The sequence below is a fragment of the Streptomyces umbrinus genome (genome assembly GCF_030817415.1).
GTDB lineage: Bacteria > Actinomycetota > Actinomycetes > Streptomycetales > Streptomycetaceae > Streptomyces > Streptomyces umbrinus_A.
Genome location: NZ_JAUSZI010000002.1, coordinates 6,757,063 through 6,869,844, shown reverse-complemented (window position 1 = coordinate 6,869,844; position 112,782 = coordinate 6,757,063). Strand labels below are relative to the sequence as shown.

Annotated in this window: 107 protein-coding genes and 3 pseudogenes (2 of these 110 cut by a window edge); 48 read left to right on the top strand and 62 right to left on the bottom strand. The window is 69.6% G+C overall.

Features of this window, described 5'->3' with window-relative positions; all coding sequences use genetic code 11:
- The 12 genes from QF035_RS30355 to QF035_RS30300 form a co-directional block, all read left to right on the top strand.
- Window positions 1-295 carry the end of a hypothetical protein gene (locus QF035_RS30355; RefSeq protein WP_307523684.1) on the top strand. It extends 377 nt beyond the left edge of the window, so the window shows 295 of its 672 coding nt (coding positions 378-672); its start codon lies beyond the left edge, outside the window; its stop codon occupies window positions 293-295.
- Complete coding sequence (locus tag QF035_RS30350; protein WP_307523683.1) at window positions 292-1,380, top strand: hypothetical protein; 1,089 nt, start codon at window positions 292-294, stop codon at window positions 1,378-1,380. Before QF035_RS30355 ends, QF035_RS30350 begins: the two co-directional genes overlap by 4 nt.
- A gap of 115 nt (window positions 1,381-1,495) precedes the next feature.
- Window positions 1,496-1,795 (top strand): hypothetical protein, encoded by a 300-nt coding sequence (locus tag QF035_RS30345; RefSeq protein WP_307523682.1) that lies wholly within the window; start codon window positions 1,496-1,498, stop codon window positions 1,793-1,795.
- Window positions 1,796-1,797: 2 nt separating this feature from the next.
- Complete coding sequence (locus QF035_RS30340) at window positions 1,798-3,096, top strand: enoyl-CoA hydratase/isomerase family protein (RefSeq protein WP_307523681.1); 1,299 nt, start codon at window positions 1,798-1,800, stop codon at window positions 3,094-3,096.
- Window positions 3,097-3,173: 77 nt separating this feature from the next.
- Window positions 3,174-4,091 carry a hypothetical protein gene (locus QF035_RS30335; RefSeq protein WP_307523680.1) on the top strand — a complete coding sequence of 306 codons (918 nt, stop codon included), beginning with the start codon at window positions 3,174-3,176 and terminating at the stop codon, window positions 4,089-4,091.
- Between the two features lie 39 nt (window positions 4,092-4,130).
- Window positions 4,131-4,838: a hypothetical protein gene (locus tag QF035_RS30330; RefSeq protein ID WP_307523679.1), complete on the top strand. Its 708-nt coding sequence runs from the start codon at window positions 4,131-4,133 to the stop codon at window positions 4,836-4,838.
- Between the two features lie 124 nt (window positions 4,839-4,962).
- A complete protein-coding gene (locus QF035_RS30325) occupies window positions 4,963-5,544 on the top strand; it encodes a hypothetical protein (RefSeq protein WP_307523678.1) in 582 nt (193 codons plus the stop codon).
- Between the two features lie 46 nt (window positions 5,545-5,590).
- Complete coding sequence (locus QF035_RS30320; protein ID WP_307523677.1) at window positions 5,591-6,205, top strand: hypothetical protein; 615 nt, start codon at window positions 5,591-5,593, stop codon at window positions 6,203-6,205.
- A gap of 82 nt (window positions 6,206-6,287) precedes the next feature.
- A complete protein-coding gene (locus QF035_RS30315; RefSeq protein ID WP_307523676.1) occupies window positions 6,288-6,974 on the top strand; it encodes a hypothetical protein in 687 nt (228 codons plus the stop codon).
- The gene (locus tag QF035_RS30310; protein WP_307523675.1) at window positions 6,971-7,300 is read left to right on the top strand and encodes a hypothetical protein; all 330 of its coding nucleotides are present in this window, start codon (window positions 6,971-6,973) and stop codon (window positions 7,298-7,300) included. The genes QF035_RS30315 and QF035_RS30310 overlap by 4 nt, the downstream gene beginning before the upstream one ends.
- Window positions 7,297-8,685 carry a putative T7SS-secreted protein gene (locus QF035_RS30305; protein ID WP_307523674.1) on the top strand — a complete coding sequence of 463 codons (1,389 nt, stop codon included), beginning with the start codon at window positions 7,297-7,299 and terminating at the stop codon, window positions 8,683-8,685. Before QF035_RS30310 ends, QF035_RS30305 begins: the two co-directional genes overlap by 4 nt.
- 6 nt (window positions 8,686-8,691) lie before the next feature.
- Window positions 8,692-9,300, top strand: a complete 609-nt coding sequence (locus QF035_RS30300) for a hypothetical protein (RefSeq protein ID WP_307523673.1) — start codon at window positions 8,692-8,694, stop codon at window positions 9,298-9,300.
- Here the strand turns inward: QF035_RS30300 and QF035_RS30295 are convergent.
- The 5 genes from QF035_RS30295 to QF035_RS30275 all read right to left on the bottom strand — a co-directional run bounded on the left by QF035_RS30295 (window position 9,283) and on the right by QF035_RS30275 (window position 12,895).
- On the bottom strand, window positions 9,283-9,819 hold the full coding sequence (locus tag QF035_RS30295; protein ID WP_307523672.1) for a hypothetical protein: 537 nt from the start codon (window positions 9,817-9,819) through the stop codon (window positions 9,283-9,285). The two genes, QF035_RS30300 and QF035_RS30295, sit on opposite strands and share 18 nt — an antisense overlap.
- Window positions 9,820-9,942: 123 nt before the next feature.
- Window positions 9,943-10,953: a hypothetical protein gene (locus QF035_RS30290; RefSeq protein ID WP_307523671.1), complete on the bottom strand. Its 1,011-nt coding sequence runs from the start codon at window positions 10,951-10,953 to the stop codon at window positions 9,943-9,945.
- Window positions 10,954-10,991: 38 nt separating this feature from the next.
- Window positions 10,992-11,651 carry a hypothetical protein gene (locus QF035_RS30285; RefSeq protein WP_307523670.1) on the bottom strand — a complete coding sequence of 220 codons (660 nt, stop codon included), beginning with the start codon at window positions 11,649-11,651 and terminating at the stop codon, window positions 10,992-10,994.
- A gap of 228 nt (window positions 11,652-11,879) precedes the next feature.
- The gene (locus tag QF035_RS30280; RefSeq protein ID WP_307523669.1) at window positions 11,880-12,425 is read right to left on the bottom strand and encodes a hypothetical protein; all 546 of its coding nucleotides are present in this window, start codon (window positions 12,423-12,425) and stop codon (window positions 11,880-11,882) included.
- Between the two features lie 164 nt (window positions 12,426-12,589).
- Window positions 12,590-12,895 (bottom strand): WXG100 family type VII secretion target, encoded by a 306-nt coding sequence (locus tag QF035_RS30275; RefSeq protein WP_079053446.1) that lies wholly within the window; start codon window positions 12,893-12,895, stop codon window positions 12,590-12,592.
- 241 nt (window positions 12,896-13,136) lie between these two features.
- Between QF035_RS30275 and QF035_RS30270 the strand changes: the two genes are divergently transcribed.
- Window positions 13,137-17,735: an FtsK/SpoIIIE domain-containing protein gene (locus tag QF035_RS30270; RefSeq protein WP_307523668.1), complete on the top strand. Its 4,599-nt coding sequence runs from the start codon at window positions 13,137-13,139 to the stop codon at window positions 17,733-17,735.
- Between the two features lie 95 nt (window positions 17,736-17,830).
- Here the strand turns inward: QF035_RS30270 and QF035_RS30265 are convergent, their stop codons facing one another.
- Together QF035_RS30265 and QF035_RS30260 are read right to left on the bottom strand one after the other, a co-directional pair.
- Window positions 17,831-19,624, bottom strand: a complete 1,794-nt coding sequence (locus tag QF035_RS30265; RefSeq protein ID WP_307523667.1) for a serine/threonine protein kinase — start codon at window positions 19,622-19,624, stop codon at window positions 17,831-17,833.
- A 140-nt stretch (window positions 19,625-19,764) separates the two neighbouring features.
- A complete protein-coding gene (locus tag QF035_RS30260) occupies window positions 19,765-20,646 on the bottom strand; it encodes a menaquinone biosynthetic enzyme MqnA/MqnD family protein (RefSeq protein ID WP_307523666.1) in 882 nt (293 codons plus the stop codon).
- Between the two features lie 354 nt (window positions 20,647-21,000).
- Here QF035_RS30260 and QF035_RS30255 point away from each other — a divergent pair, with 354 nt between their 5' ends.
- Entirely contained in the window at window positions 21,001-21,204 is a 204-nt protein-coding gene (locus tag QF035_RS30255; protein ID WP_033319512.1) for a cold-shock protein, read from the top strand.
- 153 nt (window positions 21,205-21,357) lie between these two features.
- Here the strand turns inward: QF035_RS30255 and QF035_RS30250 are convergent, their stop codons facing one another.
- The 6 genes from QF035_RS30250 to QF035_RS30225 form a co-directional block, all read right to left on the bottom strand.
- Window positions 21,358-22,170, bottom strand: a complete 813-nt coding sequence (locus QF035_RS30250) for an ABC transporter ATP-binding protein (protein ID WP_307523665.1) — start codon at window positions 22,168-22,170, stop codon at window positions 21,358-21,360.
- Window positions 22,167-23,252: an ABC transporter ATP-binding protein gene (locus tag QF035_RS30245; RefSeq protein WP_307523664.1), complete on the bottom strand. Its 1,086-nt coding sequence runs from the start codon at window positions 23,250-23,252 to the stop codon at window positions 22,167-22,169. Before QF035_RS30245 ends, QF035_RS30250 begins: the two co-directional genes overlap by 4 nt.
- Before the next feature lie 4 nt (window positions 23,253-23,256).
- Window positions 23,257-24,108 carry an ABC transporter permease gene (locus tag QF035_RS30240; RefSeq protein WP_307523663.1) on the bottom strand — a complete coding sequence of 284 codons (852 nt, stop codon included), beginning with the start codon at window positions 24,106-24,108 and terminating at the stop codon, window positions 23,257-23,259.
- Window positions 24,109-24,160: 52 nt separating this feature from the next.
- Window positions 24,161-25,111 (bottom strand): ABC transporter permease, encoded by a 951-nt coding sequence (locus QF035_RS30235; protein ID WP_055616821.1) that lies wholly within the window; start codon window positions 25,109-25,111, stop codon window positions 24,161-24,163.
- 115 nt (window positions 25,112-25,226) lie between these two features.
- Window positions 25,227-26,888, bottom strand: a complete 1,662-nt coding sequence (locus QF035_RS30230) for an ABC transporter substrate-binding protein (protein WP_307523662.1) — start codon at window positions 26,886-26,888, stop codon at window positions 25,227-25,229.
- The gene (locus QF035_RS30225; RefSeq protein WP_307523661.1) at window positions 26,885-28,066 is read right to left on the bottom strand and encodes a C45 family autoproteolytic acyltransferase/hydolase; all 1,182 of its coding nucleotides are present in this window, start codon (window positions 28,064-28,066) and stop codon (window positions 26,885-26,887) included. Before QF035_RS30225 ends, QF035_RS30230 begins: the two co-directional genes overlap by 4 nt.
- A 121-nt stretch (window positions 28,067-28,187) precedes the next feature.
- Here QF035_RS30225 and QF035_RS30220 point away from each other — a divergent pair, with 121 nt between their 5' ends.
- Window positions 28,188-29,093, top strand: a complete 906-nt coding sequence (locus QF035_RS30220; RefSeq protein ID WP_307523660.1) for a MurR/RpiR family transcriptional regulator — start codon at window positions 28,188-28,190, stop codon at window positions 29,091-29,093.
- Window positions 29,094-29,096: 3 nt separating this feature from the next.
- On the opposite strand, the gene QF035_RS30215 is transcribed toward QF035_RS30220, so the two are convergent.
- The 3 genes from QF035_RS30215 to QF035_RS30205 form a co-directional block, all read right to left on the bottom strand.
- Window positions 29,097-29,975: a class I SAM-dependent methyltransferase gene (locus QF035_RS30215; RefSeq protein WP_307523659.1), complete on the bottom strand. Its 879-nt coding sequence runs from the start codon at window positions 29,973-29,975 to the stop codon at window positions 29,097-29,099.
- Window positions 29,976-30,282: 307 nt separating this feature from the next.
- Window positions 30,283-32,184, bottom strand: a complete 1,902-nt coding sequence (locus QF035_RS30210; protein ID WP_307523658.1) for an AMP-dependent synthetase/ligase — start codon at window positions 32,182-32,184, stop codon at window positions 30,283-30,285.
- Between the two features lie 217 nt (window positions 32,185-32,401).
- Window positions 32,402-33,796 (bottom strand): acetyl-CoA C-acetyltransferase, encoded by a 1,395-nt coding sequence (locus tag QF035_RS30205; RefSeq protein WP_307523657.1) that lies wholly within the window; start codon window positions 33,794-33,796, stop codon window positions 32,402-32,404.
- Window positions 33,797-33,881: 85 nt separating this feature from the next.
- Between QF035_RS30205 and QF035_RS30200 the strand changes: the two genes are divergently transcribed.
- Window positions 33,882-35,234 (top strand): 3-oxoacyl-ACP reductase, encoded by a 1,353-nt coding sequence (locus tag QF035_RS30200; protein ID WP_307523656.1) that lies wholly within the window; start codon window positions 33,882-33,884, stop codon window positions 35,232-35,234.
- A gap of 166 nt (window positions 35,235-35,400) precedes the next feature.
- Entirely contained in the window at window positions 35,401-36,249 is an 849-nt protein-coding gene (locus QF035_RS30195) for a MaoC family dehydratase (RefSeq protein ID WP_307531535.1), read from the top strand.
- Between the two features lie 12 nt (window positions 36,250-36,261).
- Here QF035_RS30195 and QF035_RS30190 read toward each other — a convergent pair whose 3' ends face one another.
- The 8 genes from QF035_RS30190 to QF035_RS30155 all read right to left on the bottom strand — a co-directional run bounded on the left by QF035_RS30190 (window position 36,262) and on the right by QF035_RS30155 (window position 43,019).
- Window positions 36,262-36,912 carry a TetR/AcrR family transcriptional regulator gene (locus QF035_RS30190; protein ID WP_307523655.1) on the bottom strand — a complete coding sequence of 217 codons (651 nt, stop codon included), beginning with the start codon at window positions 36,910-36,912 and terminating at the stop codon, window positions 36,262-36,264.
- 51 nt (window positions 36,913-36,963) lie between these two features.
- Window positions 36,964-37,266 carry a DUF4229 domain-containing protein gene (locus tag QF035_RS30185; RefSeq protein WP_307523654.1) on the bottom strand — a complete coding sequence of 101 codons (303 nt, stop codon included), beginning with the start codon at window positions 37,264-37,266 and terminating at the stop codon, window positions 36,964-36,966.
- 119 nt (window positions 37,267-37,385) lie between these two features.
- Window positions 37,386-37,910, bottom strand: coding sequence for a GNAT family N-acetyltransferase (locus tag QF035_RS30180; RefSeq protein WP_307523653.1), 525 nt, complete (start codon window positions 37,908-37,910; stop codon window positions 37,386-37,388).
- A gap of 182 nt (window positions 37,911-38,092) precedes the next feature.
- Window positions 38,093-39,256 carry an aminofutalosine synthase MqnE gene (mqnE, locus tag QF035_RS30175; protein WP_190230997.1) on the bottom strand — a complete coding sequence of 388 codons (1,164 nt, stop codon included), beginning with the start codon at window positions 39,254-39,256 and terminating at the stop codon, window positions 38,093-38,095.
- Window positions 39,257-39,352: 96 nt separating this feature from the next.
- On the bottom strand, window positions 39,353-39,808 hold the full coding sequence (locus QF035_RS30170; RefSeq protein WP_055616806.1) for an Lrp/AsnC family transcriptional regulator: 456 nt from the start codon (window positions 39,806-39,808) through the stop codon (window positions 39,353-39,355).
- A gap of 72 nt (window positions 39,809-39,880) precedes the next feature.
- A complete protein-coding gene (locus QF035_RS30165) occupies window positions 39,881-40,555 on the bottom strand; it encodes a UbiX family flavin prenyltransferase (RefSeq protein WP_307523652.1) in 675 nt (224 codons plus the stop codon).
- Window positions 40,556-40,653: 98 nt separating this feature from the next.
- The gene (gene mqnP / locus QF035_RS30160) at window positions 40,654-41,562 is read right to left on the bottom strand and encodes a menaquinone biosynthesis prenyltransferase MqnP (RefSeq protein WP_307523650.1); all 909 of its coding nucleotides are present in this window, start codon (window positions 41,560-41,562) and stop codon (window positions 40,654-40,656) included.
- Window positions 41,559-43,019: a menaquinone biosynthesis decarboxylase gene (locus QF035_RS30155; protein ID WP_307523649.1), complete on the bottom strand. Its 1,461-nt coding sequence runs from the start codon at window positions 43,017-43,019 to the stop codon at window positions 41,559-41,561. The genes mqnP and QF035_RS30155 overlap by 4 nt, the downstream gene beginning before the upstream one ends.
- A 106-nt stretch (window positions 43,020-43,125) precedes the next feature.
- Here QF035_RS30155 and QF035_RS30150 point away from each other — a divergent pair, with 106 nt between their 5' ends.
- On the top strand, window positions 43,126-43,557 hold the full coding sequence (locus QF035_RS30150) for a PLD nuclease N-terminal domain-containing protein (protein ID WP_307523648.1): 432 nt from the start codon (window positions 43,126-43,128) through the stop codon (window positions 43,555-43,557).
- Window positions 43,558-43,610: 53 nt separating this feature from the next.
- Window positions 43,611-44,507 carry a LysR family transcriptional regulator gene (locus QF035_RS30145; protein WP_307523647.1) on the top strand — a complete coding sequence of 299 codons (897 nt, stop codon included), beginning with the start codon at window positions 43,611-43,613 and terminating at the stop codon, window positions 44,505-44,507.
- Here the strand turns inward: QF035_RS30145 and QF035_RS30140 are convergent.
- From QF035_RS30140 to QF035_RS30125, 4 genes and pseudogenes are all read right to left on the bottom strand, one after another.
- A complete protein-coding gene (locus tag QF035_RS30140; protein WP_307523646.1) occupies window positions 44,410-45,366 on the bottom strand; it encodes a DMT family transporter in 957 nt (318 codons plus the stop codon). The genes QF035_RS30145 and QF035_RS30140 overlap by 98 nt on opposite strands.
- 176 nt (window positions 45,367-45,542) lie before the next feature.
- Complete coding sequence (locus tag QF035_RS30135) at window positions 45,543-45,728, bottom strand: hypothetical protein (protein ID WP_307523645.1); 186 nt, start codon at window positions 45,726-45,728, stop codon at window positions 45,543-45,545.
- A 140-nt stretch (window positions 45,729-45,868) separates the two neighbouring features.
- A complete protein-coding gene (locus tag QF035_RS30130) occupies window positions 45,869-46,060 on the bottom strand; it encodes a DUF397 domain-containing protein (RefSeq protein WP_307523644.1) in 192 nt (63 codons plus the stop codon).
- A gap of 85 nt (window positions 46,061-46,145) precedes the next feature.
- A pseudogene (locus QF035_RS30125) lies at window positions 46,146-46,508 on the bottom strand (Scr1 family TA system antitoxin-like transcriptional regulator); the annotation flags it as partial.
- On the opposite strand from QF035_RS30125, the gene QF035_RS30120 reads away from it, so the two are divergent.
- Entirely contained in the window at window positions 46,443-47,534 is a 1,092-nt protein-coding gene (locus tag QF035_RS30120; protein ID WP_307531533.1) for a sensor histidine kinase, read from the top strand. The pseudogene QF035_RS30125 and the gene QF035_RS30120 overlap by 66 nt on opposite strands.
- 43 nt (window positions 47,535-47,577) lie before the next feature.
- Here the strand turns inward: QF035_RS30120 and QF035_RS30115 are convergent, their stop codons facing one another.
- A complete protein-coding gene (locus QF035_RS30115) occupies window positions 47,578-47,904 on the bottom strand; it encodes an ArsR/SmtB family transcription factor (RefSeq protein ID WP_307523643.1) in 327 nt (108 codons plus the stop codon).
- 108 nt (window positions 47,905-48,012) lie between these two features.
- Between QF035_RS30115 and QF035_RS30110 the strand changes: the two genes are divergently transcribed.
- Window positions 48,013-49,011: a quinone oxidoreductase family protein gene (locus QF035_RS30110; protein WP_307523642.1), complete on the top strand. Its 999-nt coding sequence runs from the start codon at window positions 48,013-48,015 to the stop codon at window positions 49,009-49,011.
- A 12-nt stretch (window positions 49,012-49,023) separates the two neighbouring features.
- Here QF035_RS30110 and QF035_RS55895 read toward each other — a convergent pair whose 3' ends face one another.
- Window positions 49,024-49,779, bottom strand: coding sequence for a GbsR/MarR family transcriptional regulator (locus QF035_RS55895; protein ID WP_373466749.1), 756 nt, complete (start codon window positions 49,777-49,779; stop codon window positions 49,024-49,026).
- Between the two features lie 226 nt (window positions 49,780-50,005).
- Here QF035_RS55895 and QF035_RS30095 point away from each other — a divergent pair, with 226 nt between their 5' ends.
- The 5 genes from QF035_RS30095 (at window position 50,006) to QF035_RS30075 (ending at window position 54,205) form a co-directional block, all read left to right on the top strand.
- Complete coding sequence (locus QF035_RS30095; protein ID WP_307523641.1) at window positions 50,006-50,680, top strand: DUF4097 family beta strand repeat-containing protein; 675 nt, start codon at window positions 50,006-50,008, stop codon at window positions 50,678-50,680.
- A gap of 39 nt (window positions 50,681-50,719) precedes the next feature.
- Window positions 50,720-51,700, top strand: coding sequence for an ATP-binding cassette domain-containing protein (locus tag QF035_RS30090; RefSeq protein WP_307523640.1), 981 nt, complete (start codon window positions 50,720-50,722; stop codon window positions 51,698-51,700).
- Complete coding sequence (locus QF035_RS30085) at window positions 51,697-52,491, top strand: ABC transporter permease (protein ID WP_307523639.1); 795 nt, start codon at window positions 51,697-51,699, stop codon at window positions 52,489-52,491. The genes QF035_RS30090 and QF035_RS30085 overlap by 4 nt, the downstream gene beginning before the upstream one ends.
- Window positions 52,492-52,669: 178 nt before the next feature.
- On the top strand, window positions 52,670-53,155 hold the full coding sequence (locus QF035_RS30080) for a nuclear transport factor 2 family protein (protein ID WP_307523638.1): 486 nt from the start codon (window positions 52,670-52,672) through the stop codon (window positions 53,153-53,155).
- Window positions 53,156-53,212: 57 nt separating this feature from the next.
- The gene (locus QF035_RS30075; RefSeq protein WP_307523637.1) at window positions 53,213-54,205 is read left to right on the top strand and encodes an aldo/keto reductase; all 993 of its coding nucleotides are present in this window, start codon (window positions 53,213-53,215) and stop codon (window positions 54,203-54,205) included.
- A 63-nt stretch (window positions 54,206-54,268) separates the two neighbouring features.
- On the opposite strand, the gene QF035_RS30070 is transcribed toward QF035_RS30075, so the two are convergent.
- Window positions 54,269-55,258 carry a phage baseplate protein gene (locus QF035_RS30070; RefSeq protein WP_307523636.1) on the bottom strand — a complete coding sequence of 330 codons (990 nt, stop codon included), beginning with the start codon at window positions 55,256-55,258 and terminating at the stop codon, window positions 54,269-54,271.
- A 243-nt stretch (window positions 55,259-55,501) separates the two neighbouring features.
- Here QF035_RS30070 and QF035_RS30065 point away from each other — a divergent pair, with 243 nt between their 5' ends.
- Window positions 55,502-55,957 carry a GNAT family N-acetyltransferase gene (locus QF035_RS30065; protein ID WP_307523635.1) on the top strand — a complete coding sequence of 152 codons (456 nt, stop codon included), beginning with the start codon at window positions 55,502-55,504 and terminating at the stop codon, window positions 55,955-55,957.
- Between the two features lie 89 nt (window positions 55,958-56,046).
- Window positions 56,047-56,811 (top strand): VOC family protein, encoded by a 765-nt coding sequence (locus QF035_RS30060; RefSeq protein WP_307523634.1) that lies wholly within the window; start codon window positions 56,047-56,049, stop codon window positions 56,809-56,811.
- Between the two features lie 22 nt (window positions 56,812-56,833).
- Here the strand turns inward: QF035_RS30060 and QF035_RS30055 are convergent, their stop codons facing one another.
- On the bottom strand, window positions 56,834-57,352 hold the full coding sequence (locus tag QF035_RS30055) for a YqeB family protein (protein WP_444968456.1): 519 nt from the start codon (window positions 57,350-57,352) through the stop codon (window positions 56,834-56,836).
- A 174-nt stretch (window positions 57,353-57,526) separates the two neighbouring features.
- Between QF035_RS30055 and QF035_RS30050 the strand changes: the two genes are divergently transcribed.
- The 3 genes from QF035_RS30050 (at window position 57,527) to QF035_RS30040 (ending at window position 60,295) form a co-directional block, all read left to right on the top strand.
- Window positions 57,527-57,982 carry a nucleoside deaminase gene (locus tag QF035_RS30050; RefSeq protein ID WP_307523632.1) on the top strand — a complete coding sequence of 152 codons (456 nt, stop codon included), beginning with the start codon at window positions 57,527-57,529 and terminating at the stop codon, window positions 57,980-57,982.
- The gene (locus tag QF035_RS30045) at window positions 57,975-58,985 is read left to right on the top strand and encodes an isopenicillin N synthase family dioxygenase (RefSeq protein WP_307523631.1); all 1,011 of its coding nucleotides are present in this window, start codon (window positions 57,975-57,977) and stop codon (window positions 58,983-58,985) included. Before QF035_RS30050 ends, QF035_RS30045 begins: the two co-directional genes overlap by 8 nt.
- A gap of 206 nt (window positions 58,986-59,191) precedes the next feature.
- On the top strand, window positions 59,192-60,295 hold the full coding sequence (locus QF035_RS30040; RefSeq protein WP_307523630.1) for a hypothetical protein: 1,104 nt from the start codon (window positions 59,192-59,194) through the stop codon (window positions 60,293-60,295).
- 123 nt (window positions 60,296-60,418) lie between these two features.
- Here QF035_RS30040 and QF035_RS30035 read toward each other — a convergent pair whose 3' ends face one another.
- The 9 genes from QF035_RS30035 to hemL form a co-directional block, all read right to left on the bottom strand.
- Window positions 60,419-61,477, bottom strand: a complete 1,059-nt coding sequence (locus QF035_RS30035; RefSeq protein ID WP_307523629.1) for a CU044_5270 family protein — start codon at window positions 61,475-61,477, stop codon at window positions 60,419-60,421.
- The gene (locus QF035_RS30030; protein WP_269650126.1) at window positions 61,474-62,061 is read right to left on the bottom strand and encodes an RNA polymerase sigma factor; all 588 of its coding nucleotides are present in this window, start codon (window positions 62,059-62,061) and stop codon (window positions 61,474-61,476) included. Before QF035_RS30030 ends, QF035_RS30035 begins: the two co-directional genes overlap by 4 nt.
- A gap of 132 nt (window positions 62,062-62,193) precedes the next feature.
- On the bottom strand, window positions 62,194-63,297 hold the full coding sequence (gene ccsB, locus QF035_RS30025; protein ID WP_307523628.1) for a c-type cytochrome biogenesis protein CcsB: 1,104 nt from the start codon (window positions 63,295-63,297) through the stop codon (window positions 62,194-62,196).
- A gap of 186 nt (window positions 63,298-63,483) precedes the next feature.
- The gene (gene resB, locus QF035_RS30020) at window positions 63,484-65,334 is read right to left on the bottom strand and encodes a cytochrome c biogenesis protein ResB (protein ID WP_307523627.1); all 1,851 of its coding nucleotides are present in this window, start codon (window positions 65,332-65,334) and stop codon (window positions 63,484-63,486) included.
- Window positions 65,335-65,337: 3 nt separating this feature from the next.
- Entirely contained in the window at window positions 65,338-66,105 is a 768-nt protein-coding gene (locus QF035_RS30015) for a cytochrome c biogenesis CcdA family protein (RefSeq protein ID WP_307523626.1), read from the bottom strand.
- 6 nt (window positions 66,106-66,111) lie between these two features.
- Window positions 66,112-66,789 carry a TlpA family protein disulfide reductase gene (locus tag QF035_RS30010; protein WP_307523625.1) on the bottom strand — a complete coding sequence of 226 codons (678 nt, stop codon included), beginning with the start codon at window positions 66,787-66,789 and terminating at the stop codon, window positions 66,112-66,114.
- A gap of 101 nt (window positions 66,790-66,890) precedes the next feature.
- Window positions 66,891-68,195: a hypothetical protein gene (locus QF035_RS30005; RefSeq protein WP_307523624.1), complete on the bottom strand. Its 1,305-nt coding sequence runs from the start codon at window positions 68,193-68,195 to the stop codon at window positions 66,891-66,893.
- A 301-nt stretch (window positions 68,196-68,496) separates the two neighbouring features.
- Entirely contained in the window at window positions 68,497-69,171 is a 675-nt protein-coding gene (locus QF035_RS30000) for a histidine phosphatase family protein (RefSeq protein ID WP_307523623.1), read from the bottom strand.
- Complete coding sequence (gene hemL / locus QF035_RS29995; RefSeq protein ID WP_307523622.1) at window positions 69,168-70,541, bottom strand: glutamate-1-semialdehyde 2,1-aminomutase; 1,374 nt, start codon at window positions 70,539-70,541, stop codon at window positions 69,168-69,170. The genes QF035_RS30000 and hemL overlap by 4 nt, the downstream gene beginning before the upstream one ends.
- A gap of 383 nt (window positions 70,542-70,924) precedes the next feature.
- Between hemL and QF035_RS29990 the strand changes: the two genes are divergently transcribed.
- A complete protein-coding gene (locus tag QF035_RS29990) occupies window positions 70,925-71,584 on the top strand; it encodes a hypothetical protein (RefSeq protein WP_206190679.1) in 660 nt (219 codons plus the stop codon).
- Window positions 71,585-71,748: 164 nt separating this feature from the next.
- Here QF035_RS29990 and QF035_RS29985 read toward each other — a convergent pair whose 3' ends face one another.
- Together QF035_RS29985 and QF035_RS29980 are read right to left on the bottom strand one after the other, a co-directional pair.
- Window positions 71,749-72,945: a M20 family metallopeptidase gene (locus QF035_RS29985; protein ID WP_307523621.1), complete on the bottom strand. Its 1,197-nt coding sequence runs from the start codon at window positions 72,943-72,945 to the stop codon at window positions 71,749-71,751.
- Between the two features lie 57 nt (window positions 72,946-73,002).
- Window positions 73,003-74,561 (bottom strand): annotated as a pseudogene (locus QF035_RS29980) (AbgT family transporter).
- A gap of 115 nt (window positions 74,562-74,676) precedes the next feature.
- Here QF035_RS29980 and QF035_RS29975 point away from each other — a divergent pair.
- Window positions 74,677-75,702 (top strand): Lrp/AsnC family transcriptional regulator, encoded by a 1,026-nt coding sequence (locus tag QF035_RS29975; protein WP_307523620.1) that lies wholly within the window; start codon window positions 74,677-74,679, stop codon window positions 75,700-75,702.
- Between the two features lie 91 nt (window positions 75,703-75,793).
- Here the strand turns inward: QF035_RS29975 and QF035_RS29970 are convergent, their stop codons facing one another.
- The gene (locus QF035_RS29970) at window positions 75,794-76,609 is read right to left on the bottom strand and encodes an SAM-dependent methyltransferase (RefSeq protein ID WP_307523619.1); all 816 of its coding nucleotides are present in this window, start codon (window positions 76,607-76,609) and stop codon (window positions 75,794-75,796) included.
- A 233-nt stretch (window positions 76,610-76,842) separates the two neighbouring features.
- Here QF035_RS29970 and QF035_RS29965 point away from each other — a divergent pair, with 233 nt between their 5' ends.
- Entirely contained in the window at window positions 76,843-77,592 is a 750-nt protein-coding gene (locus tag QF035_RS29965; protein WP_307523618.1) for a transglutaminase domain-containing protein, read from the top strand.
- A 236-nt stretch (window positions 77,593-77,828) separates the two neighbouring features.
- On the opposite strand, the gene QF035_RS29960 is transcribed toward QF035_RS29965, so the two are convergent.
- The 3 genes from QF035_RS29960 to QF035_RS29950 all read right to left on the bottom strand — a co-directional run bounded on the left by QF035_RS29960 (window position 77,829) and on the right by QF035_RS29950 (window position 81,665).
- Window positions 77,829-79,139 carry an ABC transporter permease gene (locus QF035_RS29960; protein ID WP_307523617.1) on the bottom strand — a complete coding sequence of 437 codons (1,311 nt, stop codon included), beginning with the start codon at window positions 79,137-79,139 and terminating at the stop codon, window positions 77,829-77,831.
- Between the two features lie 5 nt (window positions 79,140-79,144).
- Window positions 79,145-79,942 carry an ABC transporter ATP-binding protein gene (locus QF035_RS29955; RefSeq protein WP_373466748.1) on the bottom strand — a complete coding sequence of 266 codons (798 nt, stop codon included), beginning with the start codon at window positions 79,940-79,942 and terminating at the stop codon, window positions 79,145-79,147.
- Between the two features lie 382 nt (window positions 79,943-80,324).
- The gene (locus QF035_RS29950) at window positions 80,325-81,665 is read right to left on the bottom strand and encodes an RNA-guided endonuclease InsQ/TnpB family protein (protein WP_307523616.1); all 1,341 of its coding nucleotides are present in this window, start codon (window positions 81,663-81,665) and stop codon (window positions 80,325-80,327) included.
- Between the two features lie 87 nt (window positions 81,666-81,752).
- Here QF035_RS29950 and QF035_RS29945 point away from each other — a divergent pair, with 87 nt between their 5' ends.
- Both QF035_RS29945 and QF035_RS29940 read left to right on the top strand, forming a co-directional pair.
- Window positions 81,753-81,893, top strand: a complete 141-nt coding sequence (locus QF035_RS29945; RefSeq protein WP_307523615.1) for an Arc family DNA-binding protein — start codon at window positions 81,753-81,755, stop codon at window positions 81,891-81,893.
- A 96-nt stretch (window positions 81,894-81,989) separates the two neighbouring features.
- Window positions 81,990-82,277 (top strand): annotated as a pseudogene (locus tag QF035_RS29940) (polyphosphate kinase 2); the annotation flags it as partial.
- Window positions 82,278-82,406: 129 nt separating this feature from the next.
- Here QF035_RS29940 and QF035_RS29935 read toward each other — a convergent pair.
- Together QF035_RS29935 and QF035_RS29930 are read right to left on the bottom strand one after the other, a co-directional pair.
- Complete coding sequence (locus QF035_RS29935; protein WP_307523614.1) at window positions 82,407-83,891, bottom strand: sensor histidine kinase; 1,485 nt, start codon at window positions 83,889-83,891, stop codon at window positions 82,407-82,409.
- The gene (locus QF035_RS29930; RefSeq protein ID WP_307523613.1) at window positions 83,892-84,599 is read right to left on the bottom strand and encodes a response regulator transcription factor; all 708 of its coding nucleotides are present in this window, start codon (window positions 84,597-84,599) and stop codon (window positions 83,892-83,894) included. It abuts the gene before it with no gap.
- Window positions 84,600-84,790: 191 nt separating this feature from the next.
- Between QF035_RS29930 and QF035_RS29925 the strand changes: the two genes are divergently transcribed.
- Window positions 84,791-86,056 carry a glycosyltransferase family 4 protein gene (locus tag QF035_RS29925; RefSeq protein WP_307531527.1) on the top strand — a complete coding sequence of 422 codons (1,266 nt, stop codon included), beginning with the start codon at window positions 84,791-84,793 and terminating at the stop codon, window positions 86,054-86,056.
- A 349-nt stretch (window positions 86,057-86,405) separates the two neighbouring features.
- On the opposite strand, the gene QF035_RS29920 is transcribed toward QF035_RS29925, so the two are convergent.
- Together QF035_RS29920 and QF035_RS29915 are read right to left on the bottom strand one after the other, a co-directional pair.
- Complete coding sequence (locus tag QF035_RS29920; protein ID WP_307523612.1) at window positions 86,406-87,041, bottom strand: FMN reductase; 636 nt, start codon at window positions 87,039-87,041, stop codon at window positions 86,406-86,408.
- Complete coding sequence (locus tag QF035_RS29915) at window positions 87,038-88,150, bottom strand: LLM class flavin-dependent oxidoreductase (RefSeq protein WP_307523611.1); 1,113 nt, start codon at window positions 88,148-88,150, stop codon at window positions 87,038-87,040. The genes QF035_RS29920 and QF035_RS29915 overlap by 4 nt, the downstream gene beginning before the upstream one ends.
- 231 nt (window positions 88,151-88,381) lie before the next feature.
- On the opposite strand from QF035_RS29915, the gene QF035_RS29910 reads away from it, so the two are divergent.
- On the top strand, window positions 88,382-89,233 hold the full coding sequence (locus QF035_RS29910) for a helix-turn-helix domain-containing protein (RefSeq protein WP_307523610.1): 852 nt from the start codon (window positions 88,382-88,384) through the stop codon (window positions 89,231-89,233).
- A 182-nt stretch (window positions 89,234-89,415) separates the two neighbouring features.
- Here QF035_RS29910 and QF035_RS29905 read toward each other — a convergent pair whose 3' ends face one another.
- Both QF035_RS29905 and QF035_RS29900 read right to left on the bottom strand, forming a co-directional pair.
- Entirely contained in the window at window positions 89,416-89,928 is a 513-nt protein-coding gene (locus QF035_RS29905) for a hypothetical protein (RefSeq protein ID WP_307523609.1), read from the bottom strand.
- A 150-nt stretch (window positions 89,929-90,078) separates the two neighbouring features.
- Complete coding sequence (locus QF035_RS29900) at window positions 90,079-90,519, bottom strand: ester cyclase (RefSeq protein WP_307523608.1); 441 nt, start codon at window positions 90,517-90,519, stop codon at window positions 90,079-90,081.
- A gap of 201 nt (window positions 90,520-90,720) precedes the next feature.
- Between QF035_RS29900 and QF035_RS29895 the strand changes: the two genes are divergently transcribed.
- A complete protein-coding gene (locus QF035_RS29895; RefSeq protein WP_307523607.1) occupies window positions 90,721-91,506 on the top strand; it encodes an SDR family NAD(P)-dependent oxidoreductase in 786 nt (261 codons plus the stop codon).
- A complete protein-coding gene (locus QF035_RS29890; protein WP_307523606.1) occupies window positions 91,506-91,694 on the top strand; it encodes a hypothetical protein in 189 nt (62 codons plus the stop codon). Before QF035_RS29895 ends, QF035_RS29890 begins: the two co-directional genes overlap by 1 nt.
- 54 nt (window positions 91,695-91,748) lie before the next feature.
- On the opposite strand, the gene QF035_RS29885 is transcribed toward QF035_RS29890, so the two are convergent.
- Both QF035_RS29885 and QF035_RS29880 read right to left on the bottom strand, forming a co-directional pair.
- A complete protein-coding gene (locus tag QF035_RS29885; RefSeq protein ID WP_307523605.1) occupies window positions 91,749-92,594 on the bottom strand; it encodes a carbohydrate deacetylase in 846 nt (281 codons plus the stop codon).
- A gap of 69 nt (window positions 92,595-92,663) precedes the next feature.
- Entirely contained in the window at window positions 92,664-93,857 is a 1,194-nt protein-coding gene (locus tag QF035_RS29880) for an RtcB family protein (RefSeq protein ID WP_307523604.1), read from the bottom strand.
- A 217-nt stretch (window positions 93,858-94,074) separates the two neighbouring features.
- Between QF035_RS29880 and QF035_RS29875 the strand changes: the two genes are divergently transcribed.
- The 3 genes from QF035_RS29875 to QF035_RS29865 all read left to right on the top strand — a co-directional run bounded on the left by QF035_RS29875 (window position 94,075) and on the right by QF035_RS29865 (window position 97,496).
- Entirely contained in the window at window positions 94,075-94,932 is an 858-nt protein-coding gene (locus tag QF035_RS29875) for a DUF3558 domain-containing protein (RefSeq protein WP_307523603.1), read from the top strand.
- A gap of 148 nt (window positions 94,933-95,080) precedes the next feature.
- Entirely contained in the window at window positions 95,081-95,965 is an 885-nt protein-coding gene (locus QF035_RS29870; RefSeq protein ID WP_307523602.1) for a DUF3558 domain-containing protein, read from the top strand.
- A gap of 178 nt (window positions 95,966-96,143) precedes the next feature.
- Window positions 96,144-97,496 (top strand): DUF2637 domain-containing protein, encoded by a 1,353-nt coding sequence (locus tag QF035_RS29865; protein ID WP_307523601.1) that lies wholly within the window; start codon window positions 96,144-96,146, stop codon window positions 97,494-97,496.
- A gap of 108 nt (window positions 97,497-97,604) precedes the next feature.
- On the opposite strand, the gene lysS is transcribed toward QF035_RS29865, so the two are convergent.
- A complete protein-coding gene (gene lysS, locus QF035_RS29860) occupies window positions 97,605-99,347 on the bottom strand; it encodes a lysine--tRNA ligase (protein ID WP_307523600.1) in 1,743 nt (580 codons plus the stop codon).
- A 352-nt stretch (window positions 99,348-99,699) separates the two neighbouring features.
- Between lysS and argS the strand changes: the two genes are divergently transcribed.
- The 3 genes from argS (at window position 99,700) to QF035_RS29845 (ending at window position 103,723) form a co-directional block, all read left to right on the top strand.
- Entirely contained in the window at window positions 99,700-101,481 is a 1,782-nt protein-coding gene (gene argS / locus QF035_RS29855) for an arginine--tRNA ligase (protein WP_307523599.1), read from the top strand.
- A gap of 415 nt (window positions 101,482-101,896) precedes the next feature.
- On the top strand, window positions 101,897-102,823 hold the full coding sequence (locus QF035_RS29850) for a phosphotransferase family protein (RefSeq protein WP_307523598.1): 927 nt from the start codon (window positions 101,897-101,899) through the stop codon (window positions 102,821-102,823).
- Between the two features lie 102 nt (window positions 102,824-102,925).
- Window positions 102,926-103,723 (top strand): DUF4253 domain-containing protein, encoded by a 798-nt coding sequence (locus QF035_RS29845; protein ID WP_307523597.1) that lies wholly within the window; start codon window positions 102,926-102,928, stop codon window positions 103,721-103,723.
- 66 nt (window positions 103,724-103,789) lie between these two features.
- Here the strand turns inward: QF035_RS29845 and QF035_RS29840 are convergent, their stop codons facing one another.
- Complete coding sequence (locus QF035_RS29840) at window positions 103,790-104,692, bottom strand: SAM-dependent methyltransferase (protein ID WP_307523596.1); 903 nt, start codon at window positions 104,690-104,692, stop codon at window positions 103,790-103,792.
- A gap of 145 nt (window positions 104,693-104,837) precedes the next feature.
- Window positions 104,838-106,253: a helix-turn-helix domain-containing protein gene (locus QF035_RS29835; protein WP_307523595.1), complete on the bottom strand. Its 1,416-nt coding sequence runs from the start codon at window positions 106,251-106,253 to the stop codon at window positions 104,838-104,840.
- Between the two features lie 197 nt (window positions 106,254-106,450).
- On the opposite strand from QF035_RS29835, the gene QF035_RS29830 reads away from it, so the two are divergent.
- Window positions 106,451-107,179, top strand: coding sequence for a DUF4232 domain-containing protein (locus QF035_RS29830; protein ID WP_307523594.1), 729 nt, complete (start codon window positions 106,451-106,453; stop codon window positions 107,177-107,179).
- 9 nt (window positions 107,180-107,188) lie between these two features.
- On the opposite strand, the gene hemB is transcribed toward QF035_RS29830, so the two are convergent.
- Complete coding sequence (hemB, locus tag QF035_RS29825; protein ID WP_307523593.1) at window positions 107,189-108,181, bottom strand: porphobilinogen synthase; 993 nt, start codon at window positions 108,179-108,181, stop codon at window positions 107,189-107,191.
- Window positions 108,182-108,332: 151 nt separating this feature from the next.
- Here hemB and QF035_RS29820 point away from each other — a divergent pair, with 151 nt between their 5' ends.
- A complete protein-coding gene (locus QF035_RS29820; protein WP_307523592.1) occupies window positions 108,333-109,724 on the top strand; it encodes an FAD-binding oxidoreductase in 1,392 nt (463 codons plus the stop codon).
- A 232-nt stretch (window positions 109,725-109,956) separates the two neighbouring features.
- Here QF035_RS29820 and QF035_RS29815 read toward each other — a convergent pair whose 3' ends face one another.
- The 3 genes in view from QF035_RS29815 to QF035_RS29805 are tightly spaced (each overlapping or abutting the next) and all read right to left on the bottom strand, a layout consistent with a single transcriptional unit that may run on beyond the window.
- A complete protein-coding gene (locus QF035_RS29815; protein ID WP_307523591.1) occupies window positions 109,957-111,642 on the bottom strand; it encodes a bifunctional uroporphyrinogen-III C-methyltransferase/uroporphyrinogen-III synthase in 1,686 nt (561 codons plus the stop codon).
- Window positions 111,639-112,598: a hydroxymethylbilane synthase gene (gene hemC, locus QF035_RS29810; protein ID WP_307523590.1), complete on the bottom strand. Its 960-nt coding sequence runs from the start codon at window positions 112,596-112,598 to the stop codon at window positions 111,639-111,641. Before hemC ends, QF035_RS29815 begins: the two co-directional genes overlap by 4 nt.
- A protein-coding gene (locus QF035_RS29805) for a glutamyl-tRNA reductase (RefSeq protein WP_307523589.1) crosses the window boundary here: on the bottom strand, window positions 112,595-112,782 show its final stretch. The gene runs 1,621 nt beyond the window's last position; 188 of the gene's 1,809 nt are visible here — the last part of the coding sequence; its start codon lies off the right edge, out of view; it ends in the stop codon at window positions 112,595-112,597. Before QF035_RS29805 ends, hemC begins: the two co-directional genes overlap by 4 nt.

Sequence of the window (112,782 nt, the reverse complement as noted above, 5' to 3'; positions counted from 1 at the left end):
GAAGGTGCAGATCAACGAATGGATCAAGGGTGGCTGGACCGCCACCGGTACCCGCCGTCACTACGACGCCACTACGCGGTCCGCACCGAACGGCAAATCCGTGGAGGTCGCGTTCTGCGCGGACACCGGAAAGTTCCTCGGCAAAGAGGTCGAGACCGGGAAGGTTTTGGAGGCCAAGCCCAGCATCAAGGACTTCGGCTACTACAAGATCATCATGGTCAAGCTCCCCACGAGTGAGGGGCTGTGGCAGGCGTCCAAGGTGTTCGTCGAGACGGGGGCGGAGAAGTGCCAGTGAACCGATCACCGCGTGCAGCCCTCGGCACCAGCATTACCGCCCTGGCCATCGCGTTCGGCTCTCTCATTCTCACGGCCCCCAACTCCGCAGCAGAACCGGTGGATTACGGCAAGGGCGGCGGCAAGGAAGACACCGGCGGCGGTAGTGACGACACCGGCATCTACGCCGCAGCCCGCATCCAGTACTCCGGCGCCGTCGCCAAGAGCGGCGGCAGCGGAAACGTAGCTTCGTCCGACGTCAACTGGACGCCGCCGCCCTGCTGGTACGCCCCCTACCTCGGCGCCAAGGACTTCAAGAAGAAGATGTCCAAGGACATCGACACCTCGAAGAACACGCCCGGCATGGGCGGCACCGCCGGCTCGGCCATCGGCGAGATGGAGCGCCACTACGAGGACGCCTTCGGCTGGACCGACAACCCCGGCTACAAGGACTACAACGTCGAGAAGGACGGCGAGGGGATGTTCTGGGCCGGCGTCGAGAACCCCGACGAGCCGGACTACCTCAAGCGGAAGTCGTGCACCGACCTGCCCTTCTGGGTCGAGAACGGCGAGGCCCCGCCGCCCCAGTACGAAGAGGCCATCACTCCGGAGATGCTCGCTGCCCTCGCGTACCAGCACATGGAGCTCCCCGACACCGAAGTCACGCTGGCTCCCGAGGCCATCACCAAGGTGAACCTGCCGACTTGGGCCTGGCTCGACGACGCGGCCTTCGACGAGGTCCAGGCGACGGCAGCCATCAACGTCCCCGGTTTCAACATCGAGGCGACCACGACCGCCACTCCCAAGTCGCTGACCCTCGACCCGGGAACCGAGGACGCCACGACCATCCCGGCCAACGGTGAATGCCCCATCGTCGACGGCAGGATCGGCGAGCCCTACGCCAAGGGCAGGGCGCACGAGACACCTCCCTGCGGCATCATCTACGGGCGCTCGTCCAATGGCGGAACCTTCCCGCTCAAGGCCTCCCTCACTTGGGAGATCAGCTGGACCGGCACCGGCCAGGGCGGCCCGGTGGGCCTGCCCGACGGCACTATCGAGGCCGTCCAGGACATCACCGTCCAGGAAGCCCAAGCCGTCAACCGCTGAGCGGAGCAAGGCATTCGCGGCCGGTTCAAACCCCACGGAGCCGGCCGCGGCTCGCGCAGACCACTGCTCTCCCCTCCCCCCACTGACCAACCACTCGCGAAACCCGGACCACAACATGAGTGACCTCCGTCTCGAAGACACCGTCTTCGAAGACCTGAAGAAGACCTTCTCGACGATCAGCGACCGTATGGACACCGCGCGCCGCACGCTCCGTGGCGCCGACGGCTCGGCGGTCGGCCAAAGCCAACTCGTCGAGGAGGTCCACGAATTCGCCGACGACTGGGGCTACGGCATCAAGCAGCTCGGCAAGCACACTCAGGGCGCCGTGAAGATGATCAACAAGATAGGTGAGGAATTCGGCAAGCTCGATCACGATCTCGCCGAATCCCTCAAGACGAAGAAGAAGGGCAAGTAGTCGTGGCCGGCAAACGCCCCGCCTTTCCGAACATAGGCTGGGACCCGACGCCGGGAGACGTCGACGACACCCGGGACCTCGCCAAGAAACTCGGCGGCCTGGCGAGTGACCTCGGCACCACTCTCCGCGAGTTGGAGCGGATCGAGGCCGGTGCCTGGAAGGGCAAGACCGCGGTCGCCTTCACCGAGTACGTCGGCAAGGACGTCACCCCGCTCATCCGCAAGAGTCACGACTCCTTCGACAAGGCCTCGCGCGCCCTGCACCGGTGGGCGAACGAACTCCTCGACTTCCAGGACGAGGCGAACCGGCTGGAGAAGTCGGCCGGGGAGAAGCTGGAAGCCAGGGAGACAGCCCAGCAGAAGGTCGACGCGAAAGGCGACGGCAAGGGCAGCGAGGAACTCGGCAAGGCCTCCGGCGCGGTCGACGAGATCACGGGCAAGGTCCACGACCTTGAGGACCGCTACAAACGGGCCGCCGGCAGCATAAGCAAGGAACTCGACAAGGCCGGCGACATCGCGCCCGACGAGCCCGGTTTCTGGGACAAGCTCACCAAGGGCGTCTCGGACGCATGGGACGCAACCGGGCAGTGGATCAAGGACCACGCCGACATGATCAAGCTGATCGGCGATCTGCTGAGTGATCTGACTGCGGTTCTCGGTCTGCTCGCCATCATCACGCTGCCGTTCCCTCCGCTGGCAGCCATCTTCGGTACCGCTGCGCTCATCGCGAGCGGTCTCGCGTTGGCGGCTCACGGGCTGGCCAAGTGGGGTGGTGCCGATGTGAGCTGGATGCAGATGGGGCTCGACGCGGTGGGGATGATGCCGGGCATCGGCATGTTCAGCAAGGGAATCAAGGTGGCTGGCAAGACCGACGACGTCGCCAGGATCGCCGCGGACGGCAAAGTGGCCGCACTCGGCAAGGGGTTCACACACACCGAACTCGGCAGTTCACGCATCCTGATGGCCTTCGGCGGCGCTTCGAGGGACCTCACGGGTGGGCTCGGAAAGGCCGGCCTGGTGAAAATCGGCGGTATGTCCGAACACGTCTATGAGGTCTCACACGCGACCAGCGGCCTGATGTCGCGTATGGGAGGTCTTGCAAGCGCCGGCTATCACGAGGGCCAGTGGCTCGGTTCCAAGGGTCTGAACCTGATCCCGGGTGTGAACATCAATCCACTGGGAGCCGGAATAGCCATCGACGCCGGAGCCAAGATCTTCCCGAAGATCACGAGCATTCATCAGCACGTAGGAGAAGCCCTCTTCCCAGGAGACCAGTTCGAAAAGTCGGCCTCGGGCAACTGAGTCTCCGGTTCGAATGCCAGAGTGGACCGGAAGGACCACGCCCGATGAGCCACCGCGCAAGGAAGACACCTACAGATATGAAGATCTGGCAGCCTGAACCGGGCGAGACCCTCCTCGCCCGTGCTCCGGTCACGTTCGCCACGGGCGCGGCCATGCGTGTCAGAGGCATGCGCTGGTTCCGCGACACGGAACGCAACGACATCCAGGGTGAGCTGCCGGGCTGGCCCGAGGGTCCCGTCTACGCGGCCCGTTCAACTGGCGGCGCGGTGGGACGGAACACTGTGAAGGGCGCGGCGATGGCTCTGGGCGTCGCCGTGATGGCTGTGCTCAGCTCCGCAGGAGGCAACGTCAGCGGCAGCTCCGGCCCCGATTCCGGCAAGGACACGCCGGACGACCGTACCGACGAGGTCGAGGACTTCCCAGTCATGTGGGCTGCGCCCGGCACGATGGCCCGGACCCTGCCCTGGCAGCTCGATCCCGCCCGGTCCGACGAGAAGCACTACCGCACCCACGGGATTGTCACCGACCGCCGGCTGGTCATCGTCGGCCTCCCCTTCGACAAGAAGAACCTCAAGCTCATCGAAGATGAAGTGCTCTGGCAAGCGCCGCTCTCTGCAATGAGCCGCGTCGAGCCGAAGGACTTCAAGGACGGGGACGACTTCAAAGTCACGTTCACGGACGGCTCTTGGTGCAGGCTCGGCAGCATCCGGCGGCAGAGACTCACGCGGTATCTGGTATCCCCTCTCGACTTGGTCCCTGCGGAGTCGCTGACGCCAATGCAGCGGGATGCAGTTGACGCCTATGTGGCCACAAAAACCGAGACACCGGATGCTGTACCCCCGATCATCACGCGTCGCCCGAGCGGCCACTACCGCGTCGAGGTTCTGCTTCCGAACAGGCTCGATTCCTTCTTCGGTGCTTCCGAAGTGAGCATGATCATGGACTCCGGCGGTAGGGAGCTCAATTCTGCGGACTACCATCCAGAAGATTTCTGACGCCTACCTCTGCACCTGACCGGAACGGCCCTCATTTCCATGACATCCCCCACCGAATCCACAACCCCCCTTCCCCCCACCCCCGCCGCCCAAGAACCCCCACCCATCTGGTTCCTGGCCCCCGAAGGCTTCTTCGCCCTCCCTCTCGCCGCCACACCCGAAGAACGGGCCGAGCGCTCCCAGTCGTTCGTTCGAGAGCTCTACTCACGCGGCGACGAGAACATATGGGAGCCCGCGGCCCCGTACTACGCGGCGATAGCCGAATTGATGGCGGGCACCGGAGTCTCGTACTCGGCGATGGGCCTGTTCTCCACAGCGGAGGAAGGCGGCGAGGAGGAGAGCGGCGAAACAATCAGGCACGAGGGCTCGGCCGGTGTCGCCCAGTGCGCCTTCACCCTCGCGGCCGTCCCGACCGACCAGGCCGGCGACGACACCGACGTCGTCGCTCAGGGCATCATGGCGATCCTCTCCGGCGATGAGTACAACGACGCCCGGTGGCTGGACCTGCCGTGCGGACCCGCCGTGTCGTGCGTGACTCTGCGCGAGTACAAGATCAGGCCGGAGCTGACGGAGAGCGGCGAGCAGGTCGATCTCCTCACCGGGCAGGTCCAGGTCCATGTCCCTTTCCCCACGGGCCCGTTCACCGCGGTCTTCACGCTCTACACAGCGTCCATGGACTACTGGACCGAGTTCTGCGACATGATGGCGGCCGTCCTCCAGACGGTGTCCTTCACGGATCCGGCCTAGGATCCGGAGGCGAGCGCGGGGGCGGACTCGCAGACGAGATCGGACGCGCGGTGACGTACTACGCGGATCGGAATGACGCACTGACCACCTTCTGCCGCGGCCGGAGCCGCATCCGGAGCCACACATGTTGATCGTCGAGACCGATTCCGACCCAGCCGTGTGGTTCCACATGCCCCTGCGTGGCACCGGGGCGGAATTCGCGCAGTGGATGGATCTGCAACTCAAGGCGAGTGCCCTGGTCCACCGGCGCAAGCTCACCTGGCGTGAGAAGCGGCAGACGAAGAATTTCCTGGAGGGCTCGGCCGCCATGCTGCGCGACCGCGTCGAGGCCGACCAGGCGTTCCTTTTCGGCCCGATGCCCCCGCAGGTGTCGCCGCTGGTCCTCTTCACCAAGCAGTTCGCCTGCGACGAGGAACACAGCTCCCTGCACCTGAGCATGCTGGTCGAACCCGATCCCGCGGTCGCCGCTGCCGGCGGGCACGTGGACACGGCCCCGTTCGTCTCGCCCCACCTCGGCGAGGGCCTGCGCTGCGTGCGCAGTTGGACCCGCCCCGACGGTGGCCCGATCATGTCCGTCGCCTACGCCTGGAACGACGCGGCGCGCGATATCGACCTGGTACTCAAGGGTCACTACGACGACCCCGACCTCCTCGAAGCCTCCTTCGACGCCATCGACGACTTCGCGAAAAGCATCTGGATCGCCTGACGAACTCCGCGGACACGCGGACCGGAACGCCCTGGGGGACAAGTAGATGGCAGGGTCAGCCAAGCCAGGTCGGCGGAGGGCAGCCGCGCCTTCGTTGCGGTATGAGCACCGGCCCGGCAAACGGTCGGGAAGCGGGGGCAAGGACAAGGGCTCCGGCAAGGGCGACAAGGCATTCGGCTGTCTCGTCCTCCTGTCCATTTCGGCCCTGTTCGCCTTCCTCGTCCTTTCGGACATGTTCTGGGGAGACGACACCTGGAAATGGTCGGCCGACAGATGGCCGGGCGGCGCGTACGGCTTCGCGGTCTTCCTGGGAGCACTGGTGCCGTGCGTGGCGACGCTCCTCGTTCTGACCGCATCCCGTACGGATTGGAAATCCTGGAAGGCCCACAAGGTCCGATCGTTCGGCTTCACGCTCCTGGCCGTCGTGTGCGGCGCGGCGATGCTGCAGCTCGTGTCGCTGATCTTCAATGCCCAGGACACCGGCAAGTGGGGCCGGGGTCGGGACACTCCCCCCAGTTGGGTCTTCAGCAACTACCCGTGGCTGTGGTCGGTCGGTCTGGTGTCCACCATCGCCACGGCCACTCTGCTGATCACCTTGGCCGTGGCACGCCACAAGCGGACTTCGCCGACCGGTGACGCCGGTGCGCCCAAACCGAATTGACTCTGTTTGCTGCCTCTTGTTGTCTCTCGCGGAGAACTTCGCAGTGGCGAAAACCCGCCCCCCACAGCTAGCGTCGGGCGACATGCGACAGACCGCGCCCGCCGACCGGACCGCCGATGGCAGGACCGATGGCGAGACCGATGGTGAGAACGTCTTTGGCCTGATCACGCCGGAGGACTGGTTTCGTATTCCGCTTCTTCCCGAGGAGCGGCGTGAGGCGTCCGTGAGTGCCCTGATCAAGAGGCAGTTCGCAGGTGTGGACGACCAGCCGGTGCTTCGCCGTCAGGCGGAGGAACAGTTGCTGGGGGCCGCGGAGGCTGGTGTCGAGCAGGGCGGAGTCGTGCTCTACCTGTCGTTCCTGGAAGCGGCCGGTATCCCTCTCTCCGCGTCCCTCCTGATCTCCCGTATCCACCAGCGGTTCGACACCCTCGACGCGGTCTCGGCGCTCAGAGGCAAGGGCGAGGCGGCTCTCGTACGACTGCCGGCGGCCGGGCGGGCTGCCCGTCGGCGACGGTCGGAGCGGACCCGGGAGTCCCGGCGGCTGGGCACCGAGTTCGCGGACACCATCGTGGAGTACTTCGTGCCCGTTCCGGATCGCGACGAAGTGCTGATGCTGACGTTCAGCACCCCGCTGGAGCCCATCGCGGACTCGATGGTGGAGCTCTTCGACGCGGTCGCCGGGACCCTCCGCTGGCAGAAAAAGGCCCAGCCAACTCAAACAAGTCAGGCAGCTCAAGCAGCTCAGGAACCACGGGGGCAACAGGGATGACGGAGGGGCGGCTCAGGGTCTCCACCGAGGATCTGCACACGGCCGGGGTGGGCCTGCGGACGGTGGCCACGGAGTTCGAGGGGCTCGACAAGCTCCTGGACACCTACGACCGGCGAACGGTCGGGCACAAACTGCTGCAGGAGAGGCTGCAGGAGTTCTCCGACGGCTGGAACGACAACCGCGAGAAGATGATCGAGGAGATCAAGGGCCTGGGCGAGGTCGCCAAGACGGCCGGCGAGGCGTACACGCAGATCGACGACGAACTGTACAAGGCGCTCGTCGGCGACAAGAGCGGCAAGAGCAAGACCGGCAAGGACCAGAAGTGACTCGCCCCGCTGACCACCGCTGGGAGGTGCTGGGCGAGAGCGAGGATCCCGTACCGGGTGATGTGTACGACCTCACGGCGCTCGCCAAGCGTTTCACCGCCACCGCGAAGACCATCTCGGACGCCGCCGCCGCGCTGCGCAGGCTCGGCGACCAGAAGAGCTGGGACTCCAAGGCGGGCCGGGAGTTCGCCGAGAAGGCCGACGACACCGCGAAGACCGTGAGCAAGGCGCACGGCCGCTACGAAGAGGCCGGCGCCGCGCTGAAGGAGTACCACACCGAACTCTCGACGATCCAGGGCGAGGCGGACGGGCTGCTGAGGCAGGCCGAGACGAAGACCGGCGATCTCACGACCGCGAAGTCCAAGGCCGACAACCCGCCCAAGGACACCGACAAGGCCGGGCAGAAGACGCTGGACACTGCGGTGACGGATCTGCAGGGCGACCTGGACGATCTGCGCGGCAAGCTCGCCACCCTCAAGGGCCGCCACAACACTGCGGGCAACTCCGCCGCCAAGCGCATCCACGAGATCACCGAGGGCGACGACCTCAACGACTCCTGGCTGGACGACCTGCGCGACACCCTGAACATCGTCGCCGACATCGCGGGTGCCGTCGCCGCCGTCTGCGGGGTGGTGGCGCTCCTTGTCGGCTGGATCCCGATCATCGGGCAGGCGATCGCCGGTGTCCTCGGCACGATCGCGCTGATCGCCACCGCCATCTCGCTCGTCTGCCATCTGCTCCTCGCCATCAACGGCGACGGGTCGTGGGGCGACGTCGCCATGGACGTACTGAGCCTTGCGACCTTCGGCATCGGACGGGTCTTCTCCGCCGGCGCCAAGCTCGCCGCCACAGCCGGCCGCAGCCGCGTCTGGACCGCGGCGGCCCAGTACGTACGCGGGTGGAATCCGGCTCTCAACTCGGCGGCGCGGCGCGCGCTGGTCATCGAGATGGTCGGTACGCGCGCCGGGGCTACCGGGGCGGCCGCCGCGCCCAACGTGGGCCTGGGGGGCGTGTTCAGGGGCCTGGGCACCTCCTTCGTCGACGACCTGGGCACGATCCGGGGCAACTGGAGGGATCTGCTCAAGGTCGGCGACAACGTCTCCGCGGTACGTGACGCCTACCGCGCGGGTGGCGCGCGCGGCCTTGCCAGCATGTACGTGGGACCCGGCATGGTCGACGAGCTCTCCCGGATCAAGAACATCGATCCGGCGGACCTGAGCTTCATCGGCACACCCGACGCCTTCAAGCAGGCCATGACGTACAACTCCTGGGCTCTCGGCGCGACCGGTACGGGGGCCACCACGGACACCAACAGCTTCATCGGGCTCTTCGAGGGCAACGACATCGATGTGACCGGCCCCGACGCCTCGCTGGCAGGGAGGTAGCCGCTGATGAACACCCCGGAGACGGCGGCGGGCGCCGACTGGCAGGAGTGCCGCGTCACGCTGCCCGCCCCGCACAACTGGCTCGTACTCGATCTCACCGCCGAGCGGCCCGAGGAGTGGGCGCGGGCCGCGGCCGACGAGCACTTCTCGGCCGACGACGCCCCCGCCGACTGGCGCGAGGCGTTCGCCGAGGACGTGCTCTGGTACTGGGCCGTCGCCGCCCGGCAGAAGGCGCTCTGCGCGGCGGTCCTCGCGCCTCAGGACGGTGGCGTGGCCGCGTTCTACTGCGTACGGGAACTGGGGGGCGCCCCGGCCGAGTCGCTGCGCCTGGATGTGCTGCGCGCGGAGGCCGAGGCCGCCGAGGGGCCGTTCTTCCGTCCTCCGGAGATCACGGAGGTGGAACTGCCGCTGGGCGCCGCGCTGCGCGTGCACCGGCTGGAGCCCACGGATCCCGAGGCGGACAGCGGCAATGTGCTGGAGGGTGTGGCGCACTACGTGCTGCCGCGCGAGCACCCCACCGCGCTGGAGTGCCGACTTCTCTGGGGCGCTCCGGGGCTGGGCGAGGAGCTGGGAAAGATGGCCGACGAGCTGGCGGACTCAGTCCGACTTGTCTGACTCGCCGTCCTTGTCGAGAGAAGTGCCGAGGGAAGTGCCGGGAGAAGTGCCGCCAGAGCTGGGGAGCAGGTCTCCCACGCCTCCCAGTCCGAACCGTTCCCACGGGACGAAGGCCAGCGGCATCCAGCTGAAGCCGACGACGAAGACGCTCACCAGGGTCGTCGGTCCCTTGGGAAGGATCCAGCCGAGCTGGGCGGCAAGCAGCGAGACGACACCCAGGTAGACGCTGAACACGACAATGGCGAGCGCCTTGAGCAGGGCCTCGCCCGGTCCGAGCCTGGGCTTCTCCTCGGTCCCCCGGACCGCCGCGAAGAGGAGCAGGGGCAGCATCAGACCCAGCAGGCCACCCATGCCGATACCGCCGATGCCCACGGCGTTTCGTCCGTCATCAGGGACCGCCGACGACAGGAACGAGTCGTCGGCCAGGCCGATGGTCAGGGCAACGCCCCCAAAGGCGCCGAGCGTCATGGTCGCCAGGACGAGCAGCAGCCCCGCACCGAATGCGATGTTCCCTGCCATCGACCGCCCGGGACTCTGTGCCCGGGACTCCCCGGCCCCTGATCCAACAGACATGGACTCTCCCATTCCTCACGGGGTCCGGACGAGGATAGCTGGCCGGGGTGGCCACGAGGAGTGGGGCACCTAGCGGTTCACGGACTGGATCTCCTTGACCGTCACGTTCTCCTCGTACGTGGACAGACCGTCCGGCAGCGCGGGCTGCTGCGGCGGGCCGTCCGGGTCGGCGGAGTCGGTCCAGGTCACCTTCCAGGTGATCGACGCCTTGAAGGGGTAGGTGCCCGTGCCGGACGAGCGACGGTAGGTGACGTTGCAGCCCGCGTCCTCGCTGTCGACCGTGTAGCCGTTCTTGCCCTTCGCGAGGTCGTACGTGCAGGTCGCCGGGTCGGCGTCGTCGGTACCGGCCTCCACCTTGAGCGCGACCGGGGTCGCGACGGTGGTCGCGGCCATCTGGACGCCCTTGTAGTTGATGCTCGCGGTCGTCCACACGCGATCGAAGTCGCCCTTGAACTTCACCCGCGTACCGAGGTTCACGATGAGCCGGTCCGCGCGCGGGCTCAGTTCGACGGGCGGCGCGGGCAACTTGGTTGAGTTGAAGGCGAGTTCGGAGAGGGTCTCCGGGGTGAGCTTGTTGGGATCGGGCTGCGGGTCGGCCGGCGGGACCCAGATCTCCCAGTTGTCCGTGGTGACGGGGCAGGCGTCGGTGTACTCGTCGTTGCGAAACTGCACCTGCCACCACAGGCCCTTGTCGTCCTTGCGGTAGCCCTCTTCCTCGCGCTTCCTGGCGTAACTCGCCGCGGGCTCCTGCGCCCCGTCGTACGCGGTCTTGATGAACTCCTCGTACTCCTCGGAGGTGTACATGGGCTCGTACCAGCAGACCGGGGGCTTCCAGTTCGCGTTCGAGGACGTGGTGGTCGAGGTGGGGCCTCCGCCCGAACCGGCCTTGCTCTGGTCGATCCGGATGTGGGCGCCAATGGTGCCGTTGCCGGAGCCGGCGCCGGAGTCCTGGTTCGGCTGGTCGGGCGCGGTGGTTCCCTGGTCTCCGCCGGTGGTCTCACCCGCGTACGCCGGGAAGCCCGTCCCCAGTGCCATGACCAGCCCGGCGGCCACGGCAGTCCGCAGAACGGGACGAACCACGCCCGCCCCTGTACCGGCACTCGTACGTATCCCTGTCCCTATCCCTGCACGCACGACGCGTCCCCCTTCTTCCAGTTCTGCTGCGTCACCTGCCAGTCGCCGCGGGAGTCCTTCTCGACCTGGAGCGTGTAGAGGACGAAATCCTTGTCGCTCGGCTGGGTGCGCTGCACCTTCTCGGTCTTGATCACCTTGTTGTAGGCCTTGCTCTGGTCCTCGCAGTAACGGGCCGCCGCCTTCTTGCCGTTCGCGACGTCGGTGACCTCGAAGTCGAAGTACCGGTAGTCGCCCGTGACGGTCAGCCCGTCCTTCTTGACCGTCGCCACGCGATCGCTCCAGTAGGCGAGGGCGTTCGCCGCGAAGTAGCGGTTCATGTTGGCGGTCCGGCCGTCCCCCTCGGCGAAGGCCTCGATACGGGCCTGCGCCGCGTAAGCCACATCCCGCACGATCGCATCCTTCGCCGCATCCCCGGTCGACTCCTTCTCGACGTCCACCGAGATGTCCGAGGGCAGATCGAAGGCCGGGGCACCTTTCTCGGCGGACGCGGATGCCGACGGCGTCGGAGAACTCGCCCCGCCCCCGCCCGCTCCCGCGATCTTGTCGTTCCCGGAGTCGCCCGAATCGCTGCTGCAACCGGTGAAAGAAAGTGCGGCAGCAGCGAAGAGGCAGGCCACGGCCGTCCGCCGTCGCGTGGTCAGCATGTACGTATCCCAGGGTTGAGTGATCGATTTTTCCGGTGAATGTGCTTCTGAGGAGCGTCAGCAGTGCTGGGCGGTGCTGAAGTGCCGGGTACCGGAACGGACTTGAGGTACCTGAGGGACACAGATAGACACGCGAGGAAGTCGACATCCGGTTCCCGAACGCCAACGCCTCACGGTCACCGGGCAGCCCGACGCCTCGCGGTCAGTGGACAGCCCGATGCCTCACGCTCAGCGGGCAGCCCGGCTCTTCCCCTTGCCCTTCTTGCGCAGCTTCTTCATCCGGGCCCGTTCTCGGGCGGCTTGCGCCTCGGCGCGGGCCCTGCCCACACGGAAGGTGAGCCATCCCACGACGGCCGCCGTCAGCACGCTGGAGATGAGGGCGCTGCCCGAGCCGGGGATGTACTCACAGCCGAGTCTGCTCGACGAGCAGTTCTTGCCGGGCAGCGCCCCGAGTACGTACATGAACGCCCCGAACGTCAGTCCACCGCAGATCGATACGCCTGCCACACGGCCCGCGCGCCGCGGCTTCGAGGCGCCCGGTTCGACCGCCGAGAACCACAGTGCGCCGATCGAGCCCGCCACCATGACCAGCCCGAAGACGGCACCTACCGCCCATGGCCCGCCGGGCCAGTCCAGCACCCACGGGGCGGACTTCCGGACGAACCACTTCCATGTCCCGAGCGCCACGAGGAGCACGGCACCGGCGCCGATGACCGTTGCGGCGATGGTCAGACCGTCCCGCGCCCGGAATCCCTGCCTGCCGTTGTCACTCATGGCACCCCCTGTACCGAACCTGCCGCACCGAACCCGCCGCAGTCACGCGAGCCCCGGAGACAGTCCGGTGCGGTGGGACGCCGAGGCCTCCCACCGCACCGGACCACACCTGCACCGGGCGGCCGCAGCCGCCCAAAAGCGACGAGCGACCCCAAAGGGCAACTTCAGCCCTTGACACCCTTGGCCAGCTCGTCGTCCAGGTCCTGGTACGCCTTCGCGGCGCTGGTCAGGAACTTGGACATGCCGGTCAGGCCCTCGATCGTGTCCTTCGCGCCCTTCTTGAACTCGGTGAAGGAGTCCTCGAAGGCCTGCGAGCCCTTGCGGGTGGTGTAACCGTCCTTGACGAGGCCCTGGATGTAGCGCTCAAGGGCGTCGAGCTTCTCGTCGATCTTGTCCTTGGCGTCGGTCAGCTTGGTAGCCGCCTTGTGCATCTCGTCATAAGTGATATCTGCGTCTTTGCCGCCGGCCATGTGGCGTCCTCCATAACAACTCGACTTGCCGCAGGGCCAACCCCCGTGGCTCCCGTTGCGGATGATGCGATCGTCCGCCGAGTCTGCAGCTTACGCAGGACGCTTGCAGCCGCACACCCCGGATCCTTCAAGAGCCTCCAGGGAACCAGCACATACGCCGTTGCCTGTGGGAAGGGTGGAGCGGATATCGTCACTGGGCAGCAACTGGGCAGCAGGAGAGCAGTCAACGGGGAGGACGATCGTGCGCCTGACTCTGACCGTCGTCGATCCACTGGGCGGCGCCAACGCCGACGTGGTGCTCGACGCGGATCCCGAGTCCTCGGTCGGGGACATCGCGAAAGAGCTGGCCGCACACGTCGGCTACAGCGGCGGGGCACAGATCATCCCCATCGGACACCATGGACAGCACGGACAGCAGACGGGCAGCGGCGGAGCGCCCCTCGCCTATGTCGACGGCCATCCCGTCGACCCGGCCTCCACCATCGGCACCTCACCCCTGCGCGAGGGCGCCGTCGTCAGCCTGCACGACCCCGCCGGCTGCCTGCCGGGCGAGCCGACCGGCCTGGTCGAACTGCGCGTCGCGAGCGGGCCCGCGGCCGGCGCGGTGCACCGGCTCGGCATCGGTCGGTACGACATCGGCAGCGGCCCCGCCTCCTACGTACGGATCGACGATCCCGAGCTTCCCGCCCGCGCGCTGACGTTGTCAGTTGCAACGGACGGAACCTGTCAGGTCGCCATACACGGGAAAGACAGGAAAGAGGGGGACGACAAGGACAACGGCGGCGTCACCCTCGACGGTGAGCCCCTCGACGGCAAGGACTGGCCCCTCGGTGCCCAGGTCGCCGTCGGCAACACCCTTCTCGAACTCGACCGTTACTCCGCGCCCAACGCCGCGTTGAAGTGGTCCGACGACGGGGCCGGGCTCGACTACAACCGGCCGCCCCGGCTCCAGCCGCCCGAGCGCCAGACACGGTTCAAGCTGCCCGCCCCGCCGCGCGACTTCGAGGCCCGGCCGCTGCCCTGGCTGATGGCCCTGACCCCGCTGGTCGGCGCGGTCGTGGCCGTGATGATCTTCGGGCGCTGGTACTACCTGATCATGGCTCTGCTGAGCCCGCTGATCCTCTTCGGCAACTACTTCATGGACAAGAAGCACGGGCGCAAGTCCCATGCGAAGCAGGTCAAGGAGTACAAGGAGCACAAGGAGCGGATCGAGAAGGACGCTCAGGACGCCCTCATAGCCGAGCGGCTCGACCGGCGGCTCGCCGTGCCCGATCCCGCGTCCGTCCTTTCCATGAGCACCGGGCCCCGTACGCGGCTGTGGGAGCGGCGGCGTACCGACGCCGACCATCTCGTCCTCCGGGTCGGCACGGGGCAGCTGCCCTCCGAGGTCGTGCTCGACGACCCGGAGCAGGACGACCACAAGCGCGAGGTCACCTGGAAGATCCAGGACGCCCCGGTGACGCTGCCGCTGCGCGAGCGCGGGGTCGTCGGGATCGCCGGGCCGGGTGACTCGGCCCAGTCCATCGGGCGTTGGATCGTCGCGCAGAGCGCGGTGCTGCACAGCCCGCTCGACGTGCAGTTCTACGTCCTCACCGAGAACAGCGCCCAGACCACCTGGGACTGGGTCCGCTGGCTGCCGCACTCGCGCCCCTCCGGCGCCCAGGACGCCAATGTCCTGATCGGCACGGACGCCGAGACCGTCGGCGCCCGCATCGGCGAACTCACCCAGCTCCTCGACGCCCGCCAGAAGGCCGCCAAGGAGAACGGGCGCCAGACCAACTTCACCGACCCGGATATTGTGGTCATTTGGGATGGTTCGCGGCGGCTTCGGTCCATGCCGGGTGTGGTGCGGCTGCTGCGTGAAGGTCCCGGCGTCAGCATGTACGCGATCTGCCTCGACGCCGAGGAACGGTTCCTGCCAGGCGAGTGCCAGGCCATCGTCATCGCCGAGCCGAAGCCCGAGGAGCACATCACCTCGGTCACGGCGTCCCGGGAACCCGCGGCCCAGGGCAGCGGCTTCCCCTCCTTCCAGGCCTGGCACACCGCCGAGCCCGACGACCGGCAGACCGGCGAGCAGAAGCCGCTCGAACTGCGGCTGCGCGTCGAGCAGACGGGCACGGCCCGGGTCAAGAACGTACGGCCGGACTTCGTGTCGGCGGCCTGGTGCGCCCGGCTGTCCCGGTCCCTCTCCCCCATCCGCGACATCAGCGGCGAGACCGAGGACTCGGCGCTGCCCGGCTCCAGCCGGCTGCTCGACGTGCTCCAGCTCGAGCCGCCGACGAGCGACGCGATCTCCGCCCGCTGGCGCATGGGGGGGCAGTCGACGATGGCGGTCGTCGGTGAGTCGTACGACGGGGCGTTCGGCATCGACATCCGGCGGGACGGGCCGCACGGTCTGATCGCGGGTACGACCGGTTCGGGTAAGTCGGAGCTGCTGCAGACCATCGTGGCAGCGCTGGCCGTGGCGAACACACCCGAGAACATGACGTTCGTACTGGTCGACTACAAGGGTGGCGCGGCCTTCAAGGACTGTGTGAACCTGCCGCACACCGTCGGCATGGTCACCGACCTCGACGCCCACCTCGTCGAGCGGGCCCTGGAGTCGCTCGGCGCCGAACTGCACCGGCGCGAGCACATCCTGGCCGCCGCCGACGCCAAGGACATCGAGGACTACCAGGATCTCGTACGGCGCGATCCCTCGAACCGGCCGCTGCCCCGACTCCTCATCGTCATCGACGAGTTCGCCTCGATGGTGCGTGACCTGCCCGACTTCGTGACGGGTCTGGTCAACATCGCCCAGCGAGGCCGTTCGCTCGGTATCCACCTGCTGCTCGCGACCCAGCGGCCGAGTGGTGTCGTGTCGCCCGAGATCCGGGCCAACACCAACCTCCGTATCGCGCTGCGGGTGACGGACGGCGGCGAGTCGAGCGACGTCATCGACTCGCCCGAGGCCGGGCACATCTCCAAGAGCACGCCGGGCCGCGCGTACGTCCGGCTCGGGCACGCCTCGCTCGTACCGTTCCAGTCGGGACGCGTGGGCGGACGGCGGCCCGGAGCCGCCGACCCGACCGTGCTCGCGCCCTGGGCCGGGCCGCTGGCCTGGGAGGACCTGGGCCGTGCCGCACTGGTCAAGCCCAAGGCCGAGGCGCGCGAGGAGGAGGAGATCACCGACCTGAAGGTGCTCGTGGACGCGATCCGCGACGCCAACGGGGCGCTCGGCATCCCCTCCCAGCACAGCCCCTGGCTACCCGCGCTCTCCGAGACGCTGCTGCTGGACGAGGTCGAGATGCCCGCGGTCGCCGCGCTGTCGGCGGGCAAGCTGCCGCCTGCCCCGTTCGGTGTCGAGGACCTGCCCGCCGACCAGGCCCGCCGCCCGGTCGTCGTCGACTTCTCCTCCTTCGGGCATCTCATCGTGGGCGGCGCTCCGCGCAGTGGCCGTTCGCAGATCCTGCGGACGCTCGCCGGATCGATCGCCCGCACCCACTCCTCGTCGGACGTGCACCTGTACGGCATCGACTGCGGCAACGGCGCCCTCAACGCGCTGACGCGGCTGCCGCACTGCGGTGCCGTCGTCGCACGTAACCAGACGGAGCGGGCCGTACGACTGGTCACGCGCCTCAAGGGTGAGTTGACAAGGCGTCAGGACCTGTTGTCCGACAAGGGGTTCGCCGACATCGGGGAGCAGCGGGCGTCCGTCACCGAGGAGGAGCGGCTGCCGCACATCGTCGTACTGCTCGACCGGTGGGAGGGCTGGCTGCCGACGCTCGGCGAGTACAACCACGGTGAGCTGACGGACGAGTTGCAGACGATGATGCGCGAGGGCGCGAGCGTCGGCATCCACCTCGTCGTCACGGGCGACCGGCAGGTGCTGCTGGGCCGGATGGCCTCGCTCACCGAGGAGAAGTACGGTCTGCGGCTCGCCGACAAGTCCGACTTCTCAATGCTCGGCATCAACGCACGCAAGGTGCCCGAGGAGATTCCGCCCGGGCGCGGCTTCAAGAACGAGACGGCGATCGAGACGCAGTTCGCGCTGCTGTCGGACGACCTGACCGGTCAGGGGCAGGCCGCGGCGCTCGCCACGATCGGCGAGGCTGCCGCGGCTCGGGACGCCGAAGTCCCGCGCGCCCGGCGCCCGTTCCGGGTGGACTCCCTGCCCTCCCGCATCGGTTTCGCGGAGGCCTGGGAGATGCGGGACCCGGCGGTCGCACAGTCGAAGCTGTGGGGTCTGGCAGGCATCGGCGGCGACGACATCATGGCCTTCGGCCCGGACCTCTCGCAGGGCGTGCCGACGTTCGTCGTCGCGGGCCCCGCGAAATCGGGCCGCAGCACGGCACTCCTGAACCTCGCCCGCTCGTACCTCCTCCAGGGCGTACGCCTCGTCATCGCGGCCCCGCGGCCGTCACCCCTCCGTGAACTCGACGGCCAGGACGGCGTGTTGAAGGTCTTCACCGACGACGACATCGAGAGCGACGACTTCAACGAGGCGATCGAGTCGGCGTCCCCGGAGGAGCCGATCGTCGTCGTCGTCGACGACGGCGAGGTCCTGGAGGACGCGGACTGTGAGCGCGAGTTGAAGCGTCTCGTCCAGCGCGGCGCCGACCGCGGCCTCGCGCTCGTCATCGGCGGCGACGAGGAAGAGGTCTGCAGCGGCTTCTCCGGCTGGCAGGTCGAGGCCAAGAAGGGCCGCCGCGGCCTCCTCCTCTCCCCCCAGGACTCCGGCGCCGGCGAACTGATCGGCATCCGCACCACCCGCAGCATGGTCGGCGGCCCGATCAGCCCAGGCAAGGGAATGCTCCACCTGGGCAACGGAGACCCGGTCACGGTGACCGTGCCGCTGTAGTACGGCGGGGGCCGCGGAGGGTTCGTTTGGGCGTCGACGGTCAGAGGCCGCCGACGCCCACGCCGACACCGCCAACCATGCTGCTGCTCAACGGCTCACTCGACCTTCGACATCCGGGCCACCGGATCCCCCGCGTCCGCGTTGTCCGTCTCGTAGCGGAGGTCGTCGCCTGTGGGGATCAGGCGGACCTCGTGGCGGCCGGTCGTGCACTCGGAGGTGGTGGAGGGCTTGGAGATGCTGGTGGCGACGAGTTGTTCGGGGGTGACCTTTTTGAGGATGAGGTCGGTGTCGCAGGTGCCGCCGATGAGGTCGGTCTGGCGGAAGGTGCCGAGCTGGTCGCCCGGCTCGGCCTGGCGGACGGTGACGCGGAACGTGCCCATGGGGAGCTTGCCGTCGAGGGCGAAGCCGTCGCCCTCCCAGGTGCCGAGGTAGGAACTGGGGACGGCAGAGAGGTCGCTGCCGTCCGTGCCGGAGGCGCTCGGGGTGGCCGCGGGCTGGGAGTTGGCCGGGCCGCCCGCGTCGCTCCCGCTGTCGCTGTCGTTGTCCCCGCCCGGCAGCAGGTCGCCCACGAACACACCGCCGATCACCACCGCCGCCAGCGCTCCCGCCACCGCGAGCGCCACCGTGCAACTCAGCTTGCGGCCACGTCCGTTCGCCGTCGGTACGGAGGTCGCGGCCACGCTGACGGACACCTTCCCCGGCGAGGTGTCCGGGCCTGCCGCCGCGTCGCGTGGTTCCGGGACGTGGGTCGGAGGGCCGCCGGACAGATGCGCCTGCGATGCATGCGGTACGTGCGGCGTATGGGGCATGTAGGGCGCGTACGACGGGTCTGGGGGGCCGAACACTCCGGCGGGGGGCGCGGAGTCGGCCGGGGTCGGCGTCGCCCGGGACCCGTCCGCAACCGCCGCTCGGGGACCCTCCGCCTGCGCCGATCCGTTGGAGTCGCCCACCGAAGGACTGCTGAAGCCCACCACCCCCGACGGCGTCACGTCCGCCGCCTCCAGGTTCAGGAGCTGGACCGCGCTGCGGCTGACCTGTTCCACCAGCGGTCCCGGCAGCCATCCCGCCGTCACCAGCCGGGCCGCGCCCTCCGCGGCGAGGCGGGAGGCGAGAGTGGAGGGGGATGGGCGGGCTGCCGGGTCCTTCGAGAGGCAGTCGGCCACCACGTCCCTCAAGTCGCCCGACAGCGCGCCCAGTTCGGGCTCCTCGTGGACCACCTTGTAGAGGAGCGCGGCCGAGGAGTCGCCGGGGAAGGGGGACGAACCCGTCGCCGCGTACGCCAGTACCGCACCCAGCGAGAAGACGTCCGCCGCTCCCGTGACCCCCTTGCCGAGGATCTGCTCGGGAGACATGTAGCCGGGCGAGCCGACGGAGACGCCGGTCGAGGTCAGGGAGGCCGTGCCGTCCGTCGCGCGGGCGATGCCGAAGTCGATGAGGAGGGGGCCGTCGAGGGTCAGCAGGACGTTCGACGGCTTGACATCACGATGGACGAGGTCCAGGCCGTGCACCGCCGACAGCGCCTCGGCGAGTCCCGCGCCGAGGACCCGTACGGAATGCTCCGGGAGCGGGCCCGAGTCGGCGACCGCGGCGGCGAGGGAGGGGCCTGCGGCGTAGGCCGTCGCCACCCACGGGACCGGGGCGTCGGGGCCGGCGTCCAGCACCGGTGCCGTGTATGCGCCGCCCACCCGCCGCGCCGCCTCCACCTCCCGGCGGAAACGGGCCCGGAACTCCTCGTCGAGCGCGAAGTGCGGGTGCACGATCTTGACCGCGACGGTACGGCCGCCCGCGCTGCGGCCCAGATAGACACGGCCCATCCCGCCCGAGCCGAGCCGGCCAAGCAGCCGGTAGGGCCCCACGACGGTGGGTTCATCGACTCCGAGCGGTTGCATGGTGCCCGCACCTCCCCCGTGTTCCATTACCCCGTCCACCCCGTCCCCGCAGGTGCCGCACCGTCCCGCCGCGCAGCCCTGTCCAGCAGGGTAGTGCCGTGCCGTACGCCGGTGACCTCCCTACGGCCGCAGCAGATCCGCTACGGCTGCAGCAGATCCACCTTCACGTCCGCCGCGAACCCTGTCGTCGGCCCCACCCGCCGCGCGAACTCGGTGACCGCTTCCAGCTGCGGGCCCCCGAAGCGGAAGTCGAGGGTCGTGAAGTAGCGCTCCAGGACGCTCTCGTCGAAGGCCTCCCAGCGGGCCGCCTGCTCGGCGACCTTGCCGACCTCGTCCAGGGAGAGGTCCCGGGAGGCGAGGAAGGCCTCGTGGACCTGGCGCGTGAGGACGGGCTCGCGCTCCAGGTACTCGCGGCGGGCCGCCCAGACCGCGAAGACGAACGGCAGACCCGTCCACTCCTTCCACAGCGTGCCCAGGTCGTGCACCTGGAGGCCGTAGCGCGGGCCGTCGAGGAGGTTGGCGCGCAGGGCGGCGTCACCGATCAGGACCGCCGCGTCGGCCTCCTGCATCATCAGGCTGAGGTCGGGCGGGCACGTGTAATAGGACGGCTGGACGCCGTACCGCTCCGCCAGCAGGAGCTGCGCGAGACGTACGGACGTACGGGAGGTCGAGCCGAGGGCGACCCTGGCTCCGTCGAGCTGGTCCAGCGGGACCTGGGAGACGAGTACGCAGGACATCACCGGGCCGTCGCAGCCGACCGCGATGTCGGGGAAGGCGACCAGTTCGTCGGCGTGCCTGAGGAACTCGACGAGGGTGATCGGGCCGATGTCGAGCTCGCCCCGCACGAGCCGCTCGCTGAGCTTCTCCGGGGTGTCCTTGGTGAGCTCGAAGTCGAGCAGCGTGCCCGTTCTCGCGAGCCCCCAGTAGAGGGGCAGGCAGTTCAGGAACTGGATGTGGCCGACGCGCGGCCTGGACGGGCGGGCGTCGGGACGCCCCTCGGGAGACTCGGGAGAATTGTCCACATCGCGAGGCTAGCGCCCATGGGGTACGGTGCAGGCTTCAGGGTCCCGAGTGGTTCCGAAAGGATCTATCCCGCTCCTGTCAACCCCTGTGACGCCAAGTGATACCGCTACGTCAACCCATCGGGCGACCCCGCCAAACTTCCGGGTGACGTGATCTTGCCCTCTATTGCTTTCGGCTGCCCTCGTGGGTACGCTCGTCGCAAGTTGCAGTTTGGTTTCCCTTGCAGTACAGAGCCTGCGGAGCATGTGACCGCGGGCTCTCGTCGTTTTCAGACGAATGCAGTTGTTTACAAGCTTTTGTTTACACCTTGCAGGTTCTGGAGCAGGGCAACCCTTTGGGCCCAAGGAGGGCTTATGGCTACCGGAACCGTGAAGTGGTTCAACGCTGAAAAGGGCTTTGGTTTCATCGCCCAGGAAGGCGGCGGCCCGGACGTCTTCGTCCACTACTCCGCGATCAACGCGAGCGGATTCCGCTCTCTCGAAGAGAACCAGGCGGTTACCTTCGACGTGACCCAGGGTCCGAAGGGCCCGCAGGCGGAGAACGTCACCCCCGTCTGATCCTTCGGCCGAGTCTTGGCTCCATGAGCCCAATACTCTGATCCGGAACCGAGTAGAAGTACCCAAGGAGCCCCTACACCGTCAGGTGTCGGGGCTCCTGCCTTTTCGGACGGCTCCTCTTAGGACTGCTCCTCTTCGGACGGCTCATCCCTTTCAGACACTGAGAGACGCCCGCGCCGCGACCGCGTCCGCCGGGTCCCAGCCGTCGCCCGGTACGGAGGCGAGCAGCAGGCGGGTGTACGGGTCCGACGGCTCGGTCAGTACGCGGGCGGTGGGCCCCTGCTCGACGGTCCGGCCGCCGCGCATCACCAGGACCTCGTCCGTGACGTGCTGCACGACGGCCAGGTCGTGGCTGACGAAGACCAGAGCGACCCCGGTGTCCCGGCGGATGTCGTCCAGGAGTCGCAGGATCTGGGCCTGGATCGACACGTCGAGCGCGGCGACGGCCTCGTCCAGGACGAGGATGCGTGGGTCGACCGCCAGGGCTCGGGCGATCGCCAGTCGTTGGCGTTGGCCGCCGGAGAGGTGGCGGGGGCGGGCCCCGGCCTCCCGCTCGCCCAGGCCGACCTGGTCCAGGAGCGTCGCGGCGAGGGATTCGGGGCGGTCGTGCAGGCGCAGGGCCGAGCGGAGGCACTGGGTCGCGGTGAGTCTGGGGTCCAGGGAGACGTACGGGTCCTGGAAGACCATCTGGATCTCGCGGGCTCGGGTGAGTCTTGCGGTTCGGCGGCGGGGTGTTCGGGGTTCGCGGGGGCGGCCTTCGACTGTGATTGTTCCGGTGTCGGGGGTGGTCAGGCCTACGAGCATGCGGGCGACTGTGGTTTTGCCTGAGCCGGATTCGCCGACGATGCCCAGGGCTCCGCCGGGCTGCAGTGTGAAGGAGACGTCCTCGGCGGCCTTGTGGTGGCCCCCGCCGGGGAGGGGGTAGGTCTTGCCGAGGCCCTTTACCTGCAGCAGGGTGCTTGTCATTTGTGGCTCACCTTGTCCTTTGGCTGACCCGCCGTTGTGCGTTGTGCCCACCCTCCCCCACTCTCGGCTTCGCTCGAGCGGGGGGACCCCCATCGCCCTGCGGAACGCCTGCCCACAACGCGGCGGCAGGCTGCCATGCCGCCCTCTTCCAAAGGCGCCCCGCCTTCCGAAGGTGCCCCGGCTTCCAGTAGCCCCCGCTCTTCCAGGAACACCGGCTCCGGAAGCCACGTATCGCACTCCTCCTCCGCCTCTCCGCACCTCGGGGCGAACGGGCAGCCCGCGAAGGTGTCCGAGAGGGATGGAGGGCGGCCCGGGATCGGGGTCAGGGGTTGGGAATCGCCGAGGGTTGGGGTGCAGGTGAGGAGGCCTCGGGTGTAGGGGTGGGCCGGGGTCGTGAAGAGGGCGCGGGCTGAACGTTCCTCGACTACTCGGCCGGCGTACATGACGTACACGCGGTCGCAGTACGCCGCCGCCAGGTGCAGGTCGTGGGTGATGAAGAGAAGGCCCGCGCCTTGTTCCTCGCGGGCCGTGCGGAGCTGGGCGAGGATCTCGGCCTGGGTGGTGACGTCGAGGGCGCTGGTGGCCTCGTCGGCGAGCAGGAGGCGGGGGCGGGCGGCCAGGGCGCCGGCGATGACGACGCGCTGGAGCATGCCGCCGGAGAGTTCGTGGGGGCGCTGGCGGACCCGCTGCTCGGGGTCGGACAGGCCGACGGCGGCGAGGAGTTCGACGGCCCGTTCCTTCGTGGCGCCGCGTTCGACGAGGAAGTCGCCGATGCGGCGGACCGGGTTGAGGGTGGCGCGCGGGTCCTGGTGGATCATCGCGACGGTGTCGGCGCGGTGGGCGCGCAGGGCTTCGCCGCGCAGGCCCAGTACGTCCGTGCCGTCGACGCGGACCGAGCCGGCGAAGTCGGCGCCCGCGGGCAGCAGGCCAAGGGCCGCCTTCGCGGTGGTCGACTTGCCGGAGCCCGACTCGCCGACCAGGCCGACGACCTCGCCCTCCGCGACGGTCAGGGTGACGGAGTCGAGCAAGGGGCGGGCCGTGCCCGGGACTTGGACCGTGAGGTCCTCTAGCGACAGCAGCATGGGCTCAGTCCTGACTTCCGAGGCGGTCGGCGGCCCAGACGCCGGCCACGTTGACGGACACGACGACCAGGGCGATGGCCGTGCCGGGGACGAGGGCGGGCAGCAGGGCGCCCTGGACGACGGCGGACTGGCCCTCCTGGACCATCAATCCCCAGTCGGAGGAGGGTGGTTGGGCGCCGAAGCCCAGGTAGGAGAGGGTCGCCAGGGACATCACGGCCTCGCCGAAGAGGACGACGAGGTAGCCGAGGACCGAGCGGCCCAGGTTGGGCACCAGGTGCAGGGCGCAGATGCGGGTGCCGCCCATGCCCTGGACGCGGTAGGCGTCGACGTACGGCTTGCGGACCTCGGAGAGGGCGAGCGAGCGGGTGTACCGGGCGACGGTCGGGGTGAAGGCCAGCCCGAGGGCGAGCACGGAGGTCGTGGTCCCGGTGCCGAAGACGGCGATGATCAGGACGGTGAAGAGCAGGCCGGGGAAGGCGTACATCACGTCGGTGATCCGGGAGACGAGGGCGTCGATCCAGCCGCCGTGCCAGGCCGAGAGCACACCGAGGGTGACTCCGAGCACGGCGGCGACCGCGAGGAGCAGGAGCGGTGCGATCAGGCTCGTACGGGCTCCGTGGAGCACCCGGGAGAGCAGGTCCTGGCCGGAGGAGTCGGTGCCGAGGAGGTGGTCCGCGCTGGTGCCGGCGAGGGACGCGGAGAGGTCGATGGCGTCGGGGGCATAGGGCGCGATCAGCGGGGCGAGGGCCGCCGCGAGGACGACCAGGGCGAGGACGGCGGCGGCGATCAGGACGCCGAGGGGGCGTCGGCGGGGGCGGGGGCCGGCCGCCACGGGCCGCAGGGCGAGGGTGGTCATGCGGTGCGCGCCTCCATCGGCCGGGCTGGGGTCGTTGTGGTCGTCGTGGTCGTCATGCGGGGCGCACCTCCTTGACGCGTGGGTCCAGCAGCGGGTGGACGAGGTCGACGGCCGTCGTCACCACGACGTAGCCGGTGACCATCAGCAGCAGGACCGCCTGTGCCACCGGGAAGTCGTGCGCGTTGATCGAGCCGACCAGGAGCGAGCCGATGCCGCTCAGCCCGAAGGCCGTCTCGACGACGACCGTGCCGGCGAGCATGCCCGCCATGACCAGGCCGCACATGGTGACGATGGGGCCGAGCGCGTTGCGCAGGACATGGCGGCGGATGATGTCGCGCTCCGGGACTCCGGAGGCGCGGGCCGCCTCCACGTGGTCGGAGGCGGCGGCGTCCGCCATGGCCTGGCGGGTGACCCGGCTGATGATCGCGAGCGCGCCGAGCGCCAACGACAGGGCGGGCAGCGTCAGATGGTGCAGGGTGCCCGCGATTCCCGTACCGCTGCCGGTCACCGGGAACCAGCCCAGTTGTACGCCGAAGAGCGAGACGAGTGCGATCGCGGCGACGAAGGACGGCACGGAGGCGGCGAGGGTCGTACCGCCGACGACCGCCGAGTCCACCCAGGTCGAGCGGCGCACGGCGGCCAGGATTCCGGCGCCGACGCCGAGGACGACGAAGAGCACAGTGGCGTACGCGACGAGTTGCAGGGTGGTCGGCAGGCGGGCGGAGACCAGGTCGCCGACCTGGTCGCTGTACTGGAAGGAGCGGCCGAGGTCGAGGTGGACGCAGTCCCACAGCCAGCGCCCGTACTGGACGACGAGCGGCTCGTCGAGGTGGTACTGCGCACGGACCGAGGCGAGCCGTTCGGGGGTGAGCTTGTCGCGCCCGCCCGCGAGGAACACGGCCGGGTCGCCGGGCGCCGCGTACACGGCGGCGAAGATGACGAAGGACGCGGCGAACAGAGTGGCCAGCAGACCGGCCAGCCGCCGGGATATACGAGCGAGCATCAGAATTTCTCCAACTGGGCGCAGTCGTCGAGGGCCGGCGCCGACCCGCGCCCCGTCAGGGGCGCGGGGAACTGCGCGACCAGCCACAACGAACCCGCAGCTTGCATTCCGGACTTCACTCGGCGCGCTTGGAACCGAGTTCGGCCGCCCACGGGTAGTACAGGTAGGCCTGTGATGCCGGCGGGCCGGTCAGTTTCGCGTCGAGGAGCAGGATCGTGGGAATCTGTGCGATCGGGATCCAGACCGCCGCGTCCGCGAAGCGCCGCTGCACGTCGATGGCGAGCGAGGCCCGTTCGGTGTCGTCGAGGGTGGCGAGCGCCTTCTTCACGTTCTTGTCGTACGTGGCGTCCTTGAAGCCGACCCAGTTGTTGGAGGAGTCGGACAGGCCGTTGTCGTAGAAGCCCATGGGGTCGGCCTTGGAGATGTACCAGTCGCCCACCAGCAGGTCGATCTCGTCACGGGCCTGCGGGTCGCTGTAGAACTCCTCGAACTGGGACGTCGGTACGGTCTTGATCTGCGCCTTGAGTCCGATGCGCTGGAGTGCGGCGCGTACGGCGTTGGCGGTGACGGTCCGGCCCTGGCTGGCGTCGGTGCCGATGACGAGGGGCGCTCCGGGCGCGCCCGCCTCCTTCACCAGCTTCTTGGCCTCGGCGAGGTCGTCGGCGCTGGGTGACGCGGGGGCCAGTGACGCCAACTGCTTCTGCGCGGACTGGAATTCGGCCTTCTCGTAGCCCCAGGCGCCGGAGCCGACGGGGGTGGCCCAGGGTTCGACGAGGCCGCCGTACCCGGAGTCGGCGATGCCCTTGCGGTCGAGGGAGAGGGAGAGCGCGCGGCGGATCTTCTCGTCCCCCAGGCCGCCGCGGGCGGTCGGGATGAGGACGAGGGAGGCGGTGGACGGCCCGTAGTGCTGGGCGATGTCCTTGTCCTTGAGGAGGGCGGCCGCCGTGTTGGGCGACTCGGCGTACGCGCCGTCCGCCGCGCCGGTCTTGAGCGCGTTCACGAGCGCGCTGTCGGCGGCCCAGCGGAAGACGACCTCGCGGGTCATCGGCTGCTTGCCCCAGTAGTCGTCGTACGCGGCGATGGTGATCGAGTCGCCGGACTTCCAGTTCTTCAGCGCGTACGGTCCGGAGCAGGCGTCCGGCCGGCCAGGGGTGCCGAAGTCCTGGCCGGCCTTCTCGACCTGTTCCTTGTTCCAGACGATTCCGGCGTCTCCGGCGAGGGCCTTGGTGAAGAGGGCGTCGGGGGCCTTGAAGCCGATCGTGATCTCGTCGGCGCCCGTCTTCTTCATCGAGGAGACGTTGCCGAACTCGTCGGACTGTTCCATGTCCGGGTCGGCGTGCCGCTTCAGGGACCACAGGACGTCGTCGGCGGTGAGCTTCGAGCCGTCGTGGAAGGTGACGCCGGAGCGGACGGTGAGGGTGAGGGTCCTGCCGTCGGTGGAGGTCTTCGCCGACGAGGCGAGGAACGGCTTGGTCGTCATGTCGGGCTGGAGCTGGTAGAGCCGCTCGCAGACGTTGGTGAGGACGACGCGGCCTGCGCTGGTGCCCTGGGTGTCGAGGTCGAGCGAGTCGGGCTCGTCCTCCAGGAGCCAGTCGGCCCTGGCGAGCGTGCCCTTGGCGGCCGAGGTGGTGGGGCTCAGCTGCAACTTGGCGGCGTCGGCGGATCCGCCGCCGGTGCCGCTCGTGGTGTCGGCGCCGCTGCAGGCGCCGACGGTGAGGAGGGTCGCTGCGGCGAGGACCGCCGTGGCGCCCCGCCTTCTGTCGCTGTGGGTCGTCATCCGGCATCTCCGTAAGGGCCGTCGTACAGGTTCCAGGGCAGGTGCTGGTAGTCGCGGTCGCAGGGCGTGCCCGCGGTCACGTGGTAGTCGCCGCCGGTCAGGTCGACGCAGGAGGAGACGAGCGTGGTCCAGTGCTGGACCGCGGGCATGCGGCTGTCGGGGTGGGTGCACAGCGACTCGGGAAGGCCGAGGTGGTCCGACATGGCCTGCTTGATCAGCTTGCGGCTCTCGTCGGGGCCGGTGGAGCCGCGCAGGACGCGCAGGCCCTGTTCGGCGCGCGGCACCCGGACCAGGGAGTCCGACGACAGGGGCCGGTAGCCGGCGGCGAGGGCGGCGGGGATGCCCGCCTGGTAGTGGTTGCCGTGCACGAGGAGTCCGTCGGTCGGATGCATCCAGCCGTGCCCGGCCGGGGTGGTCTCCAGGTCGATGGCGTACCCCTCGCGGCAGGTCAGCAGGGCGTTGCTGGCGATGTGCGCGCGGGTGCGGCAGAGCACTTCGAGGGCGTCGGTGATGGTGTGCTGGTCCAGGACCCGGCGTCGTACGACGGTCTGCGGCAGGCCCACCGCGTCGTCGAACCGTCCGCCCAGACCGTTCGCGTTGAGCGCGATCCCCGCCGAGTTGGCGCCCTGGCGGCCGATCTGGCCCGCCTCGACCTGCATGATCAGGGTGGGTTTCGGCGGCTGGACGACGCGGAGCATGACGACCGTGTCGGAGACACCGGCCCGCCAGTCCCAGTTCTGGCCCGCCCAGACCCGGCCGTCGCCGCTGGCCTCTCCGTAGGCGGCGAAGGAGGTGCAGCCCTCGGAGCGTTCCTCGACGGCCACCTCGGCCGGGGTCTCCAGCTCTTGCCGTCCTTCGGCCATCCTGGCGAAGGACCGGTCGTAGATGACCTCGCCGCGGGCGTTGAGGGCGAGCACGTCGAGCAGGTCCACGCCCGCGCCGTCGGCGATCCCCTGCATCTCCTCGACGAGGTCGGGGGCGTAGTCGCGTACGGGGTCCAGCCAGCGGGCGGCTCGTGCGGTCACCTGCTGCCAGGTGAGGCCCGACGAGTGGCCGAACGCCTCCTCGTAGTAGGCGAGCGCGGTGTGCAGCCGGGGGCGGACGGCTTCGCCGTACTGGCGGCCCCGGTTCAGGGGATTGCCGGAGATCTCGATGATGGGGAGGGTGCGGGGTGCCATTCTTCTCCTCGCGGTGGAGAGCTCTCCGCAACCGTCCTGTAACGTTGGTTACGAGATACTCTCCTTTTGGAATGCGTTGCCCAGGAGAGTAACGGCAATCACACCGGAGTCAATACCCGTAATGAATATTTCAGAGGAGTCGGGCGGCGGCGCGGGTCTCGCCCGGCTGCGCGCGACCGTGCGCGAGAAGTGGGATTCGCTGTCCGCCTCCGAGCGGGCCGTGGCGCAGCACCTGGTCACCGCGCCCGTGGAGTCCCTGCTGTTCGCGTCCGCCCAGGAGCTGGGCAGCGCGAGCGGCACCAGCAACGCCAGCGTCGTACGCACCCTCCAGCGCCTCGACTACGCGGGGCTGCCCGCGCTCAAGCGGGAGCTGGCCTCCGACTTCACCTCGTCGGTGGCGCCCGAGGTCCGCCTCCAGCAGCGCATCGCCCATGTGGGCCGAGACCTGGACGGCATCTGGGGCGAGGTCTTCGACGAGGCCCAGGAGCGGATCGAGCACGCCCGGCGGCTCACTCCCGGCGACGCGCTGCGGGACGCGGTCGGCATACTCGCCGAGGCGGCGGAGTCGGGCGAGATCCACTGCTATGGCGTCGCGGCCTCCGAACTGGCCGCCCGCCACCTGGCGTTGGCGCTCGGCCGCATCGGCTGCCGGGCCCGCCACCTCGGCGAGACGGGCTTCGCGCTCGCCGATCCGCTGCTCCGGCTGCGCCAGGGCGACGCGGTGGTCATCTTCCAGCCGGGCCGCGCGCTGGCCGAGCTGACGGTCATCACCGAGCGGGCGCGATCGGTGGGCGCCCGGGTCATCCTCGTCACCGACGAACTCGCCGAGCTGTACGGCCCCAGCGTCGACGCCGTCCTCACCGCCCCGCACACCCCGACGGGCATAACGACGGAGGCCCTCACCGCCCTCGTGGTCGCGGACGCGCTGCTGCTCGCGCTGACGGCTCTCGACGAGACGCGGGCGGTGGAGACGTCCCATCAACTTACGGCGTTGCGAGAGCAGTTGCTGAAAACGAAGCGGAAGTAGCTCTCAGGGCGAGGGAAGATCGGAGGCGCCCATCCCGGTGGTCCCTGCCGTGAGGACGGGCTGGAAGAAGCCGGTCTCCTCGGGGGTGTGCCAGGCGGGTTCCGTGAAGCCGGCGACGGTCGCGAAGCCGGTCAGCTGCCGCTGGGTGAGGGCCCAGTAGGTGGTGCGCCGCACGCGTACATCCCAGTTCTCGCCCTCCTGGCCGCTCGTCGACGATCCCTCCGGCGCTTCCTTCGGCGCTTCTTCCGGTGCTTCCTCCGGTACGAGCTGGAAGTGCTCCAAGTCGTAGCGCTCGCCGTCGTCGTGCCAGTGCCAGAGCTGGAACGTGACGGTTCGCGTGTGGGGTGCGGCCGGGCCGAGCTGGGGCGGGGTCGAGGTGGGGCGGTCGCGGCGGATCTCGTCGTACGGGCGGGTGCTGAGGACGAGCAGGCCGGTGGGGCGCAGGACGCGGCGCATCTCCCTGAGGGCCCGGTGGACGTAGTCCTCCGTGAGGAGGTGGGGGAGGGAGTTGTCGGCGCACACGACGACGTCGAAGCGTGCGTCGGCGAACGGGAGGCTCCTCATGTCCGCCACCGCCATGGACAGTCGGGCCCCTCGCGCGACAGCCTCCCGTGCCGCGCGGGCGACCGCCGCGGGGCTGATGTCGGTGGCGGTGACCCGGTGGCCGTGGCGGGCCAGGGGGATGGCCTGGGTGCCGATTCCGCAGGAGCAGTCGAGGATGTCGAGGGCCTCGACGGCGTGCGGGGTCGCCCGGTGGGTGCGGATGAGCGCGTCCAGGGCGCGGCCCTGGCGGGCCATCGAGGCGTCCCAGTCCGGGAAGATCAGGTGGTAGTCCGGGGCGAGCCGGTCGTAGAAGCCCGCCACCGAGGGGTCCTGCGGCATGCGGCCCAGGGTAGTGACAACCCTGGCCCGGGTTTTCTCGCCCCCGCCGCCCCTACCCTCCCCCACTCTCGGCTTCGCTCGAGCGGGGGGACCCCCATCGTCCCTGACTCAGGGGCTCCGCCCCCGAACCCCCAAAAGACTGCGCAGTTCCCCGCGCCCCTAGGTTTTCAGGGGCGCGGGGAACTGCGCGATCAGCCACATCCGGACCCGCACCCGACAATCGCACCCCACGGGGTCTGGGGCGGAGCCCCAGATGGACGGGAATGGGTAGGGGCGGCGGGGGCGAAGAAAAACCCCGGCCGGGGGCCTACTCCGCGTACAGTTCGTCTATTTCTCGGGCGAACTCTCTCGTCACCACGGCCCGGCGGAGCTTCATCGTCGGGGTCAGGTGACCCGCCGTCTCCGTGAAGTTCAGGGGCAGCACGGTGAAGCGGCGGATGGACTCGGCCCGGGAGACGAGGCGATTGGCGTCGTCCACGGCGCGCTGAAGGACGGCGAGAAGGTCGGGGTCGGTGACCAGCGTGGCGACCGGAACGTCCGACTTGGCGGTCATGCGGCACCAGTGGGCCATGCCCTCGGCATCGAGGGTCAACAGGGCGGCGACGTAGGGACGGTTGTCGCCGACGACCACGCACTGGTTGATGAGCGGATGGGCACGGAGCCAGTCCTCCAGCGGCGCGGGGGCCACGTTCTTGCCGCTGGTGGTGACGAGGATGTCCTTCTTGCGGCCGGTGATCGTGAGGTAGCCGTCGTCGTCCAGTTCACCGATGTCACCGGTGGCGAACCAGCCCTCCTGGTCGGCCGGGACCACCCCGCCCGCCTGCGGGTCCCAGTAGCCGCGGAACACATGCTCCCCGCTGAGCAGGATCTCTCCGTCCTGGGCGATCCGGACACGCGTGCCGGGCAGCGGCCAGCCGACCGTGCCGAGGCGTGGCCGGTGCGGGTAGGTGAGGGTCGTGGCGGCCGTCGACTCGGTCAGGCCGTAGCCCTCGAAGACCTGGATGCCCGCGCCGGCGTAGAAGGAGGCGAGGCGGCGCCCGAGCGGCGAGCCGCCGCAGACCACCTGGCGGACCTTCCCGCCGAGGGCCCCGCGGATACGGCGGTAGACGAGCGGGTCGTAGAGGGCGCGGGCCGCCTTGAGCTTCGTACCCGGCCCCGGGCCCGTGCCGTGCTGCTGGGCCTCCAGTGCCTCGCCGTAGCCGCGGGCAACCCGGGCCGCCCGGTCGAAGGAGGCGGCGCGGCCCATCTTCTCGGCGGTCGCGCGGCCGGTGTTGTAGACCTTCTCCAGCACGTACGGGATGGCCAGGAGGAAGGTCGGGCTGAAGCCGGCGAGATCGGCCAGCAGCTCCTCCGTACGGATGCTCGGCGCATGGCCCAGGCGGACCCGCGCCCGCATACAGGCGATGGCGACCATCCGGCCGAAGACGTGCGAGAGGGGCAGGTAGAGGAGCGTGGACGCCGGGTCCTTGAAGCTGGACTTGAAGACCGGGTGGAGCAGTTGGACGGCGTTGTCGACCTCGGCGAAGAAGTTGGCGTGGGTCAGCGCGCAGCCCTTGGGCCGGCCCGTGGTGCCCGAGGTGTACATGATCGTCGCGAGCGAGTCGGGGCCGAGGACGCCACGGCGTACCGCGACCTCCTGGTCCGGCACGTCACGGCCCAGCTCGGCGAGCCGCTCGGTGTGCCCCTTCTCGAAGATCCACATGTGGCGGACGTCGGGGAGCCGCTCGCGCTCCGGGCCGAGCGCGGCGGCCTGCGCCACATGCTCGACCGCGATCGCCACCGCGCCGGAGTCCTGGAGGATCCAGCGGGTCTGGAAGACGGAAGAGGTCGGGTAGACCGGGACGGTGACGAGCCCGGCCGCCCAGGCCGCGAAGTCCAGCAGCGTCCACTCGTACGTCGTACGCGCCATGATCGCGAGCCGGTCGCCGGGCTGCAGCCCCTCCGCGATCAGCCCCTTGGCGACCGCGAGCACCTCGGCCGCGAACTCGGCGGCCGTGACGTCGGTCCAGCGGCCGTCCGCGCCCTTCCGGCTGAGCACCGGGTCGTCGGGCGCCTCCTCCGCGTTGTCGAAGGGGATGTCCGCGAGCGAGCCGTGCGTCACGGCGTACACCATCGGAGGCACCGAGACCTCACGCACGACCCCGTCGAGCCGCCTGACCTCGGGTTCAGGGATGACGAGCTCGGGATTGTCGGAGGGATCGCGGGACACTGACGGCTCCTAACTCTTGCACTCCCCCCATTACGGACCTGTGAAGTGGCGGGTTCACCTGGGAAAGTGAGGTGCTTCTGTGCGGAAGAGTGAGAGGTTCGTGCACGTTCGGACGCCTGTTCATCTTTTGCCCAACATACCGACGCAACAAGGGCGTTGCCCGCGCATCCGCGGAGTTCGCCCCCTTCAGCCCCTCACGGGCGTTCGAGTCGGCCCCTCACGGGCGTTCCAGGATCGCCGTGACGCCCTGCCCTCCCGCCGCGCAGATCGAGATCAGTCCGCGCCCGGGAGCGTCCCGTTCGGCGAGCAGTTTCGCGAGGGTCGCCACGATCCGCGCCCCGGTGGCCGCGAAGGGGTGGCCGGTCGCGAGCGAGGAGCCCGCCACGTTCAGCCGGTCACGGTCGACCGTGCCGACCCCCCGCTTCTCCCAGGCCGCCAGCGTGGCCAGCACCTGTGAGGCGAACGCCTCGTGCACCTCGACGAAGTCGAAGTCGTCCAGGCCGAGCCCGGCCCGCTCCAGCATGCGCGGCACTGCGTAGGCGGGTGCCATCAACAGCCCGTCCTCGCCACCGGCCACATCGCCGTTCACGAAGTCGACGGCCGCCGTCTCGTACGCCGTCAGATACGCGAGCGGCGTCAGCCCGCGCGCCGACGCCCACTCCTCGCTCGCGAGCAGCACGAGTGCCGCGCCGTCCGTGAGGGGCGTCGAGTTCCCGGCGGTCATGGTCGGGGCCGGGCTGTCGGGACTATCGGGATTGTCTGGGTTGCCTGGGTTGCCTGGGGCCTTCAGCCCGAACACCGGCTTCAGGGTGGCGAGTTTGCCGACCGTCGAGCCGGGCCGGAGGTTCTGGTCGCGGGCCAGCCCCCGGAAGGGCACGACCAGGTCCTCGAAGAAGCCGCGCTCGTACGCCGCCGCCAGCCGCTGATGACTCGCGGCCGCCAACTCGTCCTGCGCCTCCCGGGTCACGCCCCACACGCGCGCGGTGACGGCCGCGTGCTCGCCCATCGAGAGGCCCGTGCGGGGCTCCGCGTTGCGCGGGATGTCCGGGACGAGGTGGCCCGGGCGGATCCGGGCGAGCGCCTTCAGCCGGGCACCCGCCGACTTCGCGCGCCGGACCTCCAGCAGGATGCGCCGCAGCTGGTCGTTGACGCCGAGCGGGGCGTCACTCGCCGTGTCCGCGCCGCCCGCGATCGCCGACTCGGTCTGGCCGAGGGTGATCTTGTTGGCCGCCGCGACGACAGCCTGGAGGCCGGTCCCGCAGGCCTGCTGGATGTCGTACGCGGGGGTGCGGGCGTCCAGCCTCGACCCGAGCACCGTCTCGCGTGCGAGGTTGAAGTCCCGGCTGTGCTTGAGCACGGCCCCGGCGACCAACTCCCCCACCGCGCCCGGCTCTTCGAGCCCGAAGCGGCTGAGGCGTCCGACGTGCTCGACGAGTCCGTCGACCGCCGCGGTCAGCATCTCCTGGTTCGAGGCGGTCGCGTACGGGCCGTCCGAGCGGGCGAAGGGGATACGGGTGCCGCCGACGACCGCGACGCGACGCGGCCGCGTCGTCCGGAGGGGCTCCCCGAAGGGTTCCCGGATGGGTTCCGGCAGGGGTTCAAGGGGGCTCATCTCGACCTGCTCCTCACCGTGACGTAGGCTTACCTCCGGTAACCTTACTCCAGAGTAAGAATACGACCGAGCTGGGAGTTGGACGATGGCCGACCGCTACCTGAGTCTCACCGGCACCGCCCCCGGCCGGTTCCTGACCCGCCGGCTCGGGCTGCCGCAGCCGGTGCGGTTGCGGCGCTGGAGCGCCGAACAGCCGTCGCTGCAAGGGGAGTTGCTGCATCTCACCGCGGGCAAGTCCGACCAGGACCTCGCGCCCGTCCTGGGCCGGTCGGCGCCGCTCTCCGGTGGCGAGGGGCCGCGCTCCGGCGGTGACAGGCCCGTCGCCGTCGTCCTCGACGCCACCGGTGTCCGTGACATCGACGGGCTGGCCGAGGTGCACGCCGCCCTCCACCCCGTCGTACGGTCGGTCGCCGAGAGCGGGCGGGTCGTGGTGCTCGGCGCGCCGCTGGACCCCGCCGACCATCACCAGGCCGCCGTCCAGCAGGCCCTCGAAGGGTTCGTACGGTCCCTCGGCAAGGAGATCGGGCGCGGACGGACGGTGAATCTCGTACGGCTCTCGGATGCGGAGGCCGCCGAGTCGACGTTGCGGTTTCTGCTGTCGCCGAGGTCCGCCTATGTCAGTGGGCAGGTGATCGAGGTCGGCGGCCACGGTGGCGTTGACAGCGGGGGTGGCGGCGGGTCGGCCGGGTCCGAGGATCCGGAGAAGCCCCTTGCCGGGCGTACCGCGCTGGTCACCGGGGCCGCCCGCGGGATCGGTGAGGCCGTCGCCGCGACGCTGGCGCGGGACGGGGCGCTGGTCGTGTGCCTCGACGTGCCCGCCGCCGGAGGCGATCTCGCCACCGTCGCCGAGCGGCTCGGCGGGGTCGCGCTGCCGCTCGACATCACGGCGGACGACGCGGGGGCGCGGATTGCGGACGCGTTGCCCGGCGGGCGGCTCGACGTGCTGGTCCACAACGCGGGGATAACGCGGGACCGGAGGCTGGTCAACATGCCTGCGGAGCGGTGGAGTTCGGTGCTCGACGTCAACCTTGCGAGTGTGCTCCGCACGACCGATGTGCTGCTGTCATGTGGCGCGCTCCGAGCGGGTGGACGTGTGGTCGCCACCGCGTCCATCGCCGGGATCGCGGGGAACGCCGGGCAGACGAACTATGCCGCGTCCAAGGCGGGGGTTGTGGGGCTGGTGCGGTCGCTCGCCCCTCGGGCGCTCTCGGAATACGGGGTGACGGTCAATGCGGTCGCTCCCGGGTTCATCGAGACGAAGATGACTGCGGCTGTTCCTTTGTTCATTCGTGAAGCCGGGCGGCGGATGAACTCGCTTGCGCAGGGTGGGTTGCCGGTTGATGTGGCTGAGACGACGGCTTGGCTCGCGAGCCCTGGAGCGGGGGCTGTGAACGGGCAGGTTGTTCGGGTGTGCGGACAGAGCCTTTTGGGGGCGTGAGGGGTTGGTTTGTTGTCTGCGGGTGCGTTGGGGCTGGTCGCGCCCACGCGGCGGAGCCGCAAATCGACACAGCCCCGCGCCCCTAAAGACCAAAGACCACAAGCAGCCCGCCCCCACTCGAACCGGAAGAAAGGTCAGGTCAGCGATGGACGACGTAGAGGGCTCGATGCGTACCCAAGTTCTCGACGGTTCGCCGCGCCTTTGGCCCTTGCTTGCCCGGGGTGCTTTTCTCTCGCTCTTCAAGCGGGCCCGGGCGGGAGTCACCGCACCCCGGACCCGATTGGTCCTCCCGGGCGTTCGCATCGATCTGGGGAAGCTCGCCGCGTATGAGCGTGCCTGTGGATTCGGGGTGGGGGCGGACGAGTTGCCCATTACCTATCCGCATGTTCTCGGATTTCCGTTGGTCATGCGGCTGATGAGTGAGCGGGCCTTTCCGTTGCCGTTGCTCGGACTGGTGCACACGTCCGTCGGGATCACCCGGCGGACGGCGACGGCGGCGACCGGGGAGTACGAAATTGCCGTGTACGTCGATGAGTTGGTGCCCCATCGGCGCGGGACCGAGGCCGTCGTCGTGACGGAGATGCGGGCGGGGGGCGAGCTCGTGTGGGAGTCGCGGAGTACGTATCTGGCGCGGCACCGCACCTCGGCGGGGAGCGCGGGCGGGCCGACCGCGTCCGAGGAGCGCAAGCCGCTGCCCGTCGTGGCCGAGTGGGCGCTCGCCGGGGACGTGGGGCGGCGGTACGGGGCCGCGTCCGGCGATCGCAACCCGATCCACCTGCACCCCCTCACCGCCCGGCTGTTCGGCTTCCCCCGGGCCATCGCGCACGGCATGTGGACCGTGGCGCGGTGCCTCGCCGAGCACGGAGTGCCTCAAGCGGCCGTCGTCCGGGCGGAGTTCAGGGCGCCGGTGCTTCTGCCGGGGACGGTGTCGTACGGGGCGGAGGGTGCCGCCTTCGAGCTGCGCGGGGCGGGTGGCCAACTGCACCTGTCCGGAGAGGTCCTTCCGGTGCTCTGACGCGCGCCCGCTCTACTGGGCCGACCCGTGCTCCGACCAGGGTCTCCCCTCCATCAGGCCTCCCAGGCCCGCCCAGGCGAAGTTCATCAGGGTCGTGGCGGCCTGCCGGGCTGAGACGCCGGGGGTGGCGTTGGCCCAGGCGGCGAGGGACTCGGCGGCGCCGACGAGGGCTTCCGCGAGGCCGGCGACCTCTCGCTCGGGCAGCGACGGGTCCCGGTGCGCCTCACGGGCGGCCACCACGATCAGCTGCGTGACGAACGCGACGATCTCCTCGCGCATCGCGGCGAACTCCGCGGCGAACGGCTCCCCGTGCGTACGCGCCTGGAGGTGCAGCACGGCCCAGCCGTCCGGGTTCTGCGCGGTGTGCGTGAAGAACGCCCGCAGCCCGTCCCACAGTTGTCGGTCGGCGGGCAGGTCCTGCTGGACACCCGCACGCACGGCCGCGGTCAGGGCGGCCGCCTCACGCCGGATGCACGCGGTGAAGAGGTCTTCCTTGGAGTTCAGGTACAGATAGACCAGCGGCTTGGACACACCCGCCAGATCGGCGATCTCGTCCATCGACGCGGATCGGTATCCCCGCTGCCCGAAGGTCTGCACCGCCGCGTCCAGCATCTGCTGTTCCCGCACGGCACGTGGCATCCGCTTGCTCTTCACTGCACCCATACGAGCAAGAGTACGAGTTGTCCGTGGACAGCCCGGCGGAGTTGCCGGTCGTTACGACGTCTGGCCCTGGGCCCGTGTCACCTCGTCCGCCGCGTCGTCCTCCTGGCTGCGGTTGGCCTCCAGGTTGGACTTGACGCGGTCGACGCGCTCGACGATCTGGATCGAGGCGCGGTCGCGCTCCTTGCGCAGGACGACGAAGCTGATGGGGGCCGAGATCAGCAGGGAGAGCAGGATGATCCACATGCCGTTCGAGTCGCCGAGCCCGCGCGGGGCGATGCCGGAGTAGACGAGGCCCCAGACGACCACGAGGCAGCCCGCCAGGATTCCCAGGCGCATCAGTGTGTAGCGGAGCATCTCAATCCACTCTTCCGTGTCGAACGGCTTCGAAGGGGTCCGAAAGTCCCCGACATTCCCAAAGGGCACCGTCCAGTCAAGCACGCCCGGCACCCGATCTTGCAGGGGGGTGCGGGGAGTCAGGTGAGCGGCAGCAGCATGAAAACGTCGTCGCGGTCGTCGCCGGGCGCGACGCGTATCGCGTCCGGTATGCGGCCGACCTCCTTGTATCCGCACGAGCCGTAGAACCGCTCCAGGCCGTGCCCGCCCCGGCAGGTGAGCCGGATCGCCTCGATGCCGTCGAGGGTGCGGGCCGCGTCCGCGGCGGCGGCCAGCAGGTCCCGGCCGTACCCCTTGCCCTGGTGCTTCGGGTGCACCATCACCGTGTAGAGCCAGACCCAGTGGGTCATCAGCCGGTGGGTGTTGAAGGTGAGGAAGGCGGTCGCGGCCACCTTGCCCTCCTCGTCGAACCCGGCCAGGAGCCGGGCGCGGCCCTCCGCCATCGCCACGAAGTGCTTCACCAGCTCCGGCCGGATCACCTCGCGGTCCACCGGCGCCACGAACCCGACGGCACCTCCCGCGTTGGAGACGTCCGTCCACAGATCGAGAAGACCGTCACGAACCTCGGCGGTCACAGCCGGATCGAGAGCGAAGGTAAGGGCCATGCGGCCAGATTAGCCATTACGCCACGCCGGCCTCAAGCGAGCCCCGACGTCACGTACGTCACCTCACACCGACGCGCCCCGTCTTTCGTCTTCGGGGGCGGTAGCCCTTGCTTTCAGGGGCGCGGGGAACTGCGCGACCAGCCCCCACCGGACCCGCACCCGACCACTCACGCCAAAGAACGTCAGACCCTCATCGGCTGAGGCGACTCGCGACGCCCCGCGTCCGGACCGTCGTACTCGCGAATGATCTCGTAGCGAGTGTTCCGCTCGACCGGACGGAACCCGGCGTCACGGATCAGGTCGAGCAGATCCTCACGAGTCAGCTTGTTCGGCGTGCCGTAGTTGTCCGCGTCATGCGTGATCTTGTACTCGACGACCGACCCGTCCATGTCGTCCGCACCGTGCTGAAGCGCCAGTTGCGCGGTCTGCACACCGTGCATGACCCAGAAGACCTTGACGTGCGGCACGTTGTCGAACAGCAGCCGTGAGACCGCGAAGGTCTTCAACGCCTCCGCACCGGTCGCCATCTGCGTCCGCGCCTGGAGGCGGTTGCGGACCTTGCCGTCCTTCACGTCGACGAAGTCGTGCTGGTAGCGCAGCGGGATGAAGACCTGGAAGCCGCCGGTCTCGTCCTGCAGCTCGCGGAGACGCAGGACGTGGTCGACCCGGTGACGCGGCTCCTCGATGTGCCCGTACAGCATCGTGCACGGGGTCTTGAGACCCTTCTCGTGCGCGAGGCGGTGGATGCGCGACCAGTCCTCCCAGTGGGTGCGGTGGTCGACGATGTGCTGCCGGATCTCCCAGTCGAAGATCTCGGCGCCGCCACCGGTCAGCGACTCCAGACCCGCGTCGATCAGCTCGTCCAGGATCTCGGACGCCGACAGACCGCTGATCGTCTCGAAGTGGTGGATCTCCGTGGCCGTGAAGGCCTTCAGGGAGACGTCCGGGAGCGCCTTCTTCAGTTCGCTGAGCGAGCGCGGGTAGTAGCGCCACGGCAGGTTCGGGTGCAGGCCGTTCACGATGTGCAGCTCGGTGAGGTTCTCGCCCTCCATCGCCTTGGCGAGACGGACGGCCTCCTCGATGCGCATCGTGTACGCGTCCTTCTCGCCCGGCTTGCGCTGGAACGAGCAGTAGGCGCACGACGCGGTGCACACGTTCGTCATGTTGAGGTGGCGGTTGACGTTGAAGTGGACGACGTCGCCGTTCTTCCGCATCCGCACCTCGTGGGCGAGCCCGCCCAGCCAGGCCAGGTCGTCCGACTCGTACAGCGCGATGCCGTCCTCGCGGGTCAGCCGCTCACCGGCCCGGACCTTGTCCTCCAGCTCGCGCTTGAGCCCGACATCCATGCTGCTTCTACCTCTCGTAAGTGACGAACCTTGTCAACCGTACTCCCCCACCCTTCGGGCGGGAGGGGCCCCCATCAGGCACTTCGTGCCTGCGCCCTATTCCTCTTCGGGCAGCTCACCCACCCGGTTCTCCCACTTCGTGGAGAGCACGATGGTCGTACGGGTCCGGGAGACGCCCTTCGTCCCCGACAGCCGCCGGATGGTCTTCTCCAGACCGTCCACGTCGGGCGCCCGCACCTTGAGCATGTAGGAGTCGTCACCGGCGATGAACCAGCAGTCCTCGATCTCGTTGAGGTCCTTGAGCCGGTGCGCCACGTCCTCGTGGTCGGTGGCGTCGGAGAGCGAGATGCCGATGAGGGCGGTGACGCCGAGGCCGAGCGAGGTCGCGTCGACCGTCGCGCGGTAGCCGGTGATGACACCGGCGGCCTCCAGGCGGTTGATGCGGTCGGTGACGCTGGGTCCCGACAGACCGACGAGGCGTCCCAGCTCCGCGTAGGAGGCCCGGCCGTTCTCCCTGAGGGCCTGGATGAGCTGCCTGTCCACCGCGTCCATGCGATCGATAGCCTTCCGCTGAAAAGTTCCTGAAGTGATGCCCTGAAGTGATGCGTGGGTACTGCGCGTTGCTCAGGTCGTGCGTGAGCCGCCGCCGAGTTCGCCCTCCCAGCGGCGGTAGAGCGTGTGCCCGACGCCCGCCGCGTCCAGCACGCGCCCGGCGACGAAGTCCACCAGGTCCTGGATGTGGGTCGCTCCCGCGTAGAACGCAGGGGAGGCCGGCAGTACGGTCGCGCCCGCGTCGTCCAGTGTCACCAGATGCCGCAGGGTCTGCCCGTTCAACGGGGTCTCGCGGACGGCGACGACCAGCCTGCGCCGCTCCTTGAGCGTGACGCTCGCGGCGCGCTGCAACAGGTCCTTAGAGAGGCCGAGCGCGACCCCGGCGACGCACGCGGTGGAGGCGGGCACGATCAGCATGCCCTTCGAGGCGTACGAGCCCGACGACGGCCCCGCCGCCAGGTCCCCCGCGCTCCAGTGCCGTACGTCGTCGACGTCCACCGCGAAGGTGCCGGGCTTGCCGTCGGCCCCCCGGCCGAGCCACTCCCGGAGGTCCTCCTGCCAGTGGCCGTCCCGGAAGCTGATCCCGGTCTCGTCGAGCAGTGTGAGCCGTGAGGCCCGCGAGACGACCAGGTCGACGCTCTCGCCGGCCGCGAGGAGGGCACGCAGCACGGCAGCCGCGTACGGCGTTCCGGACGCGCCGGAGACCCCCACGATCCAAGGCCGACGCTGAGTTTCTCCTGCGTTCACACCCTGAGCCTACCGGCGGGCCGCCCGGAGCTCAGGACCGGCCGTGCTTGCGTCCGGTCCACGGGCCGCGCCGTACTCACACGGCACCCGCACGGCACTCACACGGTCAGACCGCGCACCAGCAGATCGAGCAGCGCGCACGCGAACAGGGCGATGCCGATGAAGCCGTTGACGCTGAAGAAGGCGCGGTTCACCCGGGAGAGGTCGTGCGGTCGGACGATCGAGTGCTCGTACAGGAACGCGCCCGCGACGATCACCAGGCCGATCCAGAAGAAGGTGCCCGCGTCGGTGGCCAGCGCGTACCAGACGAAGAGCGCCGTCGTGAGGGTGTGGCAGACGCGCGCGCCCCAGACGGCCGCCGGGATGCCGAAGCGCGCCGGGACCGACAGGACGCCGATCTCGCGGTCCGTCTTCACGTCCTGGCAGGCGTAGATGAGGTCGAAGCCGCCGATCCAGATGCCGACCGCGAGGCCCAGGATCACCGCGTCCCAGGACCACTCACCGGTGATCGCCAGCCAGCCGCCGATCGGCCCCATCGCCTGCGCGAGACCGAGGATGGCCTGCGGGAAGTTCGTGAACCGCTTGCCGTACGGGTACACGACCATCGGGATGACCGCGATGGGCGCCAGCGCCAGGCACAGCGGGTTGAGCAGGGCCGCGGCGCCGAGGAAGAAGACCAGGGCGACCAGCGCGCCCGTCCACGCGTGCTTCACGCTCATCGCGCCGGTGACCAGCTCGCGATGGGCCGTACGGGGGTTGCGGGCGTCGATCTCCCGGTCGATGATCCGGTTCGCGGCCATGGCGAACGTCCGCAGGCCGACCATCGCGACGGTCACCAGCAGCAGCCGGCCCCAGTGGATGTTCCCGTCCACCGTGAACATCGCCGTCAGCGCCGCGATGTACGCGAAGGGCAGCGCGAAGACGGAGTGCTCGATCATGACGAGGCGCAGGAACGCCTTGGTGCGCCCCGGCCGGGGCTGGGGGATCGCGGCTGATGCACTGCTCACGAGAGTCCGTACTCCTTCCACCGGCGGTCGACCTTCGCCGCCGTCTCCGGGTCGGACAGCACCATGTCGGGCCAGCCGCCGTCCCGTGTGTACCCCTCCTCGGGCCACTTCCTCGTCGCGTCGATGCCCGCCTTGCCGCCCCAGAACTGCTGGTACGAGGAGTGGTCGAGGTGGTCGACCGGCCCCTCTACGACGGTGAGGTCACGGGAGTAGTCCGTGTTCCCCAGCGCGCGCCACGCGACCTCGTGCAGGTCGTGGACGTCGCAGTCGGAGTCGACGACCACGATCAGTTTGGTCAGGGACATCATGTGGGCGCCCCAGACGGCGTGCATCACCTTCTGGGCGTGCTTCGGGTACTTCTTGTCGATCGCGACGATCGCGCAGTTGTGGAAACCGCCGGCCTCGGGGAGGTGGTAGTCCACGATGTCCGGCACGATGATCTTGAGGAGGGGGAGGAAGAACCGCTCCGTCGCCCGGCCCAGCGGACCGTCCTCCGTCGGCGGCCGGCCGACCACGATCGACTGGAGCAGCGGCCGCTTGCGCATCGTCACGCAGTCGATGGTGAGGGCGGGGAAGGGCTCCTGCGGCGTGTAGAACCCGGTGTGGTCGCCGAAGGGTCCTTCCGGGAGCATCTCGCCGGGCTCCAGCCACCCCTCCAGTACGACCTCGGCCTGCGCCGGGACCTGCAGCGGCACGGTCTTGCAGTCGACCATCTCGATCCGCTTGCCCTGGACGAACCCGGCGAAGAGGTACTCGTCGATGTCGCCGGGCAGGGGGGCCGTGGACGCGTACGTCACCGCCGGCGGACAGCCGAAGGCGATCGCGACGGGCAGCCGCTCGCCCTTCCGCGCGGCCACCTGGTAGTGGTTGCGGCTGTCCTTGTGGATCTGCCAGTGCATGCCGATGGTGCGCTTGTCGTGGCGCTGGAGGCGGTAGAGCCCGAGATTGCGGATACCGCTCTCCGGGTCCTTGGTGTGGGTCAGGCCCAGGTTGAAGAAGGACCCGCCGTCCTTGGGCCAGGTGAAGAGGGCCGGCAACCGGTCCAGATCGACCTCGTCGCCCTGCAGCACGACCTCGTGCACCGGCGCGTTGTCGGACTTGATCTTCTTCGGCGGTACGTGGGTCATGGCGCCGAGCTTCCCGAAGGCCTCGCGCACGCCGATGAACCCCTGCGGCAGCTCGGGCCTGAGCAGTCCGCCGATCTTCTCGCTGATCTCCTCGTACGACTTCAGGCCGAGCGACTTGAGGAGCCGGCGGTCCGTCCCGAAGACGTTCATCGCGAGCGGCATCGCCGACCCGCGCACGTTCTCGAAGAGCAGGGCGGGGCCGCCCGCCTTCTGGACGCGGTCGACGATCTCCCCGACCTCCAGATACGGGTCCACCTCGGCCTTGATGCGCTTGAGGTCGCCCTCACGCTCAAGCGCCCGGAGCAGGGAGCGAAGATCGTCGTAAGCCATGCGTTCCAGTATCGGCTACTCGCTACGCTGAACCTGTAACGGGGGCCGCTCACCCGGCCCCGATCTCGCACGCATCTCCACTCTCCACACGCAGGGGGACCGCCGAATGCTTCGGGTGCTGATGATTCTGGTGCCGTTGGGGCTCAGCATCTATGCGTTCATCGACTGCATCACCACCGACGAGAAGGACATCCGCTACATCCCGAAGCCCCTCTGGGCGATCCTCGTGCTGCTGTTCCCGCTCGTCGGCTCCATCTCCTGGCTGATCGTCGGCCACCAGCGCAAGCCGCGCGGCCTCTCCTCCGGCCGGGGCGGCTGGGTCGCGCCCGACGACAACCCGGAGTTCCTGAAGTCCCTCAAGGACGACAGCGGCGAGAACGACAGCGGCAAGGACGACGACCCGGCGGACGCCGTGACGGACGACGAGGCGCACCTCAAGAACTGGGAGGACGACCTCCGCCGCCGCGAGGAGGAGCTGAAGCGCCGCGAGGGCGGTTCGGGCGACGGCCCGGACGACTCCACCCCGCCGAAGCCCTGACGTGGAGTTCTGAGACGCAGTTCTGAGACGCAGTTCTGAGATGGAGCCCTGAGGTGGAGATCCGTCTGCTGGTCACCTTCGAGAAGGTCGCGACCGTGCTGAGCTTCACGCAGGCGGCGGCCGAGCTGAAGTACGCCCAGTCCAGCGTGACCAGCCAGATCCGCGCCCTGGAGTCCTCGCTCGGGGTGCAGCTCTTCGACCGGCTCGGCAGCCGCATCCGGCTGACCGAGGCGGGCGACCGGCTCCTCCCCTACGCCCGGCAGATCATCGAGCTGAGCGAGGAGGCACGGGCGGCGGTCGTCGGTACGGAGGAGCCCTCGGGCACGCTGACGGTCGGCACGATGGAGTCGCTGACGTCCTACCGCCTGTCCCCGCTCCTCGAACTGTTCCACCACCGCTATCCCGGGGTGCGGCTGTCCATGCGTCCGACGCTGGGCGACGAGACCCGGCAGGCGCTGCGGCAGGGCACGTACGACGTGGGTTTCCTGATGGAGCGGGAGACGGAGCACGCGGGTCTTGAGGTCATACCGCTCACGGAGGAGCCGCTGGCGCTGGTGGCGGCCCCCGGCCATTCCCTGGCGGGAGCGGCGGTGACGACCGTGTCGACCGCCGATCTCGTACGCGAGCCGCTGCTGGCCACCGAACCGGGCTGCGCCTACCGGGACCTGTTCGAGGAGGAGCTCAACACCCGGTCCGCGGAGCCGGTCTCGTTCATGGAGTTCGGCACGATCGAGGCGACCAAGCGGGCGGCGGCGGCCGGCCTCGGCATCGCCCTCCTGCCCGCGGTGACGGTGGCGGAGGAGCTTGCCGACGGCCGGCTCGTGGCCCTGCCCTGGGAGCCGCCCTTCACTCTCAGAACTCAGCTGGCGTGGCGGTCCGGGAAGCGGCTTCCGGCGCACGCGCGGCTGTTCGTGGAGCAGGCGCGGAAGCTGGTTGCCGAGCAAGGGTGACCTTCAGGCTCGCGGCCACGATCAGCGGGACGCCGAGTGCCTGGACGAGCCCGATGTGGTGTCCGTACACCGCCCAGTCCGCGACCATCGCCACCGCCGGGTAGGTGAAGGCGAGCACGGCGATCTTGGCGGTCGGCAGCTGGGCGTAGGCGGCGTACATCAGGACGTACATCAGGCCCGTGTGGATGACCCCGAGACCGACCAGCCAGCCCCAGTCGGCGCCCGTGCCGCTCATCGCGCCGAAGTCGGCGAACGGCAGCAGCAGCGGGATTCCGACGACGACCTGGACGAGGGCGATGAGGTGCGGGCGTACGCCCGTGATGCGCTTGGTGACGAGGGTGGAGAGGCCGTAGAGGAGCGCGGCGAGGAGGGCCTGGCCGACGCCCAGGAGGTACGTGCCGTCGCCGCCCGTGAAGTCCGAGGGCCTGACGCCGGAGACGAGGATCAGGCCCACGAAGGCGAGCGCGATCCAGCCGGCCTTCGCGGCGGTGAGGCGTTCGCGGAAGAGGAGGGCGCCGAGCAGCACCACGTAGAACGGCTGCGTGTGGTAGACGACGGTCGCGACCGAGATCGACGTGTTCTCGTACGACTGGAAGAGGAAGACCCAGTTGAAGACGATGAACAGGCCGCCGAGGGCCGCGAGTCCGAGCTTGCGCGGGGTGAGCCCGTGGTCGCGGAAGTAGCCGCGGGCGAGGGCGTACGCGCCGAGTGCCAGGGCGCCGAAGAGGACGCGGAAGAACACGACGTTGAAGGGCGAGGCGCCCGACTCCACGACGAAGATCCCGAGGGTTCCGGAGAGGACCATCGCGGCGGTCAGCTGGGCTGTGCCCTTGCGCTCGGACGTGCTGTCTGTAGCCATGCCCCGAAGCTACGAGCGGCCGCCGGTACGGGTCCACGCCCCACCGGGGCGTCCTCCCGATGGGGCCATCGGTCCGCCCGATGACGTTTCTCGCCCGGGTGCGGGTTGGGTGTGGCTGATCGCGCAGTTCCCCGCGCCCCTATAGGGGCGGGGGGGCGAAAAAGGCCCCCACCCGGTCAACGCCCCGCCGCCAGGCGGTAGAACGCCTGCGTCGTGCGCGGATGCGCCATCTCGTCCAGCAGATGCCGCCACTCGGGATCAGCGGTGGCAGCCGTGTGCGCCTGGTCCCAGGCGTCCAGCAGCGGCCCGAGCTCACTCTCGGGGGCCGCGACGACGGTGGCGGGGGTGGCGGGGTTGTTCATGGCGGTTTCCTTCCGGGCGGAGAGGCTGTGAACCTCCGGGAGCGTCTGGGTACAACCATCCCGCCGCTCGCTCCTCGCCACCATGAAGCGACCTCCCTGAGTGGAGGTGTAGCTAGCCCCACCAGAGGAGTTGACGTCTCCTACCGGACGGCCGCCACGAACGCCGCCCAGGCGCTCCGCTGGATGAGCAGGGTGGGGCCGGTGGGGTTCTTGCTGTCACGGACGGGGACGATGTCGGGGATGCCGGGGGCGATTTCGATGCAGGCTCCGCCGTTGGCGTCGCTGTAGGTGCTCTTGGTCCAAGTCGCCGCGCTCAGCTCGTGCTTGTCCATGCTCCTCGTACCCCTCCATCGCGTCGCTGATCAAAGCGGCGGATTCGCGGGCTGACGGAGAGTCCGCCCTCAGCACATCATAGGTCTGGGCATAGCGCGCATAGACGGCCGGATCATCGTTGAAATGGCCGCGGTCGAGGGCTTCCGCGTAGACCCATTGATGCCCGTCGGGGAGCGGAATCAACGACACGGTGCCGCTGGGCCGGTCGAGTCCGAAGGAACCGGCCGGAGCGACCTGGATGTGGATGTTGGAGTGCCGCGCGACACGCAACAGGTGCGCGCACTGGTCGCGCATGACGGCCGAGCTCCCCATCGCGTTGCGCAGGCAGCTCTCGTCCAGCACGACGGCGTAGAACGGGCCGCCGGGGTCAAGAAAGCGCTGCTGTCGGCTCCCCGGCTCGTCGACGTGCTGCTCGTCGCCCTGGCGGCGCTGGACGTGTGGTGGCAGCTCGACCGGGACACCCCGGTCGAGGTGGTTCTCTCGGTCGCCGCCTGCGCGGCGCTCGCCGTTCGGCGGCGCTTCCCGCTGCCCGTCTTCCTGCTGTCGCTGCCCGCCGCGCTGTTCTCGTCGGTCGTGGTGGCACCCCTGGCCGCCCTCTACACACTGGCCGAACGCAGCCGGGACCGCCGCCTGTTGATGGTCTGCGCCACCGCGTCGGCGGCGGCCTCCGCCATGCCGTGGCCGCTGTCGGAGTACGCGTCGGACGACCGCACCTGGACCTTCGTCAACTTCGTCTACCTGCTGGCGACCGCGGCCGCCCCGGTCTTCCTGGGTCAGTTGGTCCAGGCCCGGCGCGACGCCGCGGTCCGGCTGGTCGAGATCGAGGAGGTACGCGAGCACGAGCGGCTGCTGCACGCCCAGAACATGCTGGCCCGCGAACGGGCCCAGCTGACAAGGGAGATGCACGACGTCGTCTCCCACCAGGTGAGCCTCATCGCCGTACGGGCCGGGGCGTTGCAGGTCGGCGCGCCGGACTCCGGCACTCGCGAGGCAGCCCGGACGATCCGTGAGCTCGGCGTCACGACGCTCGACGAACTGCGGCACATGGTCACGCCGTTGCGGGCCTCAGGCGGCCGTACGACCGAGCTGACCCCGCAGCCGACGCTCGCGGACCTGCGGCAACTGATCGACACGAGCGGTATCGAGGTGAGCCTGGAGGGCGAACTCCCGCCCGGTATCGGGGCCCCGGTCCAGCGCGCGGTCTACCGGAGCGTGCAGGAGGCCCTCACGAACGTACGCAAACACGCGCCCGGCGCGACGGCGACCGTACAGCTGTGGCACCGGGGCGACGAGCTGGGCGTGACCGTAACGAACACTCCGCCGACCCGTTCCACCCTCGAACTGCCCGGCTCACAACAGGGGTTGATCGGTCTGGGCGAACGGGCCGAGAACCTCGACGGCTCCTTCGAGGCGGGCCGGACGGCGGACGGCGGCTACCGGGCCCGACTGCGACTGCCGGCGACGACGGACTGACCGCCCAGCGACCTGGCCGCCCTCGCGCAGGAAGACGTGCGGGTCAGTCCTCGCGCAGGACGAGGGCGAGAAGCCCCGGGAAGCGGGCGTCGAACTCCTCGCGGCGGAGGCGGTTGACGCGCCTGGCCCCCTCGTCGCGCTGCTCCACGAGTCCTGCGCCGCGCAGCACGGAGAAGTGATGGCTGAGGGCCGCCTTGCCGACGGGCACGTCGAAGCTTCCGCAGCTGCGCGTCCAGACGGGGGACCCCGCCAGCTCCCGTACCAGCGCGATGCGTACGGGATCGGAGAGGGCGGCGAGGGCGGTCAGGACCAGGACCTCGTCGGGGTGGGTGTGCTCGGGGGCCGCCCGGTGACTGACGCGCTCCACCATGTCCGCCTTCCCTTGAGCACGGGCGTTTCCGCCTTGCCGAGTGTTCGACGAAAACCATACACTCCGGAGTGTTCGCTTTTCATTGAACAGTCGACGGGGGAGTGTGGCATGCGCGCGGTTCAGGTCCAGGAGTACGGCGGCCCCGAGGTCCTCAGGACGGTGGAGACGGAGGTACCCGAGCCGGGCCCCGGCCAGGTGAGCGTGGACGTGGCGTACACCGGGGTGAACTTCGCGGACCTCAAGGCGCGGGGCGAGGGCTACCGCGTGCCGTCACTGCCGTTCGTCCCCGGCCTTGAGGTCTCCGGCCGGGTCCGGGCGCTCGGCGAGGGCGTGTCGGGTGTCGAGGTCGGCCGGCAGGTGGCGGCCCTCACGAACGGCGGCGCGTACGCGGACGTGGTGGTGGCCGACGCGACGACCGTCTTCCCGTTGCCGTCGGGCGTGGACCTCCGTACGGCCGCCACGCTGCCCACGGTCCTGCCGACCGCGTACGCCCTCGTGCACGCGGTGGGCCGGCTGCAGCCTGGCGAGACGGTTCTCGTGCAGGGCGCGGCGGGCGGAGTCGGCACTGTGGTGGGGCAGTTGGCGAAGGCGGCGGGAGCCTCCGGCGTCTTCGGAGTGGTGTCGGGCGCGGCGAAGGCGAAGTACGCGCTGGACCACGGCTACGACGACGTGTTCGTCACCCCGTCCTCGAACTCCACGGGCTCCGCGGGGTTCGTGGACGAGGTGCGTGCGGCGACGGGCGGGCGGGGCGTCGACCTGGCCCTGGACCCGGTCGGCGGCGAGACCTTCAGGGCGTCCCTCGCCTCCCTGGCCGTCTTCGGGCGCCTGGTGTCGTTCGGCAACGCGAGCTCGGCCGAGCCGTGGCGGGTCGGGCAGCCGGAGCTGTACCCGACCGGCCTGTCGGTCTCCGGCTTCTCCATCCTGACCCTGGCCCAGACAGCGCCGGGCGCTCTGCGGGAGCTGACGGAGAAGGCGTTCGCGGCCGTGGCGGAGGGGGTCGTGTCCCTGCCGGTGACCGCGGAGTTCCCGCTGGAGGAGGCGTCCGAGGCGCACCGGCTGATGGGCGGGCGGACGAGCACGGGGAAGCTGTTGCTGCGGGTCGCGTAACCGGGCTCCCGCTCAGCTTTCAGGCACGGATTCAGGCACGGATTCAGGCACGGTCGACTCGGGTTTCGTGTGGAGGACTTCGCGGGCCTGGTCCGCGGCGCGGATGAGGCTCTCGCTCACGAAGTCGAGGAAGCGGGCGATGTTTTCGAGGCGGGCGGCGGCCGGGGTGTCGGGCCCGAGGATGCCGACGCCCTGCCGTGCGGTCTCGGCGAGCTGGAAGGTGCCGCGGGCGCTGGCCACCATCGACTGGTACCAGACGTCGTCGTCGACCGAATAGCGCTCCCGGCGGTTTTCGTCGCGCTCCCGGCGGACGAGGTCCTGGCTCTCCAGGAACGCGATCGCCTTGGAGATGGACGCCGGGCTGACCTGGAGGCGCTGGACGAGTTCGGACGCGGTGAGGCTGCCCGCGTCACTCGTGAAGAGACAGGCCAGCACCCGGGACATCATCTTGGGCAGGCCCTGCCGCATGAAGACGGTGGTGAACGTCTCCTCGTACTCGCGCACGGCTTCCGCGTCACGCCCGTAGGCCTGCGGAGGCGCCTCCGACCCCCGGGGCTCGGCCTGCCTGCGCCGGTGGGCACGGCGCTCGGTGGCGCGGTGGGCCAGGTCGGGGCGGTAGGCGGTGGGGCCGCCGTTGCGCATCACCTCACGTGTGATCGTCGACGTCGGACGGTCGAGACGCCTGGCGATCTCCGCATAGGCGAGCCCGTCGGCCAGTCCCAGCCCGATCTGCTGGCGTTCCTGCTGGGTGAGTCTGCCTCCCGGCATCGCGGTCCCCTTTCACGCTTGCTTGACGCCTCCAGCATAGCGTTCACGCGCAGCCCAATGCAACGCACGATATGACGGACGTTGCATTAAATCCCAGACGGTTGCAACGATAATTCCACTCTCACCTGCACTGATGCCGATTGAATGCAACAACCTCATTGCGCCATCCATGAACGCAACGTAGCGTTTCGGTTGTCAGAAACAAGCAGCGCAAGAGGAGAACACCATGCAGAAGTTCGACACCCCCGCCGCGATCTCCGCCGTTCTCGACATCCCCGCGGGACGCGTCCGGTTCATCGCCGCCGACCGGGCCGACACCACGGTCGAGGTCCTGCCGGCGAACACCTCGAACAGCCGCGACGTGAAGGCGGCGGAACGGACCGACGTCGCGTACGGCGACGACGGTGTCCTGCGGATCGAGACCTCACCGGCGAAGAACCGGATCCTCGGCCACTCCGGATCCGTCGAGGTGACCGTCCAACTGCCCGTCGGCTCCCGTATCGAGGCGAAGGCGGCCAGCGCCGAGTTCCGGGGAGTCGGACGGCTCGGCGACGTCACCTTCGAGGGCGCGCAGGGCTCGGTCAAGCTCGACGAGACCGCGAGCGCCCGCCTCACCCTCCTCGCGGGCGACGTCGCGGTCGGCCGCCTGGGCGGTCCCGCGGAGATCAGCACCCAGAAGGGCGGCATCCACATCGCCGAGGCCGTGGGCGGCACGGTCGAACTCCGCACGGAGGCCGGCGAGATCTCGGTCGGCGCCGCACGCGGAGTCTCCGCCTCCCTGGACGCCGGCACCACCTACGGCCGGATCAACAACGCACTCAAGAACACCGACGGCGCCGACGCCGCCCTCAACATCCGCGCGACCACGTCCTACGGCGACATCACCGCCCGAAGCCTCTGAGCGACATCACCCTCCGCAGCCTCTGAAGGAGCACTCATCATGACCGACTTGGCCATCGCGGCGAACGGGCTGCGCAAGTCCTACGGCGACAAGACCGTCCTCGACGGCGTCGACGTGGCCGTCCCCGAAGGAACGGTCTTCGCCCTGCTCGGCCCGAACGGCGCAGGCAAGACCACCGCCGTGAAAATCCTGTCCACCCTCGTCTCCGCCGACCCCGGCACCGGCGACATCCGCATCGGCGGCCACGACCTGGCCGCCGACCCCCAGGGGGTGCGGGCCGCGATCGGTGTCACCGGTCAGTTCTCCGCCGTGGACGGCCTGATCACCGGCGAGGAGAACATGCTCCTCATGGCGGACCTGCACCATCTCTCGCGCAGCGAGGGGAGGCGGGTCACCGCCGAACTCCTGGAGCGCTTCGACCTGGTGGAAGCGGCGAAGAAGCCCGCCTCGACCTACTCCGGGGGCATGAAGCGCCGCCTGGACATCGCGATGACCCTGGTCGGCAACCCGCGGATCATCTTCCTCGACGAACCGACCACCGGCCTCGACCCCCGCTCCCGCCACAACATGTGGCAGATCATCCGCGAACTCGTCACGGGCGGCGTGACCGTCTTCCTCACCACCCAGTACCTGGAAGAGGCCGACGAACTCGCCGACCGCATCGCGGTCCTCAACGACGGCAAGATCGCCGCCGAGGGTACCGCCGACGAACTCAAGCGCCTGATCCCCGGCGGACATGTGCGGCTGAGGTTCTCCGACCCCGACACGTACCAGACGGCCGCCGACGCCCTGCGCGAGGCGACTCGGGACGACGAGGCGCTCTCCCTCCAGATCCCCAGCGACGGCAGCCAGCGCGAACTGCGCTCCATCCTCGACTGGCTGGACGCGGCCGGCATCGAAGCCGACGAACTCACCGTGCACACCCCCGACCTCGACGACGTGTTCTTCGCCCTGACCGGTCCGGCCAACGTCCCCAACCAGCCCAACCATTCCGCCCAGACCAAGGAGACTGCCCGATGAGTACCCTCGCCCTCGCCGTCCGCGACTCGAACACGATGCTGCGCCGCAACCTGCTCCACGCCCGACGCTACCCCTCCCTCACCCTGAACCTGCTGCTCACCCCGATCATGCTGCTCCTGCTCTTCGTGTACGTCTTCGGCGACACGATGAGCGCGGGCATAGGCGGTGGCGGCGGTCCGGACCGCTCGGCATACATCGCCTACCTGGTCCCGGGCCTGCTGCTGATGACCATCGGCAGCACGACCATCGGCACCGCGGTGTCCGTCTCCAACGACATGACCGAGGGCATCATCGCCCGCTTCCGCACGATGGCGATCCACCGCCCGTCGGTGCTCATCGGACACGTCGTCGGCAGCGTCCTGCAGTGCGTGATGAGCGTGATCCTCGTCGGGGCGGTCGCGGTGGCCATCGGCTTCCGGTCCACGGATGCGACAGTCTTGGAGTGGCTGGCGGCGTTCGGACTGCTCGTGCTCTTCGCCCTGGCACTCACCTGGATCGCGGTCGGCATGGGCCTGATCAGCCCCAACGCCGAAGCGGCCAGCAACAACGCGATGCCGCTGATCTTCCTGCCCCTCATCTCCAGCGCCTTTGTCCCGGTCGACTCCATGCCGGGCTGGTTCCAGCCGATCGCCGAGTACCAGCCGTTCACGCCGGCCATCGAGACCCTGCGCGGCCTGCTGCTCGGCACCGAGATCGGCCACAACGGATGGCTCGCCCTCGCCTGGTGCCTGGGCCTCGCGGTTCTCGGCTACTTCTGGTCGACCGCGAAGTTCAACAGCGACCCGAAGTAACCGCCGTGACACCGCGGGCCACCTCCCGCACCTCGTCCCGCCCCAGGGCGGCGCACCCCGACACCACGTGGGCGTACGCCGCCCTGTCGGCGTCCTGGGCGAGACCGACGGAGACTGGAGATCCGCTGGAAGCCTGTCGGAAGCTTGTTGGAGACCCGAACGAACGGAGACCGATGCCATGCCGGAAACAGATCCCGATGCCGCCGTGCCGGACACAGCAGCCGTGAACTCCCCCGGCCCCCGCGAGGTCCTGGCCCGCTATCAGCAGGCGATGCTCGACAGTTCCGCGGACGACCTGGCCGACCTCTACGCGGTGGACGCCGTCCACGAGTTCCCGTTCCTCTTCCCCGGCATGCCCGAGCGGTACCAGGGGCGCGAGGAGGTGCGTGCGGGCTACCGGGCGGCCTGGGGTGCGAGCCCGGCGCGACCGCGGGAGATCCGTGACGTCGTCGTGCACGACAGCACCGACCCCGGGGTGATCACCGTCGAGCAGGTCGTCACCGGGACAGTGACCACGACCGGCCGGGCCTTCAGCTTCCCCGGCCTTCTGGTGATCCGGGTCCACGACGGCCTGATCACACATGTCCGCGACTACATGGACGGACTCGGCGTGGCGCACGCCATGGGCCGCCTGCCCGCAGTGGTCACCGCCCTGTCCCAGTAAGTGTGTTGCGGTACATGTGTTGCGTTAAACGGCTCGTGTCGTGGGGAGAGGTTGGTGATGAGAGCCGACGACCTCGTACCACTGGGCCGCACGGGACTTCTGGTCAGCCGTCTCGGGCTGGGACTCGCCTCCCTGGGCGGCCTGTTCGAGCCCGTGCCCGAGCAGCAGGCCGCCGCCACCATCGACACCGCCTGGGAGTTGGGCGTACGACTCTTCGACACGGCTCCCGTGTACGGGTACGGGCGCTCGGAGTCCCGTACGGGCGCGGCCCTCGCCTCGCGGCCCCGTGACGCGTACGTGCTGTGCACCAAGGTGGGGCGCCTCATCGAGCCCGGCGGGCCGGACACCCAGCCGATCTGGGCGGACCCGCCGGCCGGGGTCGGGCCCCGGCTCGACTACTCGTACGCCGGGGTGCTGCGGTCGGTCGAGGAGAGCCTGGCGCGGCTGGGGCTCGACCGGATCGACGTGCTCCACGTCCACGATCCCGACGAGGACTTCGGGGCCGCGGTGGGCGAGGCGTACCGCGCGCTGGCCGATCTGCGGACCGAGGGTGTCATCGGCGCGGTCTCCCTCGGTGTCAACCATGCGCCCGTGGCGGCGCGCTTCCTGCGGGAGGCCGCGGTTCCCGGGCCCGACTGTGTGCTGCTGGCCGGGCGGTACAACCTCCTCGACCAGTCGGGGCTCGACGAGTTGCTGCCGCTGTGTGTCGAGCGGGGGGTGGCTGTCATGGCCGCGGGGGTCTATCAGTCGGGGCTGTTGGCGGATCCGCGGCCGGGTGCTCCGCACGGGTACACGTCGGTTCCGCCTGAACTGGCCGCGCGTATCGGGGAGTTCAGGCGAATCTGCACGGCCTTCGACGTCCCGCCCCTCGCGGCGGCCGTCCAATTCCCCCTCGCCCACCCCGCGGTCACCAACGTGGTCGTCGGCGCCCGCTCACCCGAGGAGGTGACGGGCACCGTGTCCCTCTTCAACCAGCCTGTTCCGGGGGACTTCTGGGCGGCGGTGAAGGGGAGGGGGTTGCTGCGGGAGGGGGCGCCGACGCCCGCGTAGGGAGGGGCGCGCTGAACGCGCTCGTCCTCAAACGCCGGACGGGCTGGGTGGGCGGGACTGCGCTCACCACACGAGCTGGTCCTTGTAGAAGACGCTGGCCTGGCGGACGCCGCCCGTGTTCGACTCGAAGCCGAAGCACAGCCGTGGCTCGGGGGCGAGCCAGATGCCCATGCCCTCGGGTTCGCGGGTGGGCAGCGACTGGCCGGCCGTGGTCTCGAAGGTCTCGACGACGGAGGAGCCGACGTCGTTGAGATCGATGGTCCGAAGGTAGGAAGCGCTGTTGGTACCGCCCTCCAGCAGATACGCGAAGGACCCGTACGCGGCGAACCCCTGGTGGGTGGCGACGGGGTCCGGGAGGGCCCGTTCGACGAGCCTGTTGGCGTCGGCGAGGCGACCGGCGCGCGCATCGCTGAGATTGAAGGCCACAATGCGGCGCTGGGTGCCGTTGGAATAGCGGACCAGCAGACGATTGGTGGACGGGTCGATCACGGGCTGCGGGTTCCTGACCACATCACTGATCGTGGGAGTGCGGTCCTGAATCCGGGAATCGTTCGCCTCGAAGACCGCGCCGTTGATGAATTCGAATCGGCCCATACGAGTGCCGTAGAAGTTTTCGTTGGTGGTGCCCGCCCCCAAGGTCTCCGTCCAGAGATAGACCTTGCCGTTGTACGGCTCTACCGCAACGGACACTCCGTGGCCGAAGCCGTGGAGCGCCATGGAGCCCGTTTCATTGCCCGCAAGGTCGGTCCTGGTGACCCAGATGTCGCCGTAGTATTCGGCGTTGGTGTTCGTGCTGTTGTGCTGGAGGAAGTAGATCTGCTCGTTGACCGAGTCGTAACCGAAGGACTGCAGCACCCAGTTGGCGTGCAGCGATCTCTTCCAGATCGGGTTTCCGCCGGTGCCTCCCAGGACGAATCGCATGGAGACGGGAACGGAGGCACTCGCCGGCGTCGCGCCCAGCACCGTGGCTCCCAGTCCGACGGCTGCGGCGCCACCGGCTTTGAGCAGGGTACGGCGGTTTATGCGGGAGTTGGATTCGTCTAACGCGCTCATGGCACCTCGCTGCAAACGTTGAAGCGGATGGACGGGTATCAGTCGTGCGCGTGGCCGTGGAGCTGACCGGACAATGCAAGATCAGCAACTGGCGGACATCCAATCAGACCGGAGTTTCGGTGCGCCAGTGCGTTTGCCAGAACTTGCCTGGTGGGTGGTCATGCCGCAATCACCGTCAGTTGCTTGTTCACGCTGAACACAACCCGGTTGACGCCTGCCCGCCCGCGGGGATTTCCTGCTGCCATGACTGACCTTCGTATCGAACGTGTCGATGCCACCGAGCCCCTGCTCGAAGACTGGCGGCACGTTCACAACGTGATCGTGCCGCCCGCCGCCATGGACCTCGACGAGGTCCGGGAAAGGGCCGGACGCAATCACCTGGAGGTCGCCTACCTCGGCGATGTCTTCGACGGCGTCCTCGTCGGGTGTACGACGGTGCGGCCCCCCACGGACGACACGGCGACAGCCACCGTGATCGCCCGCGTACTCCCCGGCCACCGCCGCCGAGGACTCGGCGAGCAGCTCTACGTGCGGGCGCTCGCGCAGGCCCGCGAACTCGGCGCCCGGCGGATCGAGACCGTCGTACTGGCCGCCAACACCGAAGGACTGCGGTTCGCGGAACGGCACGGGTTCGTCGAGTTCGACCGGTACACGCTGCCGGGCGAGAGCGCCCTCTGGATCGACCTACGGCTGGCGTGAGTCCTGGTCGGCCGCAGTAGGACGTGATCTGGCCTACACGGCTCCTATCGTCGGGCTCACCGTCTCCGCCCACCGACCAAGGAGCCCCCATGAGCCTCGTCACCGCCATCCAGCCGGACGGTACGCCCACGTGGATCGACCTCCGGGTGCCCGACCTCGATCGCGCGCTGGAGTTCTACAACGCGCTCTTCGGATGGGAGTACGCACCGGACTCCGCGAAGACCGGCCTCGGCACGGTGTGCCTGCTGCGCGGACGCCCCGTCGCGGCCATCGCACAGGCCCCGGCCGACACGAGCACGAGCCCCGACTGGACCATGTACTTCGCGACCGCGGACTGCGACGGCACCGCCAAGCGGATCGCCGACGCGGGCGGCTCCGTGCTCACGCCTCCGACGGACATCGGCGAACACGGACGCGCGGCCCTCGCCGAGGATCCGGTCAGGGCCCGCTTCGGCCTCTGGGAGGCGCGGGCACACCTCGGCTGCGAGCTCGTGAACGAGCCCGACTCGCTCGTACGGAACGACTTGGTCACCCCGGACCCCGAACCGGCCCGGGCCTTCTACACGACCGTGTTCGACTACGCCCTGGACCTCAACAAGACCCTCCCGGACCTCGACTTCACCTTCCTGCGCCGCCCGGACGGCCACGAGATCGGCGGCATCTTCGGCTTCCCGGTCGCCCCCAGGTCCGTCTGGGCGACCACGTTCGAGGTGGCCGACACGGATGCCGTCGTCGGCCGTGCCGTCGCGGCGGGCGGCACCGCCGACACCCCCGAGGACACCCCGTACGGCCGGAGCGCCACCCTCAAGGACCCCTTCGGCGTGGAGTTCTCGGTCATCACCAGGCCCGCCTAGGACCACCGCCCAGGCCCGCTTCTCAGGACCCCAGCGGCGCTCCCCAGTCGTACCCGTGCACGGCGAAGGTCTCGGCGAGGCGGCGCCAGGGCAGGCCGCAGCGCTCCCGGGCCAGCTCGCCGCCGTCCGGGGCGACCAGCACGAGCTGTTTGCCGTCCCGGCACGCCAGGGCGATCTCGTCGTACGTGAACTCCCGGTCCGAGTCCCTGATCGTGAGGACCACACGGCTGTCGGAGATACGGGCCGTCAACGACTCGTACACGGCGATGAACCCGACCAGCACGCCCAGCGCAAGGCCCACGACGACCGCGCCGACGGTGAGCCAGGGTTCGGGCACCGAGGTCAGCAGCCGGGCCGGTCCCTTCATCGGCACCCAGGGCAGCGACAGCCACAGATCGGCCAGGAGCGTGAGCAGCCAGCCGCCCACGCCCCCGCACCCCACGCAGACGAGCATGAGCTGCCAGACGGGCTCCGCGAGTACGGTGGCCTCCCCCGAGCCCGCCACCGTCCGGTCCCGCGGATCCGGGCCGCTCTTCTCCATGTCCACGCTGCTTCTCCCCCGATCGGCGCCGATGGTGCGGCCACCAGTCTGGCGAGCACGGACCCTTCCGGTCGTCGGCCGATGGTCTACGTGCCCGCAACTTTGGTCGCCCACCGGGTACTTTCCGCACGTTGCCCCGGTATACCGGCCGAAGAAAACAGGAAAGTGGAAGGCATGGATCAGGCACAGGCACAGGCGCGCGCATGGCTGGTCACCGCTGTCGAGGAGGCACGCACAGGGCTGGAGGAGGGCGGCATCCCCATCGGGGCCGCGTTGTACGGAGCGGACGGCACCCTGCTGGGGCGCGGGCACAACCGGCGCGTCCAGGACGGCGACCCGTCGATGCACGCGGAGACGGCCGCCTTCCGGAACGCGGGACGGCAGCGTACGTACAAGGGCACGACGATGGTCACCACCCTCTCCCCCTGCTGGTACTGCAGCGGTCTCGTCCGGCAGTTCGGGATCTCGCGGGTCGTCGTCGGGGAGGCCGAGACCTTCCACGGCGGGCACGACTGGCTCGCCCAGCACGGCGTGGAGATCGTGCTCCTTGACGACCCCGAGTGCACCGCCCTGATGCGCGACTTCATCAAGGACCGACCCGAGTTGTGGAATGAGGACATCGGTGAGTGACGCCAGCACAACTAGCCACCCCATCGGCCCCGGCGGCTCCGGCAGTCCCCGTATCCCGACCGTCGATCTGCGGCCCTGGGTCTCCGGCGACCCGGTGGCCCGCGAGGAGATCGCGCGTACGGTCGACGCCGCGCTCCAGACCGCCGGCTTCCTCCTGGTGACCGGCCACGGCGTCGACCCCGCCCTGCGCACGGCCGTCCGCGAGAGCGCCCGCGCGTTCTTCCGGCTGCCCGCCGAGGTGAAGCAGGCGTACGCCGTCAAGGTCGGCGGCCGCGGCTGGCTCGGCCCGGGCGCCGAGGCCAACGCCTATTCGGAGGGCACGGAGACCCCGCCCGACCTCAAGGAGTCCCTGACCTTCGCGACGCGCGAGCCCTTCGACGACCCGGAGATCAACGCGGAGTGGTACGCGCCGAACGTCTGGCCCGCGGAGGCCCCCGGACTCCGGGCGCTGTGCGAGGAGTACCTGGCCCGGATGGCCGAGCTGGAGAACCATCTCCTCGCTCTGCTCGGCGAGGCCCTGGGCCTGGAACTCGACTTCTTCACCAGGCACATGGACCACCCGACCTACGGCTTCAACATCAACTGGTACCCGGGTACTGAGGTCATCGGCGAGCCCGAGGAAGGCCAGTTCCGCATCGGCCCGCACACCGACTTCGGCACGGTCACCATCCTCGACCGCCAGGCGGGCAAGGGCGGTCTGCAGGTCTACACGGACGAGGGCGGCTGGGAGGACGCCCCCTTCGACCCGGAGGCCTTCACCATCAACATCGGTGATCTGATGGCCCGTTGGACGGGAGACCGGTGGCGTTCCGGCCGTCACCGCGTGCTGCCGCCGCCCGCCGACGCCCCCGCCGAGGAGCTGATGTCCCTCGTCTATTTCGGCGAGTGCACACCGGGCACGGTCGTCGAGTCCGTCCCTGCTCCGGTGGGACGGGTGGCCCACGAGCCGGTGGACTCGCACACGTATCTGCGGGCGAAACTGGACTCGATCACGGTGGCCTGACGGCGGCCCCGGGGCTCGCTCCCGCGGAACACGGGCCACGCGCCGCACGACCACCGGTTCCGCGATCACTCTCCGCCAACCGCGGCGACACTTTCGCAAGCTGCCGGACATCATGCGGCCTACTCCGAATCAACTCCCCCTCTCCGTGCTGCTGTTGATACACCTCTCAACAGCACGGAGAACCGGACCGCCCAGGGGGAGATGCGGTGCACAGTGGGCTGCACGGCCGAGGGGCGCTGTTCGACACGGATCCGCCCGGCCTCGTCGCACGGCTTGTCGGCCTGTGCCCGTTCCAGCACGGGCCGACTCCGTTGGAGTACGCGAAGGAGCCGCCGTTCGTGGTGTTCACCGGCGGGCCCGGGCTCGGCAAGAGCGCGGTGCTCGGCGAACTCCGCGCCGCCTACGAGGGACACACGCCCCTCGCGCTGATCGACTGCGAGGACGAGCTGTTCGCGCGGCCTCCGGCGAGGCGGCCCGGCGAGGCCTGGTCGCCCGTGTCGCAAGCCGTCCTGACGATCGCCGAGCAGCTCGCCGAACCGGTCGCCGGCGCCGGGCGGATCGCCTTCCCACGGCTCACGGCAGGGCTGCTGGCGGTCGCCGCGGGCGGCTGGCGCGACCGCGACCTGCCCCGCATCCGCCAGGAGGCCGAGCGGATCCTGCTGCTGAACGACACCGGCTCCCGGGTCGCCGGATTCACCGGCCGCTGGGTCGGCCGGGTGTCGACCAGACTGGTCGACGCACTGTCCGGTACGGGGCTGGTCGTCGAGCCGATCATCGAGGCGACCCTGGAGGTCTTCTCGGAGGGCGTCACACCCACCCACCGCCGGCTGCGGAAGGCGGCCACCTGGTACCGCGACTGCCCGAGAGCGGGCGGCAACCCCAAGCTCGGACTCATCCTGCTCTCCGGGCACTTCAGGGCGGGCGGCGACTCCCGCACCCACGCCGAGCGGTATCTCGTACGGGCCCTGCTGGCCGACCTCGACGACGCCTACACCGGTGCCGTACAGCGCACCCACCGGCCCGGCCGTCCTGTCGTCCTCGTCGACAACGTCCAGGACACGGCCGGTGTCGGGCTCATCGGCTCCGTGCTGCGGGACAGAGCCGACGGCATCGCCGACCGGGTGGCGTTCTTCGCGGGGCTGCGCGGCGACGGCCACCCCTCCCTGCACAACGCCGCGCGCCGAGCCCTGCCCGAGGTGGCCCGCGCCACCGGCTGGGAACCCGGCGGCACGGTCTCGTCCCACGCACTGCTCGTACCGCTGCCGCCACCCGCCACCACTTCTCCACAGGCTGTGGAAGCCGGTCGGTGAGGCGGAGTACGTGCCGACCCCCTGGCCCTGGGGCTAGGGCCTGTCTGACAATTCCCTCCCCCAGCCTCCGGCCGGGAGGTGCCCCCAGCCCTCCGGGCGACGACGGGAATTGTCAGACAGGCCCTAGGGCAGTTGGCCGGTCTCGTCGACGATCCCCCGGTCCACGACCGCCACGGACTCGACCAGGTCGCCCGTGTCGAGGACGTCGCACTCGTTCTTCGGCCCGGAGATCCTGACCGTGCTCTCGCCCAGGAACTTGTCCGTCTTCTCGTCGAAGATCAGCTCACTGCGGGCGCCGAGCCGGTCGGGCGTCCAGGAGAGGGTCGCCCCCTTCATGGCGACGGCCACTCCCTGCCGCCCCGCCGCGTCCCGCGCGTCGTTCACGACGAACAGGCCGGGAATGCGTGCGGCGGCCCGGTAGAGCGCGGCGGCGGTCTTCGGCGGCAGGAGCTGGCCGGTCAGCAGGGTCGCGACCTTCTCGTACGCGTCCACGTCGGCGGCCCGCTTGCCGGACGCCCGCTCACCGGGTTCCAGCCCGTAGAGCCACCGGTACATCCCCTCGGGGTCGGTGGGCAGTTCCTCGGCCTGCCGGAAGTACTCGGGCATGGTCTTGCCGGGCAGCTGCCGGGCGATCGCGTTCTCGGTGCCCTCACCGTCGCCGCTCCCCTTCCCGCCCGCGTGCTCGCGGCGCAGGCCCTCGCTCTGTCCGTCGACGGACTCCCAGAACTGCTCCACGCCGTACGGGTGGCCCTCATGCGTCATGAGGCAGCCGTCGGGAAGCCGCACGCCAGGTTCCATCTTCCAGTGGTAGCTCTCCAGTTCGGAGTAGACGAACTGGTCGTCCCGCACCCGCGAGAGCCGCCCCTTCTCCGCCGTCCGGGCGATCCGCTCCAGCAGCTCGGCGGGACTCTGCCGGCTCATGGTGTCGGGCGCGCGGTCACTCGACGCGGTGTCGGGCCCGGCCGACGGCCCGGTGGCGTCCCGGGTCACCGTGACCCCGAGGACGACGGCGACCGACAGGGCGCCCGCCAGGGCCGGGGCCACGAAGGCCGGGCGGCGCCAGAGCGGCGGCCGTACCGGCGGCGGGGTCTCGTTCGTCTCGTTCGTGATCTCGCTCATCAGATGCTCCCTCAGGACGCGGTGACGGCCCGGCGGGAGGTCCTTCTCGGGAATCGTGCTCACTGGTTCCCCTCCTGGATGGGCCCGGCCACGGACGGGCGGCCGTCCCTCACCTGTCCGCGCCCGCCGGCGAGTTCCGCCGCGAGCTTCGTACGCGCCCGCGAGAGCCGGGAGCGCACCGTGCCGACCGGGATGCCGAGCGCCTCCGCTGCGGCCGCGTAGTCGAGGCCGCCCCAGACGCACAGCGCGAGCACCTCGCGCTCGGGGCGGCGCAGCCGGTCGACGGCGACGCGTACGGACCTGAGGTACTCCACGTCGTCGATCCGGGCGGCGACCTCGTCGGCGAAGTCGCGCTCGGCCTCGGCGGGCGGCAGCCGTGCCACCGCCGCCGTGTGACGCCGGGCGGCCCGGCGCCTGTTGCGGGCCACGTTCGTGGCGATGCCGAGCAGCCACGGCCGCGGCGAACCGCCCTCCTCGTCCAGCCGCTCCCGCAGCCGCCAGGCCTCCAGGAACGTCAGCGACACGATGTCCTCGGCCCCCGACCAGTCCCCCGTCAGCCGGAAGGCGTGGTTGTAGACGGAGCGCGCGTACGCGTCGAAGAGCCCGCCGAACGCCTCCGCGTCCCCGGCCCGAATACGGGCGCGCAACTCCCGCTGATCCGGTCGGTCCCCCTGATTCGTCTCCACGTCCCCCACCTGTCCGTACGACGAAGGCCGGTTCCCGTGACGTGCGTCACACGGAACCGGCCTCGGGTCGTACGAGGGTGTCAGACGGAGATGTCAGACGCCCGCGTAGGAGTGCTTGCCGGTGACGAAGATGTTCACGCCGTAGTAGTTGAACAGCCAGCAGGCGAAGGCGATGAGCGCGATGTAGGCGGCCTTGCGGCCCTTCCAGCCGGCGGTGGCCCGGGCGTGCAGGTAGCAGGCGTAGGCGACCCATGTGATGAAGGACCAGGTCTCCTTGGGGTCCCAGCCCCAGTAGCGGCCCCACGCGTCGCCCGCCCAGATGGCGCCCGCGATGATCGTGAACGTCCACAGCGGGAAGACGGCCGCGTTCACGCGGTACGAGAACTTGTCGAGCGACGCCGACGCGGGCAGCCGCTCCATCACGGACGTGGCGAAACGGCCGGGCTTTCCGCCGGTCGTCAGCTTGTTCTCGTACGAGTCCTTGAAGAGGTACAGGATCGTGCCGACCGCGCCCACGTAGAAGACGGCACCGCAGAAGATCGCGGTGGAGACGTGGATGTAGAGCCAGTACGAGTGGAGGGCGGGAACCAACTGGTCGCTGGCGGTGTACAAGACAGTGACGGCGAGACCGAGATCGAGGAGGACCGTGGTCACCAGGAAGAGGCCCATCCAGCGGACGTTCTTCTTCATCGCGAGCAGCGCGAGGTACACGCCGACGGCGACGGTGGAGAAGGTGATGTTGAACTCGTACATGTTGCCCCACGGCGCCCGCTGCACCGACAGAGCACGCGTGAGCACACCACCGAAGGCGATGAGGAAGGCGAGCACGGTCAGGGACACGGCGATACGCCCGTAGAGGTCCCCCTGCTCGTCCCCGCCGTGCGCGCCGGGCCCGTCCGGCACGTCCCGGGAGCCGGGTGCGGCCCGCGTGACGACCTTGGGCCGCTCCAGTACGGCGGTTCCGCCCGCGTTCTTCACCGTGACCGCGGGAGCAGCCGTCTTCTTGGCGTCCTTGTCCGCGGTCAGCGCGGCGGCCGTCCGGCCGACCTTGCTGCGGCTGCCGAAGAGCCATTCGGCGATGTACGCGAAGAAGGCCAGCGTGTAGACGGCCATCGCGGAGTAGATCAGCGTGTTGCTGAGGTTCGCGAGGTTTTCGTTGGTCGCGGCGGCGAGCTCGGTTGCGGCGGCGAGAGTCACCTCAGCACTCCTTCGGGTGAATATCCCGGCGACTTGCCGTCGGGCGGTGAGGTCTGCAGGAAGCTTGCTGTCGTGTTACCGGGCTGGTTTCAACCCGGCTGGCGTTGATCGTGGAAGACCTGGCGGGCCGCTGGCCCGTCCGGCAGCGTGAGCCAGGAATCTCCTTCGTTCCGCGAGGGAGAGGATTCAATTCTCAGCCCCTTCGGTAGATGTGTCACGGACGCCGGAGCCGGACGTGCCGTTCGGCTCCGCCTCCGTGCCGCCTAGTGCGCCCGGCGCCAGGTCGTACAGGATTCCGGCCAGGTCGCCCAGTTCCTCCGGGACCTTGGCGGACTCGCTGCGGCCGAGGCCGGCCATCTCGACGACGGTGACGCCGTCGGGGCCGGTTGTGGCGCGGACCCAGACGCGGCGGCGCTGGATGAAGAGGGAGGCGGCGAGGCCGAAGATGGCGGTGAGGGCTCCGGCGAGGGCCCAGCCGGAGCCGGGCTGCTCGGTGACCTGGAAGCCGGCCCACTCCTTGATGTCCTTCTCGAAGGTGATCGAGCCGGCGCCGTTCGGGAGCTTCATGGTCTCGCCGGGCTTCAGGTTCTCCCTGAGCTGCTTGCCCTTGGAGTCCTTGAAGCCCTTCATGTTGGTCTTGTCGAGCTGGTACACGCTCTGCGGGAGGCCCGAGTCCACGCCGAGGTCGCCGTGGAAGGCCTCCAGGTTCAGCACCGGGTTGAGCAGCGCGGGGAACTGCGAGACCACCGCGGTGTTCGCCCCGCCGTAGGCCGGCAGGAAGAAGGCCCGGAAGCCGAGCTGGTCCTTCTTCCCGTCGGCGTCGCGGTAGCCGTCCATGACCTTGATCGCGCCGGTGGAGGTGACGTTGGAGTCGAGCGGCAGCAGCGGCACGGCCTGGCGGTAGACGACGTCGCCCTTGCCGTCCCGCACGGTGACGACGGGCGCGTACCCGTGGCTGACGAGGTAGACCTTCGTGCCGGCGATGTCGAGCGGCTCGTTGACCTTGATCGTCCGCTGCTTCTCCTTGCCGTCGGAGCCCTCGCTGTAGGTGACGTGGGACTCGTACGTGCGCGGGGTGCCCTTGTTGGGCCCGCTCGGCTCGTACGTACCCCTGAAGTTGTCCAGGACGAAGCTGAACGGCTCCAGGTCGTCCGTGCTGAAGAGGCTCCCGGACTTGAAGTCGTCGTACTGCGTGAGGGTGTTGGCGAAGCCGTCGCCCTCGACGATCAGCTTGTTGCCCTCGTACTTGAAGAGCTGACCCCAGGCGAAGGCGATCAGCATCACGATCAGCGCGATGTGGAAGGCGAGGTTGCCGACCTCCCGGAGGTAGCCCTTCTCGGCGGCGACGGCGTCCCCGGCGGCATGCGCGCGAAAGCGCCGCCGCTTCAGCAGCTTCAGGGCCTCCTCGCGGACCGCCTCCGGCGCGGCCTCGGTGCGCCATGTCGTGTACGCGGGCAGCCGGTTCAGCCGTCGCGGGGCGCCCGGCGGCCTGCCGCGCAGCTGGCCCACGAACTGCCAGGTGCGGGGCACGATGCAGCCGATGAGCGAGATGAACAGCAGGATGTAGATCGCCGAGAACCACGCGGAGCTGTAGACGTTGAAGAGGCCGAGCTTCTCGTAGATCGGTCCCAGGGTCTCGTGCCGGCCCATGAAGTCGGCGACCTTGGTCTCGTCCTGGCCCGTCTGCGGGATCAGGGACCCGGGGATCGCGCCGAGCGACAGCAGGAAGAGCAGGATCAGCGCGACCCGCATCGAGGTCAGCTGCCGCCAGAACCAGCGGACCCAGCCCACGGTCTCGCGGCCGGTCCACGCCAGCCATCCCGCCGTGCCGGGGGCACGCACACCACCGAAGGAGCCCGGTACGACCGTGTCCCGGGGCGCGGTGGACAGCTGAGCCCCGGCCGCGCCGAGTTCACCCGCGTCCCGCGCCGCGGCGGTGTCCGTCGCGGCGGTGTCGTTCCCCTCACCGGTCGTCTCACCGGTCGTCTCACCGGTCGCCCCGTCGGTCCGCACGTCCGTGTCCCGTGTCGTGCCCATCGATCAGACCCCTACCGTGAAGCCGTCGGACCAGCCCTGCATCTCCTGCACGATGCTGTCCCACGCGCCGGTCAGCAGCAGCAGACCGGTCGCGATCATCATTCCGCCGCCGACGCGCATGACCCACACGTAGTGGCGCTTGACCCAGCCGAAGGCGCCGAGCGCCTTGCGGAAGGCGACGGCCGCGACGACGAAGGGCACGCCCAGGCCGACGCAGTACGCGATGGTCAGTATGGCCCCACGGCCGGCGCTCGCCTGGTCGAAGGCGAGCGCGTTCACGGAGGCGAGCGTCGGTCCGATACAGGGCGTCCAGCCGATCCCGAAGAGCGCGCCGAGCACCGGGGCCCCGACGAGACCGGCCACCGGCCGCTTGTGGAAGCGGAATTCACGCTGGGTGAGCCAGGGCATCAGGCCCATGAAGAAGATGCCCATGGCGATCATGAGCCCGCCGAGCACCTTGGAGAGGACGCTCTGGTGCTCCTGCAGCGTCGAGCCGAAGTACCCGAAGAGGGCGCCGCCGGAGACGAACACTGCGGAGAAGCCGAGCACGAAGAGCGAGGCGCCCGCCACCATCCGCCCGCGCTTCGCGTCACCCAGGTCGGTGCCGCCGACGCCGGTGACGTACGACAGATAACCGGGCACGAGCGGCAGTACGCACGGTGAGAAGAAGGAGACGAGTCCGCCGAGTACGGCGATCGGGATGGCGAGCACCAGCGCCCCGGTGAGGACGGTCTGGTTGGGGTCGGTGCCCGCGGCTACGAGAAGAGACACGAGCCGTCACTTCTCCGCGAGGATCGGCTTGAGCATCTTGCGCAGGCTCGCCTCGCTGAGCGCCGACAGCGAGCGGGAGGCGACCTTGCCGTCCCGGTCGAGCACGAGCGTGGAGGGGATCGTCTGCGGGTTGAGCGTGCCCTTCTTGAAGCGGAGCATCAGCTTGCCCGTCGGGTCGTACAGGCTCGGGTACGTGACCCCGTGCGCCTTCTCGAAGGCGATCGCCGGACTGGTGCTGGTGTCGCGGGTGTTGATGCCGACGAACTGCACGCCCTGGTCCTTGAGGTCCTCGGAGACCTTGACGAAGTTCTTCGCCTCCAGGCGGCACGGGCCGCACCAGGAGCCCCAGACGTTCAGGACGACGATCTTGCCCTTGTAGTCGGCGACGTCGAGCTGCTTGCCGTCGATGGTCTTGCCCGAGAGTTCGGGAGCCGCGATCCGGCTGCCCTGCTCGACCGTCGCGATGCCGTCGGACCCGGTGACGAAGCCGGTGTTGCCGGTCCCGCCGGACTTGCCCCCGGAGCCGCACGCGGAGAGCAGCAGCGCCGCGACGACGGCCCCGCCGGTCAGCAGGGCGGCGCGGCCACGACTACGGCTGTGACTACGGCCGTGGGCCCGGTTCGTACGGTTCGTGCGCTGAGGGGTCCGGATCGAGCGCTGGGGGGCGCGGCTGGCGGCACTCATGTGAAAAGTTTCGCATGTCCGTTCCGAGGATCTTGCCCACCCCCCTCGCAGGCGGAAACCCGCATGTCAGACGCCATTTCGGGCACTGCTTCCGGTGGCCGTCAGGCGGCCTTGCCCGAGCCCTTCTCCGACCTGTTCGCGGAGTTCGTGCCGACATCGCCGAGGAACCCGTTCCAGCCACCGGCCGGTTCCTGCCCCACGCCGAGGGACCGCAGCTTCTCCAGGACGGCCGGGTCCTGCGCGTCGAGCCAGTCCACGAACTGGCGGAACGACACCAGGCGTACTTCCTTCTTGCCGGCGATGTGCTTCAGCGCGCCCTCGACGGCATCCATGTAGATGCCGCCGTTCCACTCCTCGAAGTGGTTGCCGATGAAGAAGGGTGCGCGGTTCGTCTCGTATGCCCGCTTGAAGCCAGCTATGTACGAGTTGGTCGCCTGCTCGCGCCAGGCCGGGTAGTTGGCGGGCGGCGCCTGCGTCGAGTTGACCGACTGGTTGGCGAGGATGTTGTAGTCCATCGAGAGGACCTCGAAGGTGTGGCCGGGGAAGGGGATCGCCTGGAGCGGCAGGTCCCAGAGGCCGCCGTTCTTCCTGGGCCAGACCTGGGTGCCGCCGGGCGAGGAGGCGTCGTAGCGCCAGCCGAGCTCGCGGGCGGTGGGCAGCAGGTTGCTCTGGCCGAGCAGACAGGGCGTGCGGCCGCCGATGAGTTCCTTCTCGTAGTCGAAGGGCAGCGCGGGCACCTCGGCCTCGCTCCAGCCCGTGTTCGTACGCCATTCCTTGACGAAGGACTTCGCCTGGGCTATCTCGCTCTTCCACTGGGCGGGCGTCCAGTTGCCGACCGTTCCGCTGCCACCGCAGAAGTGACCGTTGAAGTGCGTGCCGATCTCGTGGCCGTCGAGCCAGGCCCGCCGGACGTTCTTCAGCGTCGACTTGATGTGGTCGTCCGTCAGATAACCGATGTCGGACGCGCCCGGCGCGTTGTTCGGCGGGAGGTACTTGCGCTTTTTCGACTCGGGCAGCAGATAGAGCCCGGAGAGAAAGAACGTCATGCTCGCGTCGTGCTCTTCGGAGAGTTTCAGGAATCGCTCGAAGAGGCCGTTGCCGACGTCACCCGCGCCGTCCCAGGAAAAGACGACGAACTGCGGAGGGGTCTCGCCGGGTTCGAGACGCCGGGGCTCACCTGGCTGCTTCGGCTGCTTCCCGGTGAAGGAGGTGGAACCGTCACCGATGGGGCGTACGGGGTGGTCGCCACGCTTGTTTCCGCCGGTACCACGGTTTCCGCTGCTGTTTCCGGAACCCCCGACCCCGCCGGAGCCGTCTCCCAGTGCGGTACCGCAGCCCGCGAGTCCCAGCGCGGCCGCGGCCCCGGCCCCGAGCCCCAGCGCTCCCCTTCGGCTGATGTCGCGCATTCCGTCCCCATTCGTCGTGCCCTGTGCCCATGTCGAATGGACACCGGGTTAGAGGGCACGACGAACACGTGGGTTCCCGGTCACACGCACATATTTCGGTGACTATACGAAGATGAACCTGTAACGGACACACCGGAACGCAACAGACGGATTCACCGTCTCGGTAAGACGGCTTCCTATCGGGCGGGCTCGGGCATCGGCGCCCCATTAGGGGCGCGGGGCTGTGACATTAGCGGCTCCGCCGCGGGGCGCGACAAGCCCCCACCGACCCGCACGTCACATACCGGCCCGCACGGAGTGCCTACGCCCCGAAGGCCTTGGACTTACCCTTCACCGGCTTGGCCCCTGCAAGGAGATGCGCAGGCACAAGATCCCGCGCAGGCTCGCTGTAGCCAACAGACACGATCCTGTCGCCCTGATACGTGAAGGTCGTCAACGACGCCAACGTGCACTGCCGCTTCCGCGGGTCGTGCCACAGCCGCCGCCGCTCCACATAGGACCGCACGATCCAGATCGGCAACTGATGGCTGACGCACACGGCCTCATGCCCCCGAGCCGCGTCCTTCGCGGCATCGAGCGCCCCCATCATCCGTACGACCTGGTCCACGTACGGCTCGCCCCAGGACGGCTTGAAGGGGTTGACGAGGTGTTTCCAGTTCTCGGGCCGGCGCAGCGCACCGTCCCCGACCCCGAAGGTCTTGCCCTGGAAGACGTTGTCGGCCTCGATCAGCCGGCCGTCGGTCGCGAGCTCGAGACCGTGCGACCTGGCGATCGGCGTGGCCGTCTCCCGCGCCCGCTCCAGCGGCGAGGAGACGACATGCGTGATGTCCCGCGAGGCGAGGTGCTCGGCGACCCGCTCGGCCATCTGCTGCCCGAGCTCGGACAGGCGGTAGCCCGGGAGCCGCCCGTACAGAACCCCGTCCGGGTTGGCGACCTCGCCGTGCCGCATCACGTGTACGACGGTGATGTCACTCATGCTGCCGTGACCTCCGCTGCTGCCCGTGCCGCCGCCGGAAGGGCGTCGGCGATCCGCTGAACCGCCCGTTCGTCGTGCGCCGTCGACACGAACCAGGACTCGAACGAGGACGGCGGCAGGTAGACACCCTGCGCCAGCATCGAGTGGAAGAACGCGGTGAACCGGTACGACTCCTGCGCCTTCGCGTCCTCGTAATTACGTACGTCCGTCTCGGTGAAGAAGACGGAGAACATGTTGGACGCGTTCTGCAGCCGGTGCGCCACACCTTCCTTGGTGAGGGCGTCAGTAACGAGCGTACGGATCTGCTCGGACACCGCGTCGATCTTCACGTACGCGGCGTCGTCGAGCAGCCGCAGCTGCGCGAGCCCGGCGGCGGTCGCGACCGGGTTCCCGGACAGGGTGCCGGCCTGGTAGACGGGACCCGCGGGCGCGAGGTACGCCATCACGTCCCTGCGCCCGCCGAACGCGGCGGCCGGGAAGCCGCCGCCCATGACCTTGCCGAAGGTCATGAGGTCGGGGGTGACGCCGTCGACGCCGTACCAACCGGCTCTGCTGGTCCGGAAGCCGGTCATGACCTCGTCGGAGATGAACAGCGCGCCGCCCTCGGCACAGATGTCCCTGAGTCCCTGGTTGAACCCGGGCCCGGGCGGCACGACGCCCATGTTCCCGGGCGAGGCCTCGGTGATGACACAGGCGATCTCACCGGGATGGACCCGGAAGGCCTCGCGCACGGCGTCGAGATCGTTGTACGGCAGGACGATGGTGTCCCCGGCCTGGGCGCCCGTGACGCCCGGGGTGTCGGGAAGCCCGAAGGTGGCGACGCCGGAGCCGGCCGCGGCGAGCAGCGCGTCCACGTGCCCGTGGTAGCAGCCGGCGAACTTCACGACCTTGGCGCGGCCGGTGAACCCGCGGGCCAGCCGGATCGCGGACATGGTGGCCTCGGTCCCGCTGGACACGAGCCGCACCTGCTCCAGGGGCTCGATCCGCGCGACCATCTCCTCGGCGAGTGCGACCTCGCCCTCCCCCGGCGTACCGAAGGAAGTGCCTCGGGACACGGCCTCCTGGACCGCCGCGATCACCTCGGGACGGGAATGGCCGAGGATCATCGGCCCCCAGGAACAGACCAGGTCCACGTACTCCCTCCCGTCGGCGTCCGTCAGGTAGGGACCGCTGCCGGACACCATGAACCGGGGCGTACCGCCCACGGCCCGGAACGCGCGGACCGGAGAGTTCACGCCACCGGGCGTGACGGCCGCCGCACGGTCGAAAAGGGTCTGCGAGACCGGGGCCTCATAGGGGTAGGGGACGGCCTCCCCCACTTCGGGCACCTCGGGTGACGCACCGCCGGAGATGTTGTTCGCCTCTGCCATGTACTTCAGCGTACGGCCAGGGGCGGGTCACCCAGGCTCTGCCCCTGGGGTCTCCGACCACGAGGACTCCCGCCCGAACCCCCCACTCCGGATGCCCGATTTCACCGATATCTGCTAATCGGCTCGGGAACGGTATACCCTGCTGTCACGTGATACCGCGCGCCGCTCCACTCTTCGTTGGTCACCGCGAGCGCGAACTACCTAGACTCCCTGAAGGTGCCGTTCTCGGGGATAGTTGACTTCACACGAGTGGGGTCGGTCCACGGCGACGGACAAGTGTTTCAACGCACGTTTCGGCGGGCGGTCGTGGGGGAGGTCACTCTCACGATGATCGGGTTGCGTGGCGGGGGTCGCGCGCCTTGGAAAAGCAGTCGGGTGGAGATATGCATCGCGGTGGCGGACTGGGCGAGGGGACCGATGACCTGGGTCCTCGGCGTGCCCGGCGGGGGAAGCACCGACGCGAGGCGGAAGCGGCCGAGACACGTCAGGCACAGGGATCGCAGGGCGACTCTGAGCGGATCGACCCGTCGAGCCGTATGGACGGTATGGACTACACAGACCGCGGGGCAGACCAGCTCAGGGCAGGAAGCGGGAATGGTGGCCGGGTGGGGGTGACGTACAAATACTTCGGAGCCCCGGACGGCGCGACCGCCGCGCGCGTTCCGATCTCCATGAGGCCCGAAGAACTCGGCGGCGACGAGCTCGGCATGAACGGCATGTTCACCAAGATCAAGCCGGAGACGATGGCCGCGATGGTCCTCACCGGCATAGAGGGCATACCTCTGCACAAGGTGCCCCCGCTGGAACTCGTCGTCCTCCACCCCGACTACGCCGTCGTCAAGCTCCCCATGACCGTCGTCGACCCCCTGCGCGGCATCGGCGAGGAGGCCGTGGGCGCGGCCGCCTTCATCTGGTCCACGGTCCCGGACCGCGGCGGCCCCCGAGACGCGTACAACGTGTACCAGCTGCTGCACGAGTGGCAGGACTTCAGCCATCGGCTGCATGAGGCGGGGCATCAGCCGTACTGCCTGGTGTGGCCCTGACCTGATCCGGGTGATCCGGGTTTCCTGCGAACCGGGCGGAGCTTTCGGGCTCCGCCCTCGTCGTGTCCGGGAGCAGGCGTCGGGCGGACGGCGCCTTGAAGGCACACGGGTCTGGGCGAGGGCCCTGAGGCGCCCCCGCCCAGTGGTGTGTGCCGTTGCCCCCTTCAGCCCCGCAACGGCCGCGTAAGACGTCCGAGCAAGCCAGCCACCAGCGCGGTCTGCGCCGGCACCGTGTCCGGGTAGATGAACTCGCCCTGGGCGTGGGCGCCGTCGCCGACCGCGCCCATGCCGCAGAGGACCGGCAGGCCGAGCGCGGCGACGAAGTTGGCGTCGCTCGCGCCGCCGACGGCGGTGTCGGGCAGCTCTCCGCGGCCCTGTTCGCGGGCGACCTCGCGGGCGAGGTCGAGGAGAGGGGCGGAGGCGGCGTTGAGGGTCATCGGGGGGCGGTTCCAGGCGTGGTCGATGTCGATGCGGACGCGCGGGTCGCTCACCTTGATGGCGTCCAGCTCGGCGTCGACCCGGTCCTGTTCGGCCTGGCTGCTGACGCGGATGTCGACGCCGGCGGTGGCCTGTCCGGCGACGACGTTGATGGCCGAACCGCCCCTGAAGAGCCCGGTGTTGATCGTGGTGCCCCGGTCGGGCGCGGCGACCTTCGCCGCGGCGACCACGAACTCCGACAGGGCGGTGATCGCGCTCGCCCCGTCCTGCGGCGCGAGCCCGGCGTGTGCCTCGACGCCGGTGGCGGTGACCTGGAAGATCCCGGTGCCCTTGCGGGCGGTCTTGACCGCGCCATGGGCGGTCGGCTCCAGCACCAGCGTGACGTCGGCCTTCTGCGCGGCCTCCTCGATCACCGGCCGCGAGGACAGGGAGCCGATCTCCTCGTCGCCGTTGAAGAGGAAGGTGACGGTGGGCACGGGCGCGCCGCTCTCCCGGGCCAGTTTCAGGGCCCAGATCCCTTGGGCCAGGCCGGTCTTCATGTCGAAGATGCCCGGCCCGCTCAGCCTGTCCCGACCGTCGCCGGACGGCCTCAGCTGCTCCCATCCCACGAGCGTCCCGGTCGGCCACACGGTGTCGTAGTGGCCGACCAGCAGGACGTGCCCGGCGCCCGTACCGGCACCGGTCCCGGCGTAGGTCAGGGTCAGGGTGTCCCCGCACTCGCCGCCCGGGTGGCGGTGCTCGTGATCGGGCTGCCCGAGCCGCTCGACGGCCAGCTCGCGCAGGAGGTCCAGGCCCGCCGCGAGTCCGGGCAGGTCGTAGCTGCTGGTCTCTTGGCGGACGAGGGTCAGGATGTCGTCGACGATCCGTGACGACACCTCCTGGGCTCGGGTGGTGAGGGCGGCGGCTGCGGGTGATGCGGTCATGATCTTCTTTCTCGTACGGGGGTGGAGGCGGCGGCGTCCCTGACGCAGGGGTGGGGGTCAGCCGACGCCGAAGGGGATGCCCAGCAGGTACCAGGCCACGAAGAACGCGACCCAGACGACCCAGACGACGGCGGCGATCGGGATCGTGAAGGAGGCCAGGGTGCCGATGCCCGCGGACTTGCGGTACTGCTGGATGAAGCCCAGGGCCATCACGAAGTACGGGCTCATCGGGGTGACGCAGTTGGTGACCGAGTCGGCGACGCGGTAGACGGCCTGGGTGGTCTCGGGCTCGATGCCGACGAGCATCAGCATGGGTACGAGGACGGGAGCGGCCAGGGCCCACAGGGCGGAGCCGCTCGTGATGACGAGGTTCATGAACGTGATCAGCACGGCGATGCCGACCAGTACGGTCCAGCCGTCCATGTCCAGTTCGCGCAGGGTCTCCGCGCCCTTGACGGCGAGGATGTTGCCGATGTTCGTCCACTTGAAGTAGGCGAGGAACTGGGAGATCGCGAAGAACAGGACGAGGATCGGCGCCATCGAACGGGTGCCGTCGACCATCGCGGTGATGATGTCTCCGGCGGCGGAGAAGCTCCCCGTCATCCGGCCGTAGACGGTGCCGAGCACGGCGAAGAACACACCCAGGACGAGCGCCATCCCGCCGATCAGCGGGGACTCGACGATGCCGCCGCCCTCGCCGCGCAGCGGTGAGGACGCGGGGACCATGGCCACCGCCAGGAACGCGACGAAGCCGAGGGCGACCAGCCCGGTCACGCGCAGCGCGCGGCGCTGCTGCTCGGTGACCTCGATCTCCCCCAGCTCGTCGGCGTCGAGCGCGGCGACCGGCTCGTCGGGCTCCAGGTCCGCGCGGCGGGCGAGGACCTTGTCGACGACGAGGGTGATCACCAGGGCCACCAGGACAGGACCGACGAGCCGAGCCCGAAGAAGTAGTTGGCCACCGGGGTGACGACGTAGTCCGCGTCGATCGTGTGGGCGGCGGCGGTCGAGATCCCCGACAGCAGCACGTCGGTGGTGGTGAGCGACGGGGAGGCGTCGTAACCGGCGGCGATCGAGACGTAGGCGACGACGCAGCCGAGCACGGGGCTGCGGCCCGCCGCGCGGAAGACCAGGGCACCGAGCGGGATGAGCGTGACGTAGGCGGCGTCACCGGCGACATGGCTGACCATGGCCGTCATCGACAGCGCGAAGGTCAGGTACTTGCCCGGCACCCGCGCGACCATGCGCCGCAGCAGGGCGGAGAACAGTCCGCTCCGCTCGGCGACGGCGATGCCGAACATCACGGTGAGGATGGTGGCCAGCGGAGGGAAGGCCGCGAAGTTCTCGACGGCACCTTCGACGGCCATGGTCAGGCCGGCCTTGCTGAGCAGGTTCTGCACGTCGATGGTCTCGTGCGTGCCGGGGTGCACGGCGCTGACACCGATCGCCGCGAGCACGGCGCTGAGGACGGCGACGACGCCCGCGAGGATCCAGAACAGCCAGAACGGATTGGGGAGTCTGTTCCCGACCTTCTCGATCGCCGCGAAACCCCGGAACGCGGCACGCAGGACTCTCGACCGGGGCTCGGTCGGCTGTGGCTGGGCAGAGGTGGCACTCATCGGTACCTCTTCGCGCTTTTGAGGGATGTTCCCGCGAACAATGGCATTCAGGTGAGAGATTCTCTATACCCTGGATGTAACAGTGGGATTAATCGGCAGTCTAAGGTGGGGCGCTATGACCCGCCCTCTCCTCGACGAGCTCGACCGGCGCCTCATCGGGGCACTGCACCTGGCACCCCGGGCCACCTGGGACGACATCGGCGCGATCCTGTCCGCCGACGCCGGCACGCTGAAGCGCCGTTACGACCGGCTGCACGAGGCCCGGATGGTCCGCGTGATCGGGCAGGCCGACTGGGGCATGCACTCCACGGCGATGCCCGTCCACGTCTTCCTGGACATCACCGGCGAGACCCCGCTGGCCGTCCTGGACCGCCTTCGGGGCCTGCCCCACCTCCAGCTCCTGGCACAGATCTCGGGCGACTACCCGCTCTACGCCGTCGTGCACGCCCCCTCCGACACGGCCACCAGCGAGGCGATCGACCGGATGTTCTCCGTCCCCGGCGTCCGCCGCGTCAAGGCCCTGCCCGCGCTCAGCACCCTGCGCCGGGGCATCACCTGGGACCCGCAGTTCCTGACCGACACCGAACGGGCGGACCTGCTCGAACTCACCGGCACCCACGTCGAGGGCACCGCGACCGCGACACCCCCCGCCAAACCCCTCAGCGAGGCCGAGCGCACCGTCGTCGCGCAACTGCTCCAGGACAGCCGGGCCTCCGCCGCGAGCATCGGCCGGGCCGCGGGCCTGGCCACCTCCACCGCGCACCGGGTCGTCCGCCGGGTCCTCGACGAGCGATGGGTCCAGCCGCGCCTGGAGATCGTGTCGGACTGGCTGGGCTTCCAGGCCCCCTTCGTGCTCCGCCTGCGGATCGCGCCCGGCGAGACCCCCGACGTCATGCGCCGCATCGACCGGCTCCCCCAGACCCGGCTCGCCGCCCACGTGGCCAGCGACATGTCCGTCCTCGCCACCGGCCTGGTCACCGACCGCTCCGCCCTGGCGCTCTTCATCGACAACGAACTCGCCAGGATCCCCGGCATCCTCGGCGTCAGCGTCGACGTCATGCTCGCCGAACCGCGCCGCTACTGGCTGGACCGCGACCTGGCCTCGGGCCTGGGCACGTTCCACGCACCGACGCTGCTCTGAGCCACCTGAGGCAGGACGCCCGCGAACCCGGGCGGTCACCTCCCGTGGGAGGTGACCGCCCGGGTTCGCGGGCGTCCGGGAAACCGTCGGGTCAGGGCTTGCGGCCCAGGCCCCCGTGCTGGCCGATCGGCGTCGGGGCCGTGTCCGACTTCTCCGGGTGCCAGAGCGGGACCGAGACGACCCCGGGCTCGACGAGTTCGAGGCCCTCGAAGAACGCCTCGATCTGGGAGACGGGACGCAGGAAGTACGGGACCGCGCCGGTCTCGTTGTAGCCGTCCTGGGCCGCCTCGTACGCCGGATCGGTGCCGCGGGAGCCGTCGTTGACGCACAGGTAGCTGCCCGACGGGAGGCCGTCCACGAGGGCCCGTACGAGGGTGCGGGCCTGGTCGTAGTCGCCGACGTGGCCGAGGATGCCGCTGAGGATCAGGGCGGTCGGGCGGGAGAGGTCCAGGGTGCGGGCGGCCTCCGCCAGGATGAGGTCCGGCTCGTAGAGGCTGGAGTCCACGTAGTCGGTGGCCCCCTCCTTCGAGGAGGTGAGCAGGACGCGCGCGTGGGCGAGGACCAGCGGGTCGTTGTCGACGTAGACGATCCTGGACTCCGGCGCGATGCGCTGGGCGACCTCGTGGGTGTTGTCCACGGTCGGCAGGCCCGTACCGACGTCCAGGAACTGCCGGACGCCCGCCTCCTCCACCAGATGACGGATGCTGCGGCCGAGGAAGGCGCGGCTGCTGCGGGCGATGGTCACGATGCCGGGGAAGACGGCGGTGTACGCGTCGCCGGCCTCCTCGTCCACGGGGTAGTTGTCCTTGCCACCCAGCCAGTAGTTCCAGATCCGCGCCGAGTGCGGCACGGAGGTGTCGATTCTCTGCCTCGCCGCCGGGCCGGTCGAGCTCTCGTGGTCGGTCATGGGCACCGTCTTCTCATCCAAGGCGTGTACGGACACGCACAAACATAAGGTTCAAGATTCACCGATCAAGGTCCAATCTCCAAGATACGTACGGCTTTTCGCGCTTCGCACGCCGACCCTGGTACCGCTGGTCGCGCACGGGGCGGTCGCACGGCCGTGCCACCGCTCCGGGCCGGCCGGCGGGGGCGTGTGATGATGGCGGAAGTCGTGGAGAAAAGCGGGGGTGGGCGACCATGACCAGCCGGTTGCTGATGCCGTACCGGAGCGCCGGACGCGCTGCACGGTCGGACGTACGGCGGGTGGCCCGGCCACCGGAGGTACGGGGTTCGACGCGGGCCACCGAGATCCTGGACTGGGCGGATCCGGGGGTCACTGCCCTGGTGAACCGGGTCCGGGGGCGGGCCTCCGCACCCGAGACGCTGCGCGTGGCGCACGGGATCATCGCGCGGGAGATCCGGCCGGTGTACTCCGTGGAGGACCGGCGGCGGGTCTCGACGACACTGCGGCTGGGGCGCGGTTCGTGCAGTCAGCGGATGGCCGTTCTTGAGGCGGTCGCCCGTGCCGTGGGCATCCGCACGCGGGTACAGGGTCTGCTCGTCGACGGCGTCTTCTGGTATCCGCGGTTCCCCCGGCTGAAGCCGCTGGTGCCCAGGCAGGTGCTGCTGGCCTGGCCGGAGTTCCGGCTGGAGGGCGCGTGGGTGCCGATCGGCGAGCTGTTCGGTAAGGCCGACGGCGACGGCGGGTTCACCAACCGGGGCGGTGAGACCCTCTTCGACGCCGTGGCCCGTACGACGGTCGACTGGGGCGGGGCGACGGCCTGCGGCGCCATCGGTGGGGGCTGCGATCTGTCGGCCCAGGTCCAGGCGGACCTCGGTCACTTCGACTCCCGCGATGCGCTGTTCGCGCAGCACGGCCAGACTTTGTGCTTCGCGGCGCGCACGGTGACGGAGCCGGTGCTGGGTCGGTGGAGCGCGGGCGCCTGAGCGTCTCCGGTGGGCATGTGGTTCTTCGGGTGCGGGCCGGTGGGGGCTGGTCGCGCAGTTCCCCGCGCCCCTTGGATGCAAGGGCTACCGCCCCCTAAAAGGCGAAAGGCAAGGGCTACGCCGCCTGAAGACAAAAGGCCGGGGCGGTAGCCCTGGCCTTTGTCTTCAGGGGCGCGGGGAACTGCGCGATCAGCCCCCACCCACCCGCACCCGAAGAACCCCCACCCAGCGGAGCGTCACGCGGCCAGCGAAACCGCTCCGACCGCCGGTGTCCGCAGCGCCCGCCGGGCCGTCACCAGGCTGGTCACAAGCACCGCCGCCCCCGCGACCCCCACAATCCCGAACCAGATGCCCAGTCCTCCCTCCGGGAGGACAGAGTCCGTGCGGACCATCGTGAAGGGGATGATCCCGGCGAGCCCGGCCGCCGTGCCGAAGAAGACGCCCGTCACCGTGAGGACGAGGGACTCGATGCCGATCATGCCGAGGACCTGACCCGGGGTCGCCCCCGCCAGCCGCTGCTGGCCGAACTCCCGGCGCCGATAAGTCGTCGCCGCGTACAGCGAGTTGATCAGCATGATGCAGGAGAAGACCACGATGATGCCGACGACCACGAGGTTCAGGGTTTCGAGGTTCTTGGCGTCGATGGACTTCGGGACTCCGGAGGCGTCGATGGCGTCGTTCTCGACGGCCTGCATGTAGAGGGTCGCCGTCGCCATGCCGGTGAAGAGGATCAGCGGCATGAGGACCCCGGACAACTGCGCGGCACGCTCCCGCATGGTGCGTACGGCCAGGTAACCGCTCGGGCCCGTCGGCGGAAGCCGGTCGAGCAGGGCCTTCAGCAGCTTCGGCGAGAGCAGTGCGAAGCCGACGGCGAGCAGGATCGAGCCGTACGCGGCCGGTGCCATCAGCGCGGCGGCGGTCGAGGAGAACGCGAAGGTAGAGCAGACCGACAGGCCTCCGAGGACCAGGGCGGCGCGGACGAAGAACGTCCGTCCCCTGCCGCGGGGCGCGGCCTTCCTGGTGGCCCGGCGCACCGCGAGGAACGCCGCGCCCGCCGCCGCGAGGACCGTGATGGCGATGCCCGAGAGCAGCGCGACGGACCCGAAGGTGTAGTCGACGGACTCGGCGACCTGCCCGCTGTCCTGGAAGAGGTCGAGCAGCAGCCGACCGCCGAGCATCGCGGGACCGATCGCCAGCAGGGCGCCCACCAGGGCGACGGCCACCGACTCCCCGACGACCATCCGCTTGATCTGTGCGGGGGTCGCGCCGGAGCAGCGCAACAGCTCGATCTCGGCGGAGCGCTGACGGACGTTCACCGTCAGGGTGGAGGCGACGGCGAAGAACACCAGGAGGGTGCCGTAGCCGCCGACGACGCCCGCCGCGGTGGAGAGGCTCTCCGCGCTGACGGAGTCGACGCCCTTCGCGCCCGCCGTGTCGTGCATCGAGTTGAAGGTCATGATGATCGCCGCGCCCAGGAAGGCGGACAGCAGCGTCGCGCCGAAACGACCGGGGCGCCGGCGGATGGAACGCATGGCCAGAGCGAACATGACGGTCACACCCCCGCCATCACGTCGTCGCCGAGGTGCGCGAGGCGCTCGGCCACCGCGTCCACGGTCGGCCGGTGCATCTCACCGGCGAGCCTGCCGTCCGCGAGGAACAGCACCGAGTCGGCGTACGAGGCCGCCACCGGGTCGTGGGTCACCATGACGACCGTACGGCCGTGGACCCGTACCGCCTCCTGGAGGAGCCGCAGGACGTCCCGCGCGCTGCGGGTGTCCAGGGCGCCGGTCGGTTCGTCGGCGAAGATCACGCTCGGCTCGGTGACCAGGGCGCGGGCGATGGCGACGCGCTGGCGCTGGCCGCCGGAGAGCTGGTCGGGCCGGTGGCCAAGGCGGTCACCCAGGCCCACGGCGTCCAGGATCTCCTCCACCCGGGCCCGGTTGACGCGGCGGCGGGCGAGCTTGAGCGGCAGGATCGTGTTCTGGACGACGGTGAGGGTGTCCAGCAGGTTGTACTGCTGGAAGACGAAGCCGATCCGGTTGCGCCGGAACTTCGTCAGCTCTGCCTCGGTGCCGCCGGTCATCTCGGCGCCGTCGACCACGACGATGCCGCTGTCGGGCCGGTCGAGTCCGGCCGCGCACTGCAGCAGCGTGGACTTGCCGGAGCCGGAGGGCCCCATCACCGCGGTGAACGTGCCGCGCGGCAGGGCGAGCGTCACCCCGTCGAGGGCGGTCACCGCGTTCTCCTCGCCCCCGTAGGTCTTGGTGACCTTCACCAGCCGCAGCGCCTCGGCGGCGGGGCCCGTGCCGTGCTCGTGGTTGCGTCGATCGGTTCGGCGAAACATCGTCATCAGCCTCCGTCGGGCACCGTCCGTGCCCCGCTGTCGGGCACTTCCTGTGCCCCGCGAAAGACGCTACGGAGAAGGCGGGGCAGGCACATTGGGCGCAGAACCCGTATCGGGGGGTGTACTCAGCGACACCTGTCCCGGAGGGAAATCCCGGTCCCGAAAGGAATCCCGGCTCCACCCCGCCGGAACAGCGGACTGGGACAGCGAACTTGAACAGCCGGCTTCAACAGATGACATATGTCCACCGAGGTCACGAAGACGATCTCGGGCGGCATCGTGCTCTTCGGCAGGTCCTGGGCTGGTGTGTCAACAGCCGCGCCGAGGCAGGCTGAACAGGCGTGGAGCAGGTGATGGGCCTCTTGTACGGACGACGCATACCGGTGGCTCAGCGGCAGCCTTCGAGCGGATGCGCGTCGATGACAGCGTGGACCTGATGAGTATCTGATTCTCGGTGTCGCGGGGCGAGCAGCGTACGCGCTTCACGATCCAGCAGGCCAGCAAGTCGATCCCGTACGGCATTGGCATCCTCCTCCTCTTGAACGAGGGGGATTCCAGCCCAAGCGGGCTGAGGTTCACGGGCACTCGACCGCTGACGCGGTGTCACCCCTCCGGCATACCCCGCCGCGACGTTGACTGCTGCGTTGCATGCGAACCCGCAAGATACGCAGACGAACTCGGCTTGGCTCTTGCGCGAGTTCTTCTCGATCCATCCGCAGGCACTACACCGCAGGGACGTGTACGGGGCCGGGACATCTTCGACCCGGCCGGGGGCCTTCTCACCTGTGCGCTGCCTCAGCAGGCCCCAGCCCTGGGTGAGGATCGCCCGGTTCAGCCCGGCCTTCTGCCGGACATTCCTGCCTGGCTCGGCGACGGTACCCTTGGCAGAGGCCGTCATGTTCTTGATGTTCAACTTCTCGAACCGGATCACGTCACAGGTCCGGGCGAGCATGGTCGACGTCTTCTCGCACCAGTCCTTACGTCGGTTCACCTCACGGGCCTTGAGCTTGGCTGCCTTGGCATACTCAGTCGTCTTCTCCGGGCTGCCTTTGGGGGCACGGGCGGCCCGGCGTTGGCGCTTGCGGATCTGAGCGCGTTCCCTGACAGTGGGCTGCGGACAGTTCAGCGCGCGCCCATCGGACAGGGCAGCGGTGACCTTGACGCCCCGGTCGATGCCGATGACCTCGCCCGTACCAGGCGCTCCGATGGGTTCGGGGACGATGGCGAAGGCAATGTGCCACTGCCCGTTGCGAAAGGTGACCCGGAACGTCTTCGCCTCAGGCATCTCGGGGCGCGTGAGACGGAACCGCACCCAGCCGCAGCCGGGCACCTTGACCTGCGCCCAGCGACGGTTGAGCTTCTGCACCACGACACTGCGGCTCATCACCTGCTTGCCCTTGCTGTTGAGCAGGGGCGCGCCGTCCTCTTTAAAGGCCGTTACGCGGCCGGTTCCGATCACCCGGAATCCTTCGTGCCGGTACTTCTTCCGCCACGTCGGCTCTCCGAACCCGGAGGCGAAGCGGGCCTGCTTGGCCCTCGCGAAGTCCTGGAGAGCCTGCTGCTGCACGTCGGCGTTTCCAGCGCGCAGCCACTCGTTCTCCCGCCGGGCCTCGGTGAGCTGGCGGCACTGTTCGGCGAAACCGGGCGCCGACTTCTTACCCAAGGCCCAGTGCTCGTGCTGCTCGACGGCCAGGTTCCACACGTACCGGGCGTGCGCGCTGTGCTCCAAGAGCTGGGCCTCCTGCGCACTCGTCGGGTACATCCGAAACCGTGACATACCATCAAAATACCATCACCAAGCGGGTACTGTGACGGAATGAAACAGATCACGCTGAGGCTCCCCGATGAACTTCACGCCTGGCTGAAGGACCTTGCCGAGCACGAGCACCGCTCTCTGCACGCCCAAGTCCTGCACATGCTCCAGGGCGCCAAGGACAATGAAAGTACGGGGCACTGACGGTTAGGCATTCCGAGGTGACGCTGCTCCGCGCCGTGCCGACAGGATTGGATTCGCCCCGGCCGACAGGCTGGGGCGCCCTCGCAGGACACATGATGGAAGCTCAGCCCCATGGACCTCGCGTCCCTCGACCTCTGGGACGACTACACCGCCGCCAAGGTCGCCATGTTCCGCGAGACGGACACCGAGCAGGCCCCGTGGACCGTGGTGAAGAGCAACGACAAGAAGCGGGCCCGCGTGGAGGCCATGCGCAGCGTGCTGGCCCGCTTCGACTACACGGGCAAGGACGACGAGGTGGTCGGAAAGCCGGACCCACGGATAGTCGGCGCGGCGGCGACCCTCCTGGAAGCGGGCGAGGACGACGAGTTGCAGGAGGGCTGGTAGGGGGCTCGCGGAGGAGCCCTGGGCCGGGCGCCGGGAGGGGCTTGCGGAGAAACGCTCGGCCGGGCGTCGGGAAGGGCTCGCGGAGGAACGCTTGGGACCGGCAGTGGTCCGAAGGCGTACGCCGACGTCTCAGCCCTCACCGCCCCCGCCGCCCCCACCACCGCTCACCGTGAACCCGATCGCGGACCCCCCGCCCTCCCGGCGCCGCGCGAACGGGTCCCCGCCGTGGGCGGCCGCCACCTCGCGGACGATCGACAGTCCGAGCCCGGAGCCGGGCAGGCTCCGGGCGTCAGGCGCGCGGTAGAAGCGGTCGAAGACCCGCTCCAGGTCCTCCTCGGCGATACCGGGCCCCCGGTCGAGAACCTCGACGCGAACAGCGGCACCGGAGCCGACACCGGTGCCAGTGCCTGCCACAGGCATCCCCACTCCCGTGACCACGATGTCGATCGGCTCGCTCCCGCCCCGGTCGAACTTCGCCGCGTTGTCCACGAGGTTGGACAGCGCCCGCTGCAGCGCGCCGGGCCGGCCGTCGACCACCGTGTCGCCGGACACCCGCACCGTGACGGCCCGGCCCGTCCGCCGCCTCGCCGCCACCGCCACGTCCTCGGCGATGTCGGCGACGGCCACCCGCTGGAGCGGCTCCCGGTCCGACTGGCCGGCCGCGAGGTCGACCAACTCGTTGACCAGGTCGGTGAGTTCGCGGGACTCCTGGGCGAGGTCGGCGACCAGTTCCCCGCGGGCGGCGGGCGGCAGTTCGTCGATCCGGCGGAGCATCGAGATGTTGGTGCGCAACGAGGTCAGGGGCGTACGGAGTTCATGGCCGGCGTCCTGGACGAGGCGCCGCTGGTCCTCCTCGGACTGGGCGAGGCGGCCCAGCATGCGGTCGAAGGAGCGGCCGAGCCGCGCCACCTCGTCGTATCCGGCGACGGGCACCTGGATGCCGAGCCGACCGGTGCGCGCCACATCCTCCGCGGCCCCGGCGAGCCGGACGAGCCGCGAGGTGATCCGTCGGGCCAGCCACCAGCCGAAGAGACCGGCGGCGATCACGACGGCGCCCACCAGCAGCACGGTCCGCTGCTGGAGTTCCCGCAGCAGGTCCTCGGTGTCGCTGAACTCCTGCGCGATCTGCACCGCGCCCCGCCCGTCGCCGAGCGAGACGGTGGCCACCCGGTACATGCCGTCGCCGACGTCGACGTCACGGTGTTCCACCAGTTGGCCGGCGGGCCGCGCGGCCGCGGTCCGCTCGTCGTCGGCGCCGACGGGCAGCGGCGGATGGCCCCGGTCGACGACCGACGCGTCCGGCCCGAGGACCTGCACGACCGTGCCGCTCGGCCTGATCAGTTCGTCGCGCGGGCCGCCGTCGGCGTCCGCGGTGGCGAAGTCGGCCGGGGTCAGCGCGCTGTAGCGCACCTCGTCGAGCAGGTCCTGCACGACACCCTCGAACACGGTCTGCTGGTCGACGCGGACGAGCCGGGCGGCGGCGTCGTACGACAGGAACCCGACGAGGACGGTGACGGCGGCCGCCACCGCCGCGAACGACACCGTGAAGGTGGTGCGCAGCGAGGACAGCCGGGCCCGGGCCACCCAGTGCCTCAGGCGCGCGCCGGACCGCACTCAGTCCTCCCTCAGCACGTACCCCACACCGCGCACCGTGTGGATCGGGGAGGGCGCGCCCGGCTCGTCGAGCTTGCGCCGCAGATAGCCGACGTACACGGCGAGGTTCTTGGAGCCGGGCCCGAAGTCGTAGCCCCAGATGCGGTCGTAGATGGTGGTGTGGTCGAGGACGATGCCCGCGTTGCGGACGAGCAGTTCCAGCAGGTCGAACTCGGTGCGGGTGAGCTCGACCTCGTGCGGGCCCCGCCACACGCGACGGGCCTGCGGGTCGATGCGCAGACCCGCTGCGGCGATCTGGCCGTCGGGCATGCGCGGCGGTTCACTGGGTACGTCGACGGGGGCGCCCGTACGCCGGAGCAGGGCCCGGAGCCGGGCGAAGACCTCCTCGACGTCGAACGGCTTCACCACGTAGTCGTCGGCGCCGGCGTCCAGACCGGCGATGCGGTCCGCGGTCTCGACGAGTGCGGTGAGCATCAGGATGGGCGTGCGGTTGCCCTCTGCACGCAGGACGCGACAGACCTGGAGGCCGTCGATGCCCGGCATCATCACATCGAGAACGAGCACGTCGGGTGGGGTGCGGTGGGCCTGCGCGAGCGCCTCGACACCGTCGGCGACCGCCGTGACCGCGTATCCCTCCAGGGTCAGGGCCCGCTCCAGGGCATGGCGGATCGCGCGGTCGTCCTCGGCGAGCAGCAGATTCTGGGGCACGGGACCAGTCTGCCAAGCCCTGGGGAACGTACTACCTGCTGGAGAGGGGTACGGCCGGGCCTCTTACCCGGCTCTCACCCTGCCGGGACCAGTGGCTTACCTCGCCCAGCCACTGTGTCCCCGATGCCGGGGGCGAGCGCCGCAACGGGGAGGCAGCGCACCGCATGAAACGTAGGGAGACCACCGAACGCATGAGGATCGTGTTCCTTCTGCACAACGCGTACGCCATCGGGGGGACCGTCCGCACCACGCTCAACCTCGCGGCGGCGCTCGCCGGGCGGCACGACGTGGAGATCGTGTCGATGAGGCGGCACCGGGACGAGCCGAGGTTCACCGTCGACCCGCGGATCACGGTGGTCCCGCTGGTGGACGAACGGGACGGCAGCCAGGACCTCACCGACCCGTCCTACGCGCAGCCGGCCGTCGACTTCCCCGCCTCCGACAAGCGCTACGAGCAGTACACCCGGCTCACCGACCTGCGCGCCCGCGACCATCTGGCGGCCTGCGACGCGGACGTGGTGATCGGCACCCGGCCCGGCATCAACGTGTACGTGGCCCGGTTCGCCCCGCGCCGGGCGCTGCGGATCGCCCAGGAGCATCTGCGGCACGACTCGCACAGCAAGCGGCTGCGGGGTGTCCTGGCCCGTGCCTACCGCTCGCTCGACGCGGTGGTGACGACGACGGAGGCGGACGCGGAGGTGTACCGGCAGCGGATGCCGCTGCCGGGAGTACGGGTCGCCGCGGTGCCGAACATGGTGCCCGCGCCGCACGGCCTCACCCGGGACGACACGACGAAGGTGATCACCGCGGCCGGCCGTCTTGTCCGCGGCAAACGCTTCGACCTGCTGATCGAGGCCTTCTCCGCGGTCGCCTCGAAGGAACCCGACTGGCAGCTGCGGATCTTCGGCGGCGGTCCCGAGCGGGAACATCTCCAGCACCTGATCGACGGCCTGGGCCTGGCCGGGCACGCCCGCCTCATGGGTCCGCGTACGCCGATCGAGGCGGAGTTCGCCAGATCGGCGATGGTGGTCTCGGCCTCGGACGCGGAGTCGTTCGGGATGACCCTGGTCGAGGCGATGCGCTGCGGGGTGCCGGTGATCAGCACGGACTGCCCGCTGGGCCCCGCCGAGATCATCACGGACGGCGTCGACGGCCGTCTCGTCCCCGTGGGCGACGCCCGCTCCCTCGCCGAGGCGATGCTCGACCTGATCACGGACGACCCGCTACGGCAGGCAATGGGCGAGGCAGCGCTACGAAGTTCCCACCGCTACGACGCCGACCCGATCGTCGAACGCTACGAGGCCCTGTTCACGGAACTCGCGGCAACCCGCACCCGCCGCGCCTGGACCCGCGGCCGGGTCCGCGCCGCGGGCTGGGCCCGCCGCCAGACCCGCCGCTTCCGCCGCCCGGCGAACGGCCGGGCCCCCATCAACAGCACAAGACCCACGGGCCCCTGACGCCCGGTTCTCCGAGGGCGTCACCCAGTACGCCGGGCGGCCCACATGGGTTCCCAGTCCCCCAGGACCGCCCGGCTCCCGCACCGGCCCGCCCGGCTTCCCGGCCCGGTGCAACGAGCCGCCCGCTTTCGCACGGCGGGCGGCTCGTAGGGGGAGTCGTACATCTGCGGTGCCTCGCCCCTTCAGGGGCGCGGGGAACTGCGCGACAAGCCCCCACCGCCCCGCAGCCAGAACACAACCGGCCGCTCCCCCCAAGAAATCCCGGGGCCCCCAAAACCCGCCCGGCCGACCGGAGGACGCCCCCAGCACCCCCGGCCGGCCGGTGCGGCAACACCCCGAGCCCTACTCGCTACTGCGGTCGCAACGCGGCGAGCTGCTGCTCGAACGGAACCACCTCGAACCCACCACTCCGCACGAGCTCCACCCCACCCTGCGTCGGCAACGAACCCGGAACCGCCCCGGACCGCCCGGCCGCCAGGCCGTCCATCAGTCCCGCCAACTCCCCCGCGGCCCGCCCGATCCGCTCGACGAGCCCCTCGGCCCCCCAGTCCTCCGAAGCCGCGTACACCCCGGTGGGCACGACCACGGCCCGCAGATACGCGAACAGCGGCCGCAACGCATGCTCCAGGACCAGCGAATGACGGGCCGACCCCCCGGTCGCCGCGACCAGCACCGGCTTCCCGGCCAGCGCGTCCGGGTCCAGCACGTCGAAGAAGGACTTGAACAGACCGCTGTACGAGGCGGAGAACACCGGCGTGACGACGATCAGCCCGTCCGCCGACGCCACCGCCTCCAGGGCGGCACCCAGCGCGGGCCCGGGAAAGCCGTTGGTGAAGTTGTGCGCGATCTCGACCGCGAGGTCGCGCAGCTCCACCACCTGGACGTCCGCCGAGGTGCGCTCGGCAGTCGCGCTCGCCAGCCGGTCACCCAGCAGCCGCGTGGACGACGGGACGCTCAGCCCCGCAGAGACGACGACGAGCCTCATGACGAGGTCACCTCCTTGCCGGCACCGGCGGCGGCCGCGGCCGCCGCGGCGACACGCGACGCATGCGTCGGCGCATCCGGCACCCCGGCCGGACGCCGCTTCGCGAACTCCTCGCGCAGCACAGGCACGACCTCCTCGCCCAGCATGTCGATCTGCTCCAGCACGGACTTCAGCGGCAGCCCGGCATGGTCCACGAGGAACAGCTGACGCTGGTAGTCACCGGCGTACTCCCGGAAGCCCAGCGTCTTCTCGATGACCTGCTCCGGAGAGCCGACCGTCAGCGGGGTCTGCTCAGTGAAGTCCTCAAGGGACGGCCCGTGCCCGTACACCGGCGCGTTGTCGAAGTACGGCCGGAACTCCCGCACCGCGTCCTGCGAGTTCCTGCGCATGAACACCTGGCCGCCGAGCCCGACGATCGCCTGCTCCGCCGTGCCGTGCCCGTAGTGCGCGTACCGCGACCGGTACAGCTCGACCATCCGCTTGGTGTGGTCGGCCGGCCAGAAGATGTTGTTGTGGAAGAAACCGTCGCCGTAGTACGCGGCCTGCTCGGCGATCTCGGGCGAGCGGATCGAGCCGTGCCAGACGAACGGCGGCACGCCGTCCAGCGGCCGGGGCGTCGAGGTGAACGACTGCAGCGGCGTACGGAACTTGCCCTCCCAGTCGACGACTTCCTCGCGCCACAGCCGGTACAGCAGCGCGTAGTTCTCGACGGCGAGGTTGATGCCCTGCCTGATGTCCTTCCCGAACCAGGGGTAGACCGGCCCGGTGTTGCCGCGCCCCATCATCAGGTCCACGCGCCCGTCCGCCAGATGCTGGAGCATCGCGAAGTCCTCGGCGATCTTCACCGGGTCGTTGGTGGTGATGAGGGTGGTGGAGGTGGAGAGGATGAGGTTCTCGGTGCGCGCGGCGATCCAGCCGAGCATGGTGGTCGGCGACGACGGCACGAACGGCGGGTTGTGGTGCTCGCCGGTCGCGAAGACGTCGAGCCCGACCTCCTCGGCCTTCTGCGCGATGGCGACCATGGCCTTGATCCGCTCGTGCTCGGACGGCGCGCGACCCGTGGTGGGGTCCGGCGTGACGTCACCGACGCTGAAGATCCCGAACTGCATGGCTGCCTCATCCTCCGCAGGTTGTTTACGATTCAACTATACCCGCCAACGATGGACCCGGCTGGGCTATTCCCAGCTCCGACGCCCCGGGTACCCCGGCATCCCGGCGCCCGGGCGGCCTCGACTCCCGGGCCCCGGCAACCCCGGTACGCAGGCTCGGGCAACCCCGGTACGCAGGCCCGCGGACACGCGCCCCGCGCCGTTGTCAGTGCCCCGTCCTACCATCCGGACATGGCCGCCCCACGCCGTGACATCAACCGTGACACCAGCCACGAGACCAGCCGCGACACCAGAGGCATCGTCGACGCCGCGGAGTTCCTCGCGCATGTGGACTTCCGCCGCCCCGAGCCCGCCGAGCCCCTCCGCCGTCACGTGGAGTACTACTGGCTGATCGACTGGGACCTCCCCGAGCCGTACGTCTCCCATGTGGTCCCGCACCCCGCGGTCCACGTCGTCTTCCAGCAGCTCGAGGGCCAGGACCCCTTCGTGGAGTTCGCGGGCATCCAGCTCGGGCTCTTCACACAGAAACTGGAGGGGCGGGGCCGGGTGTGCGGCATCAAGTTCCGGCCCGGCGCCTTCCACCCCTTCGCGCCGCGGCACCCGGTGTCCGACTGGACGGGAAAGCGCCTGCCCCTGACGGAGGTCCTCCCCACGGCCCGGGACGACCTCGACGCCGTGCTCACCCCGCCCGACGAGACGGCCCGGGTGGCCGCCCTCGACACGTTCCTGCTGGGCCTCGCCCCGGCCCCCGACCCCCGCGCCGACCTGGCGATGGCCCTGGTCGACACCATCCGGACCGACCGCACGATCCGCCGCGTCGCCGACTTCGCCCACGCGCAGGGCATGACGGTACGAGCGATGCAGCGCCTCTTCTCCACCTACGTCGGCGTGGGCCCCAAGTGGATCATCCTCCGCTACCGAATCCACGAGGCCCTGGAGCACGCCGAGTCCACCCCGTCCACCGACTGGGCCACCCTCGCGGCAGACCTCGGCTACGCGGACCAGGCCCACCTGATCCGCGACTTCACAGCAACGGTGGGGGTTCCCCCGACGGCGTACGCGGGCGGGGCCCAGCCGTCGTAGCCCCACCCCAGAATCCGCACCAGCTCCAGCCGGATCAGGGGCGCGGCGTGTGACACGCGCGGCTCCACCAGGCCCCATAAAGGGCGCGGTGCTCTGACACATACGGCTCCACCAAGCCCCATAAGGGGCGCGGGGAACTGCGCGACCAGCCCCCACAGGCCCGCGGACACCAGACGCTGCGTTCAGAAGACATACGTGTCCCCGGTGTCCAGCACCAGCACCTCCTGCCGGTCGTTGTGATGGTTGCGATCCACCGCACCGCCGCCCCACACCGTGTCGATGCCCAGCGTCACCTCCGAGGGCGCCCCCCTCAGCCGTACGGCCATGGTGATCGTCTCTCCCCACCCGTCCGCCGGCAGCGCACCCGTCCGGCACATCACCGTCCGCACCTCCGTCCGCGCACACCCTGCCGGCAGCCCCTGCTCGTCCGCGAGCGGCACCGACCAACGCAGCCGTACGGTCGCCTCGACGACACCGGAAGGCCCGTGGTTCTGCGGGGTCATCCGCAGATCCACACGTCCGCCGGTCATCGAGAGATGCCCGTGATAGGCGAGATCGGCCTCGGGCGCCACGGCCGCCGGTGCCGCCGGTGCCGCCGGTGCCGCCGGTGCCGCCGCAACAGTCGCAGCCGCAGTGGCGGCCGGAGAGGCCACGGCCACCACGACAGCCGCACCCAGCCCACAAAGAATCCGCATGTGTCATGTCCTCCGCGTCGACCCGTGTGTCTCCGTACGACGACCTCGTGCGTCTGACCTCGTACGTCAACGGATGTATGCCACCTGGGCCGCACGGCAGGCGCCGCCCATCAGGTGAGAGGGCGGTCGGGAGGAGCCGAGAGGGAGCGCTCAGGCCGGCAGCTCTTCGGGCAGCAGCCCCAGCTGTCCGAGGAAGTCCATCTGGTCGAAGTAGAGCCGGTAGCTGACGATCCGGCCGTCCGCGTCGACGGTCGCGAGGTCGACTCCGCGGACCCTGATCTCCTTCTGCGTGGCCGGCAGCGACTCCCCGGAGGGCAGCACCAGCGGCCCCGTGTTCTTGCCACTGAAGAAACCCTCGTCGACGGCGGTGTCGCCGATCTCGTACGAGTACACCGTCTCGAACGTCGCCTCCGGGACGGCCTCAGTCATGTGCCGCCAGTACTCGACGATGTTGTCGCGCCCGTGGATCTCTCCCTCGTCGGGCGTGACGGCGACCGCGTCCGCCGCGTAGAGCTCGGCAATGACCTTGAGATCCTGGTTCGTGGTCAGTGCCTCCGTGAGCCGGTCCATGACCTCGCGTGCCTGTCCCATGATCCACCTCCTTCACAGAGGATCACCCACCCTCGATTTTCCCACCTGCCCCGGCCCCGTGCACCAGGTCACCAGGTCACCAGGTCACCGACCGGCCGTACACCCCGCCCGCCTATCCTGGCCGGTGAAGCAATCGACCGTACGAGCGAGCGGCGGTCCCGCACCGCGGCCGCGCCCGCACCCTCCCCCGAGGAGCAGTTCATGACCGCCGCCGCATCCGCCGCACCCGCCACCGCGTCCCGCATCGCCGTCGTCACCGGCGCGAGCAGCGGAATCGGTGCCGCGACGGCCAGGCAGCTGGCGGCCGCGGGCTACCGCGTGGTCCTCACCGCCCGCCGCAAGGACCGTATCGAGGCGCTCGCGGAGGAGATCGACGCGGCGGGCGGCCAGGCGACGGCGTACACGCTGGACGTCACCGACCGCGCGGCGGTCGACGAGTTCGCGACGGCCTTCAAGAAGATCGGCGTCCTGATCAACAACGCGGGCGGCGCGCTCGGGGCCGACCCGGTCGCGTCCGGCGACCCGGCCGAATGGCGCCAGATGTACGAGACCAACGTCATCGGCACGCTGAACATCACCCAGGCCCTCCTCCCCGCCCTGACCGCGAGCGGCGACGGCACGGTGGTCGTCGTCTCCTCGACCGCCGGACACGGCACGTACGAGGGCGGCGCGGGCTATGTGGCGGCCAAGCACGCCGAGCACGTCCTCGCCGAGACCCTCCGCCTGGAGATCGTCGGCACCCCGGTCCGTGTCATCGAGATCGCCCCCGGCATGGTCAAGACGGACGAGTTCGCCCTGACCCGCTTCGGCGGCGACACGGACAAGGCCGCGAACGTCTACGCCGGCGTGGCCGAGCCGCTCACCGCCGAGGACGTCGCCGACACCATCACCTGGACGGTCACCCGTCCCTCCCACGTCAACATCGACCTCCTGGTCGTACGCCCCCGCGCGCAGGCCTCCAACACGAAGGTCCACAGGGAGCTGTGATGCCGGACGCCGACCACCAGGCTCAGGAACAGCCCGCCGCGGACCCATCCGCCCGGGACCAGGAACAACGCCGCCTGGCCCAGGAGAAGAAGGACGAACGCTACGTCTGGTGGTACCTGGCTTACTTCCTCTTCGGCATCCACCTGGTGGCGTTCGTGATGATTTACGCGGTTACGCACGCGAAGTAGGCCCGAACCCGCCCGCCGCGCGCCCCAGTTGTCAGCGACGACCGGGACCGACCGTCACCCGACATCCCGACGCCATTTCTCCCGCACACCCTGGTAGCCGACCACGAAGACCCCTTCCTCCTCGATGAGTTCACGGGCTTCGGCCGAGACGAGAAACTCGTAGTCGCTCTGCCGGACCCGCCACCCCTCGGGGTCAACGGCCCGCGACTGCGCGTCCCCCAGCCCCGGATGCACGGCCCACTCGCTCAGCCCGACCGGAAGCTCCCGCAACAGCCGCGCGTACCGCTCCGCCTTACCGTCGAGGGGCAGCGAAAAGCTGTCGAGAAAGTCATGGTCGACAACGGGCAGCCCACGCACTCGCTGCCGCCCGGCCTCCCCCCAAACCCGCACGGCAAGCCCATACTCCCCTGCCAGGGCCACGGTCAGCTCGAAAATGTCGCCGCGCCCGCCATCCAGCAGGCAATGCCAATCAAGATGGGCCGGCACCAGCCCGGCCGCGACGACAGCCTCGACCTGAGCCCGGAACTCCACCTCGACATCCTCGATGCGAGCCCGCGCCATCAACTCGGAACGCCGCTCGGGCGTATAGAGCTCCCCGTCCGCATCAACCAAGGACCCCACGTCCGCCTTCGGCGCAACGGGCCCCAGCCCATTCCGCGCCCCCACCTCACACACCAGCGAGAGATGCACCCCGAACGACACCTCGGGCCGCTCCCGCAACAACCGCATGGCCTCTTCGGTCCCACCACAGGGCACCATCAAGCTGCACGAACCAGCGATCCCACTCTCGATCGCCTCGACAACGGCGGCATTGATCCCGCGCCGCATCCCGAAGTCATCACAATTGACAATGAGGACACGGGCATCAGCGGGAAATCCCAACAACTCACTGGACAGCAATGGCAGTTCCCGTCGACGAAATGAAAAAATGAGCCCCGGGCCGACAACAGCCCGGGCCCCGCTCTTAGTTCAGCCCTTCACACACACGAACTGCTTCAGCTTCGCCACGACCTCGACGAGATCTCGCTGCTGCTCCATCACCTGGTCGATGTTCTTGTACGCCCCCGGAATCTCGTCGAGCACACCGGAGTCCTTGCGGCACTCCACACCCCGCGTCTGCTCTTCCAGATCCTTCGTCGTGAAGTGACGCTTCGCTGCATTGCGGCTCATACGCCGACCCGCGCCGTGCGACGCGGAGTTGAAGGCCCTCTCGTTACCAAGACCCTTCACGATGTACGAGCTGGTGCCCATGGAGCCCGGGATGATCCCGTACTCACCAGAGCCCGCGCGGATCGCTCCCTTCCGGGTGACCAGCAGGTCCATATCCTCGTACCGCTCCTCCGCCACATAGTTGTGGTGGCAGGAGATCTCCTGCTCGAAGGTCGGCTTCGCCTTCTTGAACTCCTTGCGGATCACGTCCTTCAAAAGACCCATCATGATCGCGCGATTGTGCTTCGCGTACTCCTGAGCCCAGTACAGATCACTTCGGTAGGCAGCCATCTGCGGAGTGTCCGAGACGAATACCGCCAGATCACGGTCTATCAGACCTTGGTTGTGAGGGAGTTTCTGAGCAATACCGATGTGATGCTCAGCCAGCTCCTTGCCGATGTTCCGAGAACCGGAGTGCAGCATGAGCCAAACAGAACCGACCGAATCGATGCACAGTTCGATCATGTGATTCCCGCTTCCGAGCGTTCCCATCTGTTTTGTGGCACGCCCCTGACGGAACTTGACCGCTTCGGCAACTCCCTCAAACCGCTCCCAGAAGTCGTCCCACCCCGCGGTAGCGAACCCGTGCAACCTCCCAGGGTCGACCGGATGCTCATGCATCCCCCGCCCCACCGGAATAGCCTGCTCGACCTTCGACCGCAGTCGGGAAAGGTCCCCCGGCAGGTCATTGGCCGTCAGAGACGTCCTGACCGCGGACATCCCGCACCCGATGTCGACCCCGACCGCCGCGGGGCACACGGCCCCCTGCATGGCGATCACGGAACCGACCGTCGCACCCTTGCCGAAGTGGACGTCCGGCATGACCGCGAGGCCCTTGATCCAGGGGAGCGTCGAGACGTTGCGGAGCTGCTGCATCGCGACGTCCTCGACCGACGCCGGGTCCGCCCACATGCGGATCGGCACCTTCGCGCCCGGCACTTCCACGTACGACATCTCGTCCTCATTCCCCCGAAAAACAAACAGAAGTCACAAATCGCAAAACCGGCACCAAGGTCAACGTTTGGGACAACGGACCGGCGTCCACGGCAGTGCGTGCGATACACATTGTCTCCAGGGGCCGCCCCCGCGCGGCAACTGAATAACCAACGCATAACCACAGGACACCCCGGTCGTGCGCCCAGCGCGGCGACCCGTCGAGAGGAGCCCCACCGTGCAGCCGAAGGCGCACGTACCCGGCGTCGCCGCGCTCCTCGCGGTGCTGCTGGCCGGCTGCACCGGTGGATCGGGCGACGACGGCACGACCGACCCGAAGCCGGGCGAGTCGGCCACGACGCCGACCGCGGCGCAGCCCGGCAAGTACCGCACGCTCCCGGAGCCGTGCGCCGCGGTGTCGCACGGCACGCTGGACTCGCTGCTGCCGGGCATCAAGCAGGTCACGGACGAGGAGCAGCGCGAGAAGGCGTACGAGGGCACGGCGACGCCCACGTACGACACGGACCGCAAGGTCGGCTGCCGCTGGAAGGCGGAGTCGACGGTGGCGACGGATCACCTGCTGGTGGACTTCGAGCGCGTGGTCTCGTACAACAACGCGGTCAGCGACGACGACCGCGCGACGGACATATACCTGACGCGGGAGACGGCGGCGGACCTTCCGGAGCCGGTCGCCTCGTCGGAGTCGTCGAATTCGCCGGATTCGCCCGATTCATCCGGCTCGTCCCCCGACGAGAGCGGGTCCCCCTCGAACAGTTCCGGTTCCGGTCCGAGCTCCGGCGCGTCGGGATCGGGCAGCGGCGACGAGAGCGGTTCCGCCACCCCCTCCGACGGCTCCACCCCCTCGGACCTCCAGCCCCGCACGCTCGACGACCTGGGCGACGAGGCGTTCCTGGACGACGCGCTGAGCGGCTCCCGGCAGCGCACGGTGACTGTGGTGTTCCGCACGTCCAACGTGGTCGTGACGATCCAGTACGACGAGCAGCCGGCGACCACGACCGACGTCCCGAGCAGCAAGGACATGCAGGACAGAGCGCGGAAACTGGCGGGTCAGCTCGCCGGGACGTTCAACGACTAGGGGCTCCCGGGAGGGGTTTCGGGCTGGGCGGAACCCGAGTCACCCGTGTCCGTTCGGCGTACCGTGGCCCCTCGGACCCGACCGAGTGCGGCCGGCCGAGGACGCGGCCGTTCGCACGCACACCCGAGCGTCTACGAGTGAAGGAACCATGCACCGACCCGCACAGCGCCAGCGACTCACCCGCATCCTTGTCGGGGCGGCCGCCGTCCCGATGATGCTCGTCGCCTCCGGCTGCTCCTCGGACTCCGGCGACGGCTCCGGCGACGACGCGAAGAAGGACTCCGGCGCCTCGGCGTCGTCGTCCGCGACGGAGGCCGGTTCGGTGGTGAAGGAGGCCGCGTACGCGAAGCTTCCGGAGCCCTGCAAGGTGTTCTCGTCGAAGACGTTGAAGGAAATGGTCCCGAAGGGCACCAAGTCCAGCAAGGAGGGCAAGTCGGGCGACGCGGCGACGCGCGGCAACTGCTCCTGGAACAGCCTGGACAACAACGGCGTGGACGGTTCGCAGTTCCGCTGGCTGAACGTGTCGCTGCTGCGTTTCGAGTCGGACGCGACCCGCGGTACGGGCGAGAAGCTGGCCTCGGAGTACTTCACCAAGCACGCCGAGGACGCCCGCTCGGTGACGGACGCGAAGAACACCAAGTCGCAGCCCCTGACGGGGATGGGCAACGAGGCGACGCTGGTGACGTACGACCTGAAGAAGAAGGAAGGCACCTTCAAGCAGCAGACGGTCGTGACGCGGGTCGAGAACGTCGTCGTGACGATCGACTACAACGGCGCGGGTCTGGCGGGCGACAAGGCCCCGAAGGTGGCCGATCTGACGAAGGCGGCCGAGAAGGCCGCCAAGGAGGCCGTGGAGGCGGTCCGGACGGCGAACGGGGCCGGCGGCGGCTCCTCGGCCGGCGGCAGCACGGCGCCGAGCAAGAGCCCCAGCCCGAGCAAGAGCGCGAGCAAGAGTGCGGGCCAGGGCTCGGACCTCGGCAAGGACTCGGGCACGAGCAAGAGCCCGAGCAAGTCGGCCACGAAGAAGGACTGACGGCCGTTCCGGAAATCCGGCCGCTGCCCAACTCGCGGCCGGACCAGGACATTTGCACCGGCCCGGCCTCCGTGGGGGCCGGGCCGGTGCCGTACTGCGCGCCCGGAGCCCGTACACATGTGCCACTCTGTTGCGCGCAACAGGTCGTCATGGGAGGGGAGTACGGGTGTCCGCGCCTATGCAGCTCACGAAGACGCACCGGATTCTCATCGGGGTGGTCGTCTTCGGAGCCGTCGTCATCGCCGGGATCGGCTTCGCCGGTTCGTACGCCGCGGTGCGCGAACTCGCCCTCCAGAAGGGCTTCGGGAAGTTCAGCTACGTCTTCCCGATCGGTATCGACGCGGGAATATGTGTCCTGCTCGCGCTCGATCTGCTCCTGACCTGGATCAGGATCCCGTTCCCGCTGCTGCGCCAGACCGCGTGGCTGCTGACGGCGGCGACGATCGCCTTCAACGGCGCCGCCGCCTGGCCGGACCCGCTGGGCGTCGGGATGCACGGTGTGATCCCGATCCTGTTCGTGGTCTCCGTGGAGGCGGCCCGTCACGCGATCGGCCGGATCGCGGACATCACGGCCGACAAGCACATGGAGGGCGTGCGCCTCACCCGCTGGCTGCTGTCCCCGCTCCCCACGTTCCTCCTCTGGCGCCGGATGAAGCTGTGGGAGCTGCGCTCCTACGAGCAGGTCATCAAGCTGGAGCAGGAGCGTCTCGTATACCAGGCCCGGCTGCGTTCGCGCTTCGGCCGCGCCTGGCGCCGCAAGGCCCCGGTCGAGTCCCTGATGCCGCTGCGGCTGGCGCGTTACGGCGTGCCCCTGGCGGAGACGGCCCCTTCGGGCCTGGCCGCGGCGGGCATCGAGCCCGCCCTGCTGCCTCCGGCACCCCGGCAGCAGACGGAGCTGGAGCGCGTGGAGGTGCCGCAGGCCGCCGTACCGCCCCAGGTGGGCCCGGGAGCGCCCCGGGACGACCAGCGCCGCCAGGACCTGGACGCCGACGGCTACCCGGTCCAGGAGCAGCAGGACCGGCGCGGGCAGCAGGAGCAGCCGGAGTACCTGGAGGAGGAGCCGGAGTCGAGCCCGTGGTTCGCTCCCCCGCAGCAGGAGATCGTCTACGAGGGCGGCTACGACCCCTCGTACGCGCCGGACCAGATGTGGGCCCAGTACGAGGCCCAGCAGGCCCAGTACGAGGCCGAGCAGCGTCAGGCGTACCAGAACGGGCAGGGGCAGGTGCTTCAGGAGTACGAGGAGCGTGAGCCCTCTCCCGAGGACACCGGCACGTTCCCCATCCCGTCGGGCCCGAACCGCACCCGCCAGCTCGGCGAGGGCGGCGGCACGCCTGCCCCGGAGCCGGACGAGGAGTCGTTCTACCAGGTCTTCAAGCAGTCGATAAACGGCAGTTACCCGACTCCGCGCGAGTTCGGTGACAACGTCGAGGCGGAGTTCCGCGTGACCCTCCCGGAGCCGGAGGCGAAGCGCCTGGTGACCCGCTTCACCAACCGCCACACGATGGAACTGGAAGAGGACCACATCGCGTAACGACCTGCGTGTGTACGTGGATGGGGGCGCCCGGAGATTCTCCGGGCGCCCCCATCGTCGTAAGACCTCGTACTGCTCGTCGCAAGACCTCGTACGGACCTCGTACGGCTACTCGCCGAGCAGCTTCCTCACCCGCTCCTGGCCCACGGCGAGGAGCAGGGTGGGCAGGCGGGGGCCGGTGTCGCGGCCGACCAGCAGGTGGTAGAGCAGGGCGAAGAAGGTGCGCTGGGCGACCTTGATCTCCGCCGGGAGCTCCTTGGGCGTGGCGTCGGCGGAGAAGCCGGCCTGGACCTTCGGGACTCCGTACACGAGGTGCGTGAGTCCGTCGAGCGACCAGTGCGAGTCGAGGCCGTCGAGGAGGAGCCGCAGCGAGGCGCGGCCCTGGTCGTCGAGGGACTTGATGAGCTCGGTGTCGGCCTCCTTGCGGACGACCGTGCGCTGGTCGGCGGGGACCTGGGTGTTGATCCAGGCCTCGGCCCTGTCGAGCCGCGGGCGGACCTCGTCGAGGGACGAGAGCGGGTCGGCGGGGTCGAGTTCGCTGAGGATGCGCAGGGTCTGGTCCTCGGCGCCGGCGGTGATGTCGGCGACGGAGGCGAGCGTGCGGTACGCCATCGGGCGGGGCGTCTTCGGGAGCTCGCCCGCGGCGGTGCCGACAGCACGCGAGTGCGCGGCGACGTCGGCCGGCAGGGCGGAGCCGTCGGCGACCTTGCCCTCCAGCTTGTCCCACTCGTCGTAGAGCCGCTGGATCTCCTGGTCGAAGGCGATCTTGAAGGACTGGTTGGGACGGCGGCGGGCGTAGAGCCAGCGGAGGATCTGCGGCTCCATGATCTTCAGCGCGTCACCGGGTGTGGGGACGCCTCCCTTGGAGGAGGACATCTTCGCCATGCCGGAGATGCCCACGAAGGCGTACATCGGCCCGATGGGCTGCTTGCCGCCGAAGATGCTCCCGACGATCTGTCCGCCGACCTGGAAGCTGGACCCGGGCGAGGAGTGGTCGACGCCGGAGGGCTCGAAGACAACACCCTCGTACGCCCAGCGCATCGGCCAGTCGACCTTCCAGACCAGCTTGCCGCGGTTGAACTCGCTGAGCCGGACGGTCTCCGAGAAGTCGCACGCGGTGCAGGTGTACGTCAGCTCGGTGGTGTCGTCGTCGTAGGCCGTGACGGTGGTGAGGTCCTTGCCGCAGTCGCCGCAGTAGGGCTTGTACGGGAAGTACCCGGCGGAGCCGGTGCCGTCGTCGTCGGCCGCCGCGCCCGACCCCTCGGCGGCTTCGAGCTCGGCCTCGTCGAGGGGCTTCTGCGACTGCTTCTTGGCCGGGGCCTTCTTGGTCCGGTACTGATCAAGGATCGCGTCGATGTCACCGCGGTGCTTCATCGCGTGCAGGATCTGCTCGCGATACGTGCCGGAGGTGTACTGCTCGGTCTGGCTGATGCCGTCGAACTCGACGCCCAGCTCGCCGAGGGCCTCGACCATGGCGGCCTTGAAGTGCTCGGCCCAGCTCGCGTACGGGGAGCCCTTCGGGGCGGGGACGGCGGTGAGGGGCCTGCCGATGTGCTCGGCCCAGGAGTCATCGACACCCACGACGCCGTTCGGCACCTTCCGATACCGGTCGTAGTCGTCCCAGGAGATGAGGTGCCTGACCTCGTGGCCCCGGCGGCGGATCTCGTCGGCGACGAGGTGCGGGGTCATGACCTCCCTGAGATTCCCGAGGTGGATGGGCCCGGACGGGGACAGTCCGGACGCGACGACGACCGGTTTGCCCGGGGCCCGACGCTCCGACTCCTCGATGACCTCATCCGCGTAACGGGAGACCCAGTCGGTGGTCTCGGTGCTCTGAGCCACGATCGGCACGTCCTTCTTTCCTCAGGAGGTGTCTTTGGCCGGCGGTACGTTTCGCACGGCTGACCGCCCCATTCTCCCAGCTAGGCCCGCATCCACGAAAACGGCTTTTCACCGCCCCCGCCGCCCCTTCCCGTTCCCGTCCCGGGGGCCGGCCCCCGAACCCCCGCTCCTCAAACGCCGGAGGGGCTGATTTCAGCCCGTCCGGCGTTTGAGGACGAGCGCGTTCAGCGCGATACGGGGGTCTGGGGGCGGAGCCCCCAGGGACGGGACGGGTAGGGGCGGCGGGGGCGGAAACTCGCTTTACCCCCATGGGATACTGGACGGATCCACCCGTACCCACGAGGAGAACGGCACCCACCCCATGGCCTCGGTCACGTCCCTCACCGCCCACGTCCACCAGCGCCTGGCGGACGCGCTCACGGCAGCCCTGCCGGAGACCGCGCCCGCGGACCCGCTGCTGCGACGCAGCGACAGGGCGGACTACCAGGCCAACGGAATCCTCGCCCTGGCGAAGAAGGCGAAGGCCAACCCGAGGGACCTCGCGACCCAGGTCGTCGACCGGATCGTCAAGGGTGACGTGATCAAGGACATCGAGGTCTCGGGCCCCGGCTTCCTGAACATCACGATCACGGACCGGGCGATCACGGAGAACCTCGCGGCGCGCGCCACGGACCCGGCGGACCGCCTCGGCGTCCCGTTCCTGGAGAACCCGGGCACGACGGTCATCGACTACGCCCAGCCGAACGTGGCGAAGGAGATGCACGTAGGCCACCTCCGCTCCGCGGTGATCGGCGACGCGGTCGTCCAGATCCTGGAGTTCGTCGGCGAGACCGTCGTCAGGCGGCACCACATCGGCGACTGGGGCACCCAGTTCGGCATGCTCATCCAGTATCTGGACGAGCACCCGCACGAGCTGGACCACGAGGCCGCCGAGGACGGCGCCGTGACGGGCGAGGAGGCGATGTCGAACCTCAACCGCCTCTACAAGGCCGCGCGCACGCACTTCGACTCCGACGAGGAGTTCAAGACGCGGGCCCGGCGCAGGGTGGTCGACCTCCAGGCGGGCGACCCGCACACCCTGGCCACCTGGCAGAAGTTCGTGGACGAGTCGAAGATCTACTTCTTCTCGGTCTTCGAGAAGCTGGACATGGAGATCCAGGACGCGGACATCGTCGGCGAGTCGGGCTACAACGACATGCTGGACGAGACGTGCCGCCTCCTCGAAGAGGCCGGCGTGGCGGTGTGGTCCGAGGGCGCCCTGTGCGTGTTCTTCGACGACGTCAAGGGTCCGGACGGCAACCCGGTCCCGCTGATCGTGAAGAAGTCGGACGGCGGCTACGGCTACGCGGCGACGGACCTCTCCGCGATCAGGAACCGCGTCTTCGACCTGAAGGCGAGCAACCTGATCTACGTGGTCGACGCCCGGCAGTCCCTGCACTTCAAGATGGTCTTCGAGACGGCACGCAGGGCGGGCTGGCTGAACGGCGCCGCGAAGGCGGAGCAGCTGGCGTTCGGCACGGTGCTGGGCAAGGACGGCAAGCCGTTCAAGACCCGTGAGGGCGAGACGATCCGGCTGGTCGACCTGCTCGACGAGGCGATCGACCGTGCCACGGCGGTGGTCCGCGAGAAGGCCGAGAAGGTGGGCCTGACCGAGGACGAGATCGTCGAGAACGGCCGGTACGTCGGGATCGGCGCCGTGAAGTACGCGGACCTGTCCACGTCGGCCGTCCGGGACTACAAGTTCGACCTGGACCAGATGGTGTCGCTGAACGGCGACACGAGCGTGTACCTCCAGTACGCGTACGCCCGTATCCAGTCGATCCTCCGCAAGGCCGGGGACGCGCGTCCGCTGGCCCACCCGGAGCTCGGACTGGCCCCGGCGGAGCGCGCGCTGGGTCTGCACCTGGACCAGTTCGGCGAGCTGCTCCTGGACGTGGCGTCGGGGTACGAGCCGCACAAGCTGGCCTCGTACCTGTACCAGCTGGCGTCGCACCTGACGACGTTCTACGACCAGTGCCATGTGCTGAGCGACGAGAACCCGAAGGAGGTCGTCGAGAACAGGCTGTTCCTCGTCGACCTGACGGCCCGCACGCTCCACCAGGGCATGGCCCTGCTCGGCATCAGGACGCCCGACCGCCTCTGACGAGGGCGAGGGCGACCTCCGAGCATCACCGGCACCGACCCGAGACCCGGGTGCGGCCCCTCACCACGGGGCCGCGCCCGGGTCTCGGCACATACGACAACCGGCCCGGCTGCTTCCCCCGTTCGGGTGAAGGAAGTTGAAGGCGTACACGACAGGCAGACGCCCGCGATAGAGGTGACCCGTGCGGCGACGGAGGCCCGCATATGCCAGTGGCCCCTCCCCGCCCTGACCTGGCAATCCGTACGAGTGAAGGCCAAAGGTTGAGGTGCTCGGGCGCACCCCGGAGTATGCGATGCTGCGGGGCGCAAACCCCCCAACTCCGGGGAATCCAGAGCCCTGTTGGACCGCACTGGGAGCCCAATGAGCACTGCACTGCCCTTCTCCGTCACCCCGGCCGTCTGGATGGTGTTGACCCGTGCTGCCACTCGTTGAGACCGGCGAGGAGCTGGACGACATGGTCCGCGACGAGGCCCTGTTGCGGCCCGCCGTCATGGACCTGTGCGAGCGCCTCGGGGTGACCGTGAAGCCTCTGATCCGCTTCATCGAGGGTTCGCTGCCCGTCTACTCCGTCGGCGCCGCGCACGTCGTCAAGCTGTTCCCCGCCTTCGAGGAGATCGACGCCAGGCGCGAGGAGCGGGTACTGAGCCATGTGTACGGCAGGCTGCCGGTTCCGACCCCGCAGGTGTACTCGGCGGGGGCGTACAAGAACGGCTGGTCGTTCGTCCTGATGTCCCGGCTGCCCGGCGAGAGCCTCTCCGACGCGTGGCCGCGGATTCCGGCCGCGGAGCAGGACCGTATCGTCACGGAGGCCGGCGAGACCCTCGCGGCGCTGCACTCACTGAACCCGGCGCCGATCGCGAGTTCCGTCGGCCCGTCCGACTGGGGCCTGTTCGTCGACGCGCAGCGGGCGACCGCGGTGGAACAGCAGCGCGAGGCCGGTCTGTCGGACACCTGGCTGGAGCAGATCCCGTGGTTCCTGAGCTCGGTGCCGCTGGCCCCTCCGGCCCGGCGCGTACTGCTGCACACGGAGTTCATGCGCCAGCATCTGACCGTGGACCCGAACGGCTGGCGCCTGACGGGCCTGTTCGACTTCGAGCCGGCGATGATCGGCGATCCGGCGTACGACTTCGTGAGCGTCGGGCTGTTCATCTCGTGCGGGGACCCCCGGCTGCTGAAGCGGTTCTACGACGCCTACGGGTGCCCGCCGATCGACCCGCACACGCTCATGGCGTACACGCTGCTGCACGTCTACAGCAATCTGCCCGACTATCTGAGCACGCTGCCCAAGCCTCCGGAGCCGACGCTGGACGCGCTCGCCGAGACGTGGTTCGGCACCGGCTGACGGCCCCCGCAACAGGGCTGCCGCGAAGGGACCGCGCACTGCCGACCAGGGCCGACGCGACCCCCGCGGGCATTGTCAGTGCCGGGCCCTAAAGTCACCTGCATGGCGACTCTTCCGAACCAGCTGCCGACGCTGGCGGCCGACCCGACCGGCCGCTCGCTCGGTCTCGACCTCCCGCCCGGGACGCTGCTCGACACGACGGTCGACGGCCCCTGGGACGAACCGCTGCTGTGGCGGGCCGACGCCCCGGCGGCGCCGGGCGACTGGCTTCGGCTGGCGTCCGCGCGCCGCACGGCGGGCCTGCACCCGGTGCTGCTCGGCGCCGACACGGACAGCGAACCCCACCCGGACAAGTGGGAGTTGGACCCCGACCTCGCGTCGTATCCGGGCGACCACGACGCGGAGGAGGTGCTGGCGGACCTCTGGGAGGAGTGCGGGGCCGAGTCGGAGGACGCCGACTGGCCGGGCCTCGCCGCGGCGGGCCCGCCGGACGCCGACCCGGACGAGCGGGCGGCCGAGGTCGCCGACTCCCTCACCGGCGGCGGCAGTTGGCTGGAGCGGGCGCACATCGCCCTCGTGCCGGCCCGCCGCAGCGCGGACATCCCGGCGGCCCTCGGCTGGTGCGGCCCGGTCAACCACACGGAGGACGTGGCACCGCTGTGCGCGGTGCTCCGCTCCTGGGAGGACCGATTCGGGATACGGATCGTGGCGATGACGTACGACCAACTGGTCGTCTCCGTCGCGGCCCCGCCCCGGACCCCGGCCGAGGCGGAGGCGGTCGCCGCCGAGCACTACGCGTTCTGCCCGGACAACATCGAGCAGAGCGGCCACGGCTCCCTGCGGGCGTACGCCGGGCACGAGGTGCTCGGCGCACGCTCCTGGACGTTCTGGTGGGACTGAGCCGGGCTGCGGTCGGCCCGGAACTCCGGGCCGGCCTGAGGACTCAGGGCTCGCGGCTTGCGACCGTCAGGGCTTGCGCCCCGTGACCGCGTACACGTTGATGTCCGCGTCCGTCACGTCGTTGATGTCGCGGTACCTGACCTTCTCGATGTCGTCGAGGCCCTCGAAGTAGCCGGGCTCGGGCTGCTCGGGGACGGGCGCCGCGTTGTCGGGCCGCCAGTGGTGGGCGGGGACCACGCCGGGCTCGTCGACCTCCAGGCCGTTCTCGGTGAGGAACCGCTCGACCTCCGCCTTCGAACGCAGCACGAACGTGAACCCGCGCTCGGTGTACGTCCGCTGGACCGCGCGGATGGTCTCGGGGTTGAGGTCCTCGGTGAGATGGCTGAGCACGAGCCGGCTGCCCGAGGGCAGGGCGTCGATCAGCTCGCGCACGATCGGGTAGGCCTTCTCGTCCTCGACGAAGTGCAGGATCGCCACGAGCGCGAGGGCGACCGGCCGGTCGAAGTCGAGGGTCTTGCCGGCCGCTTCGAGGATCTGGGCCGGGTTCTCCAGGTCGGCGTCGATGTAGTCGGTCAGGCCCTCGGGCCCGCTGGTGAGCAGGGCGCGCGCGTGGGCGAGGACGACCGGGTCGTTGTCGACGTACACGACCCGGGAGTCGGGGGCGAGGCGCTGGGCGATCTGGTGGACGTTCTCCTGGGTCGGCAGCCCCGTGCCGATGTCCAGGTACTGCCGGATGCCCTCTTCGCCCGTCAGCGTGTTCACGGCCCGGCGCAGGAAGTCGCGGTTGTGCCGGACGTCCAGGTAGCCGCGCGGGTTGGCCGCGAGCGCGGCGGCGGCAGCGGCCCGGTCGACGTCGTAGTTGTCCTTGCCCCCGAGGAAGACGTCGTAGACACGTGCCGGGTGTGCCCTGGTGGTGTCGATCCTCCTTCTCAGCTCTGCGGGGTCCTGACTGAGAGCGTCACCGGGCATAGGGCCTCTCCCTGGAGAGTCGCGTCATCGAGCGAGCAACAACCTAACTCTCGGGGTGACTTGATGGTGCCCCGACCGGCAGATCGACTGTGCGAATCGGGTCCGCCGGGTTCCGCCGACCGCACGGCCGGCAACGGAGAGACACTCAGCCCGGAATATCGGGCTCGTACTCGTTCCGCCCCCATTCGGAGTCGCCGAGCGGGTAGTTGTACGCGGGCCGCCCCACGTTCCCGCTGGTCCGGAAGGGCTGCCCCTTGTTGTCGACGCGTACGGTGCCCTGCTTGGTCCCGCTGGACCAGTCGAGCTCCAGGTACCAGCTCACGTTGTGCGCCCGGGCGTCCGCGAAGATGTAGAAGACCTCGGGGTCGGACTCGCTCACCTTGTACGGGAAGTCGCGCTGCCCGGCCTTGGGCGAGGTCGCGGGCCGTCCCGCGTCCAGATTCACGGCGAACGACGTCGTCTCCACCCCGCCACCGCACCCGACGCCCATCTCGTAGTCGTTCCAGGCGAGCGGCGCGCTCTTCTCCACGACCCGCACGTGCAGCTCCTCCAGGACGACGGTGGCCTTCCCGGTGCCCTGCACGGTCAGCGCGAGCATCTGCTGCCCGCCGGCGACCCCGCCGAGCGCGCTGACCCACCCGCGCGCGTCCGACTCACTCGGCGGCGGAGGCACCTGCTCGGGCTTCCGGTCGACGAGGTAGTGCTGACTGCACGGGTTCTCCCACTTGTACGGGTTGACGGCGACGGTCGGCGCGGAGGCACTCTCCTTGGCCCCGGAGTCCTGCGCGGCCCCGGCCCCGGCCCCGGCGCTCCGGGAGGCGGAGGAGGACGCGGTCGGAGTACCGCTGCGCGAGGCGGACGGCGAGGCGGACCTGCCCTTCGCGTCACCGGACGCACTGGCCCCGGGACTTTCGTCGACGGTCTTGGCGGCGGCCCCCACGGACCGCTTCCTGCCCTCACCGTCGTCGCTCTTGCCCGGCACGAGATTCACCACGAGGGCGGCCGACACGACCGCGGCGGCCACGGCGGCACCAGCGAGCACGACGGTACGCCGCCGCACGCGGGGCGCGTCCGACGCCCCGGCACGCTCGCCCTCGGACCCTGAGCCGAGAACATCGCCCCCGCCGGGCACATCCGCAGACGACTCCGACCCGGCAGCCGGCCCCCAAGCAGCGGGCGAGTCCGAAGCCAAAGCCGGGTCACCGCCCGAAGCGGACTCAACAGCCCCCGCCACCGAACCCGCACCCGACCCCACCGCAGACCCCCGGGCGGCCCCCTCTCCAGGCCCCTCCCCCGTCTTCTGCCCCCGCCGCGCATCCGCGAGGACCCACCGCCGATGCAGCTCCACCAGTTCCTCGGGGGAGGCCTTGCAGGCGCGGGCGAACCGCTCCACGGGCGCGTAGTCCGTCGGCACGGCATCCCCGTTGACGTACCGGTGAAGCGTGGACGTACTCGTGTGAAGCCGCTTCCCGAGCACCCCGTAACTGAGCCCGGACCGCTCCTTCAACTGTCCCAAGAGCTCCGAGAACTCGTCCCCCGCCACCGTTCCTCCCTCTTCCATGTCCCGGATCGACGTTCCAGGGGAAGGTCGTTCCCCCAGGTCAGAGCCATTACGGGCGTTCCGGCGTCCCGGAAATCCCGGCAGGTGTGGCGGCCGGGACAGGTCGCCGCACAAGCTTGGGCCATCCAAGCACGCCGCTCCCGTCACTCGGTCGAGCGGCCTGCACCAAGGCCCGTACCGCATCAGGGGGATCACCCATGTCCGCTCGCACCACCCGCACCCGTGTCCTCGCCGCCGCAGCGCTCGCCGTCGCCACGCTGACACTGACGGCCTGCAACAACGGAGAGGGCGTACGCGACGAGGGCGCGTCGGCGGGCGCCACGTCCCAGCCCTCGTCCACGCCGACGTCCGAGTCGCAGAAGAACAAGGAGACGACCACGGGCGCGGGGCAGGCGGCGTCCTCGTCGGACTCGAACTCCAAGCCCAAGGACGGGAAGGGCGCGCAGAACTCGACGGGCTCGAAGGGCTCATCGGACTCGTCGAAGTCGTCGGACTCGCAGGACTCCGGCCCCACCCGCACGCCCTGCACCGCCGCCAACACCCGCATGACGGCCACGGTGGTCTCCCGCCCCCTGAACCACCTTCTCCTCACCGTCACCAACACCGGCTCGAAGAACTGCAACGTGATCGGCTACCCGGCCGTCCGCTTCGGCGAGGCGCAGTCGGTCCCGCCGGTCTTCGAGGACTCCAAGCCGCAGGCGGTGGTCACGCTGGCCCCGGGCGAGTCGAGTTACGCGGGCGTGCGCCTCTCGGCGGCGGACGGCAGCGGCTCCAACGGCTACACGGCCAAGTCGCTGGAGGTCTACCTGAACAAGGACTCGGGAGCCGCGTCGAAGCCGTCGCTGCCCGCCAAGGGCGTGTACGTGGACGACTCGATCTCCGTCACGTACTGGCAGCAGACGATGGCGGACGCCCTCACCTGGTAGGGAAGGGGCTCAGCGCAGCTTCTGCGCCACCTCGGTCGCCCAGTACGTGAGGATGTTCTGGGCGCCGGCCCGCTTGATCCCGGTGAGCGTCTCCAGGATCGCCTGATCCCGGTCGATCCACCCCTTCTCGGCGGCGGCTTCGACCATCGAGTACTCACCGGAGATCTGGTAGGCAGCCACAGGCACTTCCACGGCATCCGCGACCCGCGCGAGGATGTCGAGGTACGGGCCGGCCGGCTTGACCATCACCATGTCGGCCCCTTCCTCCAGATCGAGGGCCAGCTCCCGCAGGGACTCACGCGCATTGGCGGGATCCTGCTGATAGGTCTTCCGGTCGCCCTTCAACGACGAGCCGACGGCTTCCCGGAAGGGCCCGAAGAAGGCGGAGGAGTACTTGACGGTGTACGCCAGAATCGCCACGTCCTCGCGCCCGATCTGATCAAGAGCATCACGCACGACGCCGATCTGGCCGTCCATCATCCCGCTGGGCCCCACCACATGGGCCCCGGCATCGGCCTGCACCTGAGCCATCTCGGCATACCGCTCCAGGGTCGCATCGTTGTCAACGCGCCCCTGACCGTCCAACACCCCACAATGTCCATGATCAGTGGTCTCATCAAGACACAGATCGGACATCACCAACAGCTCGTCGCCGACCTCGGCCCGCACATCCCGAAGGGCGACCTGCAGAATCCCGTCAGGATCGGTCCCCGGCGTCCCCACAGCGTCCTTCTTCGACTCCTCCGGAACACCGAACAGCATGATCCCGGAGATCCCGGCCGCCACGGCCTCCGCGGCAGCCTTCTTCAGACTGTCCCGCGTGTGCTGCACAACGCCAGGCATCGCTGCAATAGGCACAGGTTCGGCCACTCCCTCACGCACGAACGCGGGGAGGATGAAGTCAGCGGGATGCAGCCGGGTCTCGGCGACCATGCGCCGCATCACGGGGGTGGTCCGCAGCCGCCGCGGCCGACTGCCGGGAAAGGATCCGTACGTCGTCATACACCTAAGCTACGCCCGCCCCGGACCTCCCTTTGCCGACGCCCGGTCGGCGCCACAGGCCCCTCCGCCCCTCCCCCACATGCGCCAGGGGCACCCCGGGTCCAAGCTGGTGGGACAAGGACCCGACGGCCTCTCTGGGCAGGAGGACGCGATGACGACCGCGCACACCCCCACCCCCAACCTGTTCGCCCTCTCGGAGATCCGGGGCCCGGTCCTGAGACCCGACGACGAGGCGTACACGGCAGAGGTCACGGGCTTCAACCTGTCGCAGCGCCACGCACCGGACATCGTGATCGGGGCAACGGGAACGGACGACATCGTCGCGGCACTCCGCTGGGCGACCGCGACAGGCACCCCCGTCTCGGTCCAGGCGACGGGCCACGGCGCGAACTTCCCGATCGACGACGGCCTGCTGATCAACACCAGCCGCATGACCGACGTACGGATCGACCCGGCCGAACGCACAGCGACGGTGTCCGCCGGAGCGAAATGGCGAGACGTCCTGGAGGCGGCCGCACCTCACGGCCTGGCCGCACTCAACGGCTCCTCGACCGACGTGGGTGTGATCGGCTACACGCTGGGCGGCGGCCTGCCGGTCCTGGGCCGGACCTACGGCTACGCGTCCGACCTGGTCCGCTCCTTCCAGGTGGTGACCCCGGACGGAGTCCTGCACGAAACGGACGCGACCCACGAGCCCGACCTGTTCCGGGCCCTGCGCGGCGGCAAGGGCAACGTAGGCATCGTGACCTCATTGGTGACCGAGCTGATCCCGCTCACCCGCATCCTCGGCGGCGCGATCTACTGCGCGGGCACGGACGCGGAGGCCCTCCTCAACGCGTACGCGGCCTGGACCCCCACGCTCCCCCCGGAGATGTGCACGGCATTCAGCCTGCTACGCCTCCCACCGCTCCCCCAGATCCCGGAGCCCCTGCGAGGCGGCTTCTGGTCCCGAACAGCGGTCGCCTGGACAGGCGACCCAACAGAGGGCGAACCCCTCCTGACCCCCATACGCGCAGCCGCACCACCGGTGATCGACACCATCGCTCCGATGGACTACACGGCGGTGGACCAGATCTACGCGGAACCCGAGGACCCACTCCCCGCCCGCGAATCATGCGCCCTGCTCCACGACCTCACCCCCGAGGCCATCCAGACGTTCCTCGACCAGGTGGGCCCGACAGCCACGGACTGCCCCCTCCTCCTGGTCGAACTCCGCCACATGGGCGGCGCACTGTCCCGCCCGGCCCCCACACCGGACGCGGTCTGCGCCCGCGACGCCACGTACTTCCTGGAATCGGTAGCAATCCTGCCCGACCCAAAAACCGCAGAAGCAGTAGAAGAAGCCACAACAGCCCTACAACAAGCAATGACCCCCTACGGCACGGGCCTCACCATGGTCAACATCCACGGCACCCCCGGCACAGAAGCAGACCGAGCCCGAGCCTGGACCCCAGAGGCCTACAAGCACCTACAACGCACCAAGGCCACCCACGACCCGGCCAACCTGCTCCGCTACGGCCACGCGGTGCCCCCAGCGGCATAAAACGACCACCCGCCCGCACCCGCAGCCAAGAACACACGGGAGCGGGCCGTGCCGGTACGTCGAAAGCCCGCCGCATAGGGCTCCTCATGCAAGCAGAACCCTTAAAACCCACGGCCGTACACCCGGCACGCGGCGGGCTCGACGTACCGGCACGGCCCGCGCCCCAAGACCCCGGCACGGCCCGCGCGCGCCCCAAGACCAACGCGCCACGGACCGCAAGGCGAACGCGCCGCTACGTAGAACGCCGCCGCCGAGACCCCGGCCGCCGCTCACTGGGCCGAGTAACAGGATCCCCGGCCTCAAGCGCCGCAGCCCGCCGACGAAGCCCGAAGTCCGCCAACGCCTCGGCCAGCCGATGCACAGACGGCTCCGGAGCCATGACATCGACCCGCAGCCCATGCTCCTCGGCGGTCTTCGCCGTGGCAGGCCCGATACAGGCAATGACGGTCACGTTGTGAGGCTTCCCGGCAATACCCACGAGATTCCGCACCGTCGAGGACGACGTAAAGAGAACGGCATCGAACCCACCCCCCTTGATCGCCTCCCGAGTCTCCGCAGGCGGAGGCGAGGCTCGCACGGTCCGATAGGCAGTGACGTCATCAACCTCCCAGCCCAACTCAATGAGCCCAGCCACCAACGTCTCCGTAGCGATATCGGCCCGAGGCAGAAACACCCGATCGATCGGATCAAAAACAGGATCATAAGGAGGCCAGTCCTCCAACAACCCAGCAGCCGACTGCTCCCCACTGGGCACCAGATCCGGCTTCACACCAAAGGCGACCAACGCCTTGGCGGTCTGCTCCCCCACAGCGGCAACCTTGATCCCCGCAAAAGCACGCGCATCAAGCCCGTACTCCTCGAACTTCTCCCGCACGGCCTTGACCGCGTTCACCGACGTGAAGGCGATCCACTCGTACCGCCCGGTCACGAGCCCCTTCACGGCCCGCTCCATCTGCTGAGGCGTCCGCGGCGGCTCGACGGCGATCGTCGGCACCTCGTGCGGAACGGCCCCGTACGACCGCAGCTGGTCGGAGAGCGAAGCCGCCTGCTCCTTGGTACGCGGCACGAGCACCTTCCAGCCGAACAGCGGCTTGGACTCGAACCACGACAACTGGTCGCGCTGGGCGGCGGCGGAACGCTCACCGACCACGGCTATCACCGGCCGCCCGCCATCGGGCGAGGGCAGCACCTTGGCCTGCTTGAGCGTCTGCGCGATGGTCCCGAGCGTCGCGACCCAGGTCCGCTGCCGAGTAGTAGTACCGGCGACCGTAACCGTCATAGGCGTATCGGGCTTACGCCCCGCGGCGACAAGCTCCCCCGCAGCGGCACCCACAGAATCAAGGGTCGCCGAGACGACAACGGTCCCGTCCGACGCCCCGACCTCGGTCCAGCAACGCCCGGACGCGGTACGGGCGTCCACGAACCGCACGTCCGCCCCCTGGGCGTCCCGCAACGGCACACCCGCGTAAGCAGGCACACCGACCGCGGCGGCGACACCGGGAACGACCTCGAAGGGCACACCCGCGGCAGCGCAGGCGAGCATCTCCTCGGCGGCATACGCGTCAAGTCCGGGGTCACCGGAGACGGCACGGACGACCCGCCTGCCACCCCTCGCGGCCTCCATGACAATATTGGCCGCGTCCTTCGACGCGGGGACGCCAGAGGTGGTTGACGCACCGTCAACTACCGTTAGCTGAGGCGTGTCCGGGCTCGGGCCCGAATCGGTGTCGAGCACGGTGACGTTTCGTCTGGCGTGCGTGCGGACGACGTCGATCACTTCGGGTTCGGCGACCAGGACATCCGCGTTCGCCAGCGCCTCGACGGCGCGCAGAGTCAGCAGTCCCGGATCCCCGGGTCCGGCACCGAGGAAGGTGACGTGCCCGTGTTCGAGGCCGGCGGGAAGGGTGGTGGGGCTCAATGTGCTCGCTCCCCCATCAGACCGGCCGCGCCCTTGGCAAGCATCTCGGCGGCGAGTTCACGGCCGAGCGCCATTGCTTGGTCATGTGTCTCGGGCACGGGACCGGTGGTGGACAACTGCACCAGCGTCGAGCCGTCGGTCGTGCCGACGACGCCGCGCAGGCGCATTTCCTTGACAATCTGCCCGTCGGCCAGAAGGTCGGCGAGCGCACCCACAGGTGCACTGCAGCCGGCCTCCAGGGCGGCGAGCAGGGACCGCTCGGCGGTCACGGCGGCCCGGGTGAACGGGTCGTCGAGCTCGGCGAGCGCTGCGACGAGGTCCGCGTTGTCCGCGGCACACTCGATCGCGAGGGCCCCCTGGCCGGGGGCGGGCAAAATTGTGTCGACAGGCAGGAAGTCGGTGACGTCCCCGACCCGTCCCATCCGCTTCAGTCCAGCCGCAGCGAGCACCACACCATCCAGCTCACCACTCCGCACGTACCCGATCCGCGTATCGACGTTCCCACGGATCGGAACGGTCTCTATGGTCATCCCGTGGTCCCGGGCGTACGCGTTCAGCTGGGCCATGCGACGCGGCGAGCCGGTTCCGAGCCGCGCCCCGTCGGGCAGTTGCGCGAAGGTGCGCCCGTCGCGGGCGATCAGGACATCGCGCGGGTCCTCGCGCACCGGGATCGCGGCCAGCACCAGATCGTCGGGCTGCGCGGTCGGCAGGTCCTTGAGGGAGTGGACGGCGAAGTCGACCTCACCGCTCAGGAGCGCGTCGCGCAGGGCGGTCACGAAGACCCCCGTGCCGCCGATCTGCGCGAGCTGCTCGCGGGACGTGTCCCCGTAGGTCGTGATCTCCACAAGCTCGACGGATCGCCCGGTCACCTGGCTCACGGCATCCGCCACCTGCCGGGACTGGGCCATGGCGAGTTTGCTCCGCCTGGTCCCCAGTCTCAGTGCTTGCCCATTCATGCTCGCCCTCGGTTCTCGGCGCTCTCGAAATTGTTGCTGTCAAAGTTCTCGCGGCCGAAGTCCAGACCGCCAAGAGCGGCGCTGCTGTGATCCCGGCTGTCGTCATCTGCCCGGGAGACGGCGGCGACCGTCTCGGGCTCCAGGTCGAACAGGGTCCGCAGCGCGTCCGCGTACCCGGCACCGC

Bases quoted from the DNA above. Each gene is read 5' to 3' on its own strand.
- QF035_RS30345 (WP_307523682.1), top strand. From the start codon at position 1,496: ATGAGTGACCTCCGTCTCGAAGACACCGTCTTCGAAGACCTGAAGAAG.
- QF035_RS30335 (WP_307523680.1), top strand. From the start codon at position 3,174: ATGAAGATCTGGCAGCCTGAACCGGGCGAGACCCTCCTCGCCCGTGCT.
- QF035_RS30330 (WP_307523679.1), top strand. From the start codon at position 4,131: ATGACATCCCCCACCGAATCCACAACCCCCCTTCCCCCCACCCCCGCC.
- QF035_RS30325 (WP_307523678.1), top strand. From the start codon at position 4,963: ATGTTGATCGTCGAGACCGATTCCGACCCAGCCGTGTGGTTCCACATG.
- QF035_RS30320 (WP_307523677.1), top strand. From the start codon at position 5,591: ATGGCAGGGTCAGCCAAGCCAGGTCGGCGGAGGGCAGCCGCGCCTTCG.
- QF035_RS30315 (WP_307523676.1), top strand. From the start codon at position 6,288: ATGCGACAGACCGCGCCCGCCGACCGGACCGCCGATGGCAGGACCGAT.
- QF035_RS30310 (WP_307523675.1), top strand. From the start codon at position 6,971: ATGACGGAGGGGCGGCTCAGGGTCTCCACCGAGGATCTGCACACGGCC.
- QF035_RS30300 (WP_307523673.1), top strand. From the start codon at position 8,692: ATGAACACCCCGGAGACGGCGGCGGGCGCCGACTGGCAGGAGTGCCGC.
- QF035_RS30295 (WP_307523672.1), bottom strand. From the start codon at position 9,819: ATGGCAGGGAACATCGCATTCGGTGCGGGGCTGCTGCTCGTCCTGGCG.
- QF035_RS30285 (WP_307523670.1), bottom strand. From the start codon at position 11,651: ATGCTGACCACGCGACGGCGGACGGCCGTGGCCTGCCTCTTCGCTGCT.
- QF035_RS30280 (WP_307523669.1), bottom strand. From the start codon at position 12,425: ATGAGTGACAACGGCAGGCAGGGATTCCGGGCGCGGGACGGTCTGACC.
- QF035_RS30275 (WP_079053446.1), bottom strand. From the start codon at position 12,895: ATGGCCGGCGGCAAAGACGCAGATATCACTTATGACGAGATGCACAAG.
- QF035_RS30265 (WP_307523667.1), bottom strand. From the start codon at position 19,624: ATGCAACCGCTCGGAGTCGATGAACCCACCGTCGTGGGGCCCTACCGG.
- QF035_RS30255 (WP_033319512.1), top strand. From the start codon at position 21,001: ATGGCTACCGGAACCGTGAAGTGGTTCAACGCTGAAAAGGGCTTTGGT.
- QF035_RS30250 (WP_307523665.1), bottom strand. From the start codon at position 22,170: ATGACAAGCACCCTGCTGCAGGTAAAGGGCCTCGGCAAGACCTACCCC.
- QF035_RS30245 (WP_307523664.1), bottom strand. From the start codon at position 23,252: ATGCTGCTGTCGCTAGAGGACCTCACGGTCCAAGTCCCGGGCACGGCC.
- QF035_RS30240 (WP_307523663.1), bottom strand. From the start codon at position 24,108: ATGACCACCCTCGCCCTGCGGCCCGTGGCGGCCGGCCCCCGCCCCCGC.
- QF035_RS30235 (WP_055616821.1), bottom strand. From the start codon at position 25,111: ATGCTCGCTCGTATATCCCGGCGGCTGGCCGGTCTGCTGGCCACTCTG.
- QF035_RS30230 (WP_307523662.1), bottom strand. From the start codon at position 26,888: ATGACGACCCACAGCGACAGAAGGCGGGGCGCCACGGCGGTCCTCGCC.
- QF035_RS30225 (WP_307523661.1), bottom strand. From the start codon at position 28,066: ATGGCACCCCGCACCCTCCCCATCATCGAGATCTCCGGCAATCCCCTG.
- QF035_RS30220 (WP_307523660.1), top strand. From the start codon at position 28,188: ATGAATATTTCAGAGGAGTCGGGCGGCGGCGCGGGTCTCGCCCGGCTG.
- QF035_RS30215 (WP_307523659.1), bottom strand. From the start codon at position 29,975: ATGCCGCAGGACCCCTCGGTGGCGGGCTTCTACGACCGGCTCGCCCCG.
- QF035_RS30205 (WP_307523657.1), bottom strand. From the start codon at position 33,796: ATGAGCCCCCTTGAACCCCTGCCGGAACCCATCCGGGAACCCTTCGGG.
- QF035_RS30200 (WP_307523656.1), top strand. From the start codon at position 33,882: ATGGCCGACCGCTACCTGAGTCTCACCGGCACCGCCCCCGGCCGGTTC.
- QF035_RS30195 (WP_307531535.1), top strand. From the start codon at position 35,401: ATGCGTACCCAAGTTCTCGACGGTTCGCCGCGCCTTTGGCCCTTGCTT.
- QF035_RS30190 (WP_307523655.1), bottom strand. From the start codon at position 36,912: ATGGGTGCAGTGAAGAGCAAGCGGATGCCACGTGCCGTGCGGGAACAG.
- QF035_RS30185 (WP_307523654.1), bottom strand. From the start codon at position 37,266: ATGCTCCGCTACACACTGATGCGCCTGGGAATCCTGGCGGGCTGCCTC.
- QF035_RS30180 (WP_307523653.1), bottom strand. From the start codon at position 37,910: ATGGCCCTTACCTTCGCTCTCGATCCGGCTGTGACCGCCGAGGTTCGT.
- mqnE (WP_190230997.1), bottom strand. From the start codon at position 39,256: ATGGATGTCGGGCTCAAGCGCGAGCTGGAGGACAAGGTCCGGGCCGGT.
- QF035_RS30170 (WP_055616806.1), bottom strand. From the start codon at position 39,808: ATGGACGCGGTGGACAGGCAGCTCATCCAGGCCCTCAGGGAGAACGGC.
- QF035_RS30155 (WP_307523649.1), bottom strand. From the start codon at position 43,019: ATGGCTTACGACGATCTTCGCTCCCTGCTCCGGGCGCTTGAGCGTGAG.
- QF035_RS30150 (WP_307523648.1), top strand. From the start codon at position 43,126: ATGCTTCGGGTGCTGATGATTCTGGTGCCGTTGGGGCTCAGCATCTAT.
- QF035_RS30140 (WP_307523646.1), bottom strand. From the start codon at position 45,366: ATGGCTACAGACAGCACGTCCGAGCGCAAGGGCACAGCCCAGCTGACC.
- QF035_RS30135 (WP_307523645.1), bottom strand. From the start codon at position 45,728: ATGAACAACCCCGCCACCCCCGCCACCGTCGTCGCGGCCCCCGAGAGT.
- QF035_RS30130 (WP_307523644.1), bottom strand. From the start codon at position 46,060: ATGGACAAGCACGAGCTGAGCGCGGCGACTTGGACCAAGAGCACCTAC.
- QF035_RS30115 (WP_307523643.1), bottom strand. From the start codon at position 47,904: ATGGTGGAGCGCGTCAGTCACCGGGCGGCCCCCGAGCACACCCACCCC.
- QF035_RS30110 (WP_307523642.1), top strand. From the start codon at position 48,013: ATGCGCGCGGTTCAGGTCCAGGAGTACGGCGGCCCCGAGGTCCTCAGG.
- QF035_RS55895 (WP_373466749.1), bottom strand. From the start codon at position 49,779: ATGCCGGGAGGCAGACTCACCCAGCAGGAACGCCAGCAGATCGGGCTG.
- QF035_RS30095 (WP_307523641.1), top strand. From the start codon at position 50,006: ATGCAGAAGTTCGACACCCCCGCCGCGATCTCCGCCGTTCTCGACATC.
- QF035_RS30090 (WP_307523640.1), top strand. From the start codon at position 50,720: ATGACCGACTTGGCCATCGCGGCGAACGGGCTGCGCAAGTCCTACGGC.
- QF035_RS30085 (WP_307523639.1), top strand. From the start codon at position 51,697: ATGAGTACCCTCGCCCTCGCCGTCCGCGACTCGAACACGATGCTGCGC.
- QF035_RS30080 (WP_307523638.1), top strand. From the start codon at position 52,670: ATGCCGGAAACAGATCCCGATGCCGCCGTGCCGGACACAGCAGCCGTG.
- QF035_RS30075 (WP_307523637.1), top strand. From the start codon at position 53,213: ATGAGAGCCGACGACCTCGTACCACTGGGCCGCACGGGACTTCTGGTC.
- QF035_RS30070 (WP_307523636.1), bottom strand. From the start codon at position 55,258: ATGAGCGCGTTAGACGAATCCAACTCCCGCATAAACCGCCGTACCCTG.
- QF035_RS30065 (WP_307523635.1), top strand. From the start codon at position 55,502: ATGACTGACCTTCGTATCGAACGTGTCGATGCCACCGAGCCCCTGCTC.
- QF035_RS30060 (WP_307523634.1), top strand. From the start codon at position 56,047: ATGAGCCTCGTCACCGCCATCCAGCCGGACGGTACGCCCACGTGGATC.
- QF035_RS30055 (WP_444968456.1), bottom strand. From the start codon at position 57,352: ATGGAGAAGAGCGGCCCGGATCCGCGGGACCGGACGGTGGCGGGCTCG.
- QF035_RS30050 (WP_307523632.1), top strand. From the start codon at position 57,527: ATGGATCAGGCACAGGCACAGGCGCGCGCATGGCTGGTCACCGCTGTC.
- resB (WP_307523627.1), bottom strand. From the start codon at position 65,334: ATGGGCACGACACGGGACACGGACGTGCGGACCGACGGGGCGACCGGT.
- QF035_RS30010 (WP_307523625.1), bottom strand. From the start codon at position 66,789: ATGAGTGCCGCCAGCCGCGCCCCCCAGCGCTCGATCCGGACCCCTCAG.
- QF035_RS30005 (WP_307523624.1), bottom strand. From the start codon at position 68,195: ATGCGCGACATCAGCCGAAGGGGAGCGCTGGGGCTCGGGGCCGGGGCC.
- QF035_RS30000 (WP_307523623.1), bottom strand. From the start codon at position 69,171: ATGAGTGACATCACCGTCGTACACGTGATGCGGCACGGCGAGGTCGCC.
- hemL (WP_307523622.1), bottom strand. From the start codon at position 70,541: ATGGCAGAGGCGAACAACATCTCCGGCGGTGCGTCACCCGAGGTGCCC.
- QF035_RS29990 (WP_206190679.1), top strand. From the start codon at position 70,925: ATGCATCGCGGTGGCGGACTGGGCGAGGGGACCGATGACCTGGGTCCT.
- QF035_RS29985 (WP_307523621.1), bottom strand. From the start codon at position 72,945: ATGACCGCATCACCCGCAGCCGCCGCCCTCACCACCCGAGCCCAGGAG.
- QF035_RS29975 (WP_307523620.1), top strand. From the start codon at position 74,677: ATGACCCGCCCTCTCCTCGACGAGCTCGACCGGCGCCTCATCGGGGCA.
- QF035_RS29970 (WP_307523619.1), bottom strand. From the start codon at position 76,609: ATGACCGACCACGAGAGCTCGACCGGCCCGGCGGCGAGGCAGAGAATC.
- QF035_RS29965 (WP_307523618.1), top strand. From the start codon at position 76,843: ATGACCAGCCGGTTGCTGATGCCGTACCGGAGCGCCGGACGCGCTGCA.
- QF035_RS29960 (WP_307523617.1), bottom strand. From the start codon at position 79,139: ATGTTCGCTCTGGCCATGCGTTCCATCCGCCGGCGCCCCGGTCGTTTC.
- QF035_RS29955 (WP_373466748.1), bottom strand. From the start codon at position 79,942: ATGACGATGTTTCGCCGAACCGATCGACGCAACCACGAGCACGGCACG.
- QF035_RS29945 (WP_307523615.1), top strand. From the start codon at position 81,753: ATGAAACAGATCACGCTGAGGCTCCCCGATGAACTTCACGCCTGGCTG.
- QF035_RS29925 (WP_307531527.1), top strand. From the start codon at position 84,791: ATGAGGATCGTGTTCCTTCTGCACAACGCGTACGCCATCGGGGGGACC.
- QF035_RS29920 (WP_307523612.1), bottom strand. From the start codon at position 87,041: ATGAGGCTCGTCGTCGTCTCTGCGGGGCTGAGCGTCCCGTCGTCCACG.
- QF035_RS29915 (WP_307523611.1), bottom strand. From the start codon at position 88,150: ATGCAGTTCGGGATCTTCAGCGTCGGTGACGTCACGCCGGACCCCACC.
- QF035_RS29910 (WP_307523610.1), top strand. From the start codon at position 88,382: ATGGCCGCCCCACGCCGTGACATCAACCGTGACACCAGCCACGAGACC.
- QF035_RS29905 (WP_307523609.1), bottom strand. From the start codon at position 89,928: ATGCGGATTCTTTGTGGGCTGGGTGCGGCTGTCGTGGTGGCCGTGGCC.
- QF035_RS29900 (WP_307523608.1), bottom strand. From the start codon at position 90,519: ATGGGACAGGCACGCGAGGTCATGGACCGGCTCACGGAGGCACTGACC.
- QF035_RS29895 (WP_307523607.1), top strand. From the start codon at position 90,721: ATGACCGCCGCCGCATCCGCCGCACCCGCCACCGCGTCCCGCATCGCC.
- QF035_RS29890 (WP_307523606.1), top strand. From the start codon at position 91,506: ATGCCGGACGCCGACCACCAGGCTCAGGAACAGCCCGCCGCGGACCCA.
- QF035_RS29880 (WP_307523604.1), bottom strand. From the start codon at position 93,857: ATGTCGTACGTGGAAGTGCCGGGCGCGAAGGTGCCGATCCGCATGTGG.
- QF035_RS29870 (WP_307523602.1), top strand. From the start codon at position 95,081: ATGCACCGACCCGCACAGCGCCAGCGACTCACCCGCATCCTTGTCGGG.
- QF035_RS29865 (WP_307523601.1), top strand. From the start codon at position 96,144: ATGCAGCTCACGAAGACGCACCGGATTCTCATCGGGGTGGTCGTCTTC.
- argS (WP_307523599.1), top strand. From the start codon at position 99,700: ATGGCCTCGGTCACGTCCCTCACCGCCCACGTCCACCAGCGCCTGGCG.
- QF035_RS29845 (WP_307523597.1), top strand. From the start codon at position 102,926: ATGGCGACTCTTCCGAACCAGCTGCCGACGCTGGCGGCCGACCCGACC.
- QF035_RS29840 (WP_307523596.1), bottom strand. From the start codon at position 104,692: ATGCCCGGTGACGCTCTCAGTCAGGACCCCGCAGAGCTGAGAAGGAGG.
- QF035_RS29835 (WP_307523595.1), bottom strand. From the start codon at position 106,253: ATGGAAGAGGGAGGAACGGTGGCGGGGGACGAGTTCTCGGAGCTCTTG.
- QF035_RS29830 (WP_307523594.1), top strand. From the start codon at position 106,451: ATGTCCGCTCGCACCACCCGCACCCGTGTCCTCGCCGCCGCAGCGCTC.
- hemB (WP_307523593.1), bottom strand. From the start codon at position 108,181: ATGACGACGTACGGATCCTTTCCCGGCAGTCGGCCGCGGCGGCTGCGG.
- QF035_RS29820 (WP_307523592.1), top strand. From the start codon at position 108,333: ATGACGACCGCGCACACCCCCACCCCCAACCTGTTCGCCCTCTCGGAG.
- hemC (WP_307523590.1), bottom strand. From the start codon at position 112,598: ATGAATGGGCAAGCACTGAGACTGGGGACCAGGCGGAGCAAACTCGCC.